This is a genomic window from Janthinobacterium sp. PLB04 (assembly GCF_021165895.1).
In the GTDB taxonomy this organism is placed as follows: domain Bacteria; phylum Pseudomonadota; class Gammaproteobacteria; order Burkholderiales; family Burkholderiaceae_D; genus Janthinobacterium; species Janthinobacterium lividum.
In genome coordinates, this window is record NZ_CP088968.1 from 3,989,046 (window position 1) to 4,104,388 (window position 115,343).

Genomic DNA, 115,343 nt, shown 5'->3' on the forward strand with positions numbered 1-115,343 from the left:
AGGTCGAAGCGACCAAAACGATGATCAACCGGGTTGAGGAGAAATTCGCTATCAAGCCACAGCGATTGGTGGGCGATACGAATTACGGTGTGGCTGCAATGCTGGGATGGCTGGTCGATGAAAAGAAGATCGCCCCGCACGTTCCTGTCTGGGATAAATCCGAGCATCACGACGGCACTTTCAGCCGTACCGATTTCATCTTCGATAGAGAAAACAATCGTTATGTTTGCCCCGCTGGCAAGTACTTGAAACCTGCTCAGCGTAGCCAGCAGAAAAACCCATTTCGCTATCGGGCCAGCCTGTATGACTGCCAGGCCTGCCAGCTCAAATTGAAATGCTGTCCCAATATGGACATCCGCAAAATCGACCGTAGCCCGCATGAACCTGCACGCGACGTGGCACGAGCCATTGGCAAGACGGATGCTTATCGACAATCGCGTAGAGATCGGAAAAAGGTCGAGATGCTATTTGCCCACCTCAAACGCATCCTGAAACTTGGCCAATTGCGCTTGCGCGGCCCCAGCGGTGCCCACGATGAGTTTCTGCTGGCGGCGACGGCACAAAATCTGCGGAGAATGGCGAAAAAACTGCTTCCGCAAAAACAGAAGGTGACACTAGTGATGAGCTAAGCGAGCCCAGCACCGCCACTGCGTACAATTTTCCTGTACATTTATTGCATTGTGACGGGTCTTGGCCAAGAGTTTTTCAACACAATAGGCCGATAGAGGACAATCAGAATAGCGCAGTGTACGAGGCCGTTGCTGAGAAAGCAAATGAGAAAAATGTCAGGCGCGGCCTACGCCAGCGTGATGTGAAAACGGCCGCAGAAAGCGGCCGTATCGTTGAGGCTAGGCGGTGGAATAAAAATCCCATTGCCCAAGTTTGCCCCAAGTTCGTATTTTGGCAGGATGAAAAATCCTAAGCCATTGAATACAAACGAAAATTTTGGTGGGAAGTGCAAGTTTCGAACTTGCGACCCCTGCAGTGTGAATGCAGTGCTCTACCCCTGAGCTAACCTCCCGAAGCGAGGCGAATTATCGCATAGGTGTTGCGGCATCTGCAAGGGCTGGCGAGAGGAAATTTATCGTGCCCCGCTTCTTTCTCAGGCAGCCGCTGGCGGCGCCGTGACGGCGGTCCAGATGCACTGGCCTTTGGCGGCCTTGTCGAGGCCGGCGATGGTTGCTTCGTGGGCGGCGAGCTCGTCGGCCGTGGCGCTCTGGAAGATGACTTCGGCCAGCGGTACGATTTCCAGGGCGGCGCCGTCGGCGGCCACTTCTACCTCCTCTTCCATGCTGAGACTGTTCTGGCCGCGCGTCATGGCCAGGTAGACGTCGGCCAGCAATTCGGAGTCGAGCAGTGCGCCGTGCAGCTTGCGGTGGGCGTTCGAGACGCCGTAGCGGTCGCATAGGGCATCGAGCGAGTTGCGCTTGCCCGGATGCATTTCCTTCGCCTGCACCAGGGTGTCGATCACGCCATGCACTTGCTCGTGGACTGGCGGCAGGTTCAGGCGCTTGAATTCCGCATTCAGGAAGCCGATATCGAACGGAGCGTTGTGGATGATCAGTTCGGCGCCGGCGATAAACGCGCGGAACTCTTCCGCGATTTCCGCGAATTTTGGCTTGTCGCTGAGGAACTCCGTCGTCAATCCGTGGACGGCCAGCGCCCCCTCTTCCGAATCGCGCTCGGGATTGATGTATTGATGGAAATTATTCCCCGTCAACATACGGTTGTTCAGTTCGACCCCGCCGATCTCCAGGATGCGGTCGCCCGTGCGCGGGTTCAGGCCGGTGGTTTCAGTATCGAGAACAATTTGACGCATGGCAGATTCAGTCGTAAAAGCAAAAAGCGAAGGGCACAGTATAGCAAACCTGTGCCCTCCGGTTACGGCCTGCCCGCTGCTTCAGCGCAGAAATTTAGTTCTCAGGCGCGCACGGTCTCCACGCCCAGATTGGCCAGCTGATCGGCCCGCTCATTGCCGGGATGGCCATTGTGGCCGCGCACCCAACGCCATTCAACTTCATGCACGGCCTGGGCCGTATCGAGCGCCTGCCACAGGTCGACGTTCTTCACGGGCGCCTTGGCCGCCGTTTTCCAGCCGCGCGCCTTCCAGCCGTGGATCCATTCGCTGATGCCCTTCTGCACGTACTGGCTATCGGTATACAGCACTACCTGGCAGGGACGTTTGAGCGCCGTCAAGGCTTCGATCACGGCCTTCAACTCCATGCGGTTATTCGTCGTATTCAATTCCCCGCCGTAGATTTCTTTCTTGGCGCCATCGGCAACCATGAGTGCGCCCCAGCCGCCCGTGCCCGGATTGCCCTTGCATGCGCCATCGGCATAAATCTCAACCTTATCCATCTTGCTGTTCCCGCCTTTTATTCGTGACCGGTGCGCCTGCGGGCGCCGTCGCCGGTTTCTTGGTCCACGCCGGACCGATCAAACGCATCCCTTTGACGCGCTTGATCGCCTGCACTATATACACTGCGCCCAGATATGGCCACCAGCGCGCACCGGCCTTGTCCATGAAGGCGTTGCGGCGCAGCCATTTTTCTGTCCTGCAAGCAGGTGCGTAGCAGCCGAAGTGGCTTTGGCTGACGCCCATGTTCAGCAATTTTAACCAGTCTTTCATGCGCGGCATAGAGATCAGCTCGCCCGCCTGCGGCAGGTAGTGGCGTCCCGTGACCCGCCCCAGCCCCTGGCGCGCGCCCCACAGGCTGGCCGGATTGAAGCCGCAGACGATCACTCTCCCCTCCGGTATCAGCACGCGTTCGACTTCGCGCAAGACCTGGTGCGGCTCGGCAGCAAATTCGAGTACGTGCGGCAAGACCACCAGGTCCAGGCTTTGCGAATCGAACGGCAGCTCATCGAATGCCGACACCAGCGTCAGGCGGCGCTCCTGCGGCGGAAGCGAAGGCAGGCGCGCATCGAGCAGCCATTTGTTGGGCATGCGGTTGGCCGCCAGCGCGTCGAGCTGGGGCAAGCCGATCTGCACGGCATTAAAACCGAAGATATCGACAGTCAGGCTGTCGAGACATTGCTGCTCCCAGGCGCGCACGTACAGACCGGCCGGCGTCTGCAGCCAGCCGTCAAGCGCTATAATGGATTTTTCGGATGCCACACTGTCCATTCAGTTTTCTCTTTTGCTCATGACCAATTCCCCTGAACACGCTTTATCGGTACTTGCCGTGCCCGCCTTTGCCGACAATTACCTGTGGCTGATCCATGACGGCCGCCATGCCGCCGTCGTCGACCCTGGCGACGCGATGGCCATTCTCGATGCGCTGCAAGCCCATCAGTTGACCTTGACCGCCATTTTACTCACGCATCACCACGCCGACCACACGGGTGGCGTGCCTGAATTGTTGCAGCATTTCGCCGTCCCCGTCTTCGGCCCGCGCAATGAGGCTATCACAGCCATCACGGAACCGCTTGCCGAAGGCGATGTCGCCTATGTGCCCGAGCTGGGTTTGCAGATGACCGTCATCGACGTGCCCGGCCACACCAAGGGGCATATCGCCTACGTGCGCCAGCGCGACGAGCGCAGTGGCGCGCCGTGGCTGTTTTCCGGCGACACCCTGTTTGCCGGCGGCTGCGGCCGCCTGTTCGAAGGCACGCCGGGCCAGATGGCCGACTCGCTGGGCAAGCTGGCCGCCCTGCCCGACGATACCGAGGTATTTTGCGCGCATGAGTACACCTTGTCCAATCTGCGCTTCGCCAACGCCGTCGAGCCGGGCAATGTGGCCTTGCAGGAACGCATCGCCATCGACACGGAAAAGCGCCAGCAAGGTTTATCGACCGTGCCATCGACCATCGCCCTCGAGAAGGCCACGAATCCCTTCCTGCGCTACCGTGAACCGGCGATCTTGACCAGCCTGAAGGTGGAAGGCAAGCTGGCCACCGACGCTTCGCCCGTGGAAGCATTCGCGGCCTTGCGGATGTGGAAGAATAATTTTTAAGCGGATCCCTCTGCAATAAAAAATCCCGGCAGATGCTTTATGGCATCGCCGGGATTTTTTTATAGATCTATTTGATCAGGATCAGATTTCCTCGTACAGCGGCAAGGTCAGGAATTCGGCGAACGATTCCGACGTCGACATTTCCTCGAAAATCTGGCCGGCGCGCACATAGGTCGGGCCGTTGCCGCCCGGCGCATCGCGCTGCACCTTGGCCAGCTCTTCCGGAATCATGGCGCGCACCATCTCGGCCGTGACCTTGCGGCCATCTTCCAGCACGCCTTTGCTGGAACGGATCCACTGCCACACTTGCGAGCGGCTGATCTCGGCCGTGGCCGCGTCTTCCATCAGGTTGTGGATAGGCACGCAACCATTGCCGGCCAGCCAGCTACCCAGGTAATGGATGCCCACGTTGATGTTGTAGCGCAAGCCCGCTTCCGTGATCGGCGCTTCCGGCTGGAAGTTCAGCAGATCAGACGCTTTCACATCGATGTCGGGACGCTGTTTCTCGATCTGGTTCGGCTTGTCGCCCAGCACCTTCGTGAACTCGCCCATGGCCAGTTCCACCAGGCCCGGATGAGCAACCCAGCCGCCGTCGTAGCCGTCGGTGGCATCGCGCGCCTTGTCGTTGCGCACGCCACCCATGGCGATGTCGTTCTTTTCCGGATCGTTCTTGATCGGGATCAGGGCTGCCATGCCGCCAATGGCTGGCGCGCCCCGTTTGTGGCAGGTTTTCAGCAGCAGCAAGGCGTAGGCGCGCATGAAGGGCGCCGTCATGGTGACCTTGGCGCGGTCGGCCAGGCAGAAATCCTTGTCCAGCTTGAATTTCTTGATGCACGAGAAGATGTAATCCCAGCGGCCCGCGTTCAGGCCCGAGCTGTGTTCTTTCAGCTCGTACAGGATTTCATCCATCTCGAACGCCGCCAAAATGGTTTCGATCAGCACAGTCGCCTTGATCGTGCCTTGTGGCAAGCCCAATTCATTTTGCGTCATGACGAAAATATCGTTCCACAGGCGCGCTTCCAGGTGCGATTCCATCTTCGGCAGGTAGAAATACGGACCGGCGCCGCGCGCCAGTTGTTCCTTGGCGTTATGGAGCATGAACAGGGCGAAATCGAAAATGCCGCCGGAAATGCGCTTGCCATCGACCAGCACATGCTTTTCATCGAGGTGCCAGCCGCGCGGACGCACGACGAGGGTCGCGATCTTGTCGTTCAGCTTGTAGGACTTGCCATTTTGCTCCAGCGAAATCGTCTTGCGCACGGCGTCGAACATATTGATCTGGCCCGTCAGCTGGTTATCCCAGTTCGGCGTGTTCGAATCCTCGAAGTCCGTCATGTAGCTGTCGGCGCCGGAATTGAAGGCGTTGATGACCATCTTGCGTTCGACGGGGCCCGTGATTTCCACGCGGCGGCATTCGAGCGCCTTCGGGATCGGTGCGATCTTCCAGTCGCCGTCGCGGATGTGCGCGGTTTCTGGCAAGAAATCAGGGCGCTCGCCCGCATCGAGGCGCTTGGCCCGTTCCACGCGCACGGCCAGCAATTCCTGGCGGCGCGGTTCGAATTCGCGCGTCAGCTTGGCCACCAGCGCCAGCGCCGCCGGCGTCAAAATCTGTTCATAGCCGGGGGCGATTTCCCCCGTGATTTGCATGCCTTCTGGAAGTGCGATCGTATTCTGCGTCATGAAGTTCTCCGGTTTTTAATAAATATAGGCAAAGGTAATCTGGTGATCCAAGTATATGCTGAACGACTGCGCGGACAAGCTGGACAGAGCCGCAAAAACACTCTGCAGGGCGGCGCGTTTGTTCTATAGTATTGCACTATAAGGCATGGAAACGAGATTAAAAATCACTTCATCTATGCGTTTTTATCACAAGTGATGGCATTGCAGGAGCACAACATGGGCCAGTTCAGACAAATATCAACGTTCGTGGAGGTGGTCGCCAAAGGCAGCCTGTCGGCTGCCGCCCGTGCGGAAGGGATCGCCCCGGCCATGATAGGCCGGCGCCTCGATGCGCTGGAGCAGCGCCTGGGAGTCAAATTGCTGCAGCGTACGACGCGCAAGCTGGCCTTGACGAATGAAGGCGCCGCCTTCCTGGAGGATTGCCAGCGCATCCTGGGCGAACTGGAAGAGGCGGAAGCGGCCGTGGCCGAGCGCAGCGTGAAGGCCAGCGGCCATTTGCTCATTTCGGCACCGGCCGGCTTCGGCCGCCAGCACGTGGCGCCCCTGATCCCCTCGTTTGTCGCCGAGCACCGCGACGTGACGGTGTCGCTGAACCTGAACGACCGCCTCGTCGACCTGATCGGCGAAGGTATCGATGTGGCCATCCGCATCGCCAGCCTGTCCGATTCTTCGCTGGTGAGCACCAAGCTGGCCGACAACCAGCGCGTGCTGGTCGGCTCGCCCGCCTATTTGAAACGGGCGGGCACGCCGCGCATCCCCGCCGATCTGGCGAAACACAATTGCCTGGCGATCAGCAGCGAAGGCAGCCAGCGGGGCTGGACCTTCCGCGAAAACGGCAAGAACGTGATTCTGAAGGTGGTGGGCAATATGGTCTGCAACGATGGCGAAGTGCTGCACGACTGGGCACTGGCCGGCAAGGGCCTGGCCTGGCGCTCGATGTGGGAAGTGGGCGCGGAAATCGCCTCGGGGCAACTGGTGACGGTACTCGATCAGTTCGCCGCGCCGGGCAATGACATCTACGCCGTGTTCGCCCAGCGGCGCCACTTGCCGCTGCGCATACGGGCGTTCGTGGATTTTTTAAGGCATTCATATGCCCAGCCAGACTACTGGCGCGAACGGGCTATTTGAAGACGCGGGACCAAACCTGCTGCGCGTCGGCATAGGCGGCCTGCGATGCTCACCGGCTCGGCGCCCCCGGTTGCACTTCTCGGCCACCTCTTCCTTCCGCTCGTGACGGTTTTGTCCGGCGTCGTGACGTATGTGGAAACAACCTTGGCACCCGGATCAGCATTAGTTGGCGTAGGTCGGCTTAGCGTAGCGTAAGCCGACACATCCCCATTGTCGGCCTACGCGCAAGCACCAAGCCGACCTACGCGGCGACGCAAACACGCCAAAAAGAACACGCAGCCCACGCAAAACCGGTGCCTCACGGAAATTCAGGCGAAAAAAAATCCTCGGAGACCGAGGATTTCTTTATTTCGTTTGATCCAGCGTATTAGATTGGCTGAATGTTCGAAGCTTGCTTGCCTTTAGGGCCAGCGGTCACTTCAAAAGAAACGCGTTGGTTCTCTTGCAGGGACTTGAAGCCGTTCGACTGGATAGCCGAGAAGTGAGCGAACAGATCTTCGCCGCCTTCGTCAGGGGTAATAAAGCCGAAACCCTTCGAATCATTGAACCATTTTACGATGCCAGTTGCCATTACAATTTCCTATTTCAGTTAAGTTGGGCTTGCGCCCGTTATATCGTTTGAAGCAAGAAAGAAATGACAGACAAACTGCACTACTACCTCGAATCCAACGATGCCCAATTATACCAACAAAACTGAGAAAAACCATTCTTTCGCAAAATAAACTTGCGAACACTACTTTAATAGCCAAATCCCCGTCTTGCGGCGCCCTGTACTAGCGGCATGGACACACTATATCCTAATCTGCGACGCGGGTGCTTTGCGTTGCATCAAATGAATCATTGCAACCACATTACTATGGCGCGGTCACTCACGCGGTGAAGTGAGTGGCAGCCGCATCGCGCCCTGCCCAGTCCAATAGCGCCACCACTTGCGCCCGCACGGCGGGCCATTCCGCCACCGCTTGCGCGGGGGCATTGAGCATGGCACGCACCAACTGCTCGATGCGCCGGCATTCCTGGCCCAGCGCGGCAAAGCCAAAGGTAGCGGCAGAGCCGGCCACCGCGTGCAGCGCGCGGTGCAGCTCCGTCAAGGGTTCCAGGCTGGGGCCTTCGCTGTCGCAGCGGCCGCTTGCCTGCGTGATCGCCTGCAACAGGGCCGGCACGCCAGCCGCATATTTTTCATTCAGGACACGCAAACGCGCACGGAAATCCGGATCGATCAAGGTTGCCATCGCAATACTTGCCTGAGTTGGCTTACTTGGTGCCGAAGATGCGGTCGCCGGCATCGCCCAGGCCTGGCACGATATAGGCGTGGTCATCCAGGTGCGAATCGAGCGAGGCGCAGAACATCTTGACGTTCGGATGCGCGTTCTGGAACACGGTCACGCCTTCCGGTGCGGCCACCAGGGCCAGGAAGATGATCTGTTCGTCCGTGACGCCGCGCTTCTTCAGCACGTCGACAGCATACACGGCCGAATTGCCGGTCGCGACCATCGGGTCGCACAAGATAAAGGTGCGCTCGTTCAAGTCAGGCAGGCGCACCAGGTATTCCACCGGCATGTGGGTAGCAGGATCGCGGTACACGCCGATGTGGCCAACGCGCGCCGATGGCACCAGGTTCAGCAAGCCATCGCTCATGCCGATGCCGGCGCGCAGGATCGGCACGATGGCCAGTTTCTTGCCAGCGATGACGGGCGCGTCGATGGTGACCAGCGGGGTCTTGATTTCGCGCGTGGTCAGCGGCAGGTCGCGCGTGATTTCATAGCCCATCAGCAAGGTGATTTCCTTGAGCAATTCGCGGAAGGTGCGCGTCGACGTATCGTGCTCGCGCATGTGGCTCAGCTTGTGCTGGATCAAAGGGTGATCGGTAATGAACAAATTCGGGAAGCGTGGATCTTGTTTCATGTTATTTTTCTTTCTCTGCTATCTGGCGCGGCGGCAAGCCTGGGCCGCAGGCGCGCTGTGTATCGATAAAATGATGGATTGCAGCATTATCCCAGCCCCCAGCCCGCCTGTGGCCGGAATTTTCGAAATAATTGCGTATCCGGGCCGAGGCAAACTCAGTACTCGCGCAGCGCGCGCGCCAGGATGGCCGCGCAATCGGTGCCGGCCGGCAAGCGTCCATACGCCCCACCCGGCGCCTGCGCCAGCCGCGATTGCAGGAACGCTTGCGCCACGAACGGTGGCGCATGGCGCAGCAGCAAGGCCCCCTGCACGGCCAGCACGATACGCTCGGATAATTGCCTCGCGCCAAATTCGTCCGTCTGCGGCCCGTCCAGGTCGGCCAGCAGGCGCGCGCGGTAGTCAAGCAAAATGGCATTGTCATCGCCGGCCAGCGCCAGCTCGGCCGCCAGAGCGTCGCGCGCGGCCGGCGACTTGCCGAAGGCGCGCAAAACGTCGAGGCACATGACGTTGCCCGAACCTTCCCAGATCGAATTGACGGGCAGTTCGCGGTACAGGCGCGCCAGCGGCGCATCTTCCACATAGCCGGTGCCGCCCAGCACTTCCATCGCCTCAAAGCCGAAACCGGGACCGCGCTTGCAGATCCAGTACTTGCCCGCCGGCGTGAGCACGCGCGCCAGCATCGCTTGCTGCGGATCATCCTTTTCATCGAAACATCGGGCCAGGCGCAGCGCAAAGGCCGTGGCGGCTTCCGATTCCAGCGCCAGGTCGGCCAGCACGTTCTGCATCAGGGGCTGCTCGGCCAGCGGCTTGCCGAACACGGCCCGCTGGCGCGCATGGTGCAGCGCCTGGCTCAAGGCGGCGCGCATGATGCCGGTGCTGCCCAGCACGCAATCGAGGCGCGTGTGGCTGGCCATTTCCAGGATGGTGGGTATGCCCCGCCCCGGCTGGCCCACCAGCCAGCCGTAGGCATTGGTAAATTCCACTTCGGAAGAGGCGTTCGAGCGGTTGCCCAGCTTATCCTTCAGGCGCTGCACGCGGATGGCGTTGCGGCTGCCGTCGGGCAGGTAGCGGGGCAAAAAGAAACAGGACAATCCGCCCTCTTCCGCCTGCGCCAGGATCAGATGCGCGTCGCATTGCGGCGCCGAGAAAAACCACTTGTGGCCGACGATGCGCCAGGCGCCGCCGGCCTCGCTGCCGAACAGGGCTTGCGCCTCGGCCGGCGGCACGGGCACGGCGCGCGTGGTGTTGCTGCGCACATCGGAGCCGCCCTGCTTTTCCGTCATGCCCATGCCCACCAGGGCGCCGCGTTTCTGCTCCACGGGCAGGGAGCGGGGATCGTATTCGCGCGAGAGGATTTTCGGCAGCCAGCGCTGCGCGATGTGCGGCAGGTCCAGCGCCTGGCGCAAGGCCGGCACCGAGGCATACGTCATCGTCACGGGACACTGCGTGCCGTTTTCCACCTGCCCCACTAATAGATAGGCCGCCGCGCGCGCCACCTGGGCGCCTGGGCCGGGCGAGACCCACGGCGAAGCGTGCGCGCCAGCGCCCACGAGGATGGCCATGAGTTCATGCCAGGCCGGATGGAACAGCACCTCGTCGACGCGGCGCCCGGCGCGGTCGAACTGCTGCAACTCGGGCGTGTGGATATTCGCCTGGCGCGCCAGCGCATAGGTCTCGGCGCGGCCCAGCTTTTCGCCGAGCGCATCGATCTCCTGCAACGCCGCGCCGCCGCCCTCGCGCAGCAGCGCTTCGATCAGCGCCGGATCGCAGGCGAACAGATTGACATTTTCAAAAGGCGTGGCCTGGTTGAAAACTTCATGCGTGTCAAAGGCATTCATGGGAGTCTCCCGCGATTTGTTATCATGGCGCCCTTGCCGTCGCTGGCGCACCGTCAACACCGTCTGCCAGCCAGACTAGCGCAAAGCGCATGGCGGGGCAAGCGCGCCAGTGAAGGCAGGCGCAGATAAATGTTTCCATGTGGAATGAAAATGCCTGCGGATGTCGCGCGGCATGATTTTTTTCATGGAAGGCAGGAATATTTACAAAACCTGAAGCAATGTTGCTCTATTTCATGTAATCGGGTGCTTTTCAATGATACATTTCGTGTGGATCGCGTTCCGATAGCCGCCCTTTCGGCCCCTATGGCACGCCTCACGCACGATGCACTCTTTCCGTTGGCGCCCTGCCCTGCAGCGAGCGCCGGCACTGATAATAAAAAGGTAAAAGCCAGCACGATGTTTTCCAGTACCCCATCCGCCGCCCACCGCGAGGCTCGCCACGAGTTGGACAACCTCATGGAAGAGGCAGGCGACGTCGTGTTCCGGCTCGATACGGACGGCCTGATCCTGTTTGCCAGCAAGCGTGCGGCCACCCTGTTTGGCGCGCCATCGGGCCTGTCCGGCCACTTGCTGCTGCCGCTGGCCGCCGAAGCGTCGCGCGCTGCGCTGCAAGCGGCGCTGGAAGACGCCCTGGCCGAACCGGGCCGCCTGGAAGTGCGCCTGCAAACGCCGGACCAGGAAATCTGGTTCGAGCTGCGCCTGTCCTCTTATATGAATGCGGCCGGCGTGGCCGAACTGCTGGTGGTCGGGCGCGACACGTCGGCCCAGCACAATACGGAAGAACGGCTGCGCCACATGGCCACGCACGACGCGCTCACGGGCTTGCCGAACCGATTGCTGTTGTCGGACCGCATCCGCATGGTGATCGCCCAGGCCGCCCGTTCGGGCCAGGGCTTTTCCGTCGCCACCATCGGCCTCGATGGCTTTAAAAAGGTCAACGATGGCCTGGGCCACCCCGTCGGCGACGCCGTGCTGCGCCTGGCCGCCGCGCGATTGCGCAAGACGCTGCGCGACAGCGACACCCTGGCGCGCGTGGGCGGCGATGAATTCGTCGCCGTGCTGCCCGGCAGCGCCACGGACGCGCAGATCAAGCTGGTGACGGGCCGTCTGCTGGCCACCCTGCAGGCGCCGTTCGAAGTGGACGGCCACACGATCTACGTGGGCGCCTCCGTCGGCGTCTCGATCTATCCGCTGCACGCGGAAGATGAAGTGCGCCTGGTGGCGCTGGCCGATGCGGCCATGTCGCGCGCCAAGGAAACGGGCAAGGCCCGCTGCCTGGTCTACAGCCCGCGCCTGAATGGCCCGTCGGAACACGATATTTCGCTGGAAGCGGCGATGTTCCACGCCGTGCGCGAAGGCGAATTCCTGCTCTTTTACCAGCCCATCGTCGACGCGCACACGCGGCAAATCCAGGGTTTCGAAACCCTGATGCGCTGGAAGCACCCGACCCTGGGCCTGGTGCCGCCCGTGCGCTTCATCCCGATTGCCGAAGCCAATGGCCTGATCAACCTGCTGGGCGCCTGGGCGCTGAAAGCGGCCTGCGTGCAGCTCAAGCAGTTCCAGGAAGTGGCCAGGCGGCCGCTGTACATCTCCGTCAACATCAGCCCGCGCCAGTTCCGCAACGACAAATTCCTAGACGTGCTCGATGACGCCATCGCGTTTTCGGGACTCTCGGGCGAACACCTGGTGCTGGAAATTACGGAAGGCACCCTGATGATCGACCCCGTGCATGCGGAAACCATCCTCGTCAAGATGACGGAGCGCCGCGCGCGCATCGCCATCGACGATTTCGGCACCGGCTATTCCTCGCTCGCGTATCTGAAGCGCTTCCCCATTTCCGTGCTGAAGATCGACCGCACCTTCATCAAGGACTTGCCCGAATCGAGCAAGGATGCGGCCATCTGCAACACCATTCTCGACCTGGCCAAGCACTTGAACCTGTCCGTGGTGGCCGAGGGCGTGGAAACCGAGGAACAGATGCATTTCATGGAGTCGCGCGGCTGCCAGTATGTGCAGGGCTACCTGACGGGCAAGCCGATGCCGGCCCACGCCGCGCTATCGGCCTTGAGCGACAAAACCTATGCGGCGCTGGTGCCTGCGCCGTCTGCCAATGAACCGCGCGGAGGGGTGCAATGAATCCAGGTCATTTCCCGGCGCCGACACAGCTCGGCAAAAATACCCTGGACCTGCTGTGGGCGCGCACGCGCCAGCAGGGCGACATGCCCGGCTTCGCGAAAGCCATCAGCGCCATCCTGGGCGCCATGCGCGGCGAGGATGACCACGAATTCGACATCACGCAAACGGTGCTGTCCGACCCTGTCCTCACGCACAAGGTGCTGCGTCTGGCCAACAGCGGCATGTATTCGGCCTTCGGCCAGCGCGTCAATACGGTCTCGAAGGCCGTGCTGGTGCTGGGCATCGACGCCATCGGCCACCTGGCGCTGGGCCTGAAACTGATCGAGGAGCTGTCACAGGCGTCGCCCGACTCCGTCAGCGCCCACGTGGAAATGGAAAAGGCCGTGCTGGCCGGGATGGTGGCGCAGCAGGTGGCCACCAGCGCCGGCAGCCTGCAGGCGGAACAGGCTGTCGTCTGCTCGATGCTGCACACCCTGGGCCGCATGATGGTGACGTTCTACATGACGGACTTCTGGGCGCGCATGCAGGCGCATGCGGGTCCCGGCAACGAGGCGGCCGCCGCGCGCGAAATCCTCGGCCTGTCGCTGCCGGAAGTGGGCTATGCCACGGCCGCCCACTGGGGCTTGCCGCAGCACCTGATCAACGGCATGCGTCCGATGGATCCGTCGCCGGACAACTCCCCCGTCAGCGGTGCCGACTGGATGGCGGGACTGTCGACGATGGCGGCGCGCTGCGCCGACTCGCTGTGGCATGACGATGCGGCCGGTGCGGCGCAGGTGCACGCACTGATCGACGATTATGCGGGTACCCTGGGCATCACATCGACCGATCTGGTGGCCGCCGTGGACAAGGCCAAGGCGATGGCGGCGGCCGACCTGTCGATTGCGCCCCTGTCGAAACCGGCCGAGCGGCGCGCGCGCCAGCTGGCATCGACGCGCATGCGCGCCGAAGGCAACCGCGTATTAATAGGCGGCCTGGCCGACCTGCGCGGCGCCATCGGCAGCGCCAGTCCGGGACAGATGGTCTCGATGGCGCTCGAAACGCTGCACCAGGGCTTCGATTTTTCACGCTCGGTGGCATTCGTGCGCAACCACAGGGATCATCTGTATTCGGCGCGCATCAGCATGGGCGAAGGCATGGCCGACCTGCAGGACCTGATGGTGTTTGGCGACGCGTATGAACCGAACGTCTTCCACGCGGCCCTCAACAGCGACCGCGTGATCTTCATCGACAATGCGCGCGACCCGAAATTTGCCGCCAAGCTGCCGCAATGGTGGAAAGCCACGCTGTCGGAAGCACGCAGCTTCGTCGTGCTGCCCCTGTCGGCCAACGGCCACCCCACGGGATTCCTGTACGGCGACTGGGACGACAGCTTCCCGCCGATCCAGCTGAACCAGACGGAATTCAACCTGATCAACGATATCCGGGCGTTATTGGTGCAGTCGGTGGAGATGCGGCACCAGCTGGAGCTGGTGGCAAATAAGGTGGCGTGACAGGAAGCGCCGACAATGGCGTCGGATTACGCGCAAGCGCTAATCCGACCTACATGGCATGGGGCGTAGGTCGGATTAGGGCCGCAGGCCCGTAATCCGACAACATTCAGCTTATTTCAACTTCGGCGTCGAAACCGACACATCGCCGCATTGCGCGCGGTGCATCAGGGCGTGGTCGATCAGGACCAGCGCCAGCATGGCTTCGGCGATCGGCGTGGCGCGGATGCCCACGCACGGGTCGTGGCGGCCGAACGTTTCCACCATCACGGGATTGCCTTCTTTATCGATCGAGCGGCGCGGCGTGCGGATCGACGAAGTCGGCTTGATGGCGATCGAGACGCTGATATCCTGCCCCGTCGAAATGCCGCCCAGTACGCCGCCGGCGTTATTACCGATAAAACCTTCCGGCGTCAGTTCGTCGCCGTGCTCGGAACCCTTTTGCGCCACCGAATCGAAACCGGCGCCGATTTCCACGCCCTTGACGGCATTGATGCCCATCATGGCGTAGGCGATGTCGGCATCGAGCTTGTCATAGATGGGCTGGCCCAGGCCGACAGGCACGTTTTGCGCGATCACGTCGATGCGCGCACCGATGGAATCGCCATCGCGGCGCAACTGGTCCATCGCCGCTTCCATGCGCGCGATCAGGTCCGCGTCGCCGCTGGCGGCAAAGAACGGATTCGCATGCACGTGCTCCCAGGACTGGAACGGCACGGGAATGTCGCCCAGCTGACTCATGCAGCCCTTGAAGGTGGTGCCGTATTGCTGCAGCAGCCATTTCTTGGCGATGGCCGCCGCACCCACGACGGGCGCCGTCAGGCGCGCCGAGGAGCGCCCGCCGCCGCGCGGATCGCGCACGCCGTATTTATGCCAGTAGGTGTAGTCGGCGTGGCCGGGGCGGAAGCTTTCCGCGATATTGCCGTAATCCTTGCTGCGCTGGTCTTCATTGCGGATCAGCAGCGCGATGGGCGTGCCCGTCGTCACGCCCTGGTACACGCCGGAGAGGATTTCCACCGTATCGGATTCCTGGCGCTGCGTCACGTGGCGCGAGGTGCCAGGCTTGCGGCGGTCCAGTTCAGGCTGGATATCGGCTTCCGACAGGATCAATCCCGGCGGACAGCCATCGATCACGCAGCCGATGGCCGGACCATGCGATTCGCCGAAAGTGGTAACAGTAAACAGCTTGCCAAAAGAATTGCCGGACATAGTAGGAAGTGTAAGGACTGGAAAACTCAATTCTACCAGCCTGCGGGACATGACATGCCGCTAATGCCGCAGCAAGGCCGGATAATCCCCACCGATCTCGCCATTTTAAAATCCCGCGTATTTTTTCATATAAAAAATACCAAATAAGAGTTGCAATCATGCAATACAAGAAATATTGCACTCCACAGGATACTTAAAAAAACATTTTGCTTATTAAATAGCTATATACTTGGATGATGGGCGATCAGAAAATGGGCGAGTCTCGGCAACACTTGAGTGCTGCTTTTTCGATGTGCCCTGAGTGCATCAGAAATGGCCAGGGCTAGGCGCGCCGCCGAAGACAGTACGCGAGTACGGCGAGGCGGTGCAACAACGCCATGGACATTTCTGATGTACTCACATCCCGTACTGAGTCATCCTGGAGAAGCTATACATGCCCGCACCGATCATCCCCCTTGACGCCAACAAGGACGATCACGACGACCTGGTATTCCTCGATGAGCAACCAGCGCCGCCGCTGGCCGTCGCACCGCGCAGCGTCTGGCGGGTGATGATCATCGACGACGATGAAGACGTCCACTCCACCACCACTTTCGCCCTGGGCAACCTGGAAATGCAGCACCGCCCGCTGGAATTCGTGCATGCGTATTCGGCCGGCCAGGCGCGCGAACTGCTCAAGCATGAAGACGACATCGCCGTCATCCTGCTCGACGTGGTGATGGAACAGGATGACGCGGGCCTGCACCTGGTGCGCTACATCCGCGAAACCCTCAAGATGACGGACGTGCGCATCATCCTGCGTACGGGCCAGCCCGGCTACGCGCCGGAAATCGACGCCATCCGCGATTTCGACATCAACGACTACAAGACCAAGTCCGAATTGACGCGCATCAAGCTGTTTACCACGGTGACGGCCGCCATCCGCTCGTACGAGCAGATCCGTTCGATCAGCAGCAGCCGGCGCGGCCTGGACCGTATCGTCCACGCCAGCACGCAGCTGATGGCGCTGCATGGCGTGCAGAATTTCTCGGCCGGCGTGCTGGCGCAGATCGCCGACCTGCTGGGCATCCGCGCCGACGGCGTGCTGTGCGTGCAGGACCTGCAGGACAGCGGCGCCAGGGAGCTGCTCGTCTCGGCCTGCACGGGCAGCTTTTCCAGCTTGCCGCACAGCGCCCTGTGCGGCCTGCAAAATCCCCGCGTGATGGCCGCCATCGAACACACGCTGGCGCAACGGCGCAATGTGTACGCGCATGACTACGCCACCCTGTACTTCGCGGGCAAGGCCAGCCGCGACGCGACCGCCTACCTGGTGCTGCCGCGCCCCCTCTCGGCCATCGATGAAAGCCTGCTGGAAGTCTTCTGCAGCAACGTCGCCGTGGGCCTCGACAACGTCGAGCTGGTGTCGCACCTGCACAATGCCGCCTTCTACGACCAGTTGTCGAAGCTGCCCAACCGCACGCGCCTGGTGGAGATCCTCGACGCCACCCTGGCCGGCCCCGCACGCGACGACGCCACCCTGTCGCTGGTCGACCTCGATCATTTTGCCGAGACCAACGACGCGCTGGGACACCAGTTCGGCGACATGCTGCTGGTGGCCGTGGCCGGACGCCTGCAAACCCAGCTGGGGCCCCACCTGACGGTGGCGCGCCTGGGCGGCGACATCTTTTGCGTGCTGGGCGACTCTTCGCAAGTCAACCCAAGCAAGATCCTGGCCCTGTTCCAGGCACCGTTCTGCATCGATGGCCAGGACGTGCAGCTGTCCGCCACCCTAGGCCTGGTACGGCTGGGCGAGCATGCGGGCACGGGCGCCGACGCGCTGAAGGATGCCGATATCGCCTTGAAACGGGCGAAAAGCCAGCAACGCGCCGGGCACTTCTATTTCTCGCGCAGCATGGGCATCGAAATCCGCGAACGGGTGCGCATGATGCATGCGCTACGCACGGCCTTCAGCCAGGACCAGCTGTTTGTCGTGTATCAACCGCAGATCGACCTGACCACGCGCCGTCCCGTGGGCGCCGAAGCGCTGCTGCGCTGGCAGACGCCGGACGGCAAGTTCATCTCGCCCGACCGTTTCATCCCGATTGCCGAGTATTCGGGCATCATCATCGACCTCGGCGAATGGGTGCTGCGCACGGCTTGCCGCGAACTGGTGCTGCTGCGCGAGCAGGGCCACCGCAATTTCGTCATGTCCGTCAACGTGTCGCAAGTGCAGTTCCGCCACCCGCTGTTCCTGGAAATGCTGCGCGCGGCGCTGGAAGAGACACAGGCGCCGCCCGAATTCATCGAGCTGGAAATCACGGAATCGATGGCCATGGAAGAGCCGGACCTGCTGATCAAGATGCTGTGGCAGATCAAGCAGACGGGCGTGAGCATCGCCATCGACGACTTCGGCACGGGCTTCTCGTCCCTGTCCTACCTGCAGCGCCTGCAAGTCGACCGCCTGAAGATCGACCGCGCCTTCGTCACCGAGATCACGGGATCGGCGCGCGGCAGCAGCATCGCCGAAATGGTCATCCAGCTGGGCCGCAACCTGGGCCTGGCCGTGATCGCCGAAGGCGTGGAAGACGAGCGCCAGGCGCAGATCCTGCAGGCGCTGGGCTGCCCGATGGCGCAAGGCTTCCTGTTCGCCCGCCCGATGACGGCCACGGCGCTGGGCACCTGGCTGAACAACGAAGCGCTGCAGGGCGCCGCATAGGCGCCACCTTGGCTAGCCAATGCAAAACGCCGGCAGTTGCCGGCGTTATTTTTACTGCATGAGCAAAACTTAGTCGGTGGTTTCAGCCGGCCAGTCGCGGATATACGCCTTGAGCATCTGGTTTTCAAAGCTTTGCGCTTCCAGCACGGCGCGCGCCACATCGTAGAAGGAAATGACGCCCAGCAAGGTCTTGGCATTCATGACGGGCAGGTAGCGCGCGTGTTTTTCCAGCATGATGCGGCGCACTTCATTGACTTCCGTATCCGGGGTCACGGTGATCGGGTGGTCATCCATGTGCTTGCGCACGGTGCCGCCGCCGATCTGGCCCGCGTTTTCATGCAGCGCGTTGAGCACTTCGCGGAAGGTCAGCATGCCGACCAGGTCGCCAAATTCCATGACCACCAGAGAACCGATGTCCTTTTCAGCCATGGTATTGGCCGCGTCAAGCAGGGGCTGGTCAGGCGTGACCGTGTAGAGGATATTGCCCTTGACTTGGAGAATTTCAGATACTTTCATATTGGCCGTCCTGTCCGCGTGATTGGTATTTTAGTTATTCTAGCCCTTACTGCGACTGTAGCCTATGCCTGCGGAAAAATCCAGCCTTGCGCGCAATCAAATCGAGGGGGATTGTCGGGCAAGAAAAACGTAGCGAGCGGATGCGCGGCGCGGCCGAGAAGCGCAGCGGTACGCGAGTACCGTGAGCATCGCCGGCCGTGCCCCGCGACGCGCAGTAGTTTTTCTCACGCTCTGCGGCGGAACCACCCGGCGATGGACAGGCGCTCGCGCGCCGTCGGCAATACTTCGTGCAGCATCTCGCCCGACATGAACATCGCCATGCGACCCGCTTGCGGCAAGACGTCCACCACAGGCCCGCCCTGCGGGTGCAGGCGCAGCGCGCCACCGTGCTCCGGCAGCCAGTCATCGTTCAGGTACAGCACGACGGACACGGTACGCTTGTCGTCGTCGCGGAAACGGTCCAGATGCGCCCGGTAGAAGGCGCCCGGCGCGTACAGGGCAAAATGGCTTTCGTACTCTTCCAGTCCCAGGAACAGCTCACGGTTGAGCATGCAACGCAGCGCTTCCATCTGTTCCAGGTAGCGGTCGCAAGCGGCTGAGCGGCCCGTTTCCAGCCATTCGATATGGTCGCCGCGGATGTCCGGCTGCAGCAGCGGCGCATGGCCGCTGCCCACGCCGGCGCCCTTCATCTTGCCGCTGAGCATGGATTGCACGCATTCGGCGGCCAGCTGGCGGCTCAGTTCGGGGGAGATGAAATGCTCTTGCATGAGCCAGCCCGCGTGGCACAGGCCGTCGACGATAGATGGTCCGGGAACGGCAAGGGAGCCGTCGAACGATATTGCGGGCATAAAATCTTTCCTGGTGGACATGCGATGAGAGTTCGCCTGAAGCCCAGGATTTCGCTTGCACGCAGCAGCCTCTCCTGCGGCGCGGCGCACGCGCGCAGGTAAAACAGCCCGAATATCGCTGATCCGGTATCCTACCACCGCCGTGCCGCGCCGGTCACTTTTTTTACACTTCAGGTTACACGCGCAGCCCGCCAGCACGGCGCCATGCGCCCTGCACAGGAGCCCTTTTGCTCGGCTGCAAATCAGGTTACGATCTTGCCACTATAAAACTTGGCGGAGACACCATGAGCGGCCCGAAATACCCCGGTTTCGATACTTTATCCCTGCACGCGGGCGCCGCGCCCGACCCGGCCACGGGCGCGCGCGCCACGCCCATCCATTTCACGTCCTCGTTTGCCTTCAAGAGCTCGGAGCATGCGGCCTCGCTGTTCAATATGGAGCGGGCCGGCCACGTGTATTCGCGCATCTCGAATCCCACCAACGCCGTACTGGAAGAGCGCATCGCCGCCCTTGAAGGGGGCGTGGCCGGCATCGCCACGGCCAGCGGCCAGGCCGCCATGCATCTGGGTCTGTCCACTATCGCGGGCGCGGGATCGCACATCGTCGCTTCGCGCGCCCTGTACGGCGGATCGCACAACCTGCTGGCCTATACCCTGAAACGCTTCGGCATAGCCACCACCTTTGTCGATCCGCGCGACGTGGACGCCTGGCGCGCCGCCATCCGCCCAGATACAAAAGTGCTGTTTGCGGAAACCCTGGGCAATCCCGGCCTTGACGTGCTGGACATCCCGACGATTTCCGCCATCGCGCATGAACACCAGCTGCCGCTGATGCTAGATTCGACGTTTACCACGCCGTATTTGCTGCGCCCCTTCGAGCATGGCGCCGACCTGGTGTTCCACTCGGCCACCAAGTTTTTATGCGGCCACGGCACGGCCATCGGCGGCCTGCTCGTCGATGGCGGCACCTTCGACTGGCAGGCGGCGTACGACAGGACGGGCCGTTTCGCCGAACTGTGCGAACCGTATGAAGGCTTCCACGGCATGGTCTTTGCCGAGGAATCGACGGTGGCGCCGTTTGCCCTGCGCGCGCGGCGCGAAGGCTTGCGCGATTTCGGCGCCGTCATGAGCCCGCACAACGCCTTCGCCATCCTGCAGGGCATCGAAACCCTGGGCTTGCGCATGGACCGCCACGTGGCCAACACGCGCAAGGTGATTGACTTCCTGCTGGCCAATCCGGCAGTGGAATCCGTGTCCTATCCCGAACTGCCGTCGCATCCCGACTACGAACTGGCGAAAACCCTGCTGCCGAAAGGCGCGGGCGGCGTGTTCACATTCCGCCTGCGCGGCGACCGCGCGGCGGGCCAGCGCTTTGTCGACAGCCTGAAGATCTTCTCGCACCTGGCCAATGTGGGCGACGCCAAGTCGCTCGTCATCCACCCCGCCTCCACCACGCATTTCCGCGTTCCCGACGATCAACTGGAACAGGCAGGCATCACGCAGGGCACCATGCGTTTATCGGTAGGCCTGGAAGACGCCGATGATTTGATCGAAGACCTGGCCCGTGGCCTGAAACTGTCGCAGAAAGGCGCCTGAGATGCTGTTCACCATCGACCATACCGTCGCCTACTGCTACACGGGCGGCAAACCATACAACCCGGGCCAGCCGACGGCCGTCTTCATCCACGGCGCGCAAAACGACCATTCCGTGTGGGCCCTGCAAACGCGCTATTTTGCCCACCACGGCTGGAACGTGCTGGCCGTCGACTTGCCCGGCCACGGGCGCAGCCTGGGTACGGCAAAGGATAATGTCGCAGAATTGGCGCGCTGGATACTGGCGTTGCTGGACGCTGCCGGCGCGGCCAAGGCCATGCTGATCGGGCACAGCATGGGGTCCCTGATCGCGCTGGAAGCTGCGCACCTGGCGCCGGAGCGGGTCAGCCACCTGGCCATGCTGGGCTCCACCTACCCGATGAAGGTGTCGCCGGCGCTGCTGGAAACGTCGCTCAAGGATGAACAGGCGGCCATCGACATGGTCAATATCTGGTCGCATTCGTCGATCGCGCAAAAGCCGTCGTTTCCCGGCCCCGGCTTCTATGCCATGGGCGGCGCGCGGCGCTTGAAACAGCGCATCGCCGCCCTCAATCCCGATCACGTGTTTCACACGGATTTTTTTGCCTGCAATGCCTATGCGAACGGCGAAATCGCCGCCGCTTCGGTACACTGCCCGACTTTATTCATTTTCGGCGCGCGCGACATGATGACGCCGCCCAAATCGACCCGGCTGCTGACAGCGGCAATCGCGCATGGCACGGTGGTCCAGGTCGACAGCGGGCACGAATTGATGGCCGAGCAGCCCGACGCCGTGCTCGACGCGCTGTTTGCGTTTGCGCAGGCAGCGTGAGCGCATGTTTTTTTAGGATAGATGGACGATGTTGCTGAATACCCTGTTTGACGAATTGACTGGCCGCGGCAGCGGCACGGAAGATGAACGCTACGAACGCTATAAATGGCTGGAACAGCTGCGCTTCACCAACCCGCTGGCGGACGAAGGCGGCCCCATGGCCGGCATTCCTTACTACCAATGGTGCCGGCTGCCGCAGGCGCTCGTCGTGGCGGGCCAGCACACGGATCTGCTGGTCGGCACCACGAGCTCCCAGTACCTGGTCTTCGAGGGCCGCCACGCGGCAGCCTTCGCGGCCGAACTGGGCCTGCAATACGACGCCAACAACCGCATCGACCGCCCCGGTGGCCTCGACGAGCTGCTCGACGCCTATGAAGAGCAGGCGGACGGCAGCTGGAACACCCTGCCGAATGAACCGCCAACGCCACCGCTGGCCGGCTGGGACGACGTGTACTTCCGCGTGCGCGACCTGAGCGACGGCAGGACCATCCAGAGCGTGACGACCATCGCCTACGAGAGCAGCCGCTTCCCTGGCTACACCCTGCTGGGCACGACCATGGTGGGCGTCGGCGCCATCATCCACGACGACGAAACGGCGCAGTATATGCAGCAAATCTTCGCCGACTGGGCCATCCAGCGCGATTGCGCCACCACCTGCCCGGCGTCGTCCACGCCCTGGCCCCACACGCCGCGCCAGGTGCCGCCCTCCCCGTTCGACTTTAGCCGCAACCTGGCTTACCTCGACGCCCTGCTGGCCGCCTATGTCCGCGCGCAGGCGCAGGCGGAAAATGACGGTGGCGACGCGGCCTACTGGGCGTGCGCGGCCGCCAGCACGGCTTACCAGGTCTTCTCGCTGCGCTACACGGCAGGCTTGCCCTTGCCTGACGTGGAAACGGCGCTGGAAGCGGCCGTTGCCGCCTGCGAAACGGCGCGCACGGCCCTGGCCGAGGCCTACGATGACGACGCCTTGCCCGCCTTTGATTTCGAACAATTGACGGACTATGCGCGCACCCTGCAGCTGCTGGGCGCGACCCTGCTGTTCGGCCGCCACGACCTGGCCGCGCGCCTGACCGTCCTGCAAACGGCCTTCGATGGCGAAGATGGCGTGTACGAAGCGCTGTTGTCCGCCATCGATCCGCAGCGTCCCGCCGTCGACGAATGGTATTTCGCCGAGCCCTATTCGGCCCTGTACGAGTGCCTGGACGCGGACGATCCCGCGCAGCAGCTCGAGCACCTGCGGCATTACCTGGCTACCTGGCATGGCGCGCTGGTGCGCGAAGACTGGTTCAACGGCCATTTGCGCGCGCAGGGCCTGGGCGGCTATTACGGCCTGTGGGCCTTCGAGGCCGCCGCCGCGGCCAAGCAGCTGGTTCTCGATCGCGGCGCGCTGGCGCACTGGGTCATGCCGCCGGCGCCCTGACCATCCAACATTTTGAACGAAGAGACATGATCAATACCGCAGCCCTGTTCAGCACCGCCTTTTTGCCCGGCCAGGCCGGCTTCGACACCGATACGATCACGGGCCTGGCCGAATGGCGGCTGGACATACCGATGCTGTTCAAGCTGCTCGTCGGCGCCGGTGCGCAAGCCACCGCCTGGCCCATCTACGGCGATGGCGAGGACTGCCCCTGCGTGCTGGCCGCGCCAATGGTCCAGGCGCAAGCCAGCTGGCAAGCCTTGTCCTCCCTGATGGACAGGCCGCGCGACGCGGCCGCCATCGTCGCGCGCAGCGCCATCAGCACCCTGCTGGCGGGCGGCCAGCCGTGGCTGATCCTCGATTGCGTGCAGCTGATCCCGCACGATATCGGCACGCCGGAGTACGCGGCCGCGCTCGAGGGCCTGTGCGCCGAGGCGCAAGCCCTGCACCTTGCCTTGCAGCGTGGCGAGCGGGCAGCGCTGGCGCCCCTGCTGGCCGCCGGCGCCGCATCGTCCGCCACCGGCTACTGGTCGGCCACGGCCATCGCGCAGCTGGCCGATGTCGAGGAACTCGCCGCGGACGAACTGCCTTTCCTGCAAGGCCTGGAAGTGGTGGGATGGGAGGAAGACGTGCTGTGCCATGAAGTGAACGCCGCCGGCGAACCGGACGTCACCGGCCTGGTCACGCCGTATGGCCGCTGGATCGTGCCGCTGTCGCAGCGCTATGTCGACCTGGGCGTTTACTACGCGGACGATGGCTGGATCACCTTTGCCACGGCGGATGCCCCCGATGCGCACGGCGTGCTGGACCTCAACGGTACGGTGGTGCTGCCGCCCGCCCCCGGCGCCCTGTATGTGATTACCCCCCATCTGTTGCAGCAGATCGATGCGGACGGCGCCAGCCGCCTGCTGCGCCTGCCAGATGGCGCGCTGCTCATCGACAGGGTGGACAACATATGCCAGCGCGAAGACGGCTTGATCGACATCGAACGCCAGACGGACCAGGCAGACGATGACGAGAAGCGCAATGTCTGCGGCGTGCTCGACAAGACAGGCAAGGTCGTGGTGCCGCCCGTCTACAGCTCCGTGCAGGATTTCGGCACAAAGAAAAAAATCGCCGTCGTCAGCCAGCGCATCGCCGGGCGCTTCCTGTTTGGCCTCGTCAATAGCCAGGGCGAGCTGCTGGCGCCCTGCCAGTACGAAGCCATCGACTGCGCCACCACCTCGTCGCCGCCCAAGCTGCGCAAGAATCTGATCTTCGCCATCGATGCGCAGGGGCTCGCCTGCATGCTGACACTGGATGGAAAACAGGTTTTCACGCCCCTGTATCCACCGGCCCACCATCTGCGCGGCGTGGCCGTGCAAAGCGATTTTTTATATGTCGTCAAGGATGGCATGGCCTGGAGCATGGATTTCACGGGCCAGCTGCTGGAACAGTTCGACACCGTGGAAAACTTCAAGGCGGCCGTCACGGCCCAGCTGAGCGCGGCCCTGGGCCTCAGCAAGAAAAAGCCAGTCAGGCGCCGCAGCTTTACGCCCGCGCAGATCCTGGCCAAGGCCGACCGCGAGCAGTTGCGCGCCATGGCCGCCCTGCTCTTGCTGGGCGATGCGGATCTGGCCGCGCGCTGCGTGGAGATCACGCTGGAAGAGCTGGCGGAGGACGACCCGGAAGAAGCATACGAAGGCGATACGCCCGAAGCGGCGTGCTTCTTCCTGCTCTGGTCCACGGCCGCCGATGCGCTGGGCCACGGCACCACCCTGGACTGGAAAGCCGTCGATGAAGTGCCGCGCATCGGCCAGCATATCGATTTGCCGGCGCTGCAGGACTTCCGCTGGGCGGAACGCGAAGATGGCGATGCGATGGCCGAGGGCCTGGCCGCCATCGCCGCCCACCTGGCGCCGCATCAGCTGCGCCTGGTGAACGTGCAAGGCGGCGAGGACACGTATTACCTGGGCGTGGTGCGGGAGCAGGATGCGGCCGCGTTCAGCAAGGTGGCGCTGCAGGCGGCCTTGCGGCCCGTGGTGTACTAAGACCGCTCAGTTAAGACCGCTCAGTTGCATTTGACGGCGCCGAAATGCTGCGCCAGGGTCAGGCCCAGCCCCTGCTCCACGGCGTTTTCCACCTGCGCCGCCAGGGCGGCCGCATCGATGGCCGCCTGGATATCGCGTTCATTGGTGGAACCGGCCGGATAGCCGGAGTTCACGCGCATGCCGCCAAAGACGAACAGCCGGTAGACATCGGCCAGGCTGATGCGGTTGACGTTGCCCAGCAAGACCCAGTGGTCGGAACTGTCGGCCACGCGCTTGCCCCACTGCACCCGCACGGCGCCTTCCACGTTCACACGTCCCACCCAGCCCTGCTGCACCATCTTGTCGAGCAGGGTTTCCATCTCTTCGAAACCCAGGCGCGTGCTGCGGCGGATGTCGGCCGCGCCCACCAGGGCCGAATCGGCGCAGTGGCAAGCCTGGTGCAGCACTTTCAAGATGGCGACAGCATCGACGAATTCGCTGCCCGGCACCGCTTCGTACCACCAGCGTTCATATTTCACGACGGGCAAGGCAGCCACCAGCAAGGCACCCACGAGGGTGATCATCCAGCTCAGGTATATCCACACGAGGAACAGCGGCAAGGCGGCCAGTGCGCCGTAGATGCGCGAATAGGTGGGGAATTCCTGGATGAATTCGCCGAAGCCCCGCTTGGCCACCTCGAACGCCAGCGCCGCCAGCAGGCCGCCCCAGGCCGCGTCGCGCCAGTCCACGTCGCGGTTCGGCACGGCGATGTAGAGCAGGGTAAACGCCAGCATGGTCAGGCCGATCGACACCAGGGTATAAAACACGGTACCGAGGAACGGCACGGCGCCCACCACGCCGCTGGTGGCGATGAAGACGCGCGAGGTCACCGTCAGCGACACGCCCACCAGCAGCGGCCCCAGGGTGACGATGGCCCAGTAGACCAGCAGGCGCTTGGTCCAGCGGCGCTCCTGGCGCACGCGCCAGATGCGGTTGAAGACGCGCTCGATCAAGCCCATCATGCCCACGGAGGTGACGATCAGGGCACCGGCGCCGATGGCCGACAGGCGCGTGGCCTTCGAGGCGAACGTCGTCAGGTAGCCGAGGATGGTGTTCGATATGCCCTTGGGCATCACGCTTTGCACGAAATAATCTTCCAGCGCGTGGCGGAAGGTATTGAACAGGGGGAAAGTGGTGAAGATCGCCAGGGCCAGGGTGAGCAGCGGCACCAGCGCGAACACGGTGGCAAACGTCAGGCTGCCGGCCACTTGCGGCAGGCTTTCTTCGCGCACGCGGCGGCGCGCGAACTGCAGCAGGTCGCGCGTTTCGGACCACGTCAGGCCGCGCACGACGGCGAGCCCCATGCTCAAGGTGCGCCACAGGTATTGGAAGATGGGGAATATATATTTTGAAAACATGTGCTAAATCAGAACGGCGCCATGACAGCAGTCGTATCAGGCTGTAAAGCGCCCTATAATACCAATGATGAAGCCAACCAATCTGATTATTCTCGTATTGTTTTATTCACGCCATGGCGCCACGCGCCAGCTGGCCGAGTTGATAGCCCAGGGAGTGGAAAGCGTGCCTGGCTGCGATGCGCGCCTGCGCACCGTGCCCGCCGTCTCCACGGTGGCCGAAGCGACGGCGCCGGAAGTGCCGCTGGACGGCGCTCCCTACGTGGAACTGGAAGACTTGCAGGAATGCGCGGGCCTGGCCCTGGGGTCGCCCACGCGCTTCGGCAACATGGCCGCCGCCATGAAGTATTTCTGGGATGGCACGGCCAGCGACTGGCTGGCCGGCAGCCTGTCCGGCAAGCCCGCCTGCGTGTTCACGTCCACGGGCAGCCTGCACGGCGGCCAGGAATCGACCCTGCTGTCGATGATGATCCCCCTCTTCCACCATGGCATGCTGGTCATGGGCTTGCCCTACACGCATCCTGAACTGATGACGACGTCCACCGGCGGCTCGCCCTACGGCGCCACACACTGGTCTGGCATAGACGGCGACAAGGCCTTGAGCGAAGATGAGAAACGCCTGGCCATCGCCCTGGGCCGGCGCCTGGCGGAAAATGCCGCGAAACTGGCAGGCGCATGATGCACGGCGTACTTCACAAGTATTTCCACTGGGGCGCCATCGCCAGCCTCGTCACCCTGATCGTCTGGTGCGTGCTGTGGGAAACCGTGATCGCGCCGCTGCAGCCGGGCGGCTCCTGGGTCGTCCTGAAGGCGGCGCCCCTGCTCATCCCCCTGTACGGCGTGATCAAGCGCGACGTCTACACACTGCAATGGTCGTCAATGGTGATCCTGCTGTACTTCACGGAAGGCGTGGTGCGCGGCTACAGCGACACGAACGCCACCTCGGCCTTGATGGCCTGGGGCGAGGCGGCCATCGTCTGCATCTATTTTGTCTGCGCCGTGCTGTATCTGCGCCCGTATAAAAAGGCGGCCAAGCGCATGGCCAGGGAACTGCTGGAAAAAGTGAATAAAGTGAGCATCAAGAAATGAGCGACAAGCCTGTGACTGACCAAGCCGACTTCCTCGCCGCCTGCCGCGACCTGCTGGGCGACACCTACGTCCTCACCCAGGACGCCGACACGGCGCCCTTCCTCACCGACTGGCGCGACAGGTTTACCGGCAAGGCCCTGGCCGTGCTGCGCCCCGCCACGGTGGAGCAAGTGGCCGGCGTGCTGCGCGCCTGCGCGCAATGGCAGGTTCCCGTCGTGCCGCAAGGCGGCAACACGGGCCTGGTGCTGGGCAGCATACCCGATGCGGCCGGCACGGCCGTCGTGCTGTCGCTGGCGCGCCTGAACAGCATCCGCGCGCTCGATCCCGTCAACCGCACCATCACGGTGGACGCGGGCTGCATTTTGCAAACCATCCAGGAAGCGGCCAGCGCCGCCGGCTGCCTGTTCCCCCTGTCGCTGGCGGCCGAGGGTAGTTGCACCATCGGCGGCAATCTGGCGACGAATGCGGGCGGCACGGCCGTGCTGCGCTACGGCAATACGCGCGAGCTGTGCCTGGGCCTGGAAGTGGTCACGCCGCAGGGCGAAGTCTGGAGCGGCTTGCGCGGTTTGCGCAAGGACAATACCGGCTACGATTTGCGCGACCTGTACATCGGCGCCGAGGGTACTTTGGGCGTGATCACCGGCGCGGTCATGAAGTTGTATCCGCAGCCGAAAGCCTGCATCACGGCGCTGGCCGCCATGCCCTCGCCCGCCCACGCGCTGCGCCTGCTCTCGCTGATGCAGGACCATTGCGGCGCCAGCCTGACGGGTTTTGAATTGATGTCGCAGTATTGTTTGCAGCTGGTGGCGGAGCAGTTCCCGCAGCTGCCGCGGCCCTTCGCCGAGGCCCACGGTCAATACGTGCTGCTCGAACTGTCCAGCAGCCAGTCCGAGGCGCACGCGGTGGAATTGCTGGAAGCGAGCATCGGCGCGGCCCTGGAAGACGAGTTGATCGAAGATGCCGTCGTCGCCAGTTCCGTGGCGCAGTCCGAGGGACTGTGGCAGCTGCGCGAACACATCCCGCTGGCGCAGGCGCAGGCGGGCAAGAACATCAAGCACGATATCTCGCTGCCCATTTCCTGCATCGCCGATTTCATCGCCGTCACGGATGCGGCCCTTGAATCGGCCTTCCCCGGCTGCCAGCTCGTGTGCTTCGGCCACCTGGGTGACGGCAACCTGCATTACAACGTGGCGCCGCCAGCAGGCATGACGGACCAGGATTTCCTGTCCAACCAGGATGCCATCAACCGCATCGTGCACGACCAGGTCCACGGCTTTGGCGGCTCGATTTCGGCCGAACACGGCATCGGCGCCCTGAAAAAGGACGACCTGGCCCGTTACAAGTCGCCGCTGGAACTGCAGCTGATGCGCGCCGTGAAGCAGGCGCTGGACCCGCAGAACATCATGAACCCCGGGAAGATATTGTGAAGCCGTCGCGCATCCTGCTGATAGCCTTGCTGGCCGGTTCCGCCAGTGCGCAGGACGTCTACAAATGCGTGCAGGATGGCCAGACCAGCTACAGCGCCACGCCGTGCACGGCCGGCCAGTTGCAGATCCTCGAAGTCCCCGCGCCGCCGCCCGCCATCGACAAGGGCGCGGCCACGCGCCAGGAACGGGTGGCCAGCCAGATGGAAGCGGCGCGCAAGCAGCGCGAGAAGCTCGAAGACCAGGCCCGTGAACGGGCCGCCAAACAGAAGGATATGCACGAGAAGCATTGCGCTCAGCTGCGGCTGGAGCAGAAATGGGCGGCGCAGGATGCCATCGGCGCCGGCGACAAGAACCGCGATGCGGCGCAACTGAAAGCGCGGCGCGCCGGCGAACGCCTGGCCGTCGAATGCCTGAATTGATTGCGCCGCTGGCCAGCCCGGCGACGACGCGCCTGCTGTCGCGCTGGCTGCTGCTGGGCGAATGGCGCGCGCATCCCGTGCGCGCCCTCGTCGCCATCCTCGCCATCGCCATCGGCGTGTCGCTGGGCTTTGCCATCCATCTGATCAACGCGGCCGCCTTCAATGAATTTTCCACGGCCGTCAAAAGCCTGTCCGGCCAGGCCGATGTGCAGGTGGCGGGGCGCGAAGCGCTGTTCGACGAATCCATCTACCCGTGGCTGGCGCAGCGCGACGGCGTGGCCGTGGCTTCGCCCGTGCTGGAGCTGCAGGCTACGGTGGCCGGCAAGAAGGAAGGCGGCCCGCTGCACATCCTGGCGCTCGACGTCTTCCGCGCCGGCTTCATCTCGCCCGACCTGATCGGCGCGCCAGCCGAAGGCCAGCCTTTCGACACCCTGGCCGACGACGCCCTGTTCTTATCGCCGGCCGCCCTGCGCTGGCTCAATGTGGCCGAAGGCGGCCAGGTCGCCCTGCAATCGGGCACGGGCACGGTATCCCTGCGCGTGGCCGGTTCGCTGCAGCGGGCGCGCGCCGGCCAGCGCATTGCCGTAATGGATATCGGCGCGGCGCAGTGGCGCTTCGAAAAAACTGGCAAGCTGTCGCGCATCGATTTGAAACTGCGCCAGGGCGTGAACCGCGACGCCTTCCAGGCGGCTCTTTCCCGCGCGCTGGAAGCGCAATACCCGGGGCGTTTCCAGGTAGGCCAGCCCAATGACGAAAACCAGAATAGCCGCAACAATAACCTCAGCCGCGCCTACCGGGTCAACCTGACGGTGCTGGCCCTCGTCGCCCTGTTTACGGGCGCCTTCCTCGTGTTTTCCACGCAGGCCCTGTCCGTCATCCGCCGCCGCGGCCAGTTCGCGCTGCTGCGCGTGCTGGGCATGGAACGGGGCCAGCTGCTGCGCCAGGTGCTGCTGGAGGGCGCCAGCCTCGGTATCGTCGGTGCTGCGCTGGGCATCGCCGGCGGCTATGCCATGGCGGCCGTGGCACTGCGCTTCTTCGGCGGCGACCTGGGCGCCGGCTATTTCGCGGGCGTGCAGCCGCAGGTGCAGTTCACGCCCGTCGCCGCCTTCGTCTACTTCGCCCTGGGCCTCGGTGTCGCCTTGCTGGGCTGCGCTGCGCCCGCGCTGGAAGCGGCGCGCGCGGCCCCCGCCATCGCCCTGAAATCGGGCAGCGAGGAAGTCGTGACGACGCGCCTGGCGAAAACCTGGCCCGCGCTGGCATGCCTGTTGCTGGCCGGCGCCTTGACGTTCTTGCCGCCCGTGTTCGAGCTGCCCCTGTTCGGTTATCTGTCCATCGCGCTGCTGCTGATCGGCGCCATCGCCCTGATGCCGCAGCTGGCCGCCGTCGTCTTCCGCTTCCTGCAGCGCGCCTGGCTGCGCACGGAGACCAGCCTGCATGCGCCCGTGCGCAGCCTGACCCTGGCCCGCCTGGCGAACGCCTCGGGCCAGGCTGGCATCGCCCTCGGCGGCGTGCTGTCGAGCTTTAGCCTGATGGTGGCGATGGCCATCATGGTGTCGAGTTTCCGCGTTTCCGTCGACGACTGGCTGCTGCAGATCTTGCCGGCCGACGTGTATGCGCGCACGGCCGCCAGCGGCGGGACGGCCGGCTTGAATCCGCGCGAACAGGCGAGCATCACCGCCCTGCCCGAGGTGGCAAGGGTGGACTTCCAGCGCGTGCGCTCGCTGTCGCTGGCAGCCGACCGCCCGAATGTGGCGCTGCTGGCGCGTCCCGTCAATCTGGCCGATCCGGGCAAGAGCATGGTGCTGGTGGGCGATACACTGCCCGTGCCGGCAGGCAGCCGGCCCGTGTGGCTGTCCGAGGCGGCGGCCGACCTGTATAACGTCAAACCTGGCCAACCCATAGCCCTGCCGCTGGCGGGCGGCTTGCACACCTTCTTTGTTGCCGGCATCTGGCGCGACTATGCGCGCTCTTCCGGCGCCATCCAGATGCCGCTGGACGATTACCGCGCGCTGACGGGCGACCTCGATGTCAGCGACGCAGCCCTGTGGCTGGCCAAGGACGCCACGGGCGACGCGCTGCAACAGCGCCTGAAAAACCTGCCCTTTGGCGCCAGCCTGGAAGTGTCGAATCCTTCGGCCATCCGCGCCCTGAGCCTGCAGATCTTCGACCGCAGCTTCGCCGTCACGTATCTGCTAGAAGCCATCGCCATCGTCATCGGCCTGTTTGGCGTGGCCGCCACGTTTTCCGCGCAGACCCTGGCGCGCGCGCGCGAATTCGGCATGCTGCGCCACGTGGGCGTGACGCGCGGGCAAATCTTGTCCATCCTGGCGCTGGAAGGCGGCGCGCTGACGGCGCTGGGCATCGCCACCGGTTTCATCCTTGGCCTGTTGATCAGCTTTGTGCTGGTCTTCATCGTCAATCCGCAATCGTTCCACTGGACCATGCAACTGCACCTGCCGTGGCCCCTGATCGCCACCGTGGCCGGCGCCCTGCTGACGGCAGCCGCTGCGACGGCGCTGATCGCGGGTCGTCAGGCGCTGTCCGCAGGACCCATACGCGCCGTCAGGGAGGACTGGTAATGCGCCGTTTGACTCTTTTACTCGCGTTCTGCAGCGCCGCCGCCACCGCCGCGCCGCCCGCCTTCGCCCCCGTCACGCCGCTGCCGGCCGGCCAGACCCTGCGCCTGCCGCACGACTTCGGCGCCCATCCCGCGTACAAGACGGAATGGTGGTATGCCACGGGCTGGGTAAAAACCAGCGGCGGCGAACAACTGGGCTACCAGGTGACCTTCTTTCGCAGCGCCACGGCCACCGATGCGGACAACCCCAGCGCATTTGCGCCGAAACAGCTGATCATCGGCCACGCGGCCCTGTCCGACCCGAAAGTAGGCAAGCTGCTGCACGACGAGAAAAGCGCGCGCGAAGGTTTCGGCCTGGCCTATGCCAAGGTGGGCGACACGGACGTCAAGCTCGACGACTGGCGCATGCAGCGGCAAGCGGACGGCAGCTACCGGGTCAGCCTGGCGGCGCGCGAATTCAACTTGCAGCTGACCCTGGCCCCCACCCAACCCGTGCTGCTGCAGGGAGAAGGCGGCTACTCGCGCAAGGGCGCCCGGCCCGCGCAATCGAGCTACTACTACAGCGAACCGCAGCTGGCTACCCGTGGCACGATCGCGCGCGCGGGCGGCAAGCAGGAAGCCGTGACGGGCACCACCTGGCTCGATCACGAGTGGTCCAGCCAGGTGCTTGACGCGGATGCCAGCGGCTGGAACTGGATAGGCGCCAACCTCGATGATGGCGGCGCCCTGATGGCCTTCCAGATACGCAGCAAGACAGGTGCTAAACTATGGGCACACGCGACATGGCGCGACGCGTCCGGTAAGATGACGCAGTTCGCGCCCGGCGACGTCGATTTCACGCCCACGCAGCTGTGGCGGTCGCCGCGCACGCAAGCCGAATATCCGGTCGCCACCGAGATCCGCACGGGTGCTACGCGCTGGCAGATCAAGCCGCTGCAGGCAGACCAGGAACTCGATTCGCGCCGCTCGACGGGGGCCGTGTACTGGGAAGGCGCCGTGACAGTGGAGCGCGGCGGCCAGCCGGTGGGCCGCGCCTACCTGGAAATGACGGGCTACGTGCAGCCGATGAAGTTATAAGCAGTACAAAATACAGTAAATACTAAGCGAAAAACAATGACAACCAGCACAGAAACAGGCAGTACGAGTACAGCAACCGCCGCAAGCACCGCACCGACTCCCGACACCGGCACCAGCCGCGAACTGAAAAAAGGCAGCCTGGCCGCCTTCAAGGGCTTGATGCCCTTTCTGACGCCGTACCGCAAGCAGTTCTTCCTGGCCGGTATCGCGCTGGTGGTGGCCGCCGCCTCGACCCTCGCCATTCCCGCCGCGTTCAAGCAGATGATCGACCTCGGCTTCGGCGGCGCGGCCGGCTCGAAGAGCATCCAGCACGTCGACCTGGTGTTCCTCGCCCTGTTCGGCGTGGCGTCCATCCTGGCGCTGGCCACGGCGGCGCGCTTCTATACGGTGTCATGGCTGGGCGAGCGCGTCACGGCCGACATCCGCAGCGCCGTGTACCGCCACGTCGTCACGCAAAGCCCCGCATTCTTTGAAACCACGCAGACGGGCGAAGTCCTGTCGCGCATCACCACCGACACGACCCTGATCCAGGCCGTGGTCGGCACCAGCATTTCCATGGCGCTGCGCAATGTGCTGCTGTTCCTGGGCGGCCTGGTGATGCTGTTCGTCACCAGCGCCAAGCTGGCGGGCATCATCATCGGCCTCTTGATCCTTGTCGTCGTGCCCATCATCGTGTTTGGCCGCCGCGTGCGCAAGCTGTCGCGCGATTCGCAGGACCGCATCGCCGACGCGTCGGCCATGGCTGGCGAAATCCTCAACGCCATGCCCACCGTGCAAGCGTTCACGCACGAGAAGATCGAATCGAAACGCTTTGGCGACTCCGTCGAAGGCGCCTTCATGACGGCCATGCGCCGCATCCGCGCCCGTGCCTTGCTGACCATGATCGCGATTTTGCTAGTCTTCGGCACCATCGTGTTTGTCTTGTGGCTGGGCGCGCGCGCCGTGCTGGAAGGCTCGATGACGGGCGGAGACCTGGGCCAGTTCATCCTGTACGCGTCCATCGTGGCCGGCGCCATCGGCGCCCTGTCCGAGGTGATGGGCGAAGCGCAGCGCGCCGCCGGCGCCACCGAGCGCCTGCTGGAACTGATGGCCGTGAAATCGGAAATCGCATCGCCGGCCACGCCGCTGCCACTGCCCGCGCGCGCCGCGACTGGCGCCGCCCTGTCGCTGGACGATGTCATGTTCTCGTACCCGTCGCGTCCGGACACCCACGCGCTGGACCACGTCAGCCTCGACATCCGCGCCGGCGAAACGGTGGCCGTCGTCGGTCCGTCGGGCGCCGGCAAGACCACCCTGTTCCAGCTTTTCTTACGTTTTTATGACCCGCAAAGCGGCAGCATCCGCCTCGATGGCGTGGACATCAAGCAGCTGGACCTGCACACCTTGCGCGACGCCATTGGCATCGTGCCGCAAGATACGGTGATCTTCTCGGCCGACGCCATGGAAAACATCCGCTATGGCCGCGCCGGCGCCAGCGACGAGGAAGTCATTGCCGCCGCGAAGATGGCTGCCGCCCACGAATTCATCGAACGCCTGCCGAACGGCTACAAATCCTTCCTCGGCGAACGGGGCGTGCGCCTGTCCGGCGGCCAGCGCCAGCGCATCGCCATCGCCCGCGCCCTGCTGAAAAACCCGCCGCTGCTGCTGCTCGACGAAGCGACCAGCGCGCTGGACGCGGAATCGGAACGCCTGGTGCAAAAGGCGCTGGAAGCGGCCATGGTGGGCCGCACCACGGTCATCATCGCGCACCGACTGGCGACCGTGCAGCGGGCCGACCGCATCATCGTCATGGAAGACGGCAAGATCGTCGAGACGGGCACGCACGCGTCGCTGGTGGCCCTAGGCGGCATCTATGCCAACCTCGCGGCACTGCAATTTCATCACGCACAAATCAATTAAACAGAACCATCATGAACGCACTTTTCCACGCCAACCTGGGCATCACCGATTTCTGGACCTTTTTATTGGGCACGATCTTCATCGTCATCCTGCCCGGTCCCAATTCCATGTATGTGCTGTCGGTCGCCGCCCAGCGCGGCGTGCGGCCTGCCTATCAGGGCGCCTTCGGCATCTTCGCCGGCGATCTGATATTGATGGTGCTGTCGGCCTGCGGCGTGGCCTCGCTGCTGAAAGCCAGCCCGGCCCTGTTCTACGTGGTGAAATACATCGGCGCGGCCTACCTGGGCTGGATCGGCCTGCAGATGCTGGTCCAATGCTGGCGCAAGCTGCGCGCGCCTGCGCCAGCCGACGGTGAAGCGGCGGCCGTCCCTGCCCCCGTCAAGGAAAGCGATCCATTCCGCAAGGCCCTGATCATCAGCCTGATGAACCCGAAGGCGATCCTGTTCTTCATCTCCTTCTTCATCCAGTTCGTCGATCCTGCCTTCCCGAACCCCGTGCTGTCCTTCATCGGCCTGGGCCTGATCTGCCAGGTGATCAGCTTTACCTACTTGACGGCCATCATCTTTGTCGGCGCGCGCCTGGCCGAGACCTTCCGCCGCCGTCGCCGCCTCTCGGCCGGCATGGGCGGCGGCGTGGGCGCCATGTTCATCGGCTTCGGCGCGAAACTGGCCACGGCCACCCTGTAAGGAAGAACCGCCGTGACCGAACTCGAACTGCGCCAGCGCTGCCACACCGTCCTGCCGGGCCACCGCCAGCCCGCCCCAAGCGCCACCTTCGCCGCCATGGCCGCCTGGTGCGACGCCAACCATGTTGCGCACGACACCTATGGCGAAGGCGCGCTGATCGAACAGTTCGAGAACAAGATCGCCAGCCTGCTCGGTTTCGAGGCGGCCGTGTTCTGCATCACGGGCACCATGACGCAAGTGACGGCCCTGCGCCTGGCCTGCCAGGACCGAGGTTCGCCCCTGGTGGCGCTGCACCCAACCTCACACATCCTGCGCCACGAGCGGGGCAACCATGAATTGCTCGAGCACTTCAAGGGCTTGATGCTCGGCGACCCGCACCGCCCGTGGACGGTGGACGACTTGCGCGCCGTGCCCGATGCGCTGGGCGCCGCGCAGGTCGAGCTGCCGATGCGGGAAATCGGCGGCCAGTGCCCATCGTGGGATGAATTGAATGACATCAAGCGGCACTGCCGCGAGCACAACATCCATTTGCACATGGATGGCGCGCGCCTGTGGGAAACACAAGCCGGTTTCGGCCAATCCCTGCCCGCCATCTGCGATGGCTTTGATTCCGTGTACGTGTCGCTGTACAAGGGCATCGGTGGCCTCGGTGGCGCCGTGCTGGCCGGCAGCCGCCCGTTCGTCGAGCGGGCGCGCGAGTGGTTCCGCCGCCAGGGCGGCAATATCGTGCACCGCACGCCGTACGTGGTGGCCGCCGCCATGCAGTTCGACGCGCGCCTGGCCGCCATGCCGCAGTATTTTGCACGCACACAGTGGCTGTACGCGCTGCTGCGCGACTTCCCGTCGATTGCCGTCAATCCCGCCCAGCCGCAAGCCAACATGCTGCACCTGCACCTGCCCGTCTCGCGCGAGCGGGCCACCACCATCCGCAATCAGCTGGCCGAAGACCACGGCATCTGGCTGTTCGGCCGCGCCAGCCACGCAGCGCTTCCCGGGCACAGCGTGGTGGAATGGTATGTGGGAGATCAGTTGCTGGAACTGCCGGACGACACCGTGCGGCTGGCCCTGACCCTGCTGGACGAGGCCATGCACGCCAGGGATTAATTGACAATCGTGACACCCAAAAAAAAGCGCCCGAAGGCGCTTTTTTCATTTCATGGCGGCCGGGTTGGCCGCCACTACCTGCTTAGAACTTGTAGTTGTAAGCGAGACCGATCAGCTGCATGCGGGTCTTGAACAGGCCCTTGGTGGTTTCACCGTTGCCGGTGCAGCCAGGGGTCACCGGCGAGCAGTCATTCTTGTAGTTGACAGTGGCATCCTTGAAGTCGATGAAGCTGTAAGCCAGGTCGAGCGAGGAATTGGCGTTCAGCTTCCAGTTCGCGCCGATCGAGTACTGCATGCGGTCGCTGTCCGGCAGCGCTGGATGACGCAGCTCGGCGCTGCGCACTGGCGCCTGGTCATGCGCGATACCGGCGCGCAGCAGCAGGTTTTCGCTGTACTTGTAGTTGGTGCCCAGCGACACGCGGTAGGTGTTCTTCCACTGCTGGCGGATGCGCTCCGGGCCTTCGGCCGTCGGCGGGAACTGGATGTCCAGGTTCTGCAGGCGCGAAGTGCGCGTCCAGGTAACGTCGCCCATCAAGGCCCAACGATCATCCATCTGATGGAAGGCGTTGACCGACAGGGTTTCCGGCGTGCGCACTTCGACCAGCGCCTTGGAATTGACCTTGCCCGATGCGGCGCTGATGAAGCCATTCACGGCGGCATTGTTCGACACTTGCGAGAAGTCCCAGATCGTGTCGCCTTTCAGCTTGTGCGAAATCGACGAACGGTAGGAAATGCCGAAGCGCGTGCCTTCATTCATCTGGTACAGATAGCCCAGGTTGAAGCCGAAGCCCCAGTCATCGCCATCCATCGAGGCATGGCCATCCTTGGCGCCCTTCAGTGCGGCGCCGGCTGCCTGCGCGGCGGCCTGGCCCTGCGTCTTGGCGATATTGGTAAGGAAGGCTGTCGACGCGGCTGGCGCGTGCTGGGCCAGGAAGGCCACGGAACCCGGCACGTCGACGGCCTGGCCCAGTTCCGCCTTCATGTGTTCAGCGGTGACGCCGAAACCGAAGGAGTGGTGTTCATTGACCTTGAAGGAAACGGAAGGATTCAGGGCGATGGCTTCGAGCTTGATGTTGGTGATCGCATAGCGGCCGCTCCAGTCATTGCCGTAATCGAGCTTGGCGCCGTATGGCACGAACAGGCCCATGCCGACCGTCCATTGATCATTGACCTTCTTGCTGGCATACAGGGCTGGCGCAAAGACGGCGTCCGGCGCATAGTCCTTGGTCGTGCCGCCCGGCGTGCGGCCGGTAAACGTCCTCGAACCCGTGTCTTCATAGGTCGAATGCGGTACCACCAGGGTGCCGCCGCCCATGAACTGCGTGCCTTCCAGGCGCGACAAACCGGCCGGGTTGTAGAAAATGGTCGATGCATCGGCCGCTTCGGCGCCGCTGGCATCGGCCGTGCCCTGGGCGGAAACGCTTTGCGAACCGAAACGGTAGCCCGATGCTTGTGCGGTGGAGGAAATGCCGGCGAATGCGGCAACGATCAGGAGGGGCAGATATTTATGTTTCAAGTTAGTCTCTCTTTATTATATGAAATTGTCTTCGGCACACTATCGCGGGCATATCCAGCTGCCCCGTCTTGCACTTTTCTTGCCGCCGTGAACTCCAATTCACTGACGGCATGAGCGAAGCATATAATATTTTTTAGAAAAAAGCGAACGTTCGCTCTTTTTATGAAACGGCGTTGTTTTTCCTGCGCATACGACCTTCTACAGTGCCAGCGCAGGGGCTGGAAGCGGGATCAGAAAGCGCTGATGCATCAGCGACAGCATCTGTTCCGCCGGCACGGGACGCGAGATGAAATAGCCCTGCACCTCGTTGCATTGCAGCGCGCGCAGGATGTCGAGCTGCTCGCGCGTCTCCACCCCTTCGGCCACCACGCTCATGCCCAGCGCATGCGCCATCGACAGGATGGCGCGCACGAACACTTCGCCCTGCTCCGAGCGGCCCAGCTCCATGGTGAAGGCGCGGTCGATCTTCAAGCCATCCATGGCGAACTTCTGCAGCTGCGACAGCGAGGAATATCCCGTGCCGAAATCGTCGACCAGCAGGCGCACGCCCAGCGCGCGGATGGCGGACAGCTGCTCCACGGCGCGGTTCTGTTCATCCATCATGGCCGATTCCGTGATTTCCACCTCGATCAGCCGCGCATCGATGCGGTGGCGCGTCAGGGCCGAGGCCAGCACCTGGTGCACGTCGCCACGGCCGAACTGGCGCGCCGAGACGTTGATGGACACGGGCACCAGTTCCAGCCCGCTGGCTTGCCAGCGCGCCATCTGCAGGCACACCTTTTCGATGACGACTTCGCCCAGCTGCGAAATGAGGCCGCTGCTCTCGGCCACGGGGATGAATTCCAGCGGCGGCACCATGCCATGCTGCGGATGGTGCCAGCGCACCAGCGCCTCCATGCTGCACAGCTGCCCGCTCATGGCATCGACCCGCGGCTGGTAGACGACGAGGAACTGGTCCTGCTCCAGCGCCGCCACCAGGCTTTGCTCCAGTTCGCGGCGGTTGCGGATGGTTTCAAACAGTTCCGGCTGGAAGAAACGGTGATGGCCCTTGCCCGCCACCTTGACGGCATACATGGCGATATCGGCGTTCTTCAGCAGCACTTCCGTCTCGGCGCCATCGCGCGGATACAGGCTGATGCCGATCGACGCACCCATCTTGTGGCGCTCGCTGCCCAGGTAAAACGGTTCATCGAAGGCGATGGCGATGCGCTGCGCCACCTGCTCGGCGCGGCTGTCGTCCTCCACCGGGTCGAGCACGACGACGAATTCGTCGCCCCCCAGGCGCACCACGTGATCGCCGGGCCGCAGCACGGCCTTCAGGCGCAGCGAGGCGGCGCGCAGCACCTTGTCGCCCTCGGCGTGGCCCTGCGTGTCGTTGATATCCTTGAAGCCGTCCAGGTCGATGAACAGCAGCGCCAGCATGTGCCGCGCGATGGCGGCGCGGCCCAGGGCCCCGGGCAGGAATTGCTGCAGCCAGTAGCGGTTGGGCAAGCCCGTCAAGCCATCTTCATTGGCCAGGCGGCGCAGGTCGCGCTCGTGCTCCTTGGCCGTGCTGATGTCTTGCAGCGTGACGGCCAGGCGGTCGCCGCTGCGCACCAGGCGCCGGCGTATCCAGCGCAGCTTGAAGGGGTTGCCTTCCGGCAGCTCGATCTCTTCCTCGGAAAAGCCGGATACCATGGCGGCCCGGTAATTATGGATCAGGTCGCGGAAATACGGCTCGTGGGCGCGCGATTGCAGGCGCATGCCCAGCAACTGTTCGCGGCGCACGCCAAAGTAGCCGGCGCCCGGCTCGTTGCAATCGACGATCTCGAAATCGAGGATGCTGCCATCCGTGCCGCGCAGGGCGGCAATGATGTAGAAGCCGTCGCTCGTGCCTTCGGTGGCCATGCGGTAGGCATTGCGCACGCCTTCGGACTGGTGGTGGCGCCACGCCAGGCGCAGCGACAGCACGGTGGCGACGGCGGCAAAGGCCAGCAGCAGCAAGGTGACGGCAAAGGCGATGCCGATATATATCGTGCGCGTTTCCTCGTAGGGATGCAGCATCTCGCCGTCCGACAGTCCGACCACGGCCGTAAACGGATAGGCTTTCAGCGCCTGCCAGCCCACGTAGCGGCTTTGCTTGTCGGAAAAAGCGATCCTGCCGCCCGAATGCAGGGCGCCGCTCTCCGTTTCCAGGAGGCTGGTGTCGAGAAACGGCGTGTCCTCGCCGCTCGGGGTCGGCAACACGCGCGAGCCAAGGCGCGTGCTGAACAGCTCACCCTCCTCGCCCACCATGGCCGACATGCCGAACTTGCCAAAACTGACGCTGTTGTAGAATTCGGAAAAATAGCTGGAATGGATGGAGATCAGCAGCACGCCGTCAAAATTGCCATCCTCGTCTTCCAGCCGGCGCGTGAAATGCACGAGGCTTTCATCGGCGCCCGCCACCGCGGCCTCGCTTGCCGCATTGGCCCTCCCCAGCGCGATGCGCAGCGCACTGGAATTGCTGCGCCAGTGGCGCAGCAGAAAATCGCTGCGCTCGTTGACCCGCAGGCGCTGCAACGGCGCCGTGGCCGTCACGGCGTGGCCCTTGCGGTCGAGGATGGCGACGATGGCAAATTGCGGCAAGGCATACATTCCCTGCGTCTTCAATTGGTCGAGACGCAGCTGGCCGCGCGAATTCTCCCACTCGTATTTGAGCTGCAAGGTCAGCTGGTCCATCTGTTCCAGGGTGCGCAGCAGATACTGGCCATACGCTTTCGACAAGGAAGACACGCTGTCGAGCGCCTGCTGCTGCGCCACCTTCTTTTCCGCCTCCAGCTGCAGCAAGGTGGCCGTCCACAGCACGGCACACAGGATCAGCCCCAGCAAGGGCCAGGCCAGGATCAGGCGCAGGTTGGCCTTGAGAAAATCGGCCCTGCTCATCTCCACCACGGCGGCGTTATTATTATTTACAAATTGTCGCAAGAACATGGTGCAGCATCTGCCGTTTCTGTGTATTTCTTCAAGGACACACAAATTACCACAGAGTCATGTTTGCAGGTAAGACAGCAGCGTAATTATGTGTGTGGGCCGCAGCCCGCCTGTCGCGCCTGCGTTACAATCACCATCCTTACCGTTGGAGAAATACATGCAGCAATATCAAGATTTGATCAAGACCGTGCTCGAAACGGGCAGCTGGCAAGACAACCGCACAGGCATCCGCACCCTGAGCGTGCCGGGCGCCATGATGCGTTTCGACTTGGCCAACGGCAATTTCCCTGCCGTGACGACCAAGAAACTGGCTTTCAAATCCGTGATCGGCGAATTGTGCGCCTTCCTGCGCGCCTCGCGCAACGCGGCCGAGTTCCGCGCACTGGGCTGTAAAGTCTGGGACCAAAACGCCAATGAAAATGCGCAATGGCTGGCCAACCCCTACCGCGAAGGCGAGGATGACCTGGGTCCCGTGTACGGCGTGCAATGGCGCCAATGGCCCGCGTATAAACTGCTGGACGCCGACCAGCCGGCACAGATCGCCGATGCGCAAGCGAACGGTTTCACCCTGATCGCCCCCATCGCCGAAAACGGCGTGCAGAAAGTGCTGCTGTACAAGGCCGTCGACCAGTTGCGCGAATGCCTGGACACCATCATGCACAACCCCGGCAGCCGCCGCATCCTGTTCCACGGCTGGAACCCGGCCGTGCTGGACGCCGTCGCCCTGCCCGCCTGCCATTTGCTGTACCAGTTCATCCCGAACGCCAGCACGCGCGAAATCTCGCTGTGCTTATATGTGCGCAGCAACGACATCGGCCTGGGCACGCCGTTCAACATCGCCGAAGGCGCGGCCCTGCTGCACCTGGTGGCGCGCCTGACGGGCTACACGCCGCGCTGGTTCACGTATTTCATCGGCGACGCGCACATCTATGAAAACCACCTCGACATGGTGGAAGAACAGCTCAAGCGCACACCGTTCCCGGCGCCGCGTTTCGTCATTTCCGACCGCGTGCCCGACTTTGCCAAAACCGGCAAGTACGAGCCGGAATGGCTGGAAAAAATCGAGCCGTCCGATTTCTCGCTGGAAGGCTATGAACACCACGCGCCCATCAAGGCCGCGATGGCCGTCTGATGGCGGTCGCACCGCTGGCAGCCCTGCACCGCAAGCTGTTTGATGAAACCGACGGAAACAAGTTCGCCCGCCTGAAGGACAGGCTGCTGAAAAAGCATGCTGCCGACGAACGGCAAGCCGTGCTCGCCATCCTGAGCGCCTACGCCAGGGACGGCCAGCTGCTCCACTGGCGCGCCTTCCTGATGACGGATATCGTCGCCCTGGCCGAGCCGGGAGAATACGGCGATTTTTTCAGCTGGAGCCTCGATATCGACGGCCTCGCCTACTGGGGCGTGGATGGCATGTTCAAAAGCATGGGCAAGGCGGCGTATGCTCCGCTCGTGGCCCTGGCCACTGCGGAAAATGCCAAGCTGAGCGTGCGCGCCAAGGCCGTCAAAAGCCTGGCCGTGTTCAGCCGCCAGCCTTTCGATGCGGGTTTGCCTTACGATCCCGGCCACTGGAAGGCAGAACAGCTACGGCTGGCCGACGTGCTGGCATGGCAGCGCGACGCTTATCCGGATGGCGCAGGCTATGCCGTGCCCGCCACCCACGCGTCGCTCGAGGATCCGCGCACGCCGCTGGAAAAAGCCGCGGCCAGGCTGGAGAAAAAGCTGGCCGCCAGTCGCAAGAAGGAGCAGGACCTGGCGCAGCCATCGAACTGGCTGACCATCGCCAGCGCCGCCGACATGGCCGGCATCGCGCAGCGCTGGGCCTTGCCGGAGCACTACCGGCGCTTCCTGGCTTGCCATTCGCCGCTGCGCGTGTTTATCGACAGCCGGCAGTATTTCCAGGGTTTGAGCCTGTATGGCGCGGCCGGGCTCATCAAGGCCCAGCACGGTTACGCCTGGAATCCCGTCAGCGGTGAAGCCATCGCCGGCTGGCCGGAGCAGTATCTGGTGATCGCCGATGCGGGTGCCGATCCATATTGCCTGGACCTGGGCGCCGTCGCCGATGGCGATGCCCCCGTGTATCGCGCCGAACATGGCCTGGGCACATGGCGCTTCGAGCGCCACGCGGACAGTTTCATCGACTTCCTGAACGAGATCGCGACAGCGGCCTAGCCTGCCTCGCCTCCCGGACCGCCGGGACCGGGGCCGCCTGGCCCGCGTCCGCCCGGCGGGCCGAAGCGCGGTTCGCGCTCGCCCTCTTTCGCCGCCGACGTGGCGCCGCCCAGGCGGTACGACAGCCCCACATAAATCATGCGTCCATCGAAGCGCCGCGTGCTCGTCTCGCGCAGGGAAGCGCTGTTGATGACGGTTTCCATCTTGTTGCTGCTGAACACATCGGTCACATTCATGACCAGGCTCAGCTGCGGCGTCACCGTATGGCGCCAGCTCATATTCAAGGTGTTGTTCGGCGAGCGGTAGCCCTGCCCCGACAGCATCTTGCCTTGCATTTGCAGGGCCAGCTGCAGCTGGTTGGCGGGATTGACCTGGTAATTGAGGCGCGCGCGGCCGCTCAGGGCATTCGCCGTGCGCGTGCTGCGGTTGCCCAGGTCATCCGAACTCGTCTGCTGGCTGCGCGCCAGGTTGCCGCTCGTGTTCAGGGTCAGCGATGGCGTCAGCTTGCCGCTGACGCTGAATTCCAGGCCGCTCGAATGGCTGCCTTCGCCGTTTTCGCGCGTCGTCAAGAGCACATTGTCGCTGATAAAGTAGCGGTAATCGACGATGGCGTCCGTATCGCGCCGGTGGTAGGCGCGCAAGCTGCTTTCCAGGCCCGCGATCTTCGTTTCATAGCCGATCTCGAACGAGTCCGTCTGCGTGGGTTTCAGCTTGGGATTGCCGGCCGACACATTGAACTCGTCGCGGTAGACCACGTAAGGATTCAGGTCGCCCGCATTCGGACGGCGGATGCGGTGCGCATAGCTGAAGCGCAGGTTGCTCTCGTCGCTGACCTTATAGGTAGCGAACAGGCTGGGAATATAGTTGACGTAGTTGTTGCTGGCCTCGATGCCGCTGGTGATCTGGCGCACGTTCAAGTCCGTGTATTCGGCGCGCAAGCCTGCCAGCGCGCCCCAGCGCTCGGTCAGGCGCATCTGGTAGGAGCCGTACAGCGCGATGGTGCGCTCGTCCAGCTCGAAACGGTTGCTGCGCATGGGATTGACGGTCTCCAGCAGGCTGCCCGGGTTGATGTCCGTATATAAGGTATCGAAACTGCTCTTGTTGTCGGCTACCTTGTAGCCCAGCTTGGCCGTGCCGCCCGCCAGCGGACGCTCGTAGTCGCCGCTGAAGTCGACGATGCGGTTGCCCGTCTCGCTGTGCTGGCGCGCGCGGCTGTCGAAGGCATTCACGGGCGTCACCGCGTAGGTATTGGCGTAATCGCTGTCGCTCTCGTTGGTCGACGACGAAACGCGCAAGTCGATCTTCAGCGATTCTCCCGGCAGCTCTCCCTTGTGGTCGTAGCGCGCGCCCCAGCTGTAGTTGCGGCTGTCGCCGTTGCGCACGGTGCTGCGCACATAGTCGCCGATGGTGCTGCCCGTGCTGTCGCCATTGATGTAGCGGTCGAGCGAACGCTGGTCGTTGCTGCGGCCGTTATACGACACGCTGGCGGCCAGGGTATCGTTGGCGTTCAGGTTGTAATTCACCGTGCCGTGCAAGCCCAGCGAATCATTCAAGCCATTGTTGCTGGACTGCTGGCTGCTGGGGGCGAATGCCCCCGTGTCGCGTTCCAGGCGCTCGCGGCTGACCTCGCCCACGGAATTGCGGCCGTCGTGGCGCACATTGATGCCGCCCTGGTAGCCCCACGGCCCTTCGTTGTACGTGCCGGACACGGCACTGTTATAGCGCCCCGCGATGCCCGCATTTGCGTTGACGGTGGCAAAGCCGCCCGGCTTGCGGTTGCGCCGCATCACCAGGTTCAAAATCGGGCCGCCACCGGCTTCGTTGCCGAACTGGGCACCGGGATTGTTGATCACTTCCACGGACTCGATATCGTCGGCCGCCATGGCATTCAGGGTGGCGCCGCGCGAATCGCCCTGCAACATGGCTGACGGCTTGCCATCAATCAATATCTGCACATTGCTGCTGCCGCGCAGGGAAACGCTGCCATCGGGGTCGACGGCCACCGACGGCACATTGTTCAAGGCATCGGCCGCCGTGCCGTTGCTGCTGCCCACGTCGGACTTGACGTCGTAGACTTGCCGGTCGATGCGGCCCGTGGGACGCTCGGCCGTCACGCTGACGGAAGGCGGTGCATCAATGGCGGGCGCCTTGGCCGGCGCCGGCTTGACGATGGCGTCGCCGGTGGCCGCGGCCTGTGCCTGAGCGGAAACATTGGCAGACAGCAGGCTGCCGCCAGCCAGGCAGCAGAGAACAATTTTATGCATGAAATAAATAGCCCAGGAACTGTGAGGCGCAACGCAAACGCGTGGCAACCGGGAATCGAATGCCATGATTCTAGGGGCCAACGCATAGGCAAACAATTGCAATTTACTTCAATTTACAAATCTCTTGCGCTTGTGGCATTACAGCCTCACACCTTGGGGAGCAGCTAGGTCAGCAAGCCATTGCTACGTGCCAGTTTCAGCCAGCCCGGATACTCCGTCATCAGCAAGTCATACAGTTCCTCATCGCTGTGCTCGTCGGGCGAGCTGACGGAAAAGTAATTGGCATTGTCGACCAGGCGTCCCTGCAATTCGTCGAGCTTTTCCAGGAAGGGGAAGTCGGAATCGGCAAAGGCGGCGAGGAACTTGCTTTTCGATTTGCGCCCTTTGCCGATGCCCATGAATTGCCAGAAGATCGGTTCATTGCTGGCCCAGCGCAATTGTTTCTCCGTCGTCGCCTGATCGCTGGTGCCTCCATCGGTGACGAACATGACGTACACGGGCAATTCGGCCGCAACGGGGCGCGTGCGCTCGCCGCCGGCCGCGTCAGGGAAGTAAAACGCGCGGATCGCCTGCATGGCGGCGCCATAGCGCGTGTCGCCTTCCAGCGGGTGGCGGATGATCGCCCGCCCCACATAGGTGTTGCAGTTGCTCAAGTCCATGGGTGCCGGATGATGGACGTTCTTGCCGAACAGGAAAACATCGATCTCGCCATCGTCGTCGAACTTGCAGCCCAGGGCCAGGATGCGTTCGGCAAAGCGCTGCACCAGCCCCTCTATATACAGCCGGCCCATGGAACCGGAAATATCCAGGCACAGGCAGACCTTGGCGCGGTGGTCAAGCAAGCCCACTTTTTGCAGCGACACGCCCGCCTGCTTGACCAGGCTGACCAGCTGCGGCGCTTCGCGTTCGACGCGCTTTTCCAGGTTGATCTTCGCCTGCATGACGGCAGACGCCGCAGGGGTGGAAGGAGCAGTTGGCGCGGCCTGGTCGACTTCGCCGCCGAAGTGGCGCACCAGGGAGTCGAGCCCTCCATTGAAACCTTGTCCCACGGCCATGCAGCGCCAGCCGCCATCCTTGCGGTACAGTTCGGCCAGCATGACGGCTTTTTCTTGCGCGAAATCACCGCCCGCGAAGGCGAAGCGGGCCAGTTCGCGTCCGTCCGCCAGCAGGCGTACGTGGCCAGATTGCAGCTGCGACATCACGCCGCCGCCATCGATGGATGCCGTCACGACGAGACGGTCTATGCTGGCCGGCAAGCGCGCCAGTTGCATGGCAAACTCGGTCATGTCGCCAGCGCTGCCCGAACGCGCTTCCACGCCGCCGCATGGCGTGCGCGGCTGGTTGAAAAAGGTCATGTAGCGCTCGTCGGACAGTTTGCCGTTGGCATCGAGGCCGAAACAGGCCACGTCGAGCGCCAGTCCCTGTGCGGCCACGCCCACCTGCAGCACGCCATCGGGAACGAGATTGGCCAGCGGCAAGCGCTGTCCCTTGGACAAGGTTTCCATCAGTGCCTCCTAGGCGATATAGCGGCGCGGATTGTCCGCATTGAAATCATCTTCGTCTTCCTTGTCCTCGCCCTTGAAGACGACGGGACCATTGAAGGCCAGCTGCAGGTTCTCGCCCTGCCAGCTCAGCCACGGCGTCGCTTCGCTGCCCGGTTCCGACGTCTTGCCCGACGGTTCCAGAATGATGCTGTCGGGCGTGATGCGCGCCATGCCGATCACATAGGTGTAGACGGAATCATCGTCGGCCGCCTTGGACAGGCGGAAATCGAACGCGCACTCGACGATCTGCTCGCCATATTGCATGACCATCTTCGGCCGCATGGAAGCGACGGAGACGGCGCCATTGGCCAGCGCCGAATACACGCTGAAGACAAGCCCCACCGTGCCGCCGTAATGCTGCGCCAGGGCGGGATTGACTTCCACGGTTTCCGTGGCGGGCTCCTTGCCCGATGCGCCCGCCACATCACCCAGGTGGCGCACGAAGGGCATGGCGCCAAAGTTGCCGGGCGTATCGGGCGCCTGGATGAAGCGCATCTGGCCATTCGGCAAGAGGATGCCGACCCGCAAATCAAGGTCGTCGTTGTCGTCATCGCCATCGCCGTTATCGACCCAGGTAGCCTTGACGGTGAGTTTGCCCGGCGCGCCGGCGCCCTTTTCCAGCGACACCTTGTGCGTCTGGCCTGCCTTGGTCAGCGAGATTTTCGACAGGGAAATCTTGGGTGATGGCGCCGTTTCCGCTGCCGCCTGCGCCACTTCACCGCCGAAATGCGCGACCAGCGCGTCCAGCCCGCCATTGAAACCCTGGCCCACGGCCATGAAACGCCAGCCGCCGTCCTTGCGGTAGAACTCGCCCAGCATGACGGCTTTTTCCTGCGCAAAATCAGCGCCCGCATAGGTGTAGCGGGCCAGTTCGCGTCCGCCATCGAGCAGGCGCAGGTAGCCGCTGCCCAGCTGCGCCATGGTGGCAGCGCCATCGATGGCGGCAGTGACGACCAGGCGCTCGATGGAGGACGGCAAGCGGTCCAGCTGGTAGCTGAAACCGGCCGCATCGCCGGACGGCGCCACGGTTTCCACGCCACCGCACGGCGTGCGCGGCTGGTTGAAGAAAGTCATGTAGCGGTCGTCGGACAGCTTGCCGTTGGCATCGAGGCCGAAACAGGCAAAGTCCAGCGCCACGCCGGCGCTGGCGAGGCCCAGTTGCACGACATTGCCCGTGACGAGGCCGGACAGCGCCAGGCGCTGCCCCTTGATCAGGTTTTCCATGCGATTATTTATTCAGGTGTGGGAGCTTCGGACAAGGGCTCAAGGCAAGGCCCGTCGTCCGAAGACAGTACGAATGTACAGTCAGTCCATGGCGGAGCAACGCCGCCATGGACTGACGTTCTGGGTTCTATACAAAGCTAAAAGAGCTTGGGACAACGGTTCAGGGCAAGACGCGTCACCGAAGACAGTACGAATAGTACGGCGAGGTGACGCAACGCGGCCATGGGCCGTTTTCCGGAGCTCTTAGGCGTTAATGCCGAAGGAACGTGCCAGTGGGCCCAGGCCGCCTTTGAAACCCTGGCCGATGGCCTTGAATTTCCATTCGCTGCCGGCGCGGTAGATTTCGCCGAAGATCATGGCCGCTTCCGTCGAGCCGTCTTCCGACAGGTCGTAGCGGGCGATTTCCGCGCCGTTGTCGCCATTCAGGCAGCGGATGTAGGCCTTGCCGACCATGCCGAAGTTCTGCTTGCGGTTTTCCGCGTCGTGGATGGTGACGGCCACGGCGATCTTGTCGATATCGGCAGGCACGTTGGCCAGGTCGACGGCAACCTTCTCGTCATCGCCATCGCCGCCGCCCGTGGTGTTGTCGCCCGCGTGGACGATGGAGCCGTCAGCCGACTTCAGGTTGTTGTAGAAAATGAAATCGGCATCGGAGCGGGCCTTGCCATCCGTTTTCAGCAGGAAGGCGCTGCCGTCCAGGTCAAATGCGGCGCCATCGGTGGCGCGCGGGTCCCAGCCCAAGCCAATCACGATTTTCTTCAAGCCAGGAGCTTCCTTGCTCAGGTTGACATTGCCGCCTTTTTGCAAACTGATCGCCATGGTAATTCCTCTTTAATGTGGGGGTTGCATTCGGTGTTTCAGGTCACGTCGCCAGCGTACCGGCTTGATGAGCCATGAGCCTACCATAAAGTTACTGCTTGCCAGCCGCGCACTATTGAAAATAATGCCATGCGGAAAAGACCGTGCCGCTGCCCCAATGCGCAAAATGACGGATAATGCCGCTCGACAAAAATTTTTACCATCCTGACCCCAGGCTTGTCCTTGAACAATACCAAGATACGACTCGACTGTATTCCCGGCACCCTGTGCGACGAGCGCCTGTGGTCGCGCCTGGCGCCTGCCCTGGGCGACGCCTTTGATCTGCAGCACGTGCCCCTGCACCAGGCGCGCACGCGCCCGCAGATGCAGCAGATGATCGCCAGCCACAGCGCTGCTCAAGCCCATCTGGTGGGCTTTTCGCTGGGCGCCTACCTGGCGCTCGAACACGCGCTGGCGCACCCGCAGCGCGTCCAGTCCCTCACTTTGATCGCCAATTCGGCCAAAGGTTTGCTGCCGGCGGAAATTGAAGCGCGCCAGCGCATCGTCGCCATGCTCGAGCGCAATGCCTATGCGGGCATCACGCGCCAGCGCCTGCGCGAACTGCTGCACCCGTCGCACTTGGAAGACACCGGCATCACGGGCCTGATCCGGCAGATGGGGCTGGACCTGGGCAAGGACGTGCTGCTGGCGCAATTCATCACCACCATCGCCCGCCCGGACCTGATGGCGCGCTTGCCGGAACTCGGTTTTCCCGTGCTGATCGTGGGCGCCGAAGAGGACAAGCTCATCGACCCCGACGATCTGCGCGCCATGGCGGCCCGCCTGCCGCAAGCCACCCTGCACCTGCTGAAAGACAACACCGGTCACATGATTCCGCTGGAAGCACCAGGCGCGCTGGCCGACGCCATGCGTGCGCATCTGGAGACCGCTGGCAATTTCAACGATAATGGCGGGCATCGGGCCTCGCCCCCACCTTTTTCACGGAACCAATGAGCTTACTGACCATCATCGTCGCCACCGACCAGCAAGGCGGCATCGGCATCGACAACACCCTGCCGTGGAAACTGCCGGAAGACCTCGCGCATTTCAAGCGTCTGACGACGGGCCATCCCATCCTCATGGGCCGCAAGACCTTCGACTCCATCGGCCGTCCGCTGCCGAACCGCCGCAACATCGTCATCACGCGCAATCCGGACTGGCGCCATGAGGGCGTGGAAGCGGTGTCGTCGCTGGAAGCGGCCATCGCGCTGCTGGACGGCGCCGAAGGCTATATCATCGGCGGCGCGGAAATCTACCAGCAGTCGCTGGCACTGGCGCAGCGTTTGATCATCACGGAAATCGGCCAGACGTTTGACTGCGATGCCTTTTTCCCCGCCGTTGACCATGCAGTATGGCAAGAAACCGCGCGCGAAGCGCATGTTTCGGAGAAATCCGGCCTGCCTTACGCCTTTGTCACGCTGCAACGCAAAGCCTGATAAGGTTATATTGACTAGCAGAATGTTGCTGTAATACCCCTGTCACACCCATGCGTCACGCTAGCGCACGCTTGTGACGCTTTGGTGCGATATTTTTTTCCCGCAGACGCCGCATTTCTGCGAGAATCCCGTTCTTATTTTTTTTCTGCGGCTGCCGGGTTGCACTACCGCCTGACCGTCGCGCCCTAGTCCGCCCCTTCACATATGTCAGGGGCGGCTTGCTTTTTTGGAGACATGCATGAAATTTCGTTTCCCTATCGTCATCATTGACGAGGATTTCCGTTCTGAAAATACGTCCGGCCTGGGCATTCGCGCCCTTGCCGCCGCAATGGAAAAAGAAGGCATGGAAGTGCTGGGCGTGACCAGCTACGGCGATTTGTCGCAATTTGCCCAGCAGCAATCGCGCGCGTCAGCCTTCGTGCTGTCGATCGACGATGAAGAATTCGGCGCCGGTTCCATCGAGGAAACCGATCACGCCTTGAAATCGCTGCGCGCCTTCGTCGAGGAAATCCGCTACAAGAACGCCGATATCCCTATTTATCTGTACGGCGAAACGCGCACCTCGCGCCATATCCCCAACGATATCCTGCGCGAACTGCATGGTTTCATCCACATGTTCGAAGATACGCCGGAATTCGTCGCGCGCCACATCATCCGCGAAGCGAAATCCTACCTGGACGGCCTGTCGCCGCCATTCTTCCGCGCACTGGTGCACTACGCCAACGACGGCTCCTACTCATGGCACTGCCCCGGCCACTCGGGCGGCGTGGCGTTCCTGAAGTCGCCGATCGGCCAGATGTTCCACCAGTTCTTCGGTGAAAACATGCTGCGCGCCGACGTCTGTAACGCCGTCGAGGAACTGGGCCAGCTGCTCGACCATACGGGCCCTGTCGCCGCGTCCGAACGCAATGCCGCGCGCATCTTCAATGCCGACCATTGCTATTTCGTCACGAACGGCACCTCGACCTCGAACAAGATGGTGTGGCACTCGACCGTGGCGCCGGGCGACATCGTCGTCGTCGACCGCAACTGCCACAAGTCGATCTTGCACTCGATCATTATGTGCGGCGCGATTCCCGTGTTCCTGATGCCGACACGCAACCACCTGGGCATCATCGGCCCTATCCCGCTGCATGAGTTCACGCCGGAAAGCATTGCCCGCAAGATCGAGGCCAATCCGTTCGCGCGCGAAGCGAAGAACAAGAAACCGCGCATCCTGACAATCACGCAATCGACCTACGATGGCGTGATCTACAACGTGGAAACCCTGCGCGAAATGCTGGACGGCAAGATCGACACCCTGCACTTCGATGAAGCGTGGCTGCCGCACGCCACCTTCCACGATTTCTACAAGAATATGCACGCCATCGGCAAGGACCGTCCGCGCGCCAAGGAATCGATGATCTTCTCGACCCAGTCCACGCACAAATTGCTGGCCGGCCTGTCGCAGGCCTCGCAAATCCTCGTGCGCGAATCGGACACGGTCAAGCTGGACCAGGATGCCTTCAACGAGGCTTACCTGATGCACACCTCGACGTCGCCGCAGTATTCCATCATCGCTTCGTGCGACGTGGCAGCCGCCATGATGGAAGCGCCGGGCGGCACGGCCCTGGTGGAAGAATCGATCATGGAAGCGCTCGATTTCCGCCGCGCCATGAAGAAGATCGACCAGGAATGGGGCCAGGACTGGTGGTTCCAGGTGTGGGGTCCGGCCACCTTCAACGACGAAGGCATGGGCCAGCAGGAAGACTGGATGATACGCGCCGAGGATGACTGGCACGGCTTCGGCGACCTCGCTCCCGGCTTCAACATGCTCGACCCGATCAAGGCGACCATCGTCAACCCGGGCCTGTCGCTGGACGGCCAGTTCGGCGACACGGGCATCCCCGCGTCCATCGTCACCAAATACCTGGCCGAGCACGGCGTCATCATTGAAAAATGTGGCCTGTACTCGTTCTTCATCATGTTTACCATCGGCATTACCAAGGGCCGCTGGAATACCCTGCTGACCGCCTTGCAGCAGTTCAAGGACGACTACGACAAGAACCAGCCGATGTGGCGCATCCTGCCGGAATTTGCGGCAGCCAACCCACGCTACGAAAAAATGGGCTTGCGCGACCTGTGCCAGCAGATCCATGATTTCTACAAGGCTTACGACGTGGCCCGTTTGACGACGGAAATGTATCTGTCGGACATGATCCCGGCCATGAAGCCGTCGGACGCGTTTGCCAAGATGGCGCACCGCGAAATCGAGCGCGTGGCCATCGACGAACTGGAAGGCCGCATCACGTCCATCCTGCTGACGCCGTACCCGCCGGGCATCCCGCTGCTGATCCCGGGCGAGCGCTTCAACAAGACCATCGTCGACTACCTGCGCTTCGCACGCGACTTCAACGAGCGCTTCCCCGGCTTCGAGACGGATGTGCATGGCCTCGTGAAACGCGAAGTCGATGGCAAACGCGGCTATTTTGTGGACTGTGTCAAATTGGATGAGAACGCCTAAAAATCATCCATGGCGGCGTTGCATTGCCCTGAACGTTTTTAGCCATTCTCGTGACGTTCGTTGAACTTCATTAAACAGCGCCGCCTGATGCAGATCAGGCGGCGTTTTTCATTGTGGGCCACCGCGCACGCTTGCGCCAGATCAAACGGCTCGGGTATCGGGCTCCTAAGATGGGCGACTCGTGCCCTCGTGATGGCAGGCATATGACGCTCAAGGTGTGGCTGGAAATCATGCAGCAGGCGGCGGCTGGCAGTGGCGCCTTGCTGATGACGGCCTTGAAGCAGGCTCAGGTAACTGTAGCCCGGCGGCACGATGGCGAGGAAGACGGCGCGGGCATCGTGCTGTTTGCCGAGACCGACAAGGCGCTGCTGCAAGCGCTGCCGGCGCTGTGCGGCCATGCCCGCGTGCTGGCCATTGCCGCCTGCGGCCGCCCCCCCAGCTGCGCGCAACAGCGGGCCCTGATGGCGGCAGGCGCGCTCGATGTGCTGCTGTGGCCTGGCGGCGCCGTCGATGCGGGCCAGGTGCTGGCGCGCCTGCAGCGCTGGCAGGCCGTGGCGCAGATGCTGGCGTCCAGCGCCGTGCGCCAGCATCTGGTGGGCGACAGCGCAGCCTGGACCGCCTTGCTGCACCAGGTAGTGGAAATGGCCGCCTTCAGCCAGGCGTCGATGCTGATCACGGGCGAGACGGGCACGGGCAAGGATTTACTGGCGCAACTGGTCCACCGCCTCGGCAACTGCAGAGGCGACTTCACCATCCTCGACTGCACCACCCTGTCGCCGGAACTGGCCGGCAGCGAACTGTTCGGCCATGAACGGGGCGCGTTTACGGGCGCGGCGGCCGCGCGCGACGGCGCTTTTGCCCTGGCCGACGGCGGCGTGCTCTTCCTCGATGAGGTGGGCGAACTGCCGCTGCTCCTGCAGGCGCAGCTGCTGCGCGCCATCCAGGAGCGCAAATACAAGCGCGTGGGCGGCAATACCTGGCAGCCGACGCAATTCAGGCTCGTCTGCGCCACCAACCGCGAACTGGAAGGCGAGGTGGCGCGCGGCGCCTTCCGTGCCGACCTGTATTACCGCATCGCCGGCTGGCGCTGCCAGATACCGCCCTTGCGCGAACGCCAGGACGACATCCTGCCGCTGGCCCGCCATTTCCTCGCTGAACTGGCCCAGCAGCCGCCGCCCCCGCTGGACGCCGCCGTGCGCGAATACCTGCTGCTGCGCGACTATCCGGGCAATGTGCGCGAACTGCGCCAGACCGTCACGCACATCTGGCACCGCCATTGCGGCCCCGGCCCCATCACCATCGGCGCCCTGCCCCCGGAAGAGCGGCTGCTGGCGGCGCACTGGCCCGACCAGCACTTTGAAGCGGCCGTGCGGCGGGCCCTGGCCCAGGGCTGCACGCTGTCGCACATCACGCGCTGCGCCACCGACACGGCCATCCGCCTCGTGCTGGCCGATGAGCGCGGCAACAACCAGCGCGCCGCCGCCCGCCTTGGGGTGACCGACCGCGCCCTGCAGCTACGCCGCAAGGCGGCCGCTTGCGCTGCACAAGCGGCCGCCGCCACCACTGTCGCGGCAGCCCCGGTCACGCCAGCCTTGCGGTAAGCCACGTCACGCCAGCCGCGCCAGCCGCAAAAAATTGCCGCCCGTGATCAGCGCCATATCCAGCGGCGGCAAGCCCAAGAGCTCGATCTTGTGCAATTCCAGCCCCGGATGCAGCCAGGGACCATCTGAACCGAACAAGACCTTGTGCGGTCCCGCGCGGCGCACGGCCTGCTGCAGCAAGTCGAAACGCCGCACGCCCGAGCTATCCGTATGGATGTTGCGGTGGCGCACCAGATGGTCGATCAGCGCCAGCTGCGCGGCCCAGTCGTCGCCGAAGCTGCCCAGGTGCGGCAGGATGAAATCGACGTCGGGATACTGCTGCGCCAGCAGCTCGGCCACGGCCACCTCGCCGGCCGGGTCGTACAGCACGGGCAAGCCGAAGAAACGGGCCGCCTCGCACACTTCGCCGCTGATGCGCGCATCCAACCGGTGCGCCTTGACGCCGACAAAGCCGTACCGCTCGACGGCCGTGCGCACCAGGTCCATGATGCGGCCCCGGTCGCGCCGCGCATGCACGAAGGCAAAGCCGTAGAAACGCTGCGGATCGGACGACACCAGGCGCGCCACGCCATGGTTGGCGATGGCGTAATCGGAATGGAAGGTGGCGAACAGCACGCTGCGGGCGATGCCGGCCGCCTGCGCGCGGCGCAGGTAGGCTTGCAGCGGCGCATCGCTGTCCCACGGCCCGCTCAAGCCGTCGCCCGGTCCCGCATGGCAGTGGCAATCGATGATCATCTTGTCGCGCTATTGCCAGTCGCCCATGACGACGATGCGGTTGCCGCGCCGGCGCCAGCGCCCGCTCTCCTCCTCGCTCTGCGGCGCGGCCGAACGAAAATGCGGCAGTTGCTGATGCAGGGCCCGCGTCAGCGCGCTTTCCACGGCGCGCGCGCTGCCGTCGCCGTCGGCAGCCAGGCGTGCCGCCTGCCCCGCGATGCGCACGAAGCGGCGCGCCAGCTCCAGTTCGCGGTCAGCCGGCGCCTCGGCTTCCATTTCCAGTTCCAGCGCATTGCTGGCGGCGCGCCCCAGGGCCGAGCCGAGCGCCGTGCCCACGCCCGGTATCGGGATCATCGAGCCCAGCGCGCCGCCGACAAAGGGCAAGGCCGTCTTGGCCACCGCCTTCAAGGCGCCCCCCAAGGGCTTGGCCACCTTGGCAATGGTCGAGCCCACCTTCTTGACTCCCTTCCACACGCTCTTGAAGACATTGCCGAGAAACTGTTCCAGCTCCGCTTCGCTGGACACTTCCAGCAATTCCATGGCCAGCTGCAGTTCTTCCTCTTCGCTGAAGATCGCCGGCGCGCGGCCCTTGCCGGACCAGTCCTGGCCGAACTCCAGCACTTCAAACGCAGCGCCGGCCCGCTGCCGGCATTGCGCGCATTCACATTCGAGTTGGTGCATGATGTTCTCCTTCGCAGTCGTCAAAGCGCTGTCGTCAGCCCCACATTTCACCCAGCACGGCCAGTTCCAGTTCGCGCCGCTGGTTCGTCAGCACGCCGCGCTGGTTGGCAAACATGTCGTCGTGGATGCGCTGTTCGATCCGGCGCCGCTGCGCCGCCGAGGACAGGGGCGCCACATACACCTGGTGCGCGCTCACGTCGACGGCCAACATCTGGCCGCACAGCCGGTGCTGCAGCAAACGCCGGTGCAGATCGTCCGTCTGGCCGCTGTAGGCACGGCGCCTTCCGCCCGCATCGAACTCGATGACGTACAGGCCCGGGCCCCGGCCATTCGCGTCGCGCAAGGCGTCGGCGAGCGTCCCCAGCGCCTGGTAGCGCAGGGCAGCCGCTTCCGGCACCCGGCCCATGGTGCCGGCCAGGGTTGGCGGGACTTCGCCTTGCTGCTGGTCATCGTCCTGCCCCTGATCCTGGCCCTGGTCCGTATCCATTCCCTGGTCCGGCCCCTGTTGGTCGCCAAAGGCCGGCTCCGCCACAGGATAAGCCGCAGGATAAATGGTCGGGTAGATGGGCGCATAGCTGCCCCAGCCCCGGTAGCGCGGCGGCAGGTAGGGCATGGGCTGGGGAGCAAAGCGGGGCAGACGGCGGCCCTGCCCCTGGTAGCGCGGCGGCGCGGGACGGCGCGCGCCTCGCAGCGGCGGCCTTGCACGCAGGCCGCCTCGCCCGCCGCCAGGACGCATGCGCTCTTCCTCCCATTCCCCCTCTTCCTCCCCTTGCCACTCCTGCGACCACTCTTGCGACCATTCCTGTTCGCCGGCCGCCCCTGGCTGCCCCGCAAAAGGCAGTATTTCAAACGCTTCGTTCATATCGCCTCCTGATGTGATGTTCAAGCAAGCCCATCGCCTGCTCCAGTTGCCGCGGCGTCTGGTCGGCCCGCAGCAAAAAAGTCAGCGCGCCGGGACCGTCTCCCGCTTGCGCCAGCGCCAGCACGCCCGCTGCGCGCAAGGCTTGCCGCAAATGGGCACGGCCGGGCAAACGCTGCACGGGAAAGCTGCCACCGCAGCAGGCAATGCCGGCCGCCGCCATCCCCGTCCGCCATTGCGCCACCCTGTCCGCCAGCCTGGCGCGCAGGGCGTCGCCATGGCGGGCATTGAGCGCCAGCGCGCGCCGCGCCGCCGCCAGCACGGCTGCCGAAGGCGGACTGGCATGCACGCGCGTCTGGCTATGCGCCGCGAAGCGCCGCAGCAGCTTGCGGCTGCCGGCCAGCACGGCCAGCGGCACGCCAAATCCCTTGGCCAGCGAGGCGCCGACGATCACGTGGCCGCCGCCCTTGTCGTAGCCGCCCGGCAAGCCATGCAGCCGCACCGAGCCGCCACCGGCCGTACCCGCCACGCCCAGCACCTGCGTATCGTCCAGCAGCAGGTAACCGCCTCCCTGGCATGCGAGGGCCGCATAGCCGGCCAGCGGCAAGACCTGTTCGCTGCCCGGCACATAGCCATCGGCCAGGATCAGGGGGCGCCGCCCTTGCCTGCCCCAGGCCGCCGCCAGTTGCCGCAACGCCGCCATCTCGCCGCTGGGAAACAAGCGCAAGGGCAAACCCAGCGCCTGCGCCCGCTCGGCGCCCCAGCGCGCGATGGCGTAGCTGCCGCCATCGACGAGGATCACCAGGCGCTCGCCAGCCAACATGCCGAACAGGTCCCAGAACAGGTGCAAGGTCGACGGCAGCACGCAGGCCGCCTCGCAGCCTTGCAGCGCAGCCAGGCTTGCTGCCAGGGCCTGCGCGCCGGGCGGCTCCTGCAGCGCGGCCGGCTGGCCCAGGCTCAAGCTGCTCCATGGCGCCAGCGCGGGCGCCGGATGGCGCATGCCCAGGTAGAGGGCGCTGGTAAAGTCGAGCATGCACCCGCCCCGCCCCCGCCCTAGACACTGCGCAGCTGCTGGCTCAGGCGCTGGCGCAGCAACACCGAGGGCATCGTCGATTCGATCGCCGGGTCGCTGCTGTCGACGGACAGGTCGACCCCGGTGGCGGCGCGGTAGCCGTGGATGTAGCCTTGCACTTGCGGGCGCCAGAAGCGCGCCCAGTTGAATGCCTGCGTCGGTTCATAGATGTCGCTCCAGTTGCCATAGCGCACGGACAGCAGCAATTGCTCGCCGAAGATGGCGAGGTTACGGAAGTGCATCACGCTCGTATCCGTCCAGCCCTGCAATTTCTTCATGGCATCGACCCTGTCCATCCACGGTTCCGGATACGCCACCATCACGCGCGTAGGCAAAAATTCACGGAATTCGGGGCGCGCCAGCATCCATTGCTGCATCAGCATTTCGATGCGCGCCGTCGACGGCAAATCGCCAAACTGGTTGTGCGCGCCCTGCGACAGGATCAAATGAATTTCCTTGAGCGCGTTGAGCACGGGGAAGGCGTCCGCCTTCACGGTGGTGTCGTCATCCTGCTTGTAGAATGAAGTGAGCAGGCGCAGCAAGTGGTGGAACGCTTCCAGGAATTTGGAGCGGCTATCGGCTGGCCGGAAGTGCTGCACTGCCTTGCCATCCAGGCGCACACCGTAGTGATGGTCATACTCATAGTTCCGGCGCATCACGGTCAGCCGATGCTGCTCATCCTGCGTGTATCCCCAGAGTAAATTATTCAACGGACGCAGCATGTCGATTTCCGTGTTCGACAGGGGATCGAGTTGCTTGCCCGGCGCGCGCAGATTCTGGAAGCGTTGCGCGATGGCATTCATGGTTTGTACCAGCATGCCCTCTTCGTGCCAGTACGACCAGATCAGTTCAAGCAGACAGGGATTGGCCAGTTTTTCCTGGATGATGCCAAAGCACAGGTCCACTTCGCCTTCTTGGCCGCGCGGGATGCTGATGGGGATGTCGGGCAGCTTGCGGCGGATCACGGCCAGGTAGGGCAAGGTCTGGAAACCATCGATGTTTTCCAGGTAATCGTTGCGCAGCACGGTTTCCAGGTCGCGCCCCTGGGGGATGTCGCGCCGGTCCAGGTAGGCATTGTCTTCTGCGGGATTGAAGGCCAGCGGCTGGTTCAGCACGCCGCAATTGACCATCACGAACGCCTCCGTCGCCACTTTCAGCACGCGGTAGGAATCGGCATCCGAGAACGGCAGCGCGCGGCGCTGCTTGAGCTGCTGGAACATGTCGGCCTTTTTGACGAAGCGCTCCTGCTCGAAGCCGCGCACATTGGCCAGGTCGCCACAAAACAGGCTGTCCATGAAATGCAGGTAATTCGTAAACGACATCGCTTCAGTGCTGTTGCGTATCAGGGTCCACAGCGGCAAGTCTTCCGTCGGCTCCGTTTCCGTGCGTGTCAGCGACACGCCCACATTGCCCGAGATGGGCTGAGGCTGGCGCTCCTCCGCCTCGTATTCCGCGTCCACGGCCAGCATGGCGTTCGGGCTCAACCCTTCCGGCACGGGCAAGGCATTGCGCAGCTCGGGACGCTGCGACAGCATCATCTGCCCCGTGAAACGGTGCATGCCGGCGCGCCGCACGGGGGTGGAAAAGGCATTCGGCGCACCACGCATGGGTACCCACGGGGCGGCGGCCAGCACCTGCACCTGGTCGCGTCCGTCGGCGCTTTGATCGCCGTCAAACGAGACGGTGGCCACGGCACGGTCACCCACCCTGCCAAAATTGCAGTCGCTGGGATGGCAGTCCGCCGTTTCAAAAACCAGCCCCACCTGCGGATTGAGCTGCGGCTTGAAACACAGCACGGCGCTGCAGCCGGACTGCACCATCACGCACTGCGGCGCCGTGGCGGGGAAATTGCCATACACCCCCACGTAGCTGCCCGTGGCCAGGTCGGCAAACACGGTACTGCCATGACCATCCGTCCAGCGCACGCCCACCAGCATGGCGGGATCGGCTACCCAGGTGGCGGCATTGAAATCATGGCAATCCGCCTCGGCTCCCCGGTACAGGCTGATGGCGGCATTGACGACCATGGCCCCGCTGTCCTGCTCGTGCACGGTGACAGCGATGCTGCCGCCGTGGTGTTTCGGCCCCGCCTGGCCCGCCGCCCCGCTCCTGCGGCTCATCTTGCCACCCATATTGCTGCTCATCTTGCTGCTCATGTCATTCTCCTCAATGGATAATCAAACGCGATGCCAGGAGCGGCAGCGGCCTGCCGGGCTGGCGGCCATGCCGCACGACATCCGCGCACAGCTCCGACGTGTCCAGGGTGCTGCGCAGGGCCCAGTGGGTCAGCAAACGCCCCAGCAGCTCGCTTTCGTCTTCCGGGCTCAAGGCACCGCTGGCGCGCGCCTGGCCCAGCACGGCGAACACCAGGGTCGGCGTCGCCCGGTACATCTGCCCCGGCGCCAGGCTCCAGCTGCGAAACAGCTGCGCCAGCATGGCCGGCTGGCGCGTGTGCACGGCCATGGCTTCGGCCAGCGAGCCGCCGCGCAAGGCCGGCGGCCGGTGCTGCACCAGCAAGCCCACCAGGGCAGCCATGCTGGCCTGCAACTGTTCCAGCAGCCGCTGCCGGGCCGGCGGCAGGCCGGCCAGCGGGTAGTACGACAGCCACAGCTGCTCCAGCCGGTCCCACTGCGGATGCGGATACAAGGCCCGTCCCATGGCGCAGCTCAGGCGCACCCGCAGCCATGGCACTGGATGGGGATCGTCGATATTGAGGCGGAAGACAAACACGCGCGGCAGGCTGACCACGCCGATCAGACCCAGGGTGGCGGCCACGCCGACCCGCGCCAGCGACCAGAAATCGGCCACGATCTCGGAAATCCACCGCTCCCACAATTGCCACACGTGAACAAAGCCGCTGCCGCCATGCTGCATCGCTTGCAGCACGGGCCGCAAGCACGCCACCAGGTCCAGTAGCGCAGCCCCCTGGTGGCCTATTTCGTGCACCAGCGACGAGGCGATGCTGCTGCCGATCATGCGTTCGCGCGGCAGGCGGATGATGGCGACGGGATTGTCGCCGCCGCCGGGCAGGCGCGTGCGCGCACGGCGGATGGCCGCGCCCGGCCCCCGGTCCAGGTAACAGATCACGGGCGGCGCCTGGTACACATTGCCGGGCAGCGCCAGCGCGTCGGCGGCAACGATGTCCAGGCCGGCCAGCCACACGCCCGTCTTGTGCTCGCTGCGCTGGGTGATGACTTCGTTGAACAGATCGAACTGGGTCAGCGCGGCATTGAACTTCAGGCGCAGGAAGGTAAAACGGCGCTGCGCCTCGGCGGCCGTGGCCACGCTGGCGCCATCGGCGTGCTCGCGCCGCAGCCACCACTGGAACTGGGCCACCATGCGCCGCAATGCGCGCCGGCCCTGTACCAGCTGGCTTTCGATGGCCGACTGGGCGCTGGGCATCAGGGCCGCCGCCAGCACCGTCGGCTCGATCAGCGCGAACGGCTCCAGCCGCGCCAGCCGCGTCAGCAGCGAGCGCGCCTCCTGCTCCAGCATCCAGGTAGCATAAGCGCCGATGGCCATGATGTCAGACCCCGTACAGGACGATTTTGTGCCCCTGGCGCGCCCAGCGGCCACTGGACGGACGCATGCCGGCGCCGCTGCGCGCACCGCCCTGCGCCATGCTGCCACCCGCACCAGCGCCGCCGCCGTTCTGCGTGGAGACCTGGCTGCCGGGGCGGCCCAGCAAGCCTGGCGCGAACTGGCGCGCCGCCGCGCTGACCGCCGACTGGGCGATGGCGCGCGGATCGCCCGCACCGCGCGCTTGCGCGGCGCGGTTGACGGTATCGGCGGCCAGGCGCACGAACTGCTTGGCGCCCTCGAATTCGCGGTCCTCGTTCGACGACGCTTCCGCTTCCAGCCCCAGTGCGCCGCCAGCGGCCGAGGCCAGGCCGCTGCCTATCTTGGCCCCCAGCGGACCGCCGAAATAGCCGCCGATGGCGCCGCCGGCCAGGGGAATGGCCTTCTTCGCCACGCCCTTGAGCACGCCGCCGATGGCTTGCCCCACGGGCGACTTGATGATGCCGCCCGCGACGGAAGCAGCCTTGCGCAGGAAATTGCCGAGAAACTGCTCGAGTTCGGCTTCATTGCTGACCGACAACAATTCATTCGCCAGTTCCATCTCCTCGGTCTCGGAAAACATGGCGTTCGCGCCGCCCTCGCCGCTCCACTCGCCCTGGCCAAACTCGAACTGCTCCGCTTCAAAACCGGACATCTCCTGTCCGTATTCCAGGGTCGTACGATCCAAGTCATGCATGATGAGCTCCTCAAAGTTATAACCTCGGTTGGGACTACCTTGCCGGACAGACTGGCCGTCCGGCTAACAATCGAGCACGACGATGTGCCCGCCCTCGCGGCGCCAGCGACCAGCGTCCCGTCCTGGCGTTTGCGCCGCCTGCCTGAGCAAGCCTGGCGCCACGCTGCGTGCCACTTGCAGCAGGGCCGTTTCCACCCGCGCCCTGGGAGCGCGCGCGCCGGTGGCGCCGTCCTGCGCCAGCTCCGTATTGACGGCATCGATCAGATGCACGACCTGGCGCGCCAATTCGAATTCCTTGTCTTCCGGGCTCAAACCTTCCAGTTCCATGCCGAAGATGCCGGCAGCGCGCCGCTTGAGCGCCTGCGGCGAACCACCATGCAACGGCAACAGGGGCGCCACCACCTTGTCCAGCAGCTGGTGCAGCGGTCCTTCCAGCGGCGTACCGCGCACTTGCCGGCCCGCCGCAGTGGCGCCCAATTGGCGCGCCAGGAAAGCGTCGAACTGGGCCGGCGCCTGTAGTTCCAGCAACTGCGCCGCCAGTGCCAGCTCGTCTTCCTGCTGCAGGGGCAGCAGGCCCGGCGCTTCAGGCAATTCCATTTCGGGACGATAGGCGAGCAGACGGCTGGTCATGGCAGGCTCCGGTGAAAGGCGGGCGGGTGGCCCATGCCTCCCTGACGCAAGGGCCATGCCAGCCATGCGCAGGGAAAGGACGCGAGGAAAAAACGGAGCGGGTGGCGAACGGCATTTCGCCGATGACGTAAAAACCATGGTTTCCGGCGAAGCGAGTTTCGTTGCCAAGATGAGCTTTCAAACAAGCTTAATTGGCGGGAATGATTACGTCGCCTATCCGCCACAGTGCGCGTAATCGGCAAAAAATATTTTTCATTTTCAAAGAATAAAGTTCGCCCTACAGCGCCGAAAACAGCATCAACACCATGCCAACGTCCGGCAAATGAAAACGTGGCCAACACGTAAATAGTTAATTGAAAACAGGATTGTGGTAGCTAGGGCCTACAATTAATGGGCTAAAATTTGATTGCCCGAGAGAAACTAAATGACAGACCCAACTTTGCGCCGTTTGCTGGCCATCACATTGCTCAGCCTGCTTGCCGCCTGCGGCGGTGGCGGCGACAGCAAGACCGGCGCCATCCAGAACCCGGACATCTCGGTGGTTCCTCCAGGGACCACCGCCCCCGGCGATCCGGCAGCCCCCGGCACCACGCCAGGCGATACCATTCCTCCGCCGCCGCTGACCACGCCTCCGGCCGGCCAGGGAGCCACCACCTTCACGCGCCAGGAAGCGTCGCGCTTCCTGGGCCGCGCCACGTTCGGCCCCAACATGGCAGCCATCGATGCGCTGGCCGCCAGCGACAGCGACGCCTGGTTCCGCGCGCAGTTTTCCAAGCCGCAAACCCTGCACCGCAAATATATCGACAGCATGCTGGCGGCGCAGGCTGCCGGCGGAGACCGGGTTAACTTCGTCACCGTATACGAGACATTCTGGAAGCAGGCTATCCAGGGCGAAGATCAATTGCGCCAACGGATGGCCTTTGCCCTGTCAGAGATTTTCGTCATTTCCATGCAAAACGAATCCGTGCATGCGCAAGCACGCGGCGTAGCCAGTTACTACGACATGCTGGGCCAGCGGGCCTTTGGCAATTTCCGCGACCTGCTGGAGGGCGTGGCCCTGCATCCGATGATGGGGCTGTACCTGTCCCACATGCGTAACCAGAAAGAAACGGCCACGCGCACACCCGATGAGAATTTCGCCCGCGAATTGATGCAACTTTTCACCATCGGTCTGTACCAGCTGAATCCCGATGGCAGCCTGAAACTGGCCGGAGGCAAACCCATCGAGACTTACACGCACGACGATGTGGCGGGCCTGGCGAAAGTGTTTACGGGCTGGAGCTGGGCGGGCCCCGACCTGAGCACTACACGATTCCACAGCGGCACACCGGATCCCGACCGCGACTGGAAACCCATGCAAAACTATCCGCTCTTCCATTCCAGCGGTGAAAAGCGCTTCCTTGGCCAAACCATATCCGGCGCCACCAGCGGCGAAGCGGACTTGAAAGTCGCGCTCGATACCCTGTTCAACCACCCCAACGCAGGCCCCTTCTTTGGCCGCCAGCTGATCCAGCGCCTCGTCAGCAGCAATCCCAGCGCCGCCTATGTGGGCAGGGTCGCTGCCGCCTTTGCCAACAATGGCAGCGGCGTGCGCGGCGACATGCAGGCCGTCATCCGCGCCGTGCTGCTCGATCCGGAAGCGTTGGCGCCGGCCACCACGGCCATGCGCACTGGCAAGTTGCGCGAACCATTGCTGCGCCTGGCCGGCTGGATGCGTGCTTTCGACGCAAAAGCGGCCAGTGGGCGCTATCGCATCTATTATCTGGACGATCCACTGAGCGGCTTGGGCCAGAATCCCCTCAACCCCGCCTCCGTCTTCAGCTTCTTCCGGCCAGGGTATGTGCCCCCCAATTCCGCCCTCGCAAGCGCAGGGCTTGTGGCCCCAGAGCTGCAGATCACGTCCGAACCGTCGGTGACGGGTTACCTGAACTATATTCAGGACGCCATTATTGCCGGTGTCGGCGAAGGCCGCGACGTCCAGGCCAGCTACCCGCGCGAACTGGCGCTCGGCGCCGACACAGCCGCCCTGCTCGACCGCATAGACTTGCTCTTGATGCATGGCAGCATGCCCGCCAAGCTGCGGGGCCAGATTATCTCGGCACTCAACACCATCACCATCCCCACGGCCACGGCCAGCAATGCCACGCAAGTTGCCGCCGCCCAGGCCAACCGCGTCAAACTGGCCATTTTCCTGACCATGGCCTCGCCTGCCTATCTGGTGCAAAAATAAGATCGATCACATGCAAAATCTCCCATTTTCCCGCCGCCGTTTCCTCGGTTCCATGCTGAGCCTGGCCGGCACCACCGCCGCGCCGTTCGCCCTGAACCTGGCCGCCATGGGCAATGCCGCCGCGCAATCGGCCGGCGACTACAAAGCCATGGTGTGCCTGTTCATGGCAGGCGGCAACGACACCTTCAATACGGTGCTGGCCACGGACAACACCTCATGGAATGAATACCTGCGCCTGCGCAACACGGGCGGCGGCGATTCCATCCATCTGCCCGGCGTGGGCGAGACGGGCGGCGTGCTGCCTGTCGTGCCCGCCACCGCGCAAACGGGCCGCGCCTTCGCCCTGCACCCCCAGCTGGGGCCATTGAAAAATTTGTTCGACAATGGCCGCGCCGCCATCGTGGCCAATGTGGGCACGCTGATCCAGCCCACCACCCTGGCGCAGTACAAGGCAGGCAGCGTCGCCTTGCCAGCCAAGCTGTTTTCGCACAGCGACCAGCAGTCGACATGGCAATCCGGGGCGCCGGAAGGGGCCAGCACGGGCTGGGGCGGACGCATCGGTGACGTGGCGGGCGCGGGCAACAGCAACGCCACCTTCACGGCCATCTCGGCGGCCGGCAACACCGTTTTTCTCAGTGGACGCCAGGTGCGCCAGTTCCAGGTGGGCCAGGCGGGCGCCGTGCCCATCCGCGGCTTGAGCGGTAACCCGTTTGGCAGCACGGGCGGGGCGGGCGCGCTGCAAGCCATCATCAACGATGCGGGAAGCGACCTGATCGAACAGGAACACGTGGCCGTCGTGCAGCGCGCCATTTCCAGCCAGAGCATCCTCAGTGGCGCCATACTGGCAGCCGGCGCGGCCGGCGTGCCCAATCCCCCGCCCTACATCAATCCGAACACGGGCGCTTCCAGCGTCAATCCGCTGGCCGTGCAATTGCAGACGGTGGCGCGCATCATCGGCGGGCGCGGCGCCCTGGGGGCGAAACGGCAAGTGTTTTATGTAACCCTGGGCAGCTTCGACACGCATGACCGGCAGAAGGAGCTGCATGGCGACCTGATGGCGCGCCTGGCCCATGCGCTGGCGTACTTCGACACGACCCTGGCGGCCCTGCAGGGCGCGGACCTGCGGCGCCAGGTGACGACGTTTACTGCGTCGGACTTCGGCCGCACCTTCAGCAGCAACGGCGACGGCACGGATCACGGCTGGGGCGCGCACCACTTTGTCGTGGGCGGCGCCGTGAAGGGCCGCGACATCTACGGAGCCTTCCCCGTCACGGGCCTGGGCCATGAGCTGGACGTCGGTTCCGGCGCCCTGCTGCCGACCACCTCCGTCGACCAGTACGGCGCCACCCTGGCCAAGTGGTTCGGCGTGGCCGACAGCCAGCTGGCCGGGGTCTTCCCGAACATCGGCAACTTCAGCCGGCGCGACCTGGGTTTCATGACAGCAATTTAACCGTTCACGGCGACAATCAGGGTGACGACATAGCCCTGCGTGGCATTGCCCGTCACCGTGGCCATCTGCAAGCTGGTGCCGTCGCTGAAGACATTGTCGGTGGCATAGCTGATCTGCGACAGGTTGCGCACGCTGGCCGTGTAGCCACTGGCCGTGTAGGCCTCGCTCAACGTTGCCATCGGAAAAGTAAACTGCGACGTCTTGATGCGGTTCGCGGCAGAGGCTGCCTTGGCCAGGCTGGGATAGACCTCGAAATGCACGTGCGGCATGCGTCCCGCGTAGCAGCCGGGAAAGATGGTCGTGAAGCTGAGGTTGCCGGCGCTGTCCGTTTCCTGCACGCCGCGCAAGTAATTCTGCGCCGTCACGCCGCTCGAATACAGCGAATACAAACCTTCGCGGTCGGAATGCCACAGATAGACGGCGTAGCCGGCCAGACTGGCGCAATTGCCGCTGGCGTTAAGCAACTGCAAATTGATGGTCAATGGCACGCCCGCCGCCATGCCCGTGGCGCCATTGAAACTGGCGCGGATATCGCTGCGCACAACGCCCGACTGGTTCAGCACGTTGATGATGCTGCCGCCATTCGTGTTCGTGCCGTCGGCCGGATACGGCCCGCCCGTTTCTTCTGGAATCACCGTGCAGGCGCCCGTGGTCGGTATCGTGACGGTGCCGGCGCTGCCAGTCGCAGCGCTGCTGCTTCCCGTGCTGCTGGCGTCCGACCCGCCGCCGCAGCTCATCAAAGGCAAGGTGGCGGCGCCGGCCAGCAGCCAGCGCAACACTTGCCGCCGCTCAGCTGCCTGTTGCCGCATCATTTCGAGGTCGGATGCCAGACCGTGATCATGTAATTCCATACATACTCCATCAAGTGAGGCAAGCCCGCCAAGGCGGGGCTCAGGCTGGCGCACAGGAACAGCGCCTGTGTCGCATGTCGCGAGAGCGCCTGCAAGCTGCTGCCCGGACGCAAGGCATGGATGCGCATGCTGACTCTCCCTGTGATCGCGCGTGCGTTTTACGGGAGGCGCCGGGGGCCGCGCGGAACTTGGCGGCTGTCGTGCCACTGCTGAGCCTGCTGGCGCTGTTCCGGCGTCAGCACGGCCAGCAATTGCTGCTCCAGCCGCGCCTGCTGCAAACTGATCTTTGCCATGGCTTGCGCTGCCGTATTCGCCAGCGCGCTGGCCTTGGCATCGTCGTAGGCGCTGGATCCGGCCAGCGCGCGCAGCTGCGCATGGGCCTTGAAGGCGATCTTTTCCTGTTCCCGCAGCAAGGGCGCCTGGGCATAGGTGGCGGCGAAGACCTTGTCCTGCTGCGCTTCGCTCAAATCGATGCCGTGCAGGAACGGCGGCAAGCCTGGCGTGCCCGGGCCATGGCCAAAACCGGGCGGCGATCCTTCCACGGTGCGCGCTGGCGGGCCGTCCGGTGCGGATTCTTGCTGGGCCAGTGCCAGCAGCGGCATGCTGCAAGCGGACAGCAGCAACAGGGATACGGCAATACTCAGGTATTTCATCGGGCTTTCCTTTCGTGGCGGTCAGCCCTGATTGTCGGCGCCTGGCGTGTAAAGCAACGTTAGGGCCGCGTAAAAGCGTGTAAAGGAAAGGAGCGGAATGTAAGCAGACGTATGTAAAAGCGGGTAAAACCACCGTGAACAGCCCCCTTTGACTGCTATCATCGGGCGATATTCACCCGAAAAAGCACAGGCATGAGCAAGGTTTTGTTAATCGATGACGACGTGGAACTGGTCGGCATGTTCCAGGAATACCTGACGCAGGAAGGTTTTGACGCCCGCGCCGTGCATGACGGCGAAAGCGGTGCGGCCGAAGCGCTGACGGGCCTGTACGCCATCGCCATCCTCGACGTCATGATGCCGCGCATGAATGGCCTGGAAACCCTGCGCCGCATCCGCGCCGGCAGCAACCTGCCCATCCTGATGCTGACGGCGCGCGGCGACGATACGGACCGCATCGTGGGGCTGGAGCTGGGCGCCGACGATTACGTGACCAAACCGTGCACGCCGCGCGAGCTGACGGCGCGCATCCGTGCCATCCTGCGCCGTGCGCAAGCGGCGCCGCCCGATACGTCGGGCCTGGCGCCGCTGACCGTGGGCCAGTTGACGATGTGGCCCGAACAGCGCCGCGCCGCCTGGGCCGGCATGCACCTGGAGCTGACGAGCACGGAATTCAACCTGCTGGAAGTGCTGGTGCGCCATGCGGGCAAGCCCGTCAGCAAGAATCAATTGTCCGAACTGGGCCTGGGCCGGCCCATGGCCCGCTTCGACCGCAATATCGACGTGCACTTGAGCAGCCTGCGCCGCAAGCTCGGCAGCCTGGCCGACGGCCGCTCCTGCCTGCAAACCGTGTACCGTCTCGGCTATCAGCTGATCAAGGAGTAAGCGTGGGCCGCCTGTTCTGGAAGTTTTTTCTGTGCATCATGCTGGCGCAAGTGACGGCCACCATCGGCATCGGCGGCACCTTCTGGCTGAAAAACCGGGCCGCGCAGCAGGAGCGGGCCCTCGACATCGATACCAGCCCGCCCGCGCAAATGATCATCGAGGCCGCCAGCGCCACCCTGGAAGCGGGCGGCAGCCAGGCATTACGGCAATTCCTGGGCAAGCTCGAACGCATGCGCGTGTTCGCCGTCGATGCCAAAGGGCAAGAATTGATGGGCCGCGCCGTGCATCCCGCCATGCTGGCCAAGGCGCGCGCCATGCTGAAACAGGGCCAGGCCCATCCCGTCGTGCGCGAAGCGGCCGGCAGCGACGGCCAGCGCTACCTGCTGTTCCTGCCCTCGTCCGAACGTTTCCGCAATGCCGAGGCGGGCGCCGCGCGCGACACGCTCATCGCCGTCGCCATGAGCGGCCCGCGCGCCATGGGACCGGGCCCGCGGCCCAACGAAGCGGGCGCCCCGCCGCCACGCGGCGAATTCGGCCGCGGCATGCCGCCGCGCATGGACAGCCCCTACCGCACCTTCATTCCCCTGGCCGCCGCCATCGCCGCCAGCCTGCTGTTCGCCTTTTTGCTGGCCTGGTATTTTGCGCGCCCCATCCGCGACTTGCGGCAAGCGTTCGAAGCTGCTTCGCACGGCAACCTGGCGCCGCGCTTTCACGCCAGCGGCAAGCGCGGCGATGAATTGACGGACCTGGGACGCGATTTCGACCGCATGACGGGCCGTTTGCGCAGCCTCATGGATAGCCAGACGCGTTTGCTGCATGACGTCTCGCACGAGTTGCGCTCGCCGCTGGCGCGCTTGCAGGCCGCCATCGGCCTGGCGCACCAGCAGCCGGAAAAGATGGCCGCCTCGATGCAGCGCATCGAACGCGAAAGCGAACGCATGGATAAACTGATCGGTGAACTGCTGACCCTGTCACGGCTGGAAGCGGGCGCCGTGCAAGCGGGCGCCGGGCACGCGCACAGCGAAGACGTCGGCATCGCCGACCTCGTGCACGATATCGTGGACGACGCCCGCTATGAAGCCAGGGCGCGCCTGATGGGCATCGACCTGGCGGTCGACGCGGCCATGGCCGACGCCAGCGTCACGGGCCAGCCGGAACTGCTGGCGCGCGCCGTGGAAAACGTGGTGCGCAATGCCGTCAAGCATAGCCCCGATGGCGGCACGGTGCACGTGGAGCTGTCGCGCCTGCATGACGGCAAGCAGGAGTGGCTGCGCATCGCCGTGCTGGATCGTGGCCCCGGCGTGGCCAGCGCCGACCTGGCCCGCATTTTTGAACCGTTCTTCCGCGCCAGCAATACCCAGCACAGCACGGATGGCCACGGCCTGGGCCTGGCGATCGCCCGGCACGTCGTCAACGCCCATGGCGGCAGCATCGGGGCCAGCTTGCGCAGCGGTGGCGGACTGTGCGTGGAAATGTTGTTGCCCGTTAAAACGCCAGGCTGACCTGTCGGCGAGCCTGGCGTCTTTTACGCGCGGAGAATGCTGTTACGCCTGCGTATCGATGATGCTGCCCAGGGTGGATGAAGTCGATTTGGCCGGGCTCGTCGCCGTATCGGCGCTGCTGGCCGGTTGAGCATCTTGCTGCGCCGCCTTCTGCGCGGCCGCCGCCTGTAACTGGGCAATTTGCGCCTGCAAGGCCTGGATTTGCTGCGCCAGCTGCTGCTGCAGCTTTTGCGACGCCTCCGTCTGCTCGCCCTTCTGCGACTCCGTCAACTGCTTTTGCGCCGCCGTGATCTGCTTTTGCAGCGCCGCGATCTGCGAACCGCTGCCCGCACTGGCGCTACTGGCCGCGCTGACCGCGCTGACCGCGCCGCCTGAACCGATTGCCGCTACCATACTGCCTCCTCAGTGTTTCAATACCAAGGTTAACGGCAAGCATGGAGGGCGGATGTAGGGCGGCAGGTGTAAAGGCAGGTAAAGACGGCTGGCGCCCTGCCCTTCACGGCGATCAGGTCTTCGGCAATGTCACGCCAACCTGGCCCTGGTACTTGCCGCCGCGGTCCTTGTACGACGTTTCGCACACTTCATCGGACTCGAAGAACAGCACTTGCGCCACGCCTTCGTTGGCGTAGATTTTCGCCGGCAATGGTGTCGTGTTGGAAAACTCCAGCGTCACATAGCCTTCCCATTCCGGTTCGAACGGGGTGACGTTGACGATGATGCCGCAGCGCGCATAGGTGCTCTTGCCCAGGCAAATCGTCAGCACATTGCGGGGGATGCGGAAATACTCGACCGTACGGGCCAGCGCGAACGAATTCGGCGGAATGATGCAATAGCCCTTGCCCGACACGTCGACGAAGTTATTTGCGTCGAAATCCTTGGGGTCGACGATGGTCGTGTTGATGTTGGTAAATAACTTGAACTCGTCGGCGCAGCGGATGTCATAGCCATAGCTGGACGTGCCATAAGAGACGATGCGGTTGCCGTCGCGTTCCTTGACCTGGCCCGGTTCGAACGGCTCGATCATGCCCGTTGTTTCCGCCATGCGGCGTATCCATTTATCGCTTTTAATCGTCATCGCAGGGGTATCTTTCTAGAATATCGGAATGGCTGGGGCCGCACGCTTGCTGCAGGCGCGGCCCGGATGGCAGGATTTTACGCGAAAATCCGCCGTTGTTGGCCCCCATCCCCTGAAAATCCTTGGCGATATTCTATTGCTTCGCCAGCAATGCCGTGATCATCTCGCGCACCACTTGCGCCGTCAGTTCCGGGTTTTCCATGGGAAACAGATGCCCGCCCGGCACCTGGCGGAAAAACTTGCCGACCAGCTTGCGCGTGGCCTTCAAGCCCGCTTGCCGGCATTCCACCGATTCCGTGCCGCCAATAAAACCGATGGGAACAGGAAAACCGTCCTTGACGAGACCGCCGATGTGGTGCGGCAGGCTGCGGTAGACCTGCGTTTCCACTTCGCGCGTAAAGCGCAGCTGCACCCCTTCCGGATGGGGAACCAGGCCGCTGTCGATGTAGTCGCGCAACACATGCGGCGCCCAGATGGCGAACATGTCCTTGGCCGCGAAGTGTTCATACGCGGCTTGCGCGTCCGGCCACAGCTTGCGCCGCCGGGCGGAAAAACGTGACGGCGAGAAGCGCTCGCCCAGCGCCGTGTTGCGCGCCAGCCGCACCAGCAAGGCGCGCCAGCCCGCCACCACGGGCGAATCGAGCAAGACCACGCAGCGCACCAGGTCGGGCCGCTGCTTGGCCACCATCACGCTGAGCATGCCGCCGAGCGAATGGCCGACGAGAATCACGGGCGCGCTGTAGCGCCGTTCCAGCTCATCGATATACTCGCGCACCAGCTCGGGCCAGCCCGTGCTGACGGGGTAAGCGGGGTCGTGCGCATGCATGTCGAGCGCCTGCACGGTGTAGTGCTGGCCCAGCAAGCCGAACAGCTTGCGGTAGGTGCCGGCAGGATAACTGTTGGCGTGGGCAAAGTGCAGTTGCGGGAGAGTCATCGTGGGACGGTGCCGGTGAATGCGATAAACAATTGTAATGGCATGCCGGCAAGACGTATCAGAGGAAGGACTCTAATTGCCGGGGCGCATGGGCCATGCCGGGCACGAACGCCGCCAGCACTTCGCCCAGCTCGGCATTTGAATCCACCACACAAAAAGCGTCGTCAAACGCATGGTGCCGGTTCATGGGATTGCGCACGACGATGCATTCCAGCCCGGCCGCGTTGGCGGCGCGCAAGCCGCGCGGCGAGTCTTCCACGGCCACGCAGTCGGCGGCGGCCAGCCCCAGGCGCTGCAAGCCCAGCTGGTAGCCGTCGGGCGCCGGTTTGCTTTCGCCATACATTTCCCGCGTCAGCACGAAGTCGAAGTGGCCAAGCAAGCCCGTGGCAGCATGGCTGATGTCAAAGTGCTGCGCATACGCGCTGGTGACGACGCCCATCGCCACATGCGGGCGCAGCGACGCCAGCACTGGCCCGATGCCGGGCATGGCCAGCTGGCGCGCCTGGCGCAGGCGCTGCGCGAACAGCACGGTGCGCTCGGCCCGCAGGCGCTCGACCAGCTCGATGGCGTGGCCCTGCCCCAGCAGCACATGCCAGGCGCCGTAATTATTGTCCAGGAACCAGTCAAAGAATTGCTTCGGCGTCAGGTCTATGCCGTAGGGCAAGAGCAAGTCGCGGTTGCTTTCGTAAAACAGCTGCTCGGTGTTGACCAGCACGCCATCGTTATCCCACAGCACGCCCTGGATGGTTTTCATGGCTTGTTGTCGTTCAAAAACTTACTTGAAGAAGATGTCGTAGGACAACTTGACGATCAGCAGCACCAGCAACACGAGGAAGAGGATGCGCACGAAGGCGGCGCCGCGGCGCACGGCGATCCAGGTGCCTGTCAGCGCGCCCAGGATATTGCACACAGCCATCGGTGCGGCCACGGCGTACACCACGTGGCCGGCAGGAATGAAGAAGGCCAGCGCGGCCACGTTGGTGGCGATATTCACCAGTTTCGAGCAGGCCGAAGCGAGGATGAAATCGAAGCCGAAGACGCGGATGAACAGGAAAATCAGGAAGCTGCCCGTGCCCGGCCCGAACAGGCCGTCATAAAAGCCGATGGCGCCGCCGATGACGATGGCGAGAATACGTTCGCGCGGCCCGATGGGGCGCGCCTCGCGCGTCGTGCCGAAATCCTTCTTGATGAAGGTGTAGATGGCCATGATGATGATCAATACCAGCACCATGGGGCGCACCACCTGTTGCGGCACGTAGGACACGGCGGCCGCGCCGATGAAGGACATGACGAAGGCGCTGGCCACGGCCGGCAGCACCAGCAGCCAGGGAATGTGCACCTTGCCGACAAACGAGCGGGCGGCAAACGTGGTGCCGCAGGCGGACGCCAGCTTGTTCGTGCCCAGCAAGGAGGTCGAGGCCATGTTCGGCATCAGGTTGAACAGGGCCGGCAGCTGTATCAGCCCGCCCCCGCCCACGGCGGCATCGATCAGGCCGGCAAAGAAGGCAAATAAACACAGCAGCGAGATGGTCAGCATGATAGGCAGTAAGGAATGGGCGACAGCGGCAGTATAGGCGCCGTGAATTTTTCCGGATGCAACTTCATATTGCGGAAAACGCAATCAGGTGTAACGCTTGACGGAATGCGCCCCATACGGTCTACTGGCCTCTTTTGCCGGGAGCCGCACGATGTCGATGAAACTGATGTGGGAGATCCGCGCCTTCTGCACCGTGGTCGAAAAGCGCAGCTTCATCCACGCGGCGCGCATGCTGGGACGCTCGCCGTCGGCCGTCACGCGCGCCATCCAGTTCCTCGAAGACGCCATCGGCGCCGAGCTGATCCTGCGCACGCAAAAGCAGTTCACCCTGACGACGGCCGGCGAAACGTATTACGCGTCGGCCAAGCACTTGCTGGAAACGCAAGCCGAGGCGGAAGACCAATTAGCGGAATTGAGCAATTCGCCGCAAGGCTGGGTACGCCTCTCGGCACCGGAAATCCTGTCGCTGGGATTCTTGCCGAAAGTGGTGGCGCAATTTTCGCGCGACTACCCGAACGTGTCGGTGGACATCCACTTCTCGGACAAATCGATCGACCCCATCCAGGAAAAGCTGGACTTCGCCATCCGCGGCGCGTTTCCCCAGTCGAGCGAGCTGATCGGCTATCCCCTGTGGAATTACCGCCGCTACATGTATGCCTCGCCCGACTATATCGAGCGCATGGGCGCGCCCGGGGAACCCGAAGAGCTGGCCGGCCACGACATCATCATGCACTCGGCCCCCCGCATCCTGCGCGACTGGCATTTCGTTTCCAGCGAGCGCAACGTGCGCTACCAGGTGCAACCGCGTTTCCGCTTCACCTCCGGCATCGCCACCTTCCAGGCCGCACTGGAAGGTGCCGGCATCGTGCGTCTGGCCAGCTGGCTGGCGGAACCGGCCGTGGCCTCCGGCGCACTGCGCCGCGTCTGCACGGCCTACCGTCTCACGTCGTCGAAGGAGCTGGACCCCAGCATCCACGCCGTGTATGGCACCTCGCGCATGGCCAAGGGGGCGCGGCTGTTTCTGGAGTATGTGCGGCAGCGGGGGCTGGAAATACCGGATGAACGTGTAATTTAAGGACTATTTCCCGACGATAGCATCGCTATACACGGCAAACTGCGCGCCATCGAAGTCAAAAGCGGCCACCTCATACATGCCCAGCCGTTCATGCGCGCGCAGCGAACCTGGATTGTCGCGCCGGATGAACAGCACCGCCTCGGCGCCCCCATGCTGCTCGCGCATGGCAGAGTACAGCAGCGCCAGCAAACCCTGCCCCCGCTCCGAATCCGCAATGCAGACGGGGCCGTACACATAGGCGTTGCCACTGCCCGCATACGCGGCCAGCATGGCCAATACCACGGGCGCCTGCGCAGCGGCTGGCGCCGCGCTGAACAACACGCCAACGACAGGTCCGTCCGCTACGCGCCGCGCCACGATGACGGGCGACGCGCCATCCGCCATGCTGGCCACCTTGTCGCGTGAAAACTCGCCCGTCAGACTGCCGCCCTGCGAGGGGGAATTGGCTTGCAGCAAGACTGTGATGGAGTCGATGTCGGCGGCCTGGGCCGTGCTGACAAGATAAGGGTGGCTGGAATGGCGCAATCTGGACTCCTGGGACGATGTTGCGGGAGCGTAGCATGAAAGCGCTAGCGCCCATGCCAGTAACGCGGCCGGCTGGCCCGATACAAGGTCACGCCGATACCATCGCCAAACGCCAGCACCACCGCTCCTTCCACATCCGTGCGCAGCCGCGCAATCCCCATGTCCCCATAGCGCGCATACACTTGCGCCTTCGGATGCTTATAACGGTTCCTGTGTCCCACCTGGAAAATCGCCAGGGTCGGATGGACGGCGTTCAAGAACGCCTGTGTCGACGAGGTGCCGCTGCCGTGATGGGGCGCCAGCAATACGTCGGCGGCCAGGTCGCCCTCCGCCGAGCGCGCCAGCAATTGCACCTCTTGCGCCGCCTCGATGTCGCCGGCCAGCAGGATCGAGTGATTGCCTGCCGTGATTTTCACGGTGCAGCTGCGGGCGTTCGGCGTCAAGCCGATGTCCGTATGGCTGGCCGGCAGCGGGTGCAGCATGGCGAAGTGCACACCTTTCCAACAACCGCGAATAGACAGGGCATGGACACAGCAGTTTTCCCTTTAAATACAAGGGGCTTAGCTCATCTTGGAGTGTCCATGGCCATCGGTTAAAAATACTTGAATAATCTCAGGATATGTCCATGGTTAGAAACTGGAACTTTGCCTGTTTTGTTTAGTCTTGGCAGCTTACTGGCAATCGCAAGCCGAGATTAGCTGAAAACCGCTTGGAGAACTTAACGCAATTATCGACGGCGCGTGTAAAGACATGGCAACGATGCCGCGTGACCGGAAAAATCTAAAGGACAGTACAAGGCTCGAGAATGACCTCAACACCGCCGTGCGAAAGGTGCTTGGCGCTTTTTTAGTAGTGGTCAAGTGTGACGTAGGTGACCAGTCGCTCGGTGGAGCAACTTTAAATGGCAATCCCGGCGAGCGGGATGCCGTTATGGGCGGGGATGAGCGCACGGTGAATGCAGATTCTGGGCGTTGATTGCGGCGAGCCCTGGTGGCGGGCAATTCGTCGAATGGCTAGCTGAGCAAGCAATTGGCGATTTCAGAGAGGCGTTAAGAGATTGAGGAGCGGCTCGAGGGGAGGTCAAAGGACGAATCCCCTAGGAGCGAGCGGTAAATTATCAAGGAAGTTGTATTATGAACCCCGCGGTCTGGCCCTTAAAAAATCCTTGTGAAGCTGGCAAATGCTTCTTTTTAAGGTCATACCTCAGGAGTTTTCGAGTTAACGAAAATAGTCCGGCATGTAGAAAAAACATGTCTTTCGGATGCGTAATCTGAATAACTACCTGCGGACCAAAACTGGCCAGGCGAGTCCTTAGCTCGTCACCCCACATCTGCAATCTTCCATCGCGAACCAATAACGGAGATTCGATGCGTATGGTCTTGCAACGGAGTTCCAGACCGAGTTGCACTGCCTTAGCAGAGACCTCACAGAGCTCCGTCCTGCTGGGAAATCTCTTCCACATGTGCAGGGCTAACACATCCGTCTTGACGTCTACAGCTATCCAAATACCACCACCTGGCACGGGGAAATATTGAATTGTTGCCGCAAACACAAAAAAGGCGAGCGCAGCCGAGATAACTGAACCGGTACCTAAAATGTTGGGGGAGTAATTATGAGTCCTGGACAACCATAACCAGGGGCCAACAAATATTAAAAGGTGCAGTATCAACGTCAGAAAAAATCCGCAATTGTAAACTCCCTTAAATACCTTCAAATGCTGCTTACTTGACATCCATTTTTGACAATAAATCAGACAATTCTCCTTACCGCAAACCGAGTCCAGAACGGTCGCGCAGTGTTCAACTCCGCTGCACATCACGCCAAAATAGCACTTCATCATTTCGGCGTCAGTGGCCGAGGCTCTCTTGCAAGTACTCAGTACTAATACCAACCCGCTTTACTTTTTTGGAGCGGAATTGTCGTAGGGCATCCTATCTTCGACGGGATGCAACACATCAATCATAACGGGAATATAGTTGCCTTAAATCACTATATTGTACTGTTAATTCGAATTTCTATAGTTGTAGACCACGTAGCTTCGGCCACTCCAAACTCAACAAACCTGCCGATTCCAATGAGCCAGTCCGTACTGGAAAATGGCGCTTCATCACCACAAGACAATTCCACCTAGATAATGTTGCTTTTTATACAATAAAATCAAGAGTGTTTTTTTTCATCTCCTGAATTATACTGTATGCATGTACAGTATTTTTGCAAAAACTCTGCCAACCCTAACCACGTGACCAAATTCAATGCTGTGCCCACCCCTCATCCAAAGCGAGTCAACTCGCGCTCTTCTACAACTGCCCCTGCAGGATGTTTGGCGTGCGAGCGAACTTGCATTGTCTAGGTCTACGACCTGCACGACCGGCCATGCGGTTTTGGATGCGGAGCTGCCAAACGGTGGATGGCCTAGGTCCGCTTTGGTGGAGGTACTGCTTCAACAGGCGGGTATCGGCGAGATGCAGTTGCTCAAACCTGCTCTCGCCAAGTTGGCAACTACGCAACGCATCGCATTGATTCAGCCGCCATATCTACCGCATGCCATGACATGCAAATCCTGGGGGCTTGTTGACCGCAATCTGCTTTGGCTTCGGCCGAGCAGGTCGGCCGATGCGCTCTGGTCAGCGGAACAAATTTTGAAAAACGGCTCGTGCGGGGCCGTCGTGCTTTGGCAGTCGAACGTCCGCGCAGAGTCCTTAAGGCGGTTGAACCTGGCAGCCCAAAGCACAGACACCTGGCTGTGGCTGATGCGGCCGCTTTCCAGCAGTGTCGACTCGTCGCCATCACCGCTTCGAATCGGGCTTCGGCCGGCTCTAGGCGGTGTGTCGGTGGACATTATCAAACGTCGGGGGCCTCATTGTGACAACCCCTTTTTTATACCGCTTGCGGACATGCCCGCTGGTCGTCAGCATCTGGATGTAGACCATGAAATTACTGTTAAGCGTGTACCTTCCACTACTGCCATTAGAAACGCTGCGGCCATCTTGGTCTGAGCCAGGTCCGTATGCAGTAATGCATCAGGAGCAGGTCACGGCGATATCACCCGGTGCCGCGGACAGCGGCGTACGCTTGGGGATGCGCATTGGGGGCGTGTCGGCCATCGCACCTGATACGGTGACACTTGAGCGCAGTCTTGAGAAGGAGGCCTTGGCGCTGGACGCCATCGCCATGGCTCTGTTGCAGTACACCCCCGAGGTGACGCTTCAAGACGACTTCTCTATCCTGATGGATGTGAGCGCCAGCCTGCGTTTGTTCAAAGGGTCACATGCCATCTGCGGGGCCATAGCCCGCAGTATTGCTGCGCTGGGTTTCACCGCGCGCCTTGGGGCGGCGCCTACCGCGCAAGGGGCGTGGCTGCTTGCGCGGAGTTTTCGCCGCAAAGGTACCGTGTTCCGCCGGCGCGCGCTGACTATGAAATCGTTGGAACGCTTGCTCGACAGACTGCCGTGCGGATTGCTACCCGCCGCCGCGGCATACGACGAATGGCTGGCCGGCATCGGAGCCAAGAACCTCGGCGCATTGCAACGTCTGCCACGCACAGGTCTACTTCGACGCACTAGCAAGGACCTGCTTGCGGACCTCGACCGCGCCTATGGCCAGGCGCCGGAGATGTTCGAGTGGATTAAAGTCCCGTTGACGTTCTCAGAACGAGTTGAGACCTTCGACCGTATCGAACATGCTGATGCACTGCTGCATGGCGCGACGCGACTTATCCTCCAACTCGTGGGTTGGCTGACGTCACTCCAACAGGCGGTTCGTGTTTTCACCGTCGTTTTGGAGCATGAGCGCGGACGTGCGGCAATGCCTCCGACTGAACTGGAAATCGCGCTTGCGGAGCCAGCTTGGCACGAGGCCCACTTGGTGCGATTACTCAAGGAGCGCCTTAGCAAGGTTGAGCTCATCGCGCCGGTTATCGCATTGCGGCTCGACGCCAAAAAAATCGAACCAATGCTTCCTCCTAACGAGTCCCTGTTCCCAGAGCCAGGTGGGTCGCCACAGGACTTCCATCGGCTGCTGGAGCTGCTTACGGCACGCCTCGGGGCCGAGAACGTGCTGACCCCGGCGGCAATGCAGGATTACCGGCCCGAGGTCTGCAACGAATGGGTGCCACTTACGGAAAAGTATCGCAAATTGGATGGCGATGAAGTCCTGGAAGGACGCCCGTTTTGGCTCCTGCCAAAACCGATTCCACTGTTGATGCGGGGCGAGCGGCCGTTCTACGGGAGCCCGTTGAAAATTATTCAAGGTCCGGAACGTCTCGAGGCCGGATGGTGGAACGACCAAACGGCGGCACGCGACTATTTCATTGCGCAGGGCACCGACGCGTCCTGCTACTGGGTCTATCTCGAACGGACGAAAGAAGCCCGCTGGTATCTGCACGGCCTGTACGCCTGAGCCATGAGCGCATCCTACGTCCCATCGCCGGGTCCAGTACTGCCAGACTATGCCGAGCTTCAGGTTTTCAGCCACTACACGTTCCTGCGGGGAGCGTCGGCTCCCGAGCAGCTGGTCGCGCGCGCCGCAAAGCTCGGGTACGCCGCCGTTGCGATTACAGACGAATGCACATTGGCCGGCGTCGTTAAGGCCCACATCGCCGCCAAGGAGCTCGGAATCCACCTTGTCATCGGCAGCCAGATGACTGTGACACCGGAGGATGGCAGTCCGCCCTTCGTTCTCATCATCTTGGCGACGAATAAAAATGGATACGGGAATCTCAGCGAACTGATTACCGTCGCGCGGACCCGTACTGAAAAAGGTTCCTACCTAGTCCTGCCCCGCGACATTGCCATGCCGGTTGGCGACCTGGTTCATCTTCGATGTCTGCCGGATTGCCAGTTCATTCTTGCTCCAAAATATAACGCAAGCTACGAAGAAATCGAACGGCAGGCCGCGTGGTTAATCCAGTGCGTTCCCGGTCGCGCCCGCATCGCGCTCACCTTGCACCACCGCGCCCAGGACGAAAAGCATCGGCAACTGGTGTTCGGTATATCCGAGGAATTCGGGATGCCCGTCGTAGCAACCGGTGACGTCTGCATGCACGTTCGTTCATACAAGCCGCTTCAGGACACGATGACCGCCATCCGCCATGGCGTTCCGGTCGCGCAATGCGGGTACCGGCTGGCCCCAAACGCCGAGCAACATCTGCGTTCCCGAGTACGCCTGGGTAACCTCTACTCGCGGGAAGCGCTTGATGAATCGGTCCGGGTCGCGCAGCTTTGTGAATTCTCACTCGATGAGCTGCGATATGAGTATCCGCAAGAATTGGTTCCCGACGGCGAGACGGCGACGTCGTACCTGCGCAAAGAGGCATACATTGGCGCGCACTGGCGTTTTCCGGCAGGCGTCCCTGAGAACGTTCAGGCGCTATTGGAGCGCGAACTAGGCATCATCGCCGAACTCCAGTACGAATCGTATTTTCTAACGGTATTCGATATCGTGCGGTTTGCCAGGTCGCAGCACATTCTCTGCCAGGGCCGTGGCTCGGCCGCAAACTCGGCTGTATGCTATTGCCTGGGCGTCACGGAAGTGGACCCGTCGCGCGGCACGCTATTGTTCGAACGGTTCATCTCAAAGGAGAGAAACGAGCCGCCGGACATCGACATTGATTTCGAGCACCAGCGGCGTGAAGAGGTCATTCAGTACATTTACAAGAAATACGGTCGGATGCGGGCCGCCCTTACCGCCGTAGTCATTTCGTATCGACCGCGCAGCGTGCTACGCGATGTCGGAAAGGCCTTGGGCGTTGACCTCTCGGTCGTCGATAAGGTCGCGAAGGCCTCACACGGTTGGGGTGGGAAATCGGACCTTCAAGAGCGCCTGGTCTCATGCGGCTTCGACCCAAACTCACCCATCGCTGAGAAGTGGGCGGAGCTGGCCGACAGGTTGATGCGATTCCCACGCCACCTTTCACAGCATCCAGGAGGGTTCGTCATCTCGCACACCAAGTTGTCCAGGCTGGTGCCTATCGAAAACGCTGCGATGGCGGAACGTAGCATTATCCAGTGGGACAAGGACGACATCGATGCCGTCGGTCTCCTCAAGGTCGACGTGCTCGCACTCGGGATGCTGTCGTGCATTCGGCGCGCACTTGACTTAGTGTCTGAGCAGCGTGGAGCGCGGTTCGAACTAGGTGACGTTCCGGCTGAGGACCCCGCGACATACGAGATGATTTGCCAGGCCGACACGGTGGGCGTATTCCAAATCGAGTCGCGCGCGCAGATGTCGATGCTGCCGCGCCTTCAGCCCCGGACGTTTTACGACCTCGTTATTGAGGTTGCCATCATTCGTCCTGGGCCAATTCAAGGCGGCATGATTCATCCATTTTTGCGCCGCCGTCAGGGTATCGACCCGGTGTCGTATCCGAGTCCTGAAATCGAGTCGGTCCTTGAGCGCACCTTGGGCATTCCGATTTTCCAGGAACAGGTCATGCAAATCGCCATGGTTGCGGCAGGATTTTCACCTGGTGAAGCTGACGCCTTGCGCAGAGCTATGGCGGCATGGAAGCGCAAAGGCGGTCTCGAGCAGTTTGAAGACAAACTCATGCACGGCATGGCGGAACGTGGGTATACCACCGAGTTTGCGACATCAATCATCGGCCAAATCAGAGGATTCGCCGAGTACGGTTTCCCCGAGTCTCATGCCGCCTCTTTTGCGCTCTTGGCGTATGCATCGAGCTGGCTGAAGTGCCATGAGCCAGCAGCGTTCCTGACCGCGCTGCTGAACAGTCAGCCGATGGGGTTCTACTCGCGTTCCTCCCTCGTACAGGATGCTTGCCGCCACGGCGTGGAGGTGCGCCCTGTCGATGTGTCCGTTAGCAACTGGGATGCACAGCTTGAATTCATTGCAAAAGGTTCGCAGCCGGCCGTTCGTCTGGGCCTCAACAACATCAAAGGCCTCGAGCAAGAGGCGGCCTGGCGCATTGAGGAGGCGCGCGCCATCCAGCAGTTCGAAACCACGGCCGACCTGGCATCACGGGCGAATCTGAGTGCAGGCCACCTTAACGCACTGGCGAGCGCCAATGCCCTGGAATCGCTGTCAGGCAATCGCCGCCAGGCACTGTGGGAGGCAGTTGCCAGCGTGCCTGACAAAGGGCTCCTACGGTCCGCTACGGTGATTGAAGAGCCTGTCAAAATGGACGCGCCGAGTGAAGCCGAAAATATCGTGGCCGACTACAGGCATCTGGGACTGACACTGGGACGCCACCCGCTTGCACTCCTGCGCCCGCGACTCGCTGCAATGAAGTTCCTACCTGCGGAAATCTTGAACCAGTTTGACAATGGCAGGCTCGCCCGAGGTTGCGGCATCGTCACGGTTCGCCAGCGGCCGGAGACCGCCAAGGGTGTGATATTCGTGACCATTGAAGATGAATCCGGTACGGTGAACGTCATTTGCTGGCCCAACCTGGTGGAGCAGCAGCGCAAGGAATTGATGGGCGCCAAGCTACTGGGAGTTTATGGCGTGTGGCAGTGCGAGCGCAACGTACGACACCTGGTTGCAAAGAGGCTTGTGGACCTGAGCCATATGCTCGGGGAGTTGGACACCAAGTCGCGGAATTTTCATTGAATGCGACGGGTAATGGCGAGGTCCAGGTACTTAAGGACCTTCGAGCAGCGGCTGTTACCGCCCCAAAGCAGACATAGATGGTCATCGGTCATTGCGTAAGTCAGCGGAATTCGCTGTGTCAGCTCACACACTCGCAGGCAGATAGGCGGCGCTGGGCGCCCTCTAGGAACATCGTCGCCCACACTTACAGTTTGGTAAGTGCAAGTTTGATTCCATCAGCCACAGTTACGCCGAATGGAATGCTCTTCAACGCAGTCGAAGCTTCTTCTTTCTCGTACCCTAAAGCTAACAGAGCATGCAGGATGTCTTCGCGGGTTTCATCGTAGGCCCTTCCCGTGGAAGGCTTTTGATGAGCAGACGGCGGATACTCAATCAAAGGAAGTGTACGTTTTGTCACGTCATCTGCAGGAATCCTGTCGTAGATAGTGTCCAGGACCAGTTCATGCACTGCTTCCAGCCTGTTACGTACCGAAACGATGTAGCGAACGTCAGCCCTTGCTATCTCTAAATCAATGCGCTTATATCGATGGATGATTCCGTTCCTGCTGGACCTCGTTTTCACTTTGATGTACGCGTCGGCACGCAGCCCGAACCAATCCGCGTGTGCATATCCATTGCGAATTGTCGCGGCTAAGTTGAGGTCCTTTTCCAGCTCAACAACCTCACCGTCGGGCAATCGTGCTGCACCATGCGCAATCGCTTGGCCGTACAGATGAACCAAAGCGCGGGCTTTGGCTGTGTATCCCATTTCAGCTAGGAACACATCGAGCCGTTCGTCTTGGTCAGGGTCGCGAAGAATCATCTCTCTTGAGAAGCTACCGATTAAGTCTTCCAATGAGTTAAAACACATGACAATCCAACCTATCTCTTCCGCAATTCCTGAAAGATATTCGTTTAACTCCTTTTCAGAAGCGACAGTTTCAGGGTGGTTATCGTAGTCGGAGTGAAAAATCTCCTTGCTCATGGCACATTGACCTCGTTAATTTTTTAGACAACATTAATGTAGAGCGAAAAGCACGTATTTCTATCCACTTTTGCCACTACCATCGGCATCGCTAAAGGCAGAAAACGCCCCTAAACGGACGCTCATAACTACCGCTGCTCCACTAAAAAAATGTCGGAACTTACTTGATTTCTTCGTAGAACAATGCGTCCAGCATCGCGGCTCTGCTATTCCAAGCCTTGGCTTCCTTCTCGTTGCTGGGCATGACCGAGTTCCACCATGGCGACCCTTGAAGCCTCTTCACAACTTCAGTCCAGTACCTCTCATAATCCAGCTTATCCGCTCGCTTCATGCCGACATCTTTTGCCAGCTTCTTAAGGTTGGCCCCGTCCACGCACAAGAAAGTATCTGGCCGTTTCATGGATAGTAAGCGGGTGGCTGTCCCGAGACCGTCTCTACCGTTGGGGAAGGCTTTGAGGTACTCGGTGATAAAAGTATCGTACTCAACCTTGGTTACTGCCCCTTTAGAAGGGATGGAATCTAGTGCGATGGAGAAGGCTGGTTCACTCGCGTTCATCTGCTTGTAGAACTTGCCAGCTCCGACCATGCTGCCGAACCACTCGGAATTCATGATAACCTTGCTTCGCAGGCCCGCGATTCCGAGCCGCTCTTGGAACGGGATGTCATTGAAGTGCTGGTAGCTTGCGAATTCGCGGGCCACGGTGTCCAGCAAGGTAAGGCGTTCATCGAAGCCGTGGGTCTTGTCTTCCTGAATCCGTGTGTAGAAGGTCTTCCAATCCATGGACATCACGGGAGAGTCAATTTCGGGCTTTGTGGCGGGCATGCCTCCAAAGGTGCCGTCAAGCTTCTCTCTAACTTGAGTTTTGAGCTTCCACATCCTGCGGTAAGCATCGGCATCCTCCGGGCCTATGGTCCTAGCATCGGACGCGTAGCCCTTGATGACATGTAGGACCTCACTCAACAGTTCTGGCGGGCCATCTGCATGGGTAATGAGGATGGACAGCTCACTGTTATTAGTGATGGCTCCAGCGGTGAGATTGGCGCTTCCTATGAGCACTTCCCATTTAGTATCGTCCCAGAATGCGAATACTTTGGGGTGAAAGACTCCATGAGGCTGCAACACAAACTTGACGGTGGTGGAGTCAATGAACTCGTTCAGCACGTCGGGGTCGGTCTGGTAAAAGTGCGTGCCGATGACTGCGCCACGGATTCTCGTCCTGGCTTCCGTTAGGGAGGCGAAGACGTCGGTTCCCGCTGATGCCCATGCGGTGCCAAAGCTGATGTTCTGATACTTCTTGATGAGCCGAATCAAGTTGGACCTGAGCGCCGTATTGGTTGAAATGAGCTTCATAGAATCTTTCTTCGTTTGAATCGCCACGATTTCAATAGACACTGCTGTTCTCTTACAGGTATCCACTTCTATTCGACGGCTCCACTCACGAGATGGCGAACTCCATACGATTTAGCACCCAACCCGAAGAGCTGCGCAAGGGACGCCAATAGTACCGCGTGTTCGCCGCTATCAATGGCGTCCATCTCATGGACAGGCACCAAAGTCACCTCCGGGTCAGCAGCGCCGGCTCGAACAAGAAATCCAAGGGCTTCGCCTTTCAGCCACACGGCAACGTAAGGCACCACGGATGTCGGTCCTGCGGAATACCGTTTTTGGGCATAGGTTGATTTACAAAGACAAGCAGCCCGTGCGCCTTTGTCGGGTGAAAAAAGCGCAGAACGTAGGCTCCGAAAGCGTGACCTTGGACCACCATTGTGTCTGCGCCACTTTGGAGTACCAGCTTTTTCGTTCATCTGATGAATACCAAACTCGACGACTCCGGCACTATCGAGCTGGCAAAGCACTATGTTCCATGACATAACTTCTCCCTGGAGCGTCGACTGACGCATGACCGATGCCGCCTCACAGCGGATATTATGTAGCTTGATTTTTATACTTTTTGGTCATGCTCCTCGAAGCTACCTTTTAGAACAGAAAATCAAAGCGACTTAAAGCTGCGAATCTGTATAAAGCCAAGGGCGCCTTTCGCGAACGGAAGTAATTCGGCTTCGTTAACTTCGGTTCTCGGGAACCCGCCAGACGTGTCATGGTGAAACGCAGCGGCAAACTCGTTAAAACTCATAAGTTCGGGAAGAAGGGACTGCAGCCTTACCAAAGAGTTCGGTACGGTTGCGTTCTTAACGAGGTCTAACATTTCTCCAACCGTTTGCCCCTCCTTGAATTTCTTCGGGAAACATCGGTGTAAGTGTCCTTCAACGAGAAGGCGCAATGATTTGGCGACCTCAAACAGGGCAGTTGACGGTTCGGCATTGACAAACCGCTCGACTAAGACATAGTGCTTGTAATACTCCGAAGAACAGTAGTCGTCCAAATCGAAGTTGTCTAGGTAGCTGTAGTCCTCGGCGTCGCGATGCAACGCCAGTTCAACAGCTTCGCCTAATTTTTTCCTACTAACCCTCTTCTTCAACTCGCGAAGAAAGTGAGCGTCATGCCCTAGAGCGATGACTTGAGCACACTCCGCCACCATTTTAAGTACACCCTCGATAGTATTGTGCCTCCGGTGCTTGTCCAGACTAGTGAATACATCATCTAAGACCACGGTCGCCCCGGCTCTATTGGGAGCCGCGAAAAGCTTAGCAAGAAAGAAAGCGAATGCAAGGGTTCGCTTATCCCCCTCGCTCAAAGCCGAATGGAAAAGGAGCTCACCTCCTGCGCCAGGGCCAACATTTACCCGCGCCCCGCGAACTTTCAGGACATACTCGGAGCGCAATCCGCCGCCTTTATAGGTCGGTGCTAGTTGCTCAATCTGAAAGGGTGTCGCAAACCTGAGCAACCAATCATTTATAGACCGCTGAAACTTTGTCAGTGTTTCAGCCATAAGCTTGTCCAGCTCAGCACGAGCGGCATCCTTTGCCATCTCCGCCGCTTTGTAGTCAGCACGCGTAATCTTGACCGCATCGATTAGGAGAATTGACTTATCGTCATAGCGATTTTTGCGAATCACCAATTGACCACGCTTGATGGTCAAGGCGTCCAAATCGGGCTTAGCGAACTTCGCCTTATAGTTAGCAACCATCTCATTAAGCGCGGTGATTTCAACATTGTATCGCGCCGCCATGGCAGAAAGAGCATCAAGTTCAATCATGGCATTAGCAAAAGGCGCTGGGTCCAGCGCGTCCAGCGGATTGCGTTCCTTTGCCTCAACTAGCATTAGCAACTCCGCATTTATCCTTTTTAAGGCCACTAGCGCATTGTCAAAGTTGAGGGGCGGCACCTTCTGGATTCCGAGGCCCTCTGCCCACACGCTGAACAGACCCTCATTGAATTCGGGAGTAGCTTTCCAGGAGACCAATTGCCTATCCGTGAGGCGACTGTTCACGCCCTCTCGGAGGAACGAAATTCGCTGAAGATGGTCTGAGTAGGAGCCGTCGAAGTACGCCCTATAAGCCTTCAGCAGCTCCAACTGACTCGTTTCTTGGCCACAAAAAGGACACTCATTGTCTGGCTTGTGCTCCAATCCCTCAGAGACCCAACGCTCGGTGCTTGAGCCGTTATGCTTCGCGAATTGCGCTTTAGCCAATTCCTCAGCTTTGACGGCCAGACTCTCAAAAGAACTTGCAACGACTTCAGGGAGCCCATCAAAGTTGAAAGCGGGGACTACTACTGTTTTGAACTCTGGGCGATTTGCAATCTGGTCGGCCGCACGGGATTCTCCAATTTGTTTATCAATATTCGCGAGCTGTTGGTCAACATCGTCAAGAGGTGCGAGGGCTATAAACTGGTCGACCGTATGATTTCCACGGAATCCAACAAGCGCACCTTCTGCCGCAGTTACTTTGCCAGCGCAGTCTTTCTGCAAGGCCGCTTGCTGTTCAAACGTTGCTCGCTCAGCTACAGCGGCATCACCCAGCGCTAATGTCAAAAGCGCTTCACGCTGCTCGGGTAACACTCCCGTGCTTGCAAAGACGTTGCGTTCGACAAAGGCTTGGTTGAAAACGTGTAGATTAGGCTTTGGGCCCTTCCATAAAGTGCCGTCGAACTCTGCGTTGAAGGCTCCGCTTGGTGGATTAAAGCGTAGTATGACTTTCTGTGCCGTGGTCGAGCCAACCGTTTTGCGGGTTACAACGTCGTTAACGTTCGCATCCGAGCAGGCAAGGAGTAATGACGATAGTGTCGATTTGCCGCGGGCGTTGTCTGCGTAGATGAGCACAACCTTTTGCAGGTCTACGGATTTGGGCACACCCTTCTTAATGACACCGACATTGTCGATGCAGATGACCTTCTCAAGCATAGTCCTATTTCTCCCTCGGACGGCGTAGTGTAATACGTGGACGCTACTAACAATGGTCAGTTCCGACGTCTGCTACTGGCCGATTGTACGTTATCCTATCACTATCATACTTAATATTTTCCGGCAGGAAATGTGAGTAGGCAAGCGTAAACGAAAGGTATCACTCCGACCCAATTGCCAGATAAAATCGAATATATGCATTCAAATCGGAGAACGCCATGTGCGTCAACTACGTGACTGTCTCACGGCAACTGGCCTTCGACTTCTTCCGCACGTCAATGGAGGAAAGCGACCATTGGCGTGATGAGCTCTATCAGGACTACGTTGGTCCAATCATCGTTCATGACGAAACCGGCAATCGCGAAGGTCTAACTGGCACATACGGGTTCATCCCGAAGCGGCACATGCCACCCGGCCAGCGCCTCACGACGATGAACGCCCGTGCCGAAACCGTTGGCCAGTTGAGGACGTACAAGTCCGCTTGGGCCAAGTCTCAACTTTGCCTCGTTCCAATGGCCCGCTTCTTCGAGCCAAACTGGGAACAACCAACGCATGTGCGATGGTCTATTGGAATGGCCAACGGAGAACCATTTGCCGTCGCTGGCCTCTACCGGGAATGGGTCGAGGAGGATGGGAAGAGAGCATTTTCGTTCACCCAGCTAACCATTAACGCCGACGACCATCCCTTCATGAGCCGCTTCCATCGACCCGGCGAGGAAAAGCGTTCGTTAGTCATTGTCCCAACTAGCGATTACGACGAGTGGCTTGGTTGCAAAGACCCAGAACGCGCGAGGACATATCTTCAGCCGTATCCGGCCGACCTGATGTGTGGAGAGCCGGCACCGAAGACACCTGTTGTCAAGCAACGTGAACTTTTTTGAGCGGAACGCTCTCGCCAAATTGGCGTAACGGGCAGGTTCAGTTGCTATTTCTCGGCGTGGCAATCATTGGAGACATTGCTGGCGGTTTGCCGGGCAACTAGGTAGGTCATGGGAAGAGCCCCACCGCTACTGCCAACCGCGCGGGCATCGGCGAGTCAGCAGGCGCGGCGTCGGGTTGGGCGCAGCCTTCGATGACAAGTCCAGTCCCATAGTTGAATAGGCCAAACCAGTCCATCGGTAATGCCGAACGAATGGCCGATATACCTCCGACTTTTTCCAGATAATCATTTTCTATCGCTGTGAGCCAGCCTACGGTTTTAATGCCCAAGTGAAGTGTGCCACCAGCGTTGCTTGGTCAACCACGAGAAGAACTAAACCACTAAACGAGAGCGCCCCAGGAAGACGCTACACTACCAAACACCGGCTCAACGATTTGAACAGTGTGTTGCGACGACCGATTGAATCCGCAACCCAGCATGACCATTCGAGGATATTCATCGCCGCCTTCTAGGCCGAGAACTCGACGCTGGAGTATGATGGCGAGAGGCTAATATCGATGCAAAAGGCACTATGAATATTGAACTCGGCGATGAGCCGCAAGACGAATCGGAAGCGGCGCTCTTTGCCGCGCTGCCATTAGATTTCCCACGTCCAAGCAACTCAGGGGCCGTTTCAGGCGCTCAGCCTAAATTTTCCATGAATCGGTACCAAGGCCGTTTTTACAGCCCTGGCTGCTCGCCGCCGGAGCTACTCGAGCGCTGGAACAACTGCGAAGACCTTGCGCAACAACTCGCCGTATCGTCCCTTGACTCCAAGGCTGGGAAACGCTCGCACATGTCAGAGACTGAGATTCTCGACCAATATTTGCCGCGGCTGATTGCAACGGGCTGGGTGTCCGAGCCAGAGGCCAAGTGGGTAATGCGCCGAACCGCCGAACTGGTCGGATGGCAGGCTCCCCCATCCGCCGCTGGTTAACGAAAGCCGCACTCAGGCGGCTTTCGTCCAGCTCGTTGAGGCCCGACCATCACCGGATGAATCAGTTGTTGAATGAGCTTTCGCTAGCGGCCCGGGGCGGGAGTTAGCAAAGGCGTCAACGAGCAAGCCACGACTTGCCTAGCGCCTCGCGTGAGGGCCACGTAGAGGTGTTGCGCAGTCATGCGCTCGGGCTCAAGAATGACCGCAACATCGGCCTCCAGCCCTTTCAGTAAAAGTGTGCTTCCAACGGCGCGCCGGCCCAGCGGCCGACCCAGATGGTGGTTGCGCTCGCGCATCTGCATCGCCGCGCCAGTAAACCCGCCTTCTCCCCAGCTGCTCTCAGCGCTGAGATACAGCAGTGCAGTACTTGCGGGCGGTAGACACGCGCACCGCGTTGGTCTGCAAGCGACTGGAAGAGGTCAATCGAGGTCGTGTGGTTGGGAGTCTTCACGAACGTCACTGCTGCGGCTTCTGCAGGCGTAGCGGGCGTGCGAGCTCGGCCTCCTCGTATTGTTTCTACCCGCGCGAGCAAGTTCGCAGTCCCCACCTCGGTCATCAACGAAGTGGCGAACTCGGCCAGCGGCCGAAGCGCGTTGGGACTCGCTAAGTCGAACTGACGCGCGAAGGTCAACAGGTCTTTCAAGTCGACCGCCTCGACGGAGGTGGCTCCCGGCGTCTGCCTGGTGAGGTGATGGCGACCATTGACATTCATGGAGTCGCCAATTACTAGAACGCGGCCATCTCGGTTTGGCGCCACCGTTCGGGCGGCCGCAAGCCGCTGTTGTACTTCCATGCCTGGTTTGCCGTGGTGAATACGGTTTTCGTTCGCTAGTAAACATGCGGTTTTCGTGGCTCCCGCTTGAGGAACAAGCAATCTCAGTGCGCCGCTTACACAGCCCTAGGCTTGGCCGACCTAACTAAAAAACCACTTCGCCAACTTGACTAAAACGGACCTAAGCCCCTCTTGTGCTGGAATCTGCTTGGGTACTGGCGCACTCTGCGGTGGAAAAACTGAACTTCTAGGCTGGACTGGTTTGGGTGGAACCAAAGTCTTAGCTGCCTGTGCTGGCACGTTCGCGACTGATGAAGGCTCGGTCGGCAACGATTGCGGCGGGAGAAGCGGTTTGAGTGGCAGTACCGGTGGCGATAGCGGTAATGGTGGCGATGTAGACGAAATAGAAGGCGGTATCGGTCGAACCTTCGGCCTCGATATTTCCGGAGTTGTTGGTTTCTGATACGCCGGCCGCAGCGCCCTCACTGCAACCCCAGCGTCGGAATTCTGTCGAATTGCGCCCGAGTCAGGCCCTACAGAATGCGTTGGACTGGTGACTGCTGTGGCTGCAGTTGGCGAGTGTCCAGGTTTTTGCCTTGTGGTGTCTTTATGGGTAGAGGCGGGTTTAACTGCGTGCGAAAGGACTGCCGTAGTTGGCTCATCGGCGTTGCCGTTGGCTCCCCCCTGCTCCGGTTCCATCTGCATCTCTTCAAGGAGATGGTTGAGTCCGTCACCTATCCATGAGGTATCGGCCGTTATTCGCTTGAACTCTTCCTCAGAGAACGTAAGGGGATTGGGATTACGCGCAGGGACCAGTGGGGCCTTCCCGGCGCCGGCCGCACCGAACAACTTGTTAGCTTTACCCTTGTTCACGAAGTACTTTGCTAGCTTGCACTGCCCCGGCTGCAGCCACGTTGTGGTTAGCTTGGAGCGCGGGGGCTTTTCCACAATAAAGCGGAGCACGAAGACGGGCTTAGCCGTAGGCCGCACCACGAAGTCAATAAAGGTGAGGAGGATATAAGGGACCGCCCATACAGGGAGGCCCGAATATCTCCAAATTCCGAACTCGTCTGCCTTCCGGAGAAGTAGTGAAAAGACAGGGCTGGTGACTGCGCCTTTCCCCGTCAGCGAGGTTAGGAAGGTGAAGGCGCGCCGCAGATTTTCAGCCTGAAAAAATTCGTGTTTCAGCAACGCGGCACGCTCTGCGGACAGTTCCTGCGGAACGTTCTTCAGCCAGCTATACGTTGGATGATATTGATACGACAGAGAACAACGAGAGTCTTCGTCAGGATGGGCATAGTGGTTAAAGCTCGCGGTCTTAACCATACTGTTTGCTGCAGAGATAAATAAATTCTCGCCGCAAGCCGGACAGGTCGCTTGTTCACTTGGCGCCGTCTTCTGGCGCTGGAAAACTCCAACAGGGACCAGCCGGTTTTTGAACAGTGCAATTTCCATAAATGCAATATTATTAATAAAGTCATGACGCAGAATTGTAACCCCAATTGCTTGGCAGGGGCGCCTTCGATTTGAGAGCCGCTGCAAGGGGCTTTTTGTTCGAAAGTCTGGCATTATTTGACGACAAAATCAGCCGGAGAATCCCTATGACAGCTAGGGGATTCGTGCATGCGTACTCTGGCCTCGCTATCCTTACTGACTCGGCGTTCAATATCCGAGTCAGGCCGGGCGGAAGACTCTGCGATGTCGGAGGTGGGCGCGGGTGCGCCCGCTGTTGTAATGCGCTGGGGCTTCAACAACCCAACTGGTCCTAACTACCGCGGAGTAGCATTTCGGTCGGCACAACCCGGTTGATTCCAAACGAGTCGTGTACATCAGAGTACTTCAAAGCGGTTACCTCGCCGGCGGCAAACCATCATTTTTCGTCGATTCCCTGCATTACCACAGCATCCACCGCGTCCTTTGACTCCCTGGTCACGGCCTTCTTTGCCGCAAGGACGCGCTTTAATGGAGCCATGGTCTCCCTAGAAGGCTTCGGCTTCTCCGACTTCGCGGGAGATTTCTGCGCAGCGACACGGAAGTTCTCCGGCTTCGTGGTGTCGATTCCGATGACTCGAAGGTAGCGGCTCCGGTCTCGAGACTCCAGCCGTAAGGCTATCTCGCTCAAAATTGCCAGAAGCCCTTTGAAATCAACCCTTCTTCCGGTTTTTGGGTCGCTCCAGGTCCGGCCTTCTTCTTGCAGCACGATTACTCTAGCACCGAGTTCGCGACATCAATCATCCGCCAAATTAGGGGGGAGTACGGTTTTCCCGCGTCTCATTCCGCTTCTTTTACGCTCCTGGCGTATACCTCAAGTTGGCTGAAGTGCCATGAGCCCGCAGCTTTCCTGACCGCGCTGTTGAACAGTCAGTCGAGGGGTTTCTACTGGTGTTCCTTCCTCGTGCAAGATGCCTGCCGCCACGGCGTCGTGGTGCGCCCTGTCGATATGTCCGTTAGCAATTGAGATGCACAGCTTGAATTCCTTGCAAAAGGTTCGCAGCCGGCCGTTCGTCTGGGCCTCAACAACATTAAAGGCCTTGAGCAAGAGACTGCCTGGCGCACTGAGTAGGCGCGCGCCATCCAGCAGTTCGAAACCACGGCCGACCTAGCATCACGGGCGAATCTGAATGCATGCTACCTTAACGCACTGGCGAGCGCCAGCGCCCCGGAATCGCTGTCAGGCAATCGCCGCCAGGCACTGAGGGAGGGCAGTTGCCAGCGTGCTTGGCAAAGGGCTCCTACGGTCCGCTACGGTGATTGAAGAGCCTGTCAAAAATGGACGCGCCGAGTGAAGCCGAAAATATCGTGGCCGACTACCAGCACCTGGGCTTAATGCTGGGACGGCATCCGCTCGCGCTCTTGCGCAAGAGATTCGCCGCCATGAGGTTCCTCCCGGCAGAAATCTTGAACCAATTCGACAATGGGCGATTGGCCTGCAGCTGCGGCATCGTCACCGTTCGCCAGCGACCGGAGACTGCCAACGGTGTGATATTCGTGACCATTGAAGATGAATCCGGCACCGTGAAGGTCATTTGCTGGCCCAACCTTGTCGAGCAGCAGCGCAGGGAGCTGATGGGTGCCAAGCTACTTGACGTCTACGTAGTGTGGCAGTGCGAGCGCAACGTACGGCACCTGGTTGCAAAGAGGCTTGTGGACCTGAGCCACTTGCTTGGGGAGCTGGACACCAAATCTCGGAATTTCCATTGAATGCGAGGGAGGACCCACCTTGATATGGCATCGGGCGCCAGATTGCTGCCGCCGCAAAGCGGACAGGCAGCTTCGGATTGACGGGTCATCCTCGCAGTTCCTGCTGCGCTGCTCGCAAATCTGCTTCTTTGCCCTGACGAACCCAGCTTTCAGCAATTGCTGCTAGCATTGCTGCGGTCCGTGGGTACTGAGACATGGCCGAGGCCCAACTACGATATTGTTCAGCTAGGCCACGTTCTTGTTCGCCACCCTCTCCCAGTTTTCTAGAGAAGGCTCCTCGCATATTGATGCGCTCAGTTTGGATGCCACGCTCGATATTATTGGCGGCGCTCTCCTCAAGAACGCGTCTAACCGATTGGTGTGGCCAAGCACCATCTTCGACACTTGGAGGAGAGTGGGCTAACCAGCGGCCTATGCTTAAGTCCGTAACCGTGGCGCGATGATGGCTAAGCGCCTGTTGACGTACTTCATTACACCATGAACTTAACGCATCAAAATCGACATCTTGCCCTACCTGCCCGGGTATTGTTGATAGGTTGCGCAGTAATTCTCCCGCTGCGCGTGCTAGTGCCAGCGCCGATGAGTCGGGGGAAGGTTGAACGGCATCCGCGTTATCTGGTTTGTAGACAGCACATACGGCATCGATAAAAAGTGAAGGGCTTTTTTTAATCAAACTATGTAACGCCAAGGGCCGTTTGCTCTTTCGTAACACAGGCAAGAGGGCAAATTCTCTGCTGGCCAAATCGTTTTCATTGACATCATCTCGGGTGGACAATGAATCGAGAACTTTACCCACGTAGTGGCCGAAAATCGGCCCAATATTATGCTCGGCTGCGTTGACTTCTTTTAAGGAAAGGTCCAGCAATCGTAAGAGGGTTGAGGTGGGTACATCCTTTACTCTACGCACCGCAACTTCCAGCGCACCGAGTGCACGGCCGTGCCCCACGTACGTTTCCAGCAGAAATGCCAAATCTTCAATAGAGCCCGTGAATACGGGTGAAAATTTTTGCTTCCAGTATTCGTCTTCGATTTCTTTTCCTAACGCGGAGATGAATTCCCAAGTAATGCGAGTTTCGTTCAGGCCGACCAAGAGTGACGCAAATTCCTTCGGGCTCAAGTCGACTGATATGCAGAGTGATTGAACATTAAATAAAAAATCATAACTGAATTTCCGAATACCGTGTGCTACGAAGAATGCTGCAAGAGCAAAGGCATTTCCACGCTCTACAATCAATAGGTAAAGAGCTTCCTCGATATCTTCGACGGCAAGGTCTAGTCTGGACAACGCCTCTTGCATTTGAAGTGGTAGTGTTGAGACGTTTGCCAACCTAATCAAGCCGGCGATACCACGTTCTCTGAAGACGCCTGACAGCGCGGAAAATCTCGCGTCCTCAATCGCTTTCATGGGGTCGTGTGTATCTTCCACGAGTCCAGGTACGGAAGGTATCCATTCGTCGAATAACCATTTGGCGACGGTAACCTGGTCCTGTGGGGAATATTTTTCGACCAAATCTTCAAGCCTAGCAATGTTCTCCGTATTCAGTGCCCAATCTGCATCAGCGAAAGCACGGTTACGGTTTGTTTCTTTTCTTAGAACATCCCATATGGCTGAGTTGCCGGCTAACGATTCACGATTCAGCACTGGCTCCATAGCCTTCATAACGACCTCAAAAGCATCGGGCTGCAACTCTCTCAACCTGTCAATCAAGGCAATCCACCGTGATTCATCGGTACCCACATACTCAACCGCACGTTGGACCACCAATAGTTCACTTGACCAGACGAGAGCGTAATTAAGCTCTTCACCTCCACCAGGTTCTGCCTCACCGAATTTTGGTCTTGCCGTGTTGCAGGAAATGGCTCGATGATTTGGGAGAAGCTTCTCAAGTAAGGGCCAGGCGATATCGGGAACAGTTCTAATAAGCGCGTCTAAAATTCCGTTTCGCTGGGCTGCTGTCGCATTGGTGTTTGGATTCCAGGCTAAGAAAATTTCTCGCAGGCTGTTGATTGGCCGATTAGACAATGAGCCACCTGGGTCAATTATCGCCAACTTTGCAAGGCAGATTGCTACACGAAGCAGATACTTGAAGTCCCATGCGAGTACCTCCAAGGAAAATAGCAGCCCTGTATGGTGGCTTTCGGGGGTGAAAAAGGATTTTGTTTCCTCGAAAATTGGTTTGATGCTAGCGCCGTCACCCTCGAGCATCTGCTCGAGGGCCTCCAGAAAAGGGTCTGGGGCAGCCTCAGCCAAGAGAGGCATGTTTTCTTTAAAGCTTGCAAAGAATTTATAGTCCAGTAGCCCTGGCAAAGAGCCCACCAAGCTGTTCACGAAAGCTTTCGGTGTCGACCCTCTAACGGAGAAGTTCGCTTCTTCATGCAAGACGCTCATGTGCAGTAGTGTCGTCATGACGCCTTCCTTCAGCCAGCTGCTGTAGGCCTCCTTTTTTTCTGAATTTAGTTTGAATAAATCTTCGGGACGGGGCCTTTGCACTTCCTCAGAAAATAGAAGTTTGGTTTGCTTTTCGAAATGTTCAAGATGTTCCTGTCCGATATACCGAGCTAGGTGTAAAAATGCATCGACAGATGAGCGCATGGCCCACACATCACCAACTTGGTCGACCGGTGGGTCATTGAGCCAAGATAGTTTGCGAAGTGGTGCCTCTACAGTCTCATACTTATCTTTGCCCGCTAGAGCGACGAGAATGCTTTTGTCTGGTTCGGAAGCTTGCCATGCGCCTGCTAGCATAGCAGGCATCAGCGTTTCAGCATGAGCAACCCACTCGGGTAATTCGGCGGTGGCACTAGGAATCTGGCGGGCAAGGACGGCTAAGCTGCGCCCGCAACGTCGGGCTCTGTCGTAACCTTCAGACCTGAATCCCATCACCTCAAGAGCTGCGCCTAGTTGCGTGCTGTTCGGACGGGCCAGCACAACATGATGCGATGCACGCGGCTCCGCTACTCCCGCATTAATAATGGTTGTGCCGGCTGATTCCAGCGTTCCTGCCAGCTTGCGCGCCTGCCCTCGCGGAAGGTAAATTAATCCGTTTCTGGTTTTAAGAAATCGTGCGGCTTGTTCACTATCAACAACCATCATGCGCGAATTCAAATATTTTTGTATCTCTTGTGGAGCCTTGCGAACTACTGCAATCGCAAACGCGATGACTTCATCAGGCGTATCGGCGACGTAGGCTAGTTTGCTTCCTTTTTCACAGAGTTTTCTCAGCAATGCTTCTGCTTGAGCTTCTCGTCCAGCAAGTAGCACTTCTTCTACTAGCGGAGGACTAAATCGTTGCGAATACTCTTCCCAAAACTCGTCTGCGCTTGATGCACCCGTTTGAGGTACGAAACCGAACTCTTTAGCGTATCGTGCCGCCACTGCTGGATGCTCATCAAGCCAATGTTCAAACTGTACGCCATCGATATACCGCACGTCGCGCCACTCTTTTAGCGCCTTCTTTTTAGCGACCCAGTTCTCTCGCTGCTGTGGCGTTTTGTTCCAACTGCGTGGGGTGGCAAATACAAACGTCAGCTCACTTCGTTCTTCCTGCGTCAATGCTGCGGTACGCTTTTTGTATTCGCCATTCGCCTTGCGCTCGTAGTCCTTATCGAGTCCGATTTCCCAGATAGAGCGGCCAGCCGGCACGAATGCGTCACCGCGTTCGCACTCTACAAGTCCGTCGTAGCCTCTAACTTGGCCCTTGTCTCCTTGCGGGAAACGGTAAGACGATAAATTCTCTGCAGATGCTCTGACTAAGTCGAGTACGACACCAGGAAAGTCTGACTTTGCATTCAGTTTTTCGGCCCATTGTTCAAGCCCTAGAGCGCTAAGCCATTTCATAGAGAGTCCTTATTCTGATTGTAATTGGAACTAGGGTTTGCGTACTTGCAGCTCCTGACGGCCACAGTGGGGCTTGTTTCCATGCTATCACCTGATTCGACCTAGTAGTTATGTACCGAAAAAATTGTATTAGTTTTCGGCCACTCAGGTGCGCTTTCACTGTCCAGCTTCAAGCTCGGGAACGACCTGTGTAGTAATTGTCCTGTAGGAGACCAGTGCGATTTTCATGCATCAAATTACCGGCATCAGTAAGTAGTATGTCGCAGACGGTGCTGGTATCGCGTCATGCTCCTTCAAGCATCTGCCTGCGTCAGTTACGGAGTCGCGATTCCATAGATTTCCAGCCCGGACCTAATTACCGACACGCTATTTACCCAAAACCGGTCGGCGAACTGTCGATGCGCAGTACGTGTTGGTATTTATCCACTGGGTTACGAAAGGACATAACAAGAAGTATGCTTAGCTTGGGCGCTAAAAAGCTTGGCGTACGGCCAGCTCGAGAATCGGATGACAGTTCGTACTTGCTACTAGCTTCACAGCCAGCAACGACGTAATTTAGCCTGCCAGCCCAACACGAAACTTGTCAGTTTCGCTTTGTGGCCGACTTAAAATAGACATGCCTGCAGCGCAACTTGAGTTGTCAGAGCAGGACCCTGAGCATCCTCTACGTCGTCGTCCAAAGCTACCTTCGGTGCCGCAAACGCGTGCAGCTCTGTCGCTGAACGCAGCTCAATGAGGACTCGCGCAAACTCTGGATTTGTCGAGCTTAGCCAATCATCGTAATATTCTGGTCGAAGAATTGCTACGCCTCGTTTCTCTTCCCCTGGCCGATGGAATCGCTTGAGTAATGGATGGTCGTCGGCATTCAATGTGAAGTGAGTAAAGCTGTGAGTGATGGTGCCATCTTTCTCTTCCCAAGTTCGCCACATCCCAGGCAGCCCAATAGGCTCGGCGCCGGCGAGCTCGATTGCCCAGCGCTCGTGCAAGCCCGTTTCCCAGTTCGGTTCGAATACCCTTAGCGCGGGCACGATGCACAACTGCTGCTGCAGCCAAAACCGCTTATAGTTGAGCTTGCTCCCAACTTCTTCCGCGCGCGCGTTCATCGTGTCCATCCGAATGCGTGGAGGCTCCGGTGTCGGCTTCCCTTGAGCCAGAGCCTTTGCTACCTTCGTGTCGAATTTAGCTTTTTCTTCCGGCGTCAGCTTCTTGAATGGGCGATGTCGCTGTGGCACGAAGCCATATGAACCAACCAAGCCTTTTCGGTTTCCCTGGTCATCGTGGACGATAAACGGCGCGAAGCGGTCTTTATAGACTTCATCGCGCCATTCGTCGTTGACTTCCAGGGGGGTCTTGAACCAGTCGAACGAAATTTGGCGAGACACCGTGATGTAGTTGACGCACATGTCTAAGCTCCCTGGTGAGTACTCATCTGCATGCGCTAAGGCTAACATAAAGGGGCTGCTGCCAGCTTGGAAGGAAACCACTCAGGCTGCTGCGGAAACAGAGTGTTCTAATCGCCGCCGCTATCCATTCCCAAAGTTACCACCGATTCGAACCGGCCACCGTCATCCTATCGCGTTGAACGCTCCCACTCGTTCTCGTACAGCGCGTCGGCTCGGGCTTGTGAGCTTTAGCGCATTTTTCAGCAGAGCGAGGTGGTATGCTCTTGGCCAACGGCCGAATTCGGTCACTTGCGCACGTCGCCAGCGCATCTTCGCAAAGCAGCACCGAGCGGCGCCGCATGTCGTGCGGGCCGCTCTGCAACCGGTGCCCTCTATGAATCAGTGACGAGTTCTTCAGCACTGATTTGGCCGCTACGGTACCCGTGAAACTTATCGACGAATCTGTCGGAACCTATTGGGGTTCCAGTCCAGATGAGGTCATTATGTACGTGGCGTGGTTGCCAAGTGTCAGCGAATAATTGCACAGACTCTGCAGCACTTAGGTCATGCAGGAGGGGCCAGAACAACTCAAGCTGAGTGCGTTTTGCGGTCGGCTCGATGTCGAGAAACATGAGGATGTCGTAGATGAACGCCGCGGTCGTCATATCTTCAGCTTCGATGGTCTCATACCACTCCATGGCTGGCTGCGGATACGCAATTGCTGTGTCTATCGCTCTCTTGCATACGTTCCGAACAAGATGACGTTTTGGAACGCATATCGCCTGAACTCCCTGAAAGAGATATTGATGTTCTCGTGTGAAAAGCCCGTTAGGCATTTGGCTGTTCTGAAAATTTTTTACACGTTGGGCTATTGTCTTCGATTTTTCATACTCCGATTCGAACGCAAAAATTCCTTTAAATATTGGCACACGCGGTGGGGCAATGCGCATAACTTCGTCAAGAATCTCGAGGGCTTCGTCAAGCGGCTGAGTTCCGAGTGTGGTCTTAACTTCTATGACAGCCCTTACCGCTGCTGAAGGGACGACAACGATGTCGCCGTCTCGGAATAAAGCACCGTAGCGATGTGCGTCCCAAATGATGATATCTAGCTGGCGGGGACAGTTTTCCAAAAAACCGGTGCTGACCTCATATTGTTGTGGGACGACTTGGCGTAGCAAGGAACGCAGAAGGCCCTCTCGATAGCTTCCGACGGTCCCAGTATGTTGAATTAGGTGGTCGATACGGCGGCTTTTGACCAAAAGCTCTTCGGAAAAGGTAGCCAAATACCGGCGCCGCTCGGTGTATTTATTAAGCAGTTCAGACTGGTTGTACCAAGTTCCGCCTTTGTCCTTAGTCACTGTCGTGACACCTGTGCTGGCACACATCCGAAGGACGTCTTCGACCAAATCGTGGTCGATTTGCTTGTTGTCATCAAGCTTTTCTCTTATCTCGTCTATACGTAGCCGGTACAAAGGTGCAGCACGCAGAGCCGATAGAATTGCCTCTTTGATATCGAGCCAGGATGCGCTATCAACGACAGCGGCTCCAGGTGACACTCTCGTTTTGTCGAATTGAATAAGGATGGCACGGCCAAGGCGTTCGGGGTACGCGTCGAGAGGAAATTCGTCGCATGGTTTTGCGAGCTCTGTTGGCGGGAAGACGACGAACCACTTCCCGTTCCGCTCTACGATTGTTCCGAACCGTGATTCCTCTATCGATGTGTCTGGTAGATAAACGAATTCCCCATTGACGAAATCGTTAGCTGAGTACGGGGGGACGAGCAAATGTCGTTTTTGTTCGGTTGGGTCAGTGGGAACCGCCATTGTTAAATGTCCTCTTGTGCGCGGGTGGATGGCCTATTGTTTCATACGACAGTGCCAGAAATATATCGCATGGGGATGTCCAAAGCTACAACAATATCCGGTTAAAAGGCGTTGAATCTTCTTTACCGAGATGTCCGCTCTGGGCGAAAGCGGCCGTTCGACAGGCCTACTGGAAATCCCGCGATTTTGTCGGAATTTCACCGAGCAGATGACTAAGGTCTACTAGGCGCTTCGCGACCAAGTGCCTCACACCGCTTTCAGATTGCCATATGCCGTAGACGCCCAACAGTTCAGCGCTCATAACCTCCCGGCGGTATTCCTCGACGAGGCTAGGCCAACAAATGACGTTGACGGTCCCGTGTTCATCTTCTAGGGTGATAAATACCACGCCCTTCGCCGTACCTGGTCGCTGACGGACGGTGACGATGCCGCATGCGCGAGCGTGAGGTGTACTGTCAATAGCGGACACTCTTGTTTCAAGCCACCCGTGGCTGTTTGCTGAATTTTTCAGCGAACAACGCGGGCGGAACATTGCCGAGGCGCGAATGGCGTCGCTGGCGGTTGTAAAAGCTTTCGATATATTCCTGTATTGCGGCTTTCGCGTCGGCCCGGGTGGCATAACGTTGATGGTGCACCAGCTCGTTTTTCAAGCTGCCCCAGAAGCTTTCCATGGGCGCGTTGTCATAGCAGTTCCCCCGGCGCGACATGGACGGCTTCATGCCGAACTGGGTCACCAGTTTTTGATAGTCATGGGCGCAGTACTGGCTGCCACGGTCGGAGTGGTGAATCAGGCCCGGCGCGGGGCGTTTGTTGCGCACGGCCTTCCACAGCGCCGTTGCCGTCAGCGTTTGCGTCATACGCTCGTCCATCGCGTAGCCCACCAGCTCGCAGGTGAACACGTCCTTGATACCGGCCAGGTAAAGCCAGCCCTCGCCGGTGGCCACATAGGTGATGTCGGTCACGCAGGCTTCGTTCGGACGGGTCGGTGCAAAGGTCTGATTGAGCAGGTTGTCGGCCACCGGCAAGTCATGATTCGAGTTCGTGGTGGCCTTGAACTTGCGCTTTTGCTTGCAGCGCAGGGCGAGCTCGCGACGCAGCCGGACGATACGGTCACGGCCGGCCGGAAAGCCTTGCGCCGTCAGTTCCGGCTGCATGCGCAACGGGCCATAAGTCTGCCGGCTCTGCGCGTGCACGGCCTCGATGGCGACCTTCAGGCGCGCGTCGTCCTGCGCCCGCTGTGACGGTTTGCCGTTCGCCCAAGCGTAGAAACCGCTGCGCGAGACGCCAAAGACGCGGCACATGACGGTGAAAGGAAATTCGAGTCGCAAGGTCTTCATGACCGCGTACTTGGCAGCGACTCCCGCGCAAAGTACGCTGCCGCTTTTTTTACGATATCGCGCTCCATGCGTGCCTCGGCAAGCTCTTAGCGCAGCTTGGTTACCTCAGCCTCAAGCTCCGGCACGGAGCGGCTACCAGGGGCCACTTTGGGCGACGTGCCGCGCCTTGCCGCACTGACCCAGTTGGCTAGCGTGCCCTTGGGAATGGTGAGACGCAACGCGGCGTCTTCCAGCGTCAGGCCTTGTGTCAGGACCAGTTTTACCGCTTCTTCCCGAAGCTCCGGTGTGTATGTTGTTGAGCGTGTCATGAGTTCTCCAGTTGGTGAAGTTTACCAAACTAGAGTGTCCGAAAAAGTCAGGGTACCTCACGCCGTATGCCTCCCTAGCATTGGTCATCTCACACCCCAAGCGAACTCATTTACGAGCGCCACCTGCTCGCAGCCCCGCCCTCAAGCAATGCCATCAAAGGCATGCATTTCCATGCCTACAAAAAATTGCGCAACGGCAGGCGCGCCAGTGTGTTGGCGGCGATTGGCGGCAAGGTGCCTGCGGCACCGATTGCCAGGAGTGCACTGGAGATAGAGCGATATTGCGCTGGAAGTTTGGACTGGGATAACGCCTACAGCGGATAAAAGCCCTTGCTAGATTGCCTTGTGGTGCCGAGCGCGCGGAACCCAGACGGCTTAGGGCTGATTGAGGATGGTAGACCCAAGTTCATGCCTGAGGCGCCGCGTGTATTCCAGTTGCCAGCAAAAAGGGGTGCGGGTTATGCGGTCGTGCGCATCTACGCCGTCGACTAATTGGCCGCAAGTGATGGTGCCGTATTCTACTGTAATGACTTTCTGTTGCGAGCTTATTGAGACGAACCAGCTCGCAAAACTCACTTTCCAATCCTACATCACCGAGAGTTATCTTTTTACAGCGCTGAACCTTCCTACACTAATACGTCGTTCGAGCATGCTACTCTGTGAGCGCCTGCCACACAGAAATCAGCAAGCCCAAATACTGCCCCTCATCCAGCCGCTCCGTATGAACTAATAATCCAGACATGTCCGCTCTCATCGAGATAATATGCTTGCCGCCACACTTAATCGACAGGACCCCCGAAGGAGGTCATATCATTCAATAAATTTATATCTCTTTTTCTAACATATTTACTATGGCCAATGCACTTGAAAGCTTAAAACCGTTGGCCATTTGCCGCAGCATGGCGACGTATTTTCGCTTCCAAGTTTTGCTTGTCACACGAAAAAATCCATTCAATGCCCGCTCCGCCACTTCATTACCAGCTGGATAGAAGTGGTCAGCAAGACGTGCTGCGTTACGGTAATTTATTCCACATATTCTTATAGTATTTTCTGCTTTTCCATTTTTTATTTTTGCCACTATTCTACCAATGCTATCATAAAAAAAATAATAATCCCATTCATCTATGTGAGGATGAACTATTATATAGTCGTCTGAAGCTAATGGAACACTCAAGGGTGCGACAAGGGAAGCAAGCACGGATGCATTACTTTTTGCGCCATTACAAGTTTTACACGAAACTGCGAGATTTGAAAAATCAAACATAAACTGTGGAAACATATTTTTATCAATGATATGTTCCGCATCAAAAGTACCCTGGTGCGATACAAGTTCAATACTGCAATAGCAACAAGCACGCAACTGAGCAAAATAGTAATGGTTTTTTGTTTCTTCACGAAAATCAGTTATACTTTTCCCGAATGGAGGAGTATTTATATTCCAAAACTTCTTATTTAATGCCCCCTGAACTTTCAATGCTTGATGTTCTGCCGGAGTAATTTTCTTCAGCGTGGGTAAAATTGCCACGCGCTGGCGTATTTTATTCATCGTTTGAAGTGTCGCTTTTTACCTCATTACTGTAGGGGTCCATTTGCACCAATTCCAATGCATCATTTAATAAAGCTAATGATTTATCGTCACGAACCATCGCAGAACTGTACAATCGTTGTAATGCCTTGAGCTCAGCCTCTGCCTCCATTTTTTGAGTTTTCGAATTTGGTTTTTCGAGCGCCTCTTCCTCTACCAGGGAAACAATACTGAAAACTTTATTAGCTAAATGCGAACTAAACGGTACTGGTGTCTCAAACACGTCCATTAGTGTTTCTTCCACCGAGTTGTCTGCCGGCCCTTTTGGTTCGGCAAGCTCTCGATTCCCAAGAGCAACTACATCAATACCTAATGTCCTAGCGCCCTGGACAATAAGTGGTGAATGCGTCGCGACGAAAATGTGGCAATCTCTAAAAGGAAGAAGTACTGCCTGCAAATATTCCAAAAAGAGCTGTTGCCATTGAGGATGGAGACTTAATTCCGGCTCATCTATGAGTACCAATGAATCATCTCGAATTGCTGTGGCCAGGCCAATAATTGAGCAAAGCATCTGTTGCTGCCCCGAACTAGCGTTCGCTACGTCCATCGTGCCACCATTAGTTCTAGTCAAAAGACAAGATTCTAAACGTAGCAAATTTAGACGCTCAAGAAGCGCGAAAGATTGAATAATAGAGAAATCTTTAATGCGACGTTCCGATGTAAATTTCACATTGTACTGATACGAGGAATCGCTTTTCTCAAATTCTGATATTATTTCCACGGCTTCCAAAATAAGTTCAGCAACACCATATATACCATGTCGTCTCAACTCCGAAACTAACGGCGCTTTAAATTTTAGACTTCTAGCATTATTCACGGCATCCTCAAGCAATTCAACGGCGGCACTCAGACGGTCATCTTTTTCTTTTATTTTTATTTTTATCAGCTGAGGCAGCAATTTGAAGTGAAAATTTATCTCATCTAGATAGCCTAGTTTTAAAAGCACTTTAGATATAACACCGACCTGACCCACTGACTCACTAAGACGATATATAGCTTCCTTTAACGTCTGACGCCCAAGATTAGCCCCCCAAAACCTCGATGACCTATGTAACCCGATAGTGACATATCTATTTTCGTTACTTCTCCCCAAAGAATATACATCGGTTAGCGTTGTTTTTTCTTTGAGGGTTGCCGGAAAACGCGAAAATGGGCTGAATGTTTGAGCAATTATTCGTTCTGGATACTCTTGAGCTCCATCGTGGCGGGCATATGTATCAAAAATTTTTTCCGCGCGACGCCAACAAACGTAATGCTCCTTTGGTAACAATTTTTTTTCTCTGAAAGCGCTTGCAAGAACCGTCAATATTTCCGTTTTTCCACACCCATTCGGACCCGTTAAAAGCGTTATCCTATTTCCATTGATTTTTTTTGAAAAACCCAAATCTATATCACTTCTTTCACTTCGAACGTGCAGTATTTCCATATCCATACCTCATTTTCATTTAAAGGTCAAATATTCACCTTATTTTCACTATTACTGTAACAAAAATTCTATGAGAACTTCTGGTCGATTTCTAGCGGTAGCGACCGAGAAGAAAGGCAATACTCATCAGAAAATACATACGGCCCGCATTATATCTACCTTCAGCTCTACCAATTATAGAAGTTTCGAGCTTACCGTTTCCCCAATGCTTATGCTATATTTCGCGTATATTCAACCGTTTGAATCACCTATCCCATTGGAGACAGTATGACGTCGTACGCAGAGTATGTTGAACAAATCGCGAAATTGCAATCCCTGGCCGAGGCGGCTCGAAAAGATGAAATCAGTGGCGCGATTCAGAAAATCAAGGAACTGATGCACTTGCATGGAATTACCGTGGAGGACCTCGCCGCCGGAAGTCGTGCGAAGCCGGCAAAAGCCAAGGGTACAGTCGCAGCGCAATTTAAGAACCCGGAAACGGGAGAGACATGGACTGGCCGTGGGCGTGCGCCGCGCTGGCTTGATGGCAAGGATAAGGAACTGTTCCGCATCACGGGTTAATTCGATTGCAAGGCCGGCGTGGCCGAGAAGACCCTGCATGCCTAGCCGCGACTGTGACTTCTAGCAAAGGGTTTAAGACCAAGTACCCGTTAGCCCATTTGATGGTTGTCGCAAATCATCTTCTGTGTCGATTACCTGCTCGAGGGCCCGCACGAGCTCCGGTAGCTCGCGCTTAAAGCGTTTGACATAGCATTCGGCGATAAAGACTCTAAGAGGGAGCTTCCATGGTTGTTGCTTCTCGGTTGCCAAGGAACCGAATTTCTTTGGGTTCAATCCCAGCTCACGAGCCATTTGAATTTCCGCGTCGCTCAGCTTGAACCGGCGCCGTGCGTCAAACAAGGCTCAAGTTTTGGCGGAATTTTGGTCATTCAAATCGAATTCGTGTCGAGGTCAAAATAGTCGGTGGCGGCCCCAAATAAGGGCCGTAGCGCCTGCTCGCGCTCAACACCTCTGGACTCTGGAACAAGGTAACGGGTCGGCACGCAAAGTAGTGAAGTCAATTAGCCGTTCGGTCATGCTTGCGCTTTCTTCAAACTTTCTTGGACAAGGCGCACGCGTGGAACGGAGCGTCATGCGGTCCGACGAACTATCGTCAAATGGTTGGTGGAGCGTCAAGTACTGGGTAGCACCCAGTCTTTTACTGGAAGAGTTGCCGCCACCAAGTACGGTGCCGCCATGGCACGGCCTCATTTGGCAGGCATGGACTAGACTATCTTTACGGTTAGGCTTGAAAAACCCGTCTGCCAATTAGTGTTGATTTTCTCGTGGCGCCGTAGACCCACCCGCGGTCCTCAGCCCCTAATTTCTTCCAAGCTGTGCCAGTAGTAGCTGTGAAAACTCGTACAGAAATGGAGGTTGCCTGTATGATACTAAACCAATGAAATTGCCAGCTAATAGCCCGGAGCGAAAAATGCAAACAAGCGTACTGCAGGACTTTCTGACCCTACGATTATTGAATATCGGAGCAGAAGACTCTCGCCTTGAAAAATTGTTTGACGCAGCCAATGAACTGGCTCAACAGTATGCACGAAATCCTAAAGCCGCCGTAGCATCACTCCTCGCCGCGTGGGACCCCGTTGCAGCCCCACATCAATCCCTTCTTGATATCGGTGAGCTATTGCAAAAACACTGGCCTACTTTTCGCGCGGCCTTCCAAGACGAGCCACTAACTCTGTACCGCGCCATTATTCTCGAAGCGGTTATGGGAGCCATGGAGCAGCAAGGTACATTGGCGGTTGCTGTGGACTTAATTGGCACCAACGTGTTACCGCACTTGAATGTTGGTCTGGAAGAGAAGATTTTGTCGAAGATTTTGGACCAAGCGGGTAAAATCAAATCGGAACGCGTAGCGCGCCTGTGGCCAACTAATTCGCCCTCTGCACCCAGCCCAGCCCTGAAGGCACCGACAATCCCTGTTCTAAAAGCTACGGAACCTACCGCCTGGTACAAAGAGGTGGCCGCTTCAGCGGGGCCAAACCAGAGAGACGGCAACTCTCTTCCAAACCCTAATCCCCACTGGTCTAATCAGCAGCAGAATTGGTCGTATGATTTCGCGGACCGTATGGCTCCAATTCTTGCGGACGTCCATGACAAGGCCGCTAACGCTGCGCTGAAGGCAAGTGCTCAAGCATTTAAGGCACTCGGTGAATCAGTCGTAGCGAAACTAAACGAGTTCGTCCGCTCCGAACAGGCGCGCAGCAATCAACTGAACATTTCAAACAACCTGCTATGGTGGCGGCAAGCCCTGTACTCCAAGACCGCAGCTACCCCGTATCGCCAATTGAAGTTGCCGCTTGTGGCACTTCACACGGCATTTGACGTTGCGGACCTGCTGCCGGAGGTCTATCCGCCGGCAGTCGAATCCCTAGTAACCGAAGCAGTGCTCGCAGTCGCAGGTAGCAAAAACGAAGAGCATATCAGTACCAAGGACTTGCTAGAGGCTCTAATGAAGTTTCCGGAAGTTCTCGGTAATGAATGGCTCCAAGAGCAGCGCATGGATTCGGGCACTAGAAGTCTGTTTATTCAGGCGCTAGCGAACTCATCTCTATCTGGGAGAGCAGAGCTATCCCAGATGAGCGTCGCACCGGAAATGAGCATGACACTCGCTGAATGGTCAATCTGGCTCTTACGGGAAGTCAAAGTATTGGATGCTTTGGCTAGACCAGATGAGATTACTGAAACCACGGAGGAAGCGTGAACGGGCTCTGTGCTCAATTAGCCTGCATCGCTCCCAACGAGGTTGGATGTCTCGAAGGAGAATCCGCGCCTCACCTTTGCAAGCACTGGCAGAAGAAAGGTGACGCAGAAGTGCGCGAAGCATCCGGTGCGGTAGAGGATGGTGCAAAGTTGCCGTGGACCGGCAATGCTTTAGGCTCTATGGACACCGCGTTCCTGGCAGGTAGAGCCAGAACGCGGCTTGTAGGTATACTTGGTGCCTCTGACAGCGGTAAAACTTCCCTGCTTGGCGCTTGGTATCTGCTAGTCGGGCGTGGCATCTGCCCTGATGGCATCTCGTTCGCCGGCTCACTAACCTTGGAGGGTTGGGAGAATATTGCAGGGAGCCTTCGTTGGAACTCAGCGCACGGCCCTGCGTTTCCAGCGCATACATCTAGTGGAGCGGGCCGGCATCCAGGTCTCCTACATCTGGATTTGAACATTCATGGAGTCCGACGCGATATCCTCTTCGCTGACACTCCTGGCGAATGGTTCAGCCGTTGGGCAGTGCGACGCGATGCGGATGATGCAACTGGCGCACTTTGGCTTTCCAACGCGTCAGATATCCTTATTGTTGTGGCGGATTCCCAGGCGCTGGCCGGACCCAAATTAGGCGTGGCAAGGTCTAACTTGGTTTCGCTACTTCGGCGTGTAGCTGCTGAGCGGTGCGGTCGACCTGTCGCTTTAGTATGGACAAAGGCAGACGTAGACGTCGAACCAGAAATGCAGAAGGCAGTGATTCAAGCGGCGGACTTGGTTCTCGGTAGCTATCAGACATTCAAGGTAAGCATGCATTCCGCCCCTGGACAGGGCCCCTACAACAACGGGCAGGGATTGGTTGAACTTTTAGAATGGGTGCTGACAGTACCGGAGGCGCCCTTTCCAACCGCGTCCGGCACACAGCCCGAACGGGACATGTTACGTCAACTGGGAGGAGTCTATGCCTGATAACCCTCTTAACATTGCTGTTTTTGGCGAATCCAATGTTGGCAAGAGCCACTACGGCGCACAACTTATAGGTCGTTTGAATGCCGAAACAGGGATGTTGCGGATGCGCGGTGCAGCGCTTGATTTGGCAGCGTTTGATGACGTTGTTCAGTCACTCAGCGGAGGAGTTCCAGGAGCGCATACAGCGGCAGGAAGCTACACTGAGACCATTCTGCCTGTAGTAACCGAAGCCCATGTGGCGATTGATTTGAGCTGGCCAGACTATGCAGGCGAGCAGGTAAGCTCACTCTTGGACGAACGGCTTGTTCCAGCCTCATGGCATCAGCGAGTCGAGTCTGCGGATGGATGGGTATTGCTGGTTCGACCCAAGAGTGCGCCGTTGGCAGATGACATATTCTCGAGACCGCTTGGAGACCTGAAATCCTCTCGTCCAGAAGGATTTCCGATTGAACGCTCTGCGCAAGCACGTCTTGTCGAACTGCTGCAAATGCTGCTTTACGCACGCCGTTCACGGACAGGCAAAGAGAAACCAGCACTTGCGGTGCTTCTGACGTGCTGGGATGAGCTAAAACTCCCAAAAGGAACAAAGCCTGCAGAGGTGCTGCGCGAAAAACTACCGCTCCTTGCAAGTTTTTTGGAAAACAATTGGGACAAAAGCGACATTCTAATCCTCGGCCTCTCCGCAACGGGAGTCTCTCTTACGAAAGAATCTCCAAACAAAGACTTCATCTTCAAAGGTGCGGAACATATGGGGTGGGCGATTTGTGCTGATGGAACACAAACGACAGACCTCACTATGCCTATTGCCGAACTTGCAAAAGCTGTATACGACTAATGCGTATTCATAAAGCGTGGTATGGCCCCAAAGGCGGACACTCACTCCTGTCCTCAACGGAGCCTAGTCTGCAAACCGTCTTTCGACAAGCAGCTTGGCTCACAGACCTCCCTGGAAATGCTCCGACAGGTTTGCAATGGCAGCCTTACTTTCGCACAGCCATCAGTGAGGGTTACTTCGTCCTTATTTATACCAGGAGCAGCCGCGACACTACAAGAGCCGGGATGGTCGATTCGGTCGCTGCATTTATCCCTTTAAGCGAGCTGCCGCTTGTGCCGGACTTTGCCGCGTTGGCTAACAATCTGCGTGAATCCCAGGATTCTGTCGAACGTACGCCCTTTGAAGCAACTGCCGAAGCTTACGAGCCGCCAGTGAACATAAAGAAACCGCTGTTGCTAGAATTGGCGGGTGCACTAATCTCCGGTAGGCCACTGCCAGCCATCCATGTCGGGCAGTCGGGGTTCGACGACATCATGCTCAGCTTGCTACAGGTTGTTCCTCGTCCGATGCGACGCGAAATCCTTTTCAGTTTGAGCTTCACCGTGGAAGACTCGGTACCCTGTGCCGCAGTCGCCATTCCGACCGAGTTGGCCTCACGATATCCCCAAAAGCAGTTGCTTTCAGCTTCAGATAACCCTCTAAGCACCGGTGTTGCTGCGCTTTTAAATATGCCCGAAGGCCGACCATTGTTGGACTTCGGTGAAGCGGTTGCCTTCGATTTGCGGTCTGCATCCTCCCTTATTTTGTTGGAGCAAGCCTTCCGTCTCTGGAAAAATCCGGACGGTGTCAGTGACGCGATAGGGCTGGTTCGTCTATTAGCTGCCAAGTCGGGCGATTCGCAACAAGCCAGCGAAGTGCGCCAGTCTGCGTTAGACAGGCTCGTGAAGACGTCTTTCAAGTGGAGGCCGACCGACGTTCTCTCAATGCGCAACTTACAGTTAGAGCGTTTTGATGCAAATAGGCTGAGCAATACGTTGAAAGATTGGATTCGTAATCGCGTTGACGAATTAAATGTGACCGATGACGATTGCCAGCTTTTTGACCAAGCGGTCCGCGGAGCAGCGCAACAAGTTTGGTGGAATACCGACGTACTTGCCGGCTATACCGACACGATTAAACCCGATAGCTTAGGCATCGGCTGTCTGGCATGGGAGACTATCGACAAGCATCCAGAGAGCCTTTTACCAGTACTAAATCTCTTTGATGCCAAAGGTCATCTCGATGGATTGACGAATACTGTTTTCTTAGGACTATCCACCGCCACAATCGACGCGGTCGCTGAAGAGAGCGCGAAGCGCGGAGCGTGGCAGCTATGCGGAATTGCGTTAGCCACCCGCTACGGCGCTTCTCGGGCTCTGCTCGATGTATTGAAATATTGCCCACCCAAGACAGCTCGGCATACCGCTGTAGAGTCCGCCCTTTCAAGGGCTGCGCCCAGTGAGCTCATAGAAATTGCAGTCCGCGAGGATATTGAAGAGGTTACGGTTCTCGCAGCGGATGTCGTCAAAAATGAACCAAGACTTCTGCGTAACTTCATTTGGAGTTCGTCAGTGTGGTTTGACATCTTGGACAAAGTAATTATGAGTGGCTCGAAAGTAGGGAACGAGATAGAAAACAGAATTCAAGGGCTTCAAACCATTATCCAGCGTGGCGAACGGTCGGAACGAATCTGGGGGGCATTAGCTAGAGCTGAACTCGCGGACCTGCTGCTTGTTCCAAACAGAGAGCATGCCTGGACGCTCATACCCGACTCGCTGGTTGCAAAAATCGTCGGGCAAACCGCCAAGGCTTGGCTTGCAGCCGTATTGGACAGCCAAGTCAGTGCAGCGGCCATCGAGGAGCCACTACGCAGCGAAGTCAGGTCCGCTCTTAAGGCAGGGCCTTTAATGGCGTCTCTGGCGAAAAATGCGCATTTGAATTTCATTAAAATCATCGATACGCTTTACCCTGTAAATGACGACGAATGCGCCAATCTTCTAGATTCACTAGCGCATACACCCGCTTATCGATTTCCACCAGCTCCTGCTGCTGCCATAGGAAAGCTGATTCAGTCCCGGAAATGGACGTCGGCGGCATCGCGGGCGGCTAGCCATAGCTCCTTCCGCGACGACTTCTTAGTAATCGCTAAAGAGTGCGTGGGTGTCATGGGTGTCTGGGATAGTTGGGCGGTGAGTTTTCGAACCGGCAGGCCGGGTCAAATTTCCACAGACGATGCCTGGAAAATGTTTGAAGAGTCTTTGTCAGAGCTTTACCCACATGGCCCCACCGACCAAGAATTTTGGAGTCGCAGCGGAGGCAAAGATAATCAGCTAATCGCAGAAGGTAATGGACTCGCACAGTGGCATCGCTGCATTAAGCAAGTGCGTGCAGGTCTCGGTCCGTCAGCATCTGACCTCCTGCGCATCGCCCTGCGGGACTTCAGCGGAAACCTTGTTCTGAAGATGCTGCGAGATAGTCACGTGCTAGAATAAAATCATGAACAAAACATTTCAAAATGGTAGAGCCCTCGTTATTGGAGTCGGCAAATATGACTTACTTTCTTCGCTCGGTTCCGCCCCAATATCAGACGCGGACGATGTCGCGAAACTTCTCACCAGTCCCGCCCATTGCGGCTATCCGGTCGATAACGTACAAGTTCTTCGCAACGCCGAAGTATCTCGCACGGCCATCTTGGATGGCCTCAAACAACTGGCGGCGAATTCGCAGGTTGGTGATACGGTAGTTGTCTACTTCTCCGGTCACGGCGCGCAATGGACCACTGGGGGAGACCCTGGAACGTATCTGTGTCCTCCTGAGTTCGACACTTCTCTACCACGCGAGACCGGCATAGAAGCTGAGGAGCTTTCCGAGCAGCTTAACCAAATTCCCGCAGGACGGCTACTGGTTCTCGTTGATGCCTGCCACTCGGGGGCCGCCGCCTCGCTCAAGGGAAACACCGAAAACCTCACCAAATGGGCGTTCGGTGGCCCGAAGCTTGAAGCGCTGGCGCAAGGTAAAGGTAGAGTCATCATTTCAGCAAGCGCATCTGAGGAAAGCTCCGTTATCCTTCCAAATCATCGCAACAGCCTTTTTACGGAAGTTCTTCTTAAAGGTCTTCAAGGAGCCGTGGACGACCGTTCTGATGGGCTAATTCGAGTCTTGGACCTATTCCATTATTTGTCAGAGACTGTTCCTGCTGCCTACTCTAAGCAGAACCCCATACTGACCACGCGCACGCAGGATAATTTTCCTGTGTCATTGCGCAAAGGAGGTTTTCTCAAGTCTGCGGAAAACCAAGTGGCAGAACCACCGCCAACCATCTCGACAAATCCTCGTGAACTAGAAGAGCTGTTAGCTTCGCTATATCCTCAGGGACCTTTGGACCAGGAAATCTGGTCTCGGGCAGGTGGTAACGTTGCTACCTTAAAACTTGGCAGTAATGGCTGCGCGGCTTGGCATTCTGCTCTGCGACTATTAAACCAAGGTGGTGGTGGGCCCGCCATTACCATTCGGAGTCTCGTCACCGAAGCATTATCTGAGTTCGGCTCTAACCAAGACCTTAGACGCCTCCTCAATAATCTTTAGTTGCAGCCCGGTCAGCCATGGCTTGCTGGCTAAAGCATCTGCAAACCAGCAACTATGCTGAATGCGGGTGCACGAAATCTCTTAATACTTAAATTCATCGTCAATTTGCGTATTAGTCGACCTTGCCAGCTAAGGCTAACCGCGCCATCGAAACCCTCGCACCAATCATCGCCAGGTTGGAAATCGCGCGTACGGCATGGTAGAAACGGCTGGACCGGCTGTGGAAAGTATTCCAGAAAGACTCAATGTTTTATCTGGAATACTTGGGCTAATCCTAGGGCGAGTTGCGTACGATACCAGGAGTCGCCTCGAATTGGGCCGACTACTTGGTGCCAACTGTGACGACGATGCGTATTCCAGATAATCTAGAAACCTGTTCCACCGCAAACTGGAAAATCGTTCCAGACCAAATGGGACACTCTGGGCGCAACGGCATGGGATTTGGTTTTACTCCAGACGGGACAAGCTTGTCAAATTGACCCGCCTTTTCCGCAGCAAATCCGCTTTTAAATTGATTTGGTGGGTGGCGTGAACCAGACGGTCAAGGATAGCCTCAGCCAACGTGGCAAAGAATGCGACCGGTACACAGTCGCTTTTTGGGCCACACCACCCACCGGCCCTGAATAATTATTTAACAATGCTATCATCTCCGCCACCCCATCATAGTCCGTCGGCGACGCACCTTAAACCCAAGCCAGTCGCCACCTTACAACGGCAAACCCGAGTCACTATTGGCTGCAGGTAAGCTATTTAGGGCGCTCCTGGTGAGCTCTCTTTTCTTAAACTGGCAAGATACGAATCAATGACTCTCGCGCGCATGAAAAGTGAGGTTTATAGAATTTACCTTTTGAGAAGCCCGCGTGTTTGCAAATCGAGGACTACCCAAAGAATTTCTGCCATATTGGTGCGTAGCGAGTTCCCTTTAGACCATTGCCGACGT

The 115,343-nt window shown here is 60.1% G+C and carries 90 protein-coding genes, 1 tRNA gene and 2 pseudogenes (1 of these 93 only partly in view); 42 read left to right on the forward strand and 51 right to left on the reverse strand.

Annotated elements, in window-relative coordinates:
• Positions 1–629: transposase (locus LSO07_RS17645; protein WP_231772990.1), on the forward strand; the 629-nt coding region annotated here is incomplete at its 5' end.
• Between the two features lie 317 nt (positions 630–946).
• Here LSO07_RS17645 and LSO07_RS17650 read toward each other — a convergent pair.
• The 4 genes from LSO07_RS17650 to LSO07_RS17665 all read right to left on the reverse strand — a co-directional run bounded on the left by LSO07_RS17650 (position 947) and on the right by LSO07_RS17665 (position 3,127).
• Positions 947–1,021, reverse strand: a tRNA-Val gene (locus LSO07_RS17650).
• 81 nt (positions 1,022–1,102) lie between these two features.
• Positions 1,103–1,819, reverse strand: a complete 717-nt coding sequence (gene dnaQ / locus LSO07_RS17655) for a DNA polymerase III subunit epsilon (protein ID WP_034784448.1) — start codon at positions 1,817–1,819, stop codon at positions 1,103–1,105.
• 101 nt (positions 1,820–1,920) lie between these two features.
• Entirely contained in the window at positions 1,921–2,358 is a 438-nt protein-coding gene (gene rnhA, locus LSO07_RS17660; RefSeq protein ID WP_034784447.1) for a ribonuclease HI, read from the reverse strand.
• Complete coding sequence (locus LSO07_RS17665) at positions 2,351–3,127, reverse strand: class I SAM-dependent methyltransferase (protein ID WP_034784446.1); 777 nt, start codon at positions 3,125–3,127, stop codon at positions 2,351–2,353. Before LSO07_RS17665 ends, rnhA begins: the two co-directional genes overlap by 8 nt.
• A 19-nt stretch (positions 3,128–3,146) precedes the next feature.
• Between LSO07_RS17665 and gloB the strand changes: the two genes are divergently transcribed.
• A complete protein-coding gene (gene gloB, locus LSO07_RS17670; RefSeq protein ID WP_070280686.1) occupies positions 3,147–3,956 on the forward strand; it encodes a hydroxyacylglutathione hydrolase in 810 nt (269 codons plus the stop codon).
• Between the two features lie 81 nt (positions 3,957–4,037).
• Here the strand turns inward: gloB and aceB are convergent, their stop codons facing one another.
• A complete protein-coding gene (aceB, locus tag LSO07_RS17675; RefSeq protein ID WP_151095915.1) occupies positions 4,038–5,636 on the reverse strand; it encodes a malate synthase A in 1,599 nt (532 codons plus the stop codon).
• 216 nt (positions 5,637–5,852) lie between these two features.
• On the opposite strand from aceB, the gene LSO07_RS17680 reads away from it, so the two are divergent.
• Positions 5,853–6,764, forward strand: coding sequence for a LysR family transcriptional regulator (locus LSO07_RS17680; RefSeq protein ID WP_151095918.1), 912 nt, complete (start codon positions 5,853–5,855; stop codon positions 6,762–6,764).
• Positions 6,765–7,131: 367 nt separating this feature from the next.
• Here the strand turns inward: LSO07_RS17680 and LSO07_RS17685 are convergent, their stop codons facing one another.
• The 4 genes from LSO07_RS17685 to LSO07_RS17700 form a co-directional block, all read right to left on the reverse strand.
• Positions 7,132–7,335, reverse strand: a complete 204-nt coding sequence (locus tag LSO07_RS17685) for a cold-shock protein (protein WP_010398811.1) — start codon at positions 7,333–7,335, stop codon at positions 7,132–7,134.
• 298 nt (positions 7,336–7,633) lie between these two features.
• Positions 7,634–7,996 (reverse strand): Hpt domain-containing protein, encoded by a 363-nt coding sequence (locus LSO07_RS17690; RefSeq protein ID WP_151095921.1) that lies wholly within the window; start codon positions 7,994–7,996, stop codon positions 7,634–7,636.
• Positions 7,997–8,018: 22 nt separating this feature from the next.
• Complete coding sequence (gene upp, locus LSO07_RS17695) at positions 8,019–8,669, reverse strand: uracil phosphoribosyltransferase (RefSeq protein ID WP_010398816.1); 651 nt, start codon at positions 8,667–8,669, stop codon at positions 8,019–8,021.
• A 155-nt stretch (positions 8,670–8,824) separates the two neighbouring features.
• Positions 8,825–10,507, reverse strand: coding sequence for an isovaleryl-CoA dehydrogenase (locus LSO07_RS17700; protein ID WP_151095924.1), 1,683 nt, complete (start codon positions 10,505–10,507; stop codon positions 8,825–8,827).
• Between the two features lie 396 nt (positions 10,508–10,903).
• On the opposite strand from LSO07_RS17700, the gene LSO07_RS17705 reads away from it, so the two are divergent.
• Both LSO07_RS17705 and LSO07_RS17710 read left to right on the forward strand, forming a co-directional pair.
• On the forward strand, positions 10,904–12,643 hold the full coding sequence (locus LSO07_RS17705; protein WP_034784441.1) for a putative bifunctional diguanylate cyclase/phosphodiesterase: 1,740 nt from the start codon (positions 10,904–10,906) through the stop codon (positions 12,641–12,643).
• Complete coding sequence (locus tag LSO07_RS17710; protein ID WP_151095927.1) at positions 12,640–14,136, forward strand: HDOD domain-containing protein; 1,497 nt, start codon at positions 12,640–12,642, stop codon at positions 14,134–14,136. The genes LSO07_RS17705 and LSO07_RS17710 overlap by 4 nt, the downstream gene beginning before the upstream one ends.
• Before the next feature lie 111 nt (positions 14,137–14,247).
• Here LSO07_RS17710 and aroC read toward each other — a convergent pair whose 3' ends face one another.
• Positions 14,248–15,342, reverse strand: coding sequence for a chorismate synthase (gene aroC / locus LSO07_RS17715; RefSeq protein ID WP_070280697.1), 1,095 nt, complete (start codon positions 15,340–15,342; stop codon positions 14,248–14,250).
• Positions 15,343–15,775: 433 nt separating this feature from the next.
• Here aroC and LSO07_RS17720 point away from each other — a divergent pair, with 433 nt between their 5' ends.
• Positions 15,776–18,037 carry a putative bifunctional diguanylate cyclase/phosphodiesterase gene (locus LSO07_RS17720; RefSeq protein ID WP_151095930.1) on the forward strand — a complete coding sequence of 754 codons (2,262 nt, stop codon included), beginning with the start codon at positions 15,776–15,778 and terminating at the stop codon, positions 18,035–18,037.
• Between the two features lie 69 nt (positions 18,038–18,106).
• Here LSO07_RS17720 and LSO07_RS17725 read toward each other — a convergent pair whose 3' ends face one another.
• On the reverse strand, positions 18,107–18,553 hold the full coding sequence (locus tag LSO07_RS17725) for a CBS domain-containing protein (protein WP_010398828.1): 447 nt from the start codon (positions 18,551–18,553) through the stop codon (positions 18,107–18,109).
• A gap of 224 nt (positions 18,554–18,777) precedes the next feature.
• Positions 18,778–19,401, reverse strand: a complete 624-nt coding sequence (locus LSO07_RS17730) for a 2OG-Fe(II) oxygenase (protein WP_151095933.1) — start codon at positions 19,399–19,401, stop codon at positions 18,778–18,780.
• A 284-nt stretch (positions 19,402–19,685) separates the two neighbouring features.
• Here LSO07_RS17730 and LSO07_RS17735 point away from each other — a divergent pair, with 284 nt between their 5' ends.
• Genes LSO07_RS17735 through LSO07_RS17750 form a run of 4 tightly spaced genes read left to right on the forward strand, consistent with a single transcriptional unit; the run spans position 19,686 to position 25,251 of the window.
• On the forward strand, positions 19,686–20,996 hold the full coding sequence (locus LSO07_RS17735) for an O-acetylhomoserine aminocarboxypropyltransferase (RefSeq protein ID WP_151095936.1): 1,311 nt from the start codon (positions 19,686–19,688) through the stop codon (positions 20,994–20,996).
• A 1-nt stretch (position 20,997) separates the two neighbouring features.
• Positions 20,998–21,804, forward strand: a complete 807-nt coding sequence (locus LSO07_RS17740; protein WP_151095939.1) for an alpha/beta fold hydrolase — start codon at positions 20,998–21,000, stop codon at positions 21,802–21,804.
• 28 nt (positions 21,805–21,832) lie between these two features.
• Positions 21,833–23,224 (forward strand): PoNe immunity protein domain-containing protein, encoded by a 1,392-nt coding sequence (locus LSO07_RS17745; protein ID WP_151095942.1) that lies wholly within the window; start codon positions 21,833–21,835, stop codon positions 23,222–23,224.
• Between the two features lie 26 nt (positions 23,225–23,250).
• Positions 23,251–25,251, forward strand: coding sequence for a DUF6630 family protein (locus tag LSO07_RS17750; RefSeq protein WP_151095945.1), 2,001 nt, complete (start codon positions 23,251–23,253; stop codon positions 25,249–25,251).
• 20 nt (positions 25,252–25,271) lie between these two features.
• On the opposite strand, the gene LSO07_RS17755 is transcribed toward LSO07_RS17750, so the two are convergent.
• Positions 25,272–26,648 (reverse strand): YihY family inner membrane protein, encoded by a 1,377-nt coding sequence (locus LSO07_RS17755; protein WP_225317342.1) that lies wholly within the window; start codon positions 26,646–26,648, stop codon positions 25,272–25,274.
• 67 nt (positions 26,649–26,715) lie between these two features.
• On the opposite strand from LSO07_RS17755, the gene wrbA reads away from it, so the two are divergent.
• Genes wrbA through LSO07_RS17800 form a run of 9 tightly spaced genes read left to right on the forward strand, consistent with a single transcriptional unit; the run spans position 26,716 to position 36,924 of the window.
• Positions 26,716–27,324: an NAD(P)H:quinone oxidoreductase gene (gene wrbA, locus LSO07_RS17760; RefSeq protein ID WP_070280806.1), complete on the forward strand. Its 609-nt coding sequence runs from the start codon at positions 26,716–26,718 to the stop codon at positions 27,322–27,324.
• On the forward strand, positions 27,324–27,734 hold the full coding sequence (locus LSO07_RS17765) for a DUF2069 domain-containing protein (protein ID WP_034784474.1): 411 nt from the start codon (positions 27,324–27,326) through the stop codon (positions 27,732–27,734). The genes wrbA and LSO07_RS17765 overlap by 1 nt, the downstream gene beginning before the upstream one ends.
• Positions 27,731–29,161, forward strand: coding sequence for an FAD-binding oxidoreductase (locus LSO07_RS17770; protein ID WP_151095951.1), 1,431 nt, complete (start codon positions 27,731–27,733; stop codon positions 29,159–29,161). Before LSO07_RS17765 ends, LSO07_RS17770 begins: the two co-directional genes overlap by 4 nt.
• Positions 29,158–29,580 carry a DUF4124 domain-containing protein gene (locus tag LSO07_RS17775; RefSeq protein ID WP_191909704.1) on the forward strand — a complete coding sequence of 141 codons (423 nt, stop codon included), beginning with the start codon at positions 29,158–29,160 and terminating at the stop codon, positions 29,578–29,580. The genes LSO07_RS17770 and LSO07_RS17775 overlap by 4 nt, the downstream gene beginning before the upstream one ends.
• Complete coding sequence (locus LSO07_RS17780) at positions 29,568–32,159, forward strand: FtsX-like permease family protein (protein WP_151095958.1); 2,592 nt, start codon at positions 29,568–29,570, stop codon at positions 32,157–32,159. Before LSO07_RS17775 ends, LSO07_RS17780 begins: the two co-directional genes overlap by 13 nt.
• A complete protein-coding gene (locus LSO07_RS17785; RefSeq protein ID WP_151095960.1) occupies positions 32,159–33,235 on the forward strand; it encodes a lipocalin-like domain-containing protein in 1,077 nt (358 codons plus the stop codon). The genes LSO07_RS17780 and LSO07_RS17785 overlap by 1 nt, the downstream gene beginning before the upstream one ends.
• Positions 33,236–33,271: 36 nt before the next feature.
• On the forward strand, positions 33,272–35,134 hold the full coding sequence (locus tag LSO07_RS17790) for an ABC transporter transmembrane domain-containing protein (RefSeq protein WP_034784430.1): 1,863 nt from the start codon (positions 33,272–33,274) through the stop codon (positions 35,132–35,134).
• 11 nt (positions 35,135–35,145) lie between these two features.
• Positions 35,146–35,820 (forward strand): leucine efflux protein LeuE, encoded by a 675-nt coding sequence (gene leuE, locus LSO07_RS17795; RefSeq protein WP_099393896.1) that lies wholly within the window; start codon positions 35,146–35,148, stop codon positions 35,818–35,820.
• A 12-nt stretch (positions 35,821–35,832) separates the two neighbouring features.
• Positions 35,833–36,924 (forward strand): threonine aldolase family protein, encoded by a 1,092-nt coding sequence (locus LSO07_RS17800; RefSeq protein ID WP_151095963.1) that lies wholly within the window; start codon positions 35,833–35,835, stop codon positions 36,922–36,924.
• Between the two features lie 82 nt (positions 36,925–37,006).
• On the opposite strand, the gene LSO07_RS17805 is transcribed toward LSO07_RS17800, so the two are convergent.
• Both LSO07_RS17805 and LSO07_RS17810 read right to left on the reverse strand, forming a co-directional pair.
• Positions 37,007–38,440 carry an OmpP1/FadL family transporter gene (locus tag LSO07_RS17805; RefSeq protein ID WP_151095966.1) on the reverse strand — a complete coding sequence of 478 codons (1,434 nt, stop codon included), beginning with the start codon at positions 38,438–38,440 and terminating at the stop codon, positions 37,007–37,009.
• 198 nt (positions 38,441–38,638) lie between these two features.
• The gene (locus LSO07_RS17810; RefSeq protein WP_225317343.1) at positions 38,639–41,344 is read right to left on the reverse strand and encodes a bifunctional diguanylate cyclase/phosphodiesterase; all 2,706 of its coding nucleotides are present in this window, start codon (positions 41,342–41,344) and stop codon (positions 38,639–38,641) included.
• Positions 41,345–41,549: 205 nt separating this feature from the next.
• Here LSO07_RS17810 and LSO07_RS17815 point away from each other — a divergent pair, with 205 nt between their 5' ends.
• Both LSO07_RS17815 and LSO07_RS17820 read left to right on the forward strand, forming a co-directional pair.
• A complete protein-coding gene (locus tag LSO07_RS17815) occupies positions 41,550–42,524 on the forward strand; it encodes a thymidylate synthase (protein WP_034784426.1) in 975 nt (324 codons plus the stop codon).
• Positions 42,524–43,564, forward strand: coding sequence for an SMI1/KNR4 family protein (locus LSO07_RS17820; RefSeq protein ID WP_151095972.1), 1,041 nt, complete (start codon positions 42,524–42,526; stop codon positions 43,562–43,564). Before LSO07_RS17815 ends, LSO07_RS17820 begins: the two co-directional genes overlap by 1 nt.
• Here the strand turns inward: LSO07_RS17820 and LSO07_RS17825 are convergent.
• The 4 genes from LSO07_RS17825 to LSO07_RS17840 form a co-directional block, all read right to left on the reverse strand.
• The gene (locus LSO07_RS17825; RefSeq protein WP_151095975.1) at positions 43,561–45,828 is read right to left on the reverse strand and encodes an outer membrane beta-barrel family protein; all 2,268 of its coding nucleotides are present in this window, start codon (positions 45,826–45,828) and stop codon (positions 43,561–43,563) included. The genes LSO07_RS17820 and LSO07_RS17825 overlap by 4 nt on opposite strands.
• Positions 45,829–45,992: 164 nt before the next feature.
• A complete protein-coding gene (locus LSO07_RS17830) occupies positions 45,993–47,333 on the reverse strand; it encodes a VWA domain-containing protein (protein WP_151095978.1) in 1,341 nt (446 codons plus the stop codon).
• A gap of 9 nt (positions 47,334–47,342) precedes the next feature.
• Positions 47,343–48,596 (reverse strand): TerD family protein, encoded by a 1,254-nt coding sequence (locus LSO07_RS17835; RefSeq protein ID WP_151095983.1) that lies wholly within the window; start codon positions 48,594–48,596, stop codon positions 47,343–47,345.
• Between the two features lie 243 nt (positions 48,597–48,839).
• A complete protein-coding gene (locus LSO07_RS17840) occupies positions 48,840–49,415 on the reverse strand; it encodes a TerD family protein (protein ID WP_034784423.1) in 576 nt (191 codons plus the stop codon).
• A gap of 222 nt (positions 49,416–49,637) precedes the next feature.
• Between LSO07_RS17840 and LSO07_RS17845 the strand changes: the two genes are divergently transcribed.
• The 4 genes from LSO07_RS17845 (at position 49,638) to LSO07_RS17860 (ending at position 54,994) form a co-directional block, all read left to right on the forward strand.
• The gene (locus LSO07_RS17845; protein WP_151095986.1) at positions 49,638–50,408 is read left to right on the forward strand and encodes an alpha/beta fold hydrolase; all 771 of its coding nucleotides are present in this window, start codon (positions 49,638–49,640) and stop codon (positions 50,406–50,408) included.
• Positions 50,405–50,890 carry a dihydrofolate reductase gene (locus tag LSO07_RS17850; RefSeq protein WP_151095989.1) on the forward strand — a complete coding sequence of 162 codons (486 nt, stop codon included), beginning with the start codon at positions 50,405–50,407 and terminating at the stop codon, positions 50,888–50,890. Before LSO07_RS17845 ends, LSO07_RS17850 begins: the two co-directional genes overlap by 4 nt.
• A 238-nt stretch (positions 50,891–51,128) precedes the next feature.
• Positions 51,129–53,393 (forward strand): arginine/lysine/ornithine decarboxylase, encoded by a 2,265-nt coding sequence (locus LSO07_RS17855; protein ID WP_070280737.1) that lies wholly within the window; start codon positions 51,129–51,131, stop codon positions 53,391–53,393.
• Between the two features lie 203 nt (positions 53,394–53,596).
• Positions 53,597–54,994, forward strand: a complete 1,398-nt coding sequence (locus tag LSO07_RS17860; RefSeq protein ID WP_151095992.1) for a sigma-54-dependent transcriptional regulator — start codon at positions 53,597–53,599, stop codon at positions 54,992–54,994.
• 6 nt (positions 54,995–55,000) lie between these two features.
• Here LSO07_RS17860 and LSO07_RS17865 read toward each other — a convergent pair whose 3' ends face one another.
• The 8 genes from LSO07_RS17865 to LSO07_RS17900 form a co-directional block, all read right to left on the reverse strand.
• Positions 55,001–55,729: an amidohydrolase family protein gene (locus LSO07_RS17865; RefSeq protein WP_151095995.1), complete on the reverse strand. Its 729-nt coding sequence runs from the start codon at positions 55,727–55,729 to the stop codon at positions 55,001–55,003.
• A 9-nt stretch (positions 55,730–55,738) separates the two neighbouring features.
• Positions 55,739–56,389, reverse strand: a complete 651-nt coding sequence (locus LSO07_RS17870) for a hypothetical protein (protein ID WP_151095998.1) — start codon at positions 56,387–56,389, stop codon at positions 55,739–55,741.
• Positions 56,390–56,423: 34 nt separating this feature from the next.
• Positions 56,424–57,251, reverse strand: a complete 828-nt coding sequence (locus tag LSO07_RS17875; RefSeq protein ID WP_151096002.1) for a hypothetical protein — start codon at positions 57,249–57,251, stop codon at positions 56,424–56,426.
• The gene (locus LSO07_RS17880) at positions 57,235–58,281 is read right to left on the reverse strand and encodes an aminotransferase class I/II-fold pyridoxal phosphate-dependent enzyme (RefSeq protein WP_151096005.1); all 1,047 of its coding nucleotides are present in this window, start codon (positions 58,279–58,281) and stop codon (positions 57,235–57,237) included. The genes LSO07_RS17875 and LSO07_RS17880 overlap by 17 nt, the downstream gene beginning before the upstream one ends.
• A gap of 20 nt (positions 58,282–58,301) precedes the next feature.
• Entirely contained in the window at positions 58,302–60,476 is a 2,175-nt protein-coding gene (locus tag LSO07_RS17885; protein WP_151096008.1) for an 8-amino-7-oxononanoate synthase, read from the reverse strand.
• A gap of 10 nt (positions 60,477–60,486) precedes the next feature.
• On the reverse strand, positions 60,487–61,842 hold the full coding sequence (locus tag LSO07_RS17890) for a hypothetical protein (RefSeq protein ID WP_151096011.1): 1,356 nt from the start codon (positions 61,840–61,842) through the stop codon (positions 60,487–60,489).
• Positions 61,843–61,846: 4 nt separating this feature from the next.
• Entirely contained in the window at positions 61,847–62,575 is a 729-nt protein-coding gene (locus tag LSO07_RS17895; RefSeq protein WP_151096015.1) for a hypothetical protein, read from the reverse strand.
• Positions 62,576–62,638: 63 nt separating this feature from the next.
• Entirely contained in the window at positions 62,639–63,205 is a 567-nt protein-coding gene (locus LSO07_RS17900; protein WP_151096018.1) for a hypothetical protein, read from the reverse strand.
• Between the two features lie 424 nt (positions 63,206–63,629).
• Here LSO07_RS17900 and LSO07_RS17905 point away from each other — a divergent pair, with 424 nt between their 5' ends.
• Positions 63,630–65,435 carry a DUF1800 domain-containing protein gene (locus LSO07_RS17905; protein ID WP_151096021.1) on the forward strand — a complete coding sequence of 602 codons (1,806 nt, stop codon included), beginning with the start codon at positions 63,630–63,632 and terminating at the stop codon, positions 65,433–65,435.
• 10 nt (positions 65,436–65,445) lie between these two features.
• Positions 65,446–66,885: a DUF1501 domain-containing protein gene (locus tag LSO07_RS17910; RefSeq protein WP_151096024.1), complete on the forward strand. Its 1,440-nt coding sequence runs from the start codon at positions 65,446–65,448 to the stop codon at positions 66,883–66,885.
• On the opposite strand, the gene LSO07_RS17915 is transcribed toward LSO07_RS17910, so the two are convergent.
• The 3 genes from LSO07_RS17915 to LSO07_RS17925 are packed head-to-tail and all read right to left on the reverse strand — an operon-like array spanning position 66,882 to position 68,389.
• The gene (locus LSO07_RS17915; RefSeq protein ID WP_151096027.1) at positions 66,882–67,736 is read right to left on the reverse strand and encodes a dioxygenase family protein; all 855 of its coding nucleotides are present in this window, start codon (positions 67,734–67,736) and stop codon (positions 66,882–66,884) included. The genes LSO07_RS17910 and LSO07_RS17915 overlap by 4 nt on opposite strands.
• On the reverse strand, positions 67,694–67,864 hold the full coding sequence (locus tag LSO07_RS17920) for a hypothetical protein (protein ID WP_191909705.1): 171 nt from the start codon (positions 67,862–67,864) through the stop codon (positions 67,694–67,696). The genes LSO07_RS17915 and LSO07_RS17920 overlap by 43 nt, the downstream gene beginning before the upstream one ends.
• A 30-nt stretch (positions 67,865–67,894) precedes the next feature.
• Entirely contained in the window at positions 67,895–68,389 is a 495-nt protein-coding gene (locus LSO07_RS17925) for a Spy/CpxP family protein refolding chaperone (RefSeq protein ID WP_151096030.1), read from the reverse strand.
• 192 nt (positions 68,390–68,581) lie between these two features.
• Between LSO07_RS17925 and LSO07_RS17930 the strand changes: the two genes are divergently transcribed.
• Both LSO07_RS17930 and LSO07_RS17935 read left to right on the forward strand, forming a co-directional pair.
• On the forward strand, positions 68,582–69,271 hold the full coding sequence (locus LSO07_RS17930; RefSeq protein WP_034784412.1) for a response regulator transcription factor: 690 nt from the start codon (positions 68,582–68,584) through the stop codon (positions 69,269–69,271).
• Positions 69,272–69,273: 2 nt separating this feature from the next.
• Positions 69,274–70,773, forward strand: coding sequence for a HAMP domain-containing sensor histidine kinase (locus LSO07_RS17935; RefSeq protein ID WP_151096034.1), 1,500 nt, complete (start codon positions 69,274–69,276; stop codon positions 70,771–70,773).
• Positions 70,774–70,815: 42 nt separating this feature from the next.
• On the opposite strand, the gene LSO07_RS17940 is transcribed toward LSO07_RS17935, so the two are convergent.
• The 5 genes from LSO07_RS17940 to LSO07_RS17960 all read right to left on the reverse strand — a co-directional run bounded on the left by LSO07_RS17940 (position 70,816) and on the right by LSO07_RS17960 (position 74,319).
• Positions 70,816–71,166: a FlxA-like family protein gene (locus tag LSO07_RS17940; RefSeq protein ID WP_151096037.1), complete on the reverse strand. Its 351-nt coding sequence runs from the start codon at positions 71,164–71,166 to the stop codon at positions 70,816–70,818.
• Positions 71,167–71,278: 112 nt separating this feature from the next.
• Positions 71,279–71,848: a dCTP deaminase gene (dcd, locus tag LSO07_RS17945; protein ID WP_034755486.1), complete on the reverse strand. Its 570-nt coding sequence runs from the start codon at positions 71,846–71,848 to the stop codon at positions 71,279–71,281.
• A 133-nt stretch (positions 71,849–71,981) separates the two neighbouring features.
• The gene (locus LSO07_RS17950) at positions 71,982–72,782 is read right to left on the reverse strand and encodes an alpha/beta fold hydrolase (protein WP_034784409.1); all 801 of its coding nucleotides are present in this window, start codon (positions 72,780–72,782) and stop codon (positions 71,982–71,984) included.
• A gap of 58 nt (positions 72,783–72,840) precedes the next feature.
• A complete protein-coding gene (locus tag LSO07_RS17955; protein ID WP_151096040.1) occupies positions 72,841–73,536 on the reverse strand; it encodes an HAD family hydrolase in 696 nt (231 codons plus the stop codon).
• Positions 73,537–73,557: 21 nt separating this feature from the next.
• Positions 73,558–74,319: a sulfite exporter TauE/SafE family protein gene (locus tag LSO07_RS17960; RefSeq protein WP_034756294.1), complete on the reverse strand. Its 762-nt coding sequence runs from the start codon at positions 74,317–74,319 to the stop codon at positions 73,558–73,560.
• A 151-nt stretch (positions 74,320–74,470) separates the two neighbouring features.
• Between LSO07_RS17960 and LSO07_RS17965 the strand changes: the two genes are divergently transcribed.
• A complete protein-coding gene (locus LSO07_RS17965; RefSeq protein ID WP_151096043.1) occupies positions 74,471–75,394 on the forward strand; it encodes a LysR family transcriptional regulator in 924 nt (307 codons plus the stop codon).
• Positions 75,395–75,397: 3 nt separating this feature from the next.
• Here LSO07_RS17965 and LSO07_RS17970 read toward each other — a convergent pair whose 3' ends face one another.
• Together LSO07_RS17970 and LSO07_RS17975 are read right to left on the reverse strand one after the other, a co-directional pair.
• Positions 75,398–75,919: a GNAT family N-acetyltransferase gene (locus LSO07_RS17970; RefSeq protein ID WP_151096045.1), complete on the reverse strand. Its 522-nt coding sequence runs from the start codon at positions 75,917–75,919 to the stop codon at positions 75,398–75,400.
• Between the two features lie 44 nt (positions 75,920–75,963).
• A complete protein-coding gene (locus LSO07_RS17975; protein WP_191909706.1) occupies positions 75,964–76,413 on the reverse strand; it encodes a ComEC/Rec2 family competence protein in 450 nt (149 codons plus the stop codon).
• Between the two features lie 1,758 nt (positions 76,414–78,171).
• Here LSO07_RS17975 and imuA point away from each other — a divergent pair.
• Genes imuA through LSO07_RS17990 form a run of 3 tightly spaced genes read left to right on the forward strand, consistent with a single transcriptional unit; the run spans position 78,172 to position 83,485 of the window.
• On the forward strand, positions 78,172–78,915 hold the full coding sequence (gene imuA / locus LSO07_RS17980) for a translesion DNA synthesis-associated protein ImuA (protein ID WP_151096048.1): 744 nt from the start codon (positions 78,172–78,174) through the stop codon (positions 78,913–78,915).
• Complete coding sequence (locus tag LSO07_RS17985) at positions 78,848–80,317, forward strand: Y-family DNA polymerase (RefSeq protein WP_151096051.1); 1,470 nt, start codon at positions 78,848–78,850, stop codon at positions 80,315–80,317. The genes imuA and LSO07_RS17985 overlap by 68 nt, the downstream gene beginning before the upstream one ends.
• 3 nt (positions 80,318–80,320) lie before the next feature.
• The gene (locus LSO07_RS17990; protein WP_151096054.1) at positions 80,321–83,485 is read left to right on the forward strand and encodes an error-prone DNA polymerase; all 3,165 of its coding nucleotides are present in this window, start codon (positions 80,321–80,323) and stop codon (positions 83,483–83,485) included.
• 184 nt (positions 83,486–83,669) lie between these two features.
• Here the strand turns inward: LSO07_RS17990 and LSO07_RS28425 are convergent, their stop codons facing one another.
• The 3 genes from LSO07_RS28425 to LSO07_RS18005 all read right to left on the reverse strand — a co-directional run bounded on the left by LSO07_RS28425 (position 83,670) and on the right by LSO07_RS18005 (position 88,753).
• The gene (locus tag LSO07_RS28425) at positions 83,670–84,449 is read right to left on the reverse strand and encodes a RuvA C-terminal domain-containing protein (protein ID WP_318526591.1); all 780 of its coding nucleotides are present in this window, start codon (positions 84,447–84,449) and stop codon (positions 83,670–83,672) included.
• 160 nt (positions 84,450–84,609) lie between these two features.
• Positions 84,610–85,842: a phospholipase D family protein gene (locus LSO07_RS18000; RefSeq protein ID WP_151096057.1), complete on the reverse strand. Its 1,233-nt coding sequence runs from the start codon at positions 85,840–85,842 to the stop codon at positions 84,610–84,612.
• A gap of 598 nt (positions 85,843–86,440) precedes the next feature.
• Positions 86,441–88,753 (reverse strand): AAA family ATPase, encoded by a 2,313-nt coding sequence (locus LSO07_RS18005; protein WP_151096060.1) that lies wholly within the window; start codon positions 88,751–88,753, stop codon positions 86,441–86,443.
• 218 nt (positions 88,754–88,971) lie between these two features.
• Between LSO07_RS18005 and LSO07_RS18010 the strand changes: the two genes are divergently transcribed.
• The gene (locus LSO07_RS18010; RefSeq protein WP_151096063.1) at positions 88,972–89,634 is read left to right on the forward strand and encodes an SOS response-associated peptidase; all 663 of its coding nucleotides are present in this window, start codon (positions 88,972–88,974) and stop codon (positions 89,632–89,634) included.
• A 106-nt stretch (positions 89,635–89,740) separates the two neighbouring features.
• Here the strand turns inward: LSO07_RS18010 and LSO07_RS18015 are convergent, their stop codons facing one another.
• Positions 89,741–89,962, reverse strand: a complete 222-nt coding sequence (locus tag LSO07_RS18015; protein ID WP_151096066.1) for a type VI immunity family protein — start codon at positions 89,960–89,962, stop codon at positions 89,741–89,743.
• Positions 89,963–90,204: 242 nt separating this feature from the next.
• Here LSO07_RS18015 and LSO07_RS18020 point away from each other — a divergent pair, with 242 nt between their 5' ends.
• A complete protein-coding gene (locus LSO07_RS18020) occupies positions 90,205–90,609 on the forward strand; it encodes a hypothetical protein (protein ID WP_151096069.1) in 405 nt (134 codons plus the stop codon).
• 913 nt (positions 90,610–91,522) lie between these two features.
• Here the strand turns inward: LSO07_RS18020 and LSO07_RS18025 are convergent.
• Together LSO07_RS18025 and LSO07_RS18030 are read right to left on the reverse strand one after the other, a co-directional pair.
• A complete protein-coding gene (locus LSO07_RS18025) occupies positions 91,523–92,836 on the reverse strand; it encodes a hypothetical protein (protein ID WP_151096072.1) in 1,314 nt (437 codons plus the stop codon).
• Positions 92,837–93,251: 415 nt separating this feature from the next.
• On the reverse strand, positions 93,252–93,581 hold the full coding sequence (locus LSO07_RS18030; RefSeq protein ID WP_151096075.1) for a hypothetical protein: 330 nt from the start codon (positions 93,579–93,581) through the stop codon (positions 93,252–93,254).
• 569 nt (positions 93,582–94,150) lie between these two features.
• Here LSO07_RS18030 and LSO07_RS18035 point away from each other — a divergent pair.
• Positions 94,151–94,582, forward strand: a complete 432-nt coding sequence (locus LSO07_RS18035; protein WP_151096078.1) for an OB-fold nucleic acid binding domain-containing protein — start codon at positions 94,151–94,153, stop codon at positions 94,580–94,582.
• Positions 94,583–94,667: 85 nt separating this feature from the next.
• Here the strand turns inward: LSO07_RS18035 and LSO07_RS18040 are convergent, their stop codons facing one another.
• From LSO07_RS18040 to LSO07_RS18070, 7 genes and pseudogenes are all read right to left on the reverse strand, one after another.
• Complete coding sequence (locus LSO07_RS18040; protein ID WP_151096080.1) at positions 94,668–98,420, reverse strand: hypothetical protein; 3,753 nt, start codon at positions 98,418–98,420, stop codon at positions 94,668–94,670.
• A gap of 605 nt (positions 98,421–99,025) precedes the next feature.
• Positions 99,026–99,823, reverse strand: a complete 798-nt coding sequence (locus tag LSO07_RS18045; protein WP_191909707.1) for an SOS response-associated peptidase family protein — start codon at positions 99,821–99,823, stop codon at positions 99,026–99,028.
• Positions 99,824–100,194: 371 nt separating this feature from the next.
• Positions 100,195–101,625 (reverse strand): DUF6602 domain-containing protein, encoded by a 1,431-nt coding sequence (locus tag LSO07_RS18050; RefSeq protein ID WP_151096086.1) that lies wholly within the window; start codon positions 101,623–101,625, stop codon positions 100,195–100,197.
• 166 nt (positions 101,626–101,791) lie between these two features.
• A pseudogene (locus LSO07_RS18055) lies at positions 101,792–102,067 on the reverse strand (OB-fold nucleic acid binding domain-containing protein); the annotation flags it as partial.
• 34 nt (positions 102,068–102,101) lie between these two features.
• A pseudogene (locus LSO07_RS18060) lies at positions 102,102–103,270 on the reverse strand (IS3 family transposase).
• Between the two features lie 823 nt (positions 103,271–104,093).
• Positions 104,094–104,816 (reverse strand): hypothetical protein, encoded by a 723-nt coding sequence (locus LSO07_RS18065; protein WP_151096089.1) that lies wholly within the window; start codon positions 104,814–104,816, stop codon positions 104,094–104,096.
• Positions 104,809–106,281: an AAA family ATPase gene (locus tag LSO07_RS18070; protein ID WP_191909708.1), complete on the reverse strand. Its 1,473-nt coding sequence runs from the start codon at positions 106,279–106,281 to the stop codon at positions 104,809–104,811. The genes LSO07_RS18065 and LSO07_RS18070 overlap by 8 nt, the downstream gene beginning before the upstream one ends.
• 267 nt (positions 106,282–106,548) lie before the next feature.
• Here LSO07_RS18070 and LSO07_RS18075 point away from each other — a divergent pair, with 267 nt between their 5' ends.
• The 6 genes from LSO07_RS18075 to LSO07_RS18095 all read left to right on the forward strand — a co-directional run bounded on the left by LSO07_RS18075 (position 106,549) and on the right by LSO07_RS18095 (position 114,403).
• Positions 106,549–106,842: an H-NS histone family protein gene (locus LSO07_RS18075; RefSeq protein WP_151096097.1), complete on the forward strand. Its 294-nt coding sequence runs from the start codon at positions 106,549–106,551 to the stop codon at positions 106,840–106,842.
• Positions 106,843–107,752: 910 nt separating this feature from the next.
• The gene (locus LSO07_RS18080; protein ID WP_151096102.1) at positions 107,753–109,039 is read left to right on the forward strand and encodes a GTPase-associated system all-helical protein GASH; all 1,287 of its coding nucleotides are present in this window, start codon (positions 107,753–107,755) and stop codon (positions 109,037–109,039) included.
• 179 nt (positions 109,040–109,218) lie between these two features.
• Positions 109,219–110,004 carry a TRAFAC clade GTPase domain-containing protein gene (locus LSO07_RS28460; RefSeq protein WP_225317469.1) on the forward strand — a complete coding sequence of 262 codons (786 nt, stop codon included), beginning with the start codon at positions 109,219–109,221 and terminating at the stop codon, positions 110,002–110,004.
• A complete protein-coding gene (locus LSO07_RS18085) occupies positions 109,997–110,839 on the forward strand; it encodes a hypothetical protein (protein WP_151096106.1) in 843 nt (280 codons plus the stop codon). Before LSO07_RS28460 ends, LSO07_RS18085 begins: the two co-directional genes overlap by 8 nt.
• Positions 110,839–113,310: a GAP1-N1 domain-containing protein gene (locus tag LSO07_RS18090; RefSeq protein ID WP_225317344.1), complete on the forward strand. Its 2,472-nt coding sequence runs from the start codon at positions 110,839–110,841 to the stop codon at positions 113,308–113,310. Before LSO07_RS18085 ends, LSO07_RS18090 begins: the two co-directional genes overlap by 1 nt.
• 4 nt (positions 113,311–113,314) lie before the next feature.
• Entirely contained in the window at positions 113,315–114,403 is a 1,089-nt protein-coding gene (locus tag LSO07_RS18095; protein WP_151096112.1) for a caspase family protein, read from the forward strand.
• Positions 114,404–115,281: 878 nt separating this feature from the next.
• Here LSO07_RS18095 and LSO07_RS18105 read toward each other — a convergent pair.
• A protein-coding gene (locus LSO07_RS18105) for a PIN domain-containing protein (protein ID WP_151096115.1) crosses the window boundary here: on the reverse strand, positions 115,282–115,343 show its final stretch. It continues 823 nt past the right edge of the window; only the last 62 of its 885 coding nucleotides appear in the window; the start codon falls outside the window, past its right edge; the stop codon is at positions 115,282–115,284.

Bases quoted from the DNA above. Each gene is read 5' to 3' on its own strand.
- dnaQ (WP_034784448.1), bottom strand. From the start codon at position 1,819: ATGCGTCAAATTGTTCTCGATACTGAAACCACCGGCCTGAACCCGCGC.
- rnhA (WP_034784447.1), bottom strand. From the start codon at position 2,358: ATGGATAAGGTTGAGATTTATGCCGATGGCGCATGCAAGGGCAATCCG.
- LSO07_RS17665 (WP_034784446.1), bottom strand. From the start codon at position 3,127: ATGGACAGTGTGGCATCCGAAAAATCCATTATAGCGCTTGACGGCTGG.
- gloB (WP_070280686.1), top strand. From the start codon at position 3,147: ATGACCAATTCCCCTGAACACGCTTTATCGGTACTTGCCGTGCCCGCC.
- aceB (WP_151095915.1), bottom strand. From the start codon at position 5,636: ATGACGCAGAATACGATCGCACTTCCAGAAGGCATGCAAATCACGGGG.
- LSO07_RS17680 (WP_151095918.1), top strand. From the start codon at position 5,853: ATGGGCCAGTTCAGACAAATATCAACGTTCGTGGAGGTGGTCGCCAAA.
- LSO07_RS17685 (WP_010398811.1), bottom strand. From the start codon at position 7,335: ATGGCAACTGGCATCGTAAAATGGTTCAATGATTCGAAGGGTTTCGGC.
- LSO07_RS17690 (WP_151095921.1), bottom strand. From the start codon at position 7,996: ATGGCAACCTTGATCGATCCGGATTTCCGTGCGCGTTTGCGTGTCCTG.
- upp (WP_010398816.1), bottom strand. From the start codon at position 8,669: ATGAAACAAGATCCACGCTTCCCGAATTTGTTCATTACCGATCACCCT.
- LSO07_RS17700 (WP_151095924.1), bottom strand. From the start codon at position 10,507: ATGAATGCCTTTGACACGCATGAAGTTTTCAACCAGGCCACGCCTTTT.
- LSO07_RS17705 (WP_034784441.1), top strand. From the start codon at position 10,904: ATGTTTTCCAGTACCCCATCCGCCGCCCACCGCGAGGCTCGCCACGAG.
- LSO07_RS17710 (WP_151095927.1), top strand. From the start codon at position 12,640: ATGAATCCAGGTCATTTCCCGGCGCCGACACAGCTCGGCAAAAATACC.
- aroC (WP_070280697.1), bottom strand. From the start codon at position 15,342: ATGTCCGGCAATTCTTTTGGCAAGCTGTTTACTGTTACCACTTTCGGC.
- LSO07_RS17720 (WP_151095930.1), top strand. From the start codon at position 15,776: ATGCCCGCACCGATCATCCCCCTTGACGCCAACAAGGACGATCACGAC.
- LSO07_RS17725 (WP_010398828.1), bottom strand. From the start codon at position 18,553: ATGAAAGTATCTGAAATTCTCCAAGTCAAGGGCAATATCCTCTACACG.
- LSO07_RS17730 (WP_151095933.1), bottom strand. From the start codon at position 19,401: ATGCCCGCAATATCGTTCGACGGCTCCCTTGCCGTTCCCGGACCATCT.
- LSO07_RS17735 (WP_151095936.1), top strand. From the start codon at position 19,686: ATGAGCGGCCCGAAATACCCCGGTTTCGATACTTTATCCCTGCACGCG.
- LSO07_RS17740 (WP_151095939.1), top strand. From the start codon at position 20,998: ATGCTGTTCACCATCGACCATACCGTCGCCTACTGCTACACGGGCGGC.
- LSO07_RS17745 (WP_151095942.1), top strand. From the start codon at position 21,833: ATGTTGCTGAATACCCTGTTTGACGAATTGACTGGCCGCGGCAGCGGC.
- LSO07_RS17750 (WP_151095945.1), top strand. From the start codon at position 23,251: ATGATCAATACCGCAGCCCTGTTCAGCACCGCCTTTTTGCCCGGCCAG.
- LSO07_RS17755 (WP_225317342.1), bottom strand. From the start codon at position 26,648: ATGTTTTCAAAATATATATTCCCCATCTTCCAATACCTGTGGCGCACC.
- wrbA (WP_070280806.1), top strand. From the start codon at position 26,716: ATGAAGCCAACCAATCTGATTATTCTCGTATTGTTTTATTCACGCCAT.
- LSO07_RS17765 (WP_034784474.1), top strand. From the start codon at position 27,324: ATGCACGGCGTACTTCACAAGTATTTCCACTGGGGCGCCATCGCCAGC.
- LSO07_RS17770 (WP_151095951.1), top strand. From the start codon at position 27,731: ATGAGCGACAAGCCTGTGACTGACCAAGCCGACTTCCTCGCCGCCTGC.
- LSO07_RS17780 (WP_151095958.1), top strand. From the start codon at position 29,568: ATGCCTGAATTGATTGCGCCGCTGGCCAGCCCGGCGACGACGCGCCTG.
- LSO07_RS17785 (WP_151095960.1), top strand. From the start codon at position 32,159: ATGCGCCGTTTGACTCTTTTACTCGCGTTCTGCAGCGCCGCCGCCACC.
- LSO07_RS17790 (WP_034784430.1), top strand. From the start codon at position 33,272: ATGACAACCAGCACAGAAACAGGCAGTACGAGTACAGCAACCGCCGCA.
- leuE (WP_099393896.1), top strand. From the start codon at position 35,146: ATGAACGCACTTTTCCACGCCAACCTGGGCATCACCGATTTCTGGACC.
- LSO07_RS17810 (WP_225317343.1), bottom strand. From the start codon at position 41,344: ATGAGCAGGGCCGATTTTCTCAAGGCCAACCTGCGCCTGATCCTGGCC.
- LSO07_RS17815 (WP_034784426.1), top strand. From the start codon at position 41,550: ATGCAGCAATATCAAGATTTGATCAAGACCGTGCTCGAAACGGGCAGC.
- LSO07_RS17820 (WP_151095972.1), top strand. From the start codon at position 42,524: ATGGCGGTCGCACCGCTGGCAGCCCTGCACCGCAAGCTGTTTGATGAA.
- LSO07_RS17825 (WP_151095975.1), bottom strand. From the start codon at position 45,828: ATGCATAAAATTGTTCTCTGCTGCCTGGCTGGCGGCAGCCTGCTGTCT.
- LSO07_RS17830 (WP_151095978.1), bottom strand. From the start codon at position 47,333: ATGGAAACCTTGTCCAAGGGACAGCGCTTGCCGCTGGCCAATCTCGTT.
- LSO07_RS17835 (WP_151095983.1), bottom strand. From the start codon at position 48,596: ATGGAAAACCTGATCAAGGGGCAGCGCCTGGCGCTGTCCGGCCTCGTC.
- LSO07_RS17840 (WP_034784423.1), bottom strand. From the start codon at position 49,415: ATGGCGATCAGTTTGCAAAAAGGCGGCAATGTCAACCTGAGCAAGGAA.
- LSO07_RS17850 (WP_151095989.1), top strand. From the start codon at position 50,405: ATGAGCTTACTGACCATCATCGTCGCCACCGACCAGCAAGGCGGCATC.
- LSO07_RS17855 (WP_070280737.1), top strand. From the start codon at position 51,129: ATGAAATTTCGTTTCCCTATCGTCATCATTGACGAGGATTTCCGTTCT.
- LSO07_RS17860 (WP_151095992.1), top strand. From the start codon at position 53,597: ATGACGCTCAAGGTGTGGCTGGAAATCATGCAGCAGGCGGCGGCTGGC.
- LSO07_RS17865 (WP_151095995.1), bottom strand. From the start codon at position 55,729: ATGATCATCGATTGCCACTGCCATGCGGGACCGGGCGACGGCTTGAGC.
- LSO07_RS17870 (WP_151095998.1), bottom strand. From the start codon at position 56,389: ATGCACCAACTCGAATGTGAATGCGCGCAATGCCGGCAGCGGGCCGGC.
- LSO07_RS17875 (WP_151096002.1), bottom strand. From the start codon at position 57,251: ATGAACGAAGCGTTTGAAATACTGCCTTTTGCGGGGCAGCCAGGGGCG.
- LSO07_RS17880 (WP_151096005.1), bottom strand. From the start codon at position 58,281: ATGCTCGACTTTACCAGCGCCCTCTACCTGGGCATGCGCCATCCGGCG.
- LSO07_RS17885 (WP_151096008.1), bottom strand. From the start codon at position 60,476: ATGAGCAGCAAGATGAGCAGCAATATGGGTGGCAAGATGAGCCGCAGG.
- LSO07_RS17890 (WP_151096011.1), bottom strand. From the start codon at position 61,842: ATGGCCATCGGCGCTTATGCTACCTGGATGCTGGAGCAGGAGGCGCGC.
- LSO07_RS17895 (WP_151096015.1), bottom strand. From the start codon at position 62,575: ATGCATGACTTGGATCGTACGACCCTGGAATACGGACAGGAGATGTCC.
- LSO07_RS17900 (WP_151096018.1), bottom strand. From the start codon at position 63,205: ATGACCAGCCGTCTGCTCGCCTATCGTCCCGAAATGGAATTGCCTGAA.
- LSO07_RS17905 (WP_151096021.1), top strand. From the start codon at position 63,630: ATGACAGACCCAACTTTGCGCCGTTTGCTGGCCATCACATTGCTCAGC.
- LSO07_RS17910 (WP_151096024.1), top strand. From the start codon at position 65,446: ATGCAAAATCTCCCATTTTCCCGCCGCCGTTTCCTCGGTTCCATGCTG.
- LSO07_RS17915 (WP_151096027.1), bottom strand. From the start codon at position 67,736: ATGGAATTACATGATCACGGTCTGGCATCCGACCTCGAAATGATGCGG.
- LSO07_RS17920 (WP_191909705.1), bottom strand. From the start codon at position 67,864: ATGCGCATCCATGCCTTGCGTCCGGGCAGCAGCTTGCAGGCGCTCTCG.
- LSO07_RS17925 (WP_151096030.1), bottom strand. From the start codon at position 68,389: ATGAAATACCTGAGTATTGCCGTATCCCTGTTGCTGCTGTCCGCTTGC.
- LSO07_RS17930 (WP_034784412.1), top strand. From the start codon at position 68,582: ATGAGCAAGGTTTTGTTAATCGATGACGACGTGGAACTGGTCGGCATG.
- LSO07_RS17940 (WP_151096037.1), bottom strand. From the start codon at position 71,166: ATGGTAGCGGCAATCGGTTCAGGCGGCGCGGTCAGCGCGGTCAGCGCG.
- dcd (WP_034755486.1), bottom strand. From the start codon at position 71,848: ATGACGATTAAAAGCGATAAATGGATACGCCGCATGGCGGAAACAACG.
- LSO07_RS17950 (WP_034784409.1), bottom strand. From the start codon at position 72,782: ATGACTCTCCCGCAACTGCACTTTGCCCACGCCAACAGTTATCCTGCC.
- LSO07_RS17955 (WP_151096040.1), bottom strand. From the start codon at position 73,536: ATGAAAACCATCCAGGGCGTGCTGTGGGATAACGATGGCGTGCTGGTC.
- LSO07_RS17960 (WP_034756294.1), bottom strand. From the start codon at position 74,319: ATGCTGACCATCTCGCTGCTGTGTTTATTTGCCTTCTTTGCCGGCCTG.
- LSO07_RS17965 (WP_151096043.1), top strand. From the start codon at position 74,471: ATGTCGATGAAACTGATGTGGGAGATCCGCGCCTTCTGCACCGTGGTC.
- imuA (WP_151096048.1), top strand. From the start codon at position 78,172: ATGCTGTGCCCACCCCTCATCCAAAGCGAGTCAACTCGCGCTCTTCTA.
- LSO07_RS17985 (WP_151096051.1), top strand. From the start codon at position 78,848: ATGAAATTACTGTTAAGCGTGTACCTTCCACTACTGCCATTAGAAACG.
- LSO07_RS17990 (WP_151096054.1), top strand. From the start codon at position 80,321: ATGAGCGCATCCTACGTCCCATCGCCGGGTCCAGTACTGCCAGACTAT.
- LSO07_RS28425 (WP_318526591.1), bottom strand. From the start codon at position 84,449: ATGAGCAAGGAGATTTTTCACTCCGACTACGATAACCACCCTGAAACT.
- LSO07_RS18005 (WP_151096060.1), bottom strand. From the start codon at position 88,753: ATGCTTGAGAAGGTCATCTGCATCGACAATGTCGGTGTCATTAAGAAG.
- LSO07_RS18010 (WP_151096063.1), top strand. From the start codon at position 88,972: ATGTGCGTCAACTACGTGACTGTCTCACGGCAACTGGCCTTCGACTTC.
- LSO07_RS18020 (WP_151096069.1), top strand. From the start codon at position 90,205: ATGAATATTGAACTCGGCGATGAGCCGCAAGACGAATCGGAAGCGGCG.
- LSO07_RS18025 (WP_151096072.1), bottom strand. From the start codon at position 92,836: ATGGAAATTGCACTGTTCAAAAACCGGCTGGTCCCTGTTGGAGTTTTC.
- LSO07_RS18035 (WP_151096078.1), top strand. From the start codon at position 94,151: ATGGACGCGCCGAGTGAAGCCGAAAATATCGTGGCCGACTACCAGCAC.
- LSO07_RS18040 (WP_151096080.1), bottom strand. From the start codon at position 98,420: ATGAAATGGCTTAGCGCTCTAGGGCTTGAACAATGGGCCGAAAAACTG.
- LSO07_RS18045 (WP_191909707.1), bottom strand. From the start codon at position 99,823: ATGTGCGTCAACTACATCACGGTGTCTCGCCAAATTTCGTTCGACTGG.
- LSO07_RS18050 (WP_151096086.1), bottom strand. From the start codon at position 101,625: ATGGCGGTTCCCACTGACCCAACCGAACAAAAACGACATTTGCTCGTC.
- LSO07_RS18065 (WP_151096089.1), bottom strand. From the start codon at position 104,816: ATGAATAAAATACGCCAGCGCGTGGCAATTTTACCCACGCTGAAGAAA.
- LSO07_RS18070 (WP_191909708.1), bottom strand. From the start codon at position 106,281: ATGGAAATACTGCACGTTCGAAGTGAAAGAAGTGATATAGATTTGGGT.
- LSO07_RS18075 (WP_151096097.1), top strand. From the start codon at position 106,549: ATGACGTCGTACGCAGAGTATGTTGAACAAATCGCGAAATTGCAATCC.
- LSO07_RS18080 (WP_151096102.1), top strand. From the start codon at position 107,753: ATGCAAACAAGCGTACTGCAGGACTTTCTGACCCTACGATTATTGAAT.
- LSO07_RS28460 (WP_225317469.1), top strand. From the start codon at position 109,219: ATGGACACCGCGTTCCTGGCAGGTAGAGCCAGAACGCGGCTTGTAGGT.
- LSO07_RS18085 (WP_151096106.1), top strand. From the start codon at position 109,997: ATGCCTGATAACCCTCTTAACATTGCTGTTTTTGGCGAATCCAATGTT.
- LSO07_RS18090 (WP_225317344.1), top strand. From the start codon at position 110,839: ATGCGTATTCATAAAGCGTGGTATGGCCCCAAAGGCGGACACTCACTC.
- LSO07_RS18095 (WP_151096112.1), top strand. From the start codon at position 113,315: ATGAACAAAACATTTCAAAATGGTAGAGCCCTCGTTATTGGAGTCGGC.